Origin of the sequence: Burkholderia sp. AU16482, from assembly GCF_002223285.1 — a bacterium.
In the GTDB taxonomy this organism is placed as follows: domain Bacteria; phylum Pseudomonadota; class Gammaproteobacteria; order Burkholderiales; family Burkholderiaceae; genus Burkholderia; species Burkholderia semiarida.
The window spans coordinates 168,644-255,158 of record NZ_NKEY01000008.1; the positions used below are offsets into that span (position 1 = coordinate 168,644).

Sequence of the window (86,515 nt, forward strand, 5' to 3'; positions counted from 1 at the left end):
AACTGATGCGCGGCGAACACCGGATCGGTCACCGCCAGACGGCCGGCCGCAGCCGCCGCCCGCACCCACACCGTGACGTCTTCCTCACGCTCGCCGAGGCGTTCGACCATGTCGCGGGCCCGTTCCGGCGAATGGATGGCCGCGCCGATCGCGACGCGCGCGAGCGCGAGAAAGGCCTCGTCGTTCATCAATCGCAATTTGCGGTCGAGCAGCGCAAGCAGTTGCGCGCGCAACGGCACGTCGGCGCGATAGGTCGGCGAATTGCCGGTCCGGGTCGCATCCCACAGCTTGTTCAGGATTGCAGCGAACAGCGTCTCCTTGCCCGGAAAGTGGTTGTAGACGGTGCGTTTCGACACGCCCGCGCGTGCAGCGATGCGATCCATGCTCGTCGCATCGTAGCCCGCCGCAAGAAATTCCTCGATTGCCGCATCGACGATCGCCGCGCGCTTGCGGTCGGTCAGACGCTGGGGGGGAGTACTGGTATCCATACGGAAATTTTACACCGGGCAGTTTACTTATCTCGAAAATAAACTACACTGCTCGGTGTACTTTATTCTCCGGATGAACCGACATGGCATCGCCTCTCGTTTTGATTCACCGCGTGCTGGGTTTCGCGGCCGCCCGGCGTGGCCGGACGCTGTCCGGCGGTTCGCCGCAGCACAATGGCGAGCGCTTTGCCAACGTCGCGCCGCGCCCTGCCGAAGGATTGGGCAAGACGCTGGGGATCGCGTGGAACATGCTGGTCAACAAGCCGCGCCACACCGTGCCCGCCGGCGTGCTGCCCGTCGATTCGCTGACCCGCGCCGAACTCGACGCGGCGCCCGATCGCAGCCTGTACCGCCTCGGCCATTCGACGCTGCTGCTGAAGCTGCGCGGCGAATTCTGGTTGACCGATCCGGTGTTTGCGGAGCGCGCATCGCCGTTCCGGCGCATCGGTCCGAAGCGCTTTCATGCACCGCCGATCGCGCTGGAAGATCTTCCGCCGCTGCGCGGCGTGATCCTGTCGCACGATCACTACGATCACCTCGACCGCGACACGGTGCTCGCGCTGGCCGCAACCACCGGCGTGTTCGTGACGACGCTCGGTGTCGGCGATCGGCTGATCGAATGGGGTATCGACGCGACCAAGGTCCGCCAGCTCGACTGGTGGCAAAGCATCGACGTAGCGGGCCTGACGCTGACGGCGGCCCCCGCCCAGCACTTCTCCGGGCGCAGCCTGTTCGACGGCAACAGTACGCTGTGGGCGTCGTGGGTGATCGTCGACGACGATCTGCGCCTGTTCTTCAGCGGCGATACCGGCTATTTCGACGGCTTCCACGAGATCGGCGAGCGCCTGGGGCCGTTCGACGTCACGCTGATCGAAACGGGCGCCTATGATGCGCAATGGCCGTACGTGCACATGCAACCGGAAGAAACCGTGCAGGCGCACATCGATTTGCGCGGACGCTGGCTGATCCCGATCCACAACGGCACGTTCGACCTCGCGATGCATCGCTGGCAGGAACCGTTCGAGCGCGTCACGGCGCTGGCGCTCGTGCGCGGCATCGAGCTGTCGACACCGAGGATGGGCGAACGCGTCGATCTCGATGCCCCGCATCGTGGCGAACGCTGGTGGCGCACGGTCGACGAGCGCGCGGCAGCGCCGGCGGCGAAATCGCGACGCTGGCAGCTTTGCGCATCAGAGGCGACGAAGTAGTTTGCCAGTCCCGGCACGTGCCTTCCGGAAGCGGGCCGTCGGACCTATCCGCGATTCCGGGCGGTGCACTCGTTGCCAGCCGCCCCTGCACGTCGACTGCCAGCCCGTCGACCCGATTACCTCAATAGAGAAGATGCATCCGGTACCCCTCCGATACCTGCCCGCCCAACGAGACGACGCCGCCACCATCGCGGCGCTCGACCAGGCAAGCCACCGTTCGACCGGCCGCAGCCGCGAGAACGAACTGCGACAGATGCTCGCGGAGCGCGTCGCGAGATGGACCGATGGTGTCGATCATCTCAAAACGGCCATTCCCAATCTGAGCTTTCATCGACGGGAAGCGCCGACGCAGCCGATGGAGTGCATGGTCGAGCCGAGCTTCGGCCTCGTCGTTCAGGGCGCGAAGCGGGTCATGCAGTGCGGGGATGCGTACCTCTACGACGCCGATCGCTTTCTGATTACATCTCTCGATCTGCCCGGTTCGACGCAAATCATCGAGGCCAGCCCCGGCAAACCGTTTCTCGGGCTCGGCCTGAAGCTGGATTTCCGCGTGATGGCCGAACTGATGATGCAAGTCGCGCCGGTTCACGACGATGTACCAGCAGGCCGCGGACTCGTCGTCGGCGACATGACTGAACCGCTGTACGACGCGCTCAACCGGTTAGTCGCGCTGCTGGACGACCCGAACGCCATTGCCGTCCTCGCACCGTACATCGAGCGGGAAATCTACTATCGGCTGCTGACGAGTGACCAAGGCGCCCGCCTGCGCCAGATCGCCTCCACCGGCAGCCAGTGCAACCGCGTGTCACGCGCGATCCGGTGGTTGCGTGCTCACTATGACGAGTCGTTGCGCGTCGATGATCTCGCGGCACAGGTTCAGATGAGCAGTTCGACCTTCCACCACCACTTCCGTCAACTCACCGGCATGAGTCCGCTGCAGTATCAGAAATGGATACGGCTGAACGAGGCTCGCCGGCTAATGCTGGCGGAGCGGCTCGATGCTGCGTCGGCAGCATTCAGGGTCGGGTATGCGAGCCCGACTCAATTCAACCGCGAATACAGTCGGCTGTTCGGTAATTCTCCACGAAGGGATATCGACAGCCTGCGAGGTAGAGCGGATGTCGCTTTGTCTATCGTCGCGAGTTATTGAGCGCGAGGGGTGGTGGTCGATATGTGCCAACTTTGACGGCATTCATAACGTGCGGGATTAGGTTCTCGCATACGACGTCGATTGGGCTCACGCTGTTCCGAAGACTACGTTGCACCGACCATGCTCGGGACTCCTCCCGCACATTTCCGACGCCGGCTTCCTCTCGTAATGCTCCGTGACTCCGTAAATAGGCGCCCCACACATGCGTTGTCACGTGACAACTGACGCAAAATGTCGGTGTACCTTGCGCCGAATGGGCGGCACGTGACTCAGCAGGCGCGGACTCGCCCGCATAGCGAGGACCTACGGTGCATAGCTCGCCCTTATTCGTATAAAACACTACAAATTACGTGTTATATATGACAAATTGGACAGCGATCCTCCCGACTTTCGATATCGGCGCTCGAAAAAGGTATGCGCCCCCATTTCCTGGGATCAACGCGGTCATTTTTCGTGAAACAACGTGAAGAAGGCAGCGCAAGTCGTTGCTACATAAGGGTTTCCAGCCGACGTCGATTTTCTGGGAATGTTTCACGACCCGACCCGTTTGGATTCGGCACAGGCATTCGACGCATGGATTCGGCATCAATTGCGGTGCATACGTCCGGTAATTGCAGATGGGTTGAGCCCTTCAGTGGGACGCATGCCTCGGAGCCCGCCCTGCCCTATCGGCGACTACGAGAGGCCATGCAAAGCTGTATGTCTCTTGATAAATGGGGACACATCAACCTCGCTACGATATCTGGGTACGCCTCAGCAGTCGCTCGCCGGTATTGCGTCAGTACGTGCGCACACGGGCGACGTATGGAAGCGGGCGGCCAGCGGATCAAATCCGGGACTCGCCATCTCCAACTGTCCCGTTGAAATGCCAACGGGACTCTTTACTTCCCACCGTTTCCTGTCGCTCAAACTTCGGGGCTCTGCTTCCGGTTGTCACGTGACAACTCACCTTCGATTCACGGATCTGTTGACGAACCGAAAGCTATCGTCCACGCCTGTCTTCCCGAGCAATATGTCTCTTAGGCCGTGTAGCATCGACCCATTTCAACGGTCTTGACGATGCCAAGGTATCCGCGGGCCCGCTTGGCGCTGTTTGTCACGTGACAACTCGTCCCTCTGCCACATAAGCATACGTACTCACAGGCTGGCGCCTCTGTAAATTTATTGAAGTGATTTCTTCGCAGCCAACGTCGCAATCGCATCGAAGGCTTCCGCGCGCCGTACATTCCGGGAAGCGTCGATATCCGGAGACTTGTCACGTGACAACCGGCTGTTTTCGCGATGCCAACGACGATGCCCGCGCGACCGCGCCGATCAGCGTCTATCAACGGCACGAAGTCGTATCAAGTTTCGAGTGAAACCAAAGCACGATGAGGCACCCGGCCTTCGCCCAACCGGGTTCGTTATGGCGCCAAAGAAAAATCCAGTTTTTCACTTCGGCGTTCTTTTTTGCAACCGTGATGGCGTGTTTTTTACGAATCGATGGTTTAGCAACGCCTGGCCGTTCGGCCTATTTGTCACGTAACAACCACAGCGATCAATAAAACGTTCGTGATATTGAACGCATTTCTGGACATTCTGCAAATAACTGCATATATTACGCAAAACTCCTTGGAGGAATTTAATGGCTTTCAAGATCGCCGTCAGTAATCAAAAAGGTGGGACGGGAAAGACGACCATCTCCGTCAACATCGCGGCTGCGTTCGAAGCCGGTGGCAACAAGGTTGCGTTGATCGATGCCGACCCTCAGGGCACTTCCGTCCGGTGGGTCACGAGCGGGGAAAACACGTTGCCGATGACGGTGCTTTCGCTGGCTCCCGCCGGCCGCGGCATCGGCGGCGAGATCAAGAAGCAGGACGCGAACTTCGACGTGATCGTCGTCGACTGCCCCGGCAACCTCGAAGACCCTCGTATCGCCTCCGTCCTCGAAGTGGCGGATTTCTGCCTGGTGCCGCTTTCGCCGTCACCGGCCGATCTGTACAGCACCGTCGCGATGATCCGCATGATCGAGTCGATGCGCGCCATTCGAAATCCTCAACTTTCTTCCGCACTAATGCTGAATAGCGTTAATGGAAAAACTAAAATGCGTGAAGAAATTTTAAAAATTCTAAGAGCAGAAGAAATAGGGGAGCATCTGCTCGACAGCCAGATCGCGCAACGCGAGGTCTATCGTCAGACGTTCGCGCTCGGCACCACGATCCATCACCACAATCGATACCTGAAGGGCCTGAAGGAAGCCCGCGCGGAAATCGAAAAGCTGGTCACGGAGATGGCCCAATACATCGCGTCGACGCGCGCTACCGGAGCCGCCCATGGCTAAGGACACCTCGAAAGACAAGAAGCCGACCGGCAACCTGCATCTGGCGGCCGGCCTGTTGCGCGGACTCGCGCAGGAAAATGCGGCGCTCGAAACGCGGCTGCCCGAGCCGGCGGCCGCACCGGTTGCCGTCGCCGAAGCCGCGCCCGCCGGTACCCCGGCCGCGACCACGCCCGCCGGTACGCCCGATCTGGGTGCGCCGCAGAAGGTGCTGGTGAAGGACTGCATCCCGAACCCGTTCAACCCGCGCGTGTTCTACTCGGAATCGAGCCTGCACGAGCTTGCCTTGACGTTGAAACGGGAAGGGCAGATCGAGCCGATCAAGGTCACACGGCTCCCCGAGTTTCCCGGCAAGCTCGTCGTGATCGACGGGCAACGCCGGCTGCGCGCGACGAGCATCAACGGCGACGAGACGATCAATGCGACGTTCCGCACGGATCACACGCCCGAGCAGCTCTATACGATCGCGTATCGGGCGAACCACGACCACGAACGCCAGACGATCTTCGACGATGCGGTCGCGTGGAAACGTCTCCTCGACGAGAAGGTCTTTGCCGACCAGAACACGCTGGCGGAGAAAATCGGCAAGGACAAGGCGTCGATCAGCAAGACGCTGTCGCTGAACGCGCTGCCGAACACGCTGCTGGAGCGGATGGCCAGTGCCAACGACGTGGTCGGCCTGCAGGCGGCGTACTTCCTGAAGCTGATCTTCGAACGCCTGGGCGAGGCGACGGCCGACCGGCTGCTGACGGCCGTGATCGAACGGAAGAAATCCGTCCGCGATCTCGAGAATTTCCTGCGTGCGCAGAGCGACGGCGCCAAGAAGGCCGGCCGCACGCGCTACAGCGTTCGTCATGATTTTGCGCTCGAATCGCGCGCGATCGGCCAGTTGAAGACTTATCCGGACGGGCGCCTCGATCTGCAGCTCAAGGGCGTCGACGCATCCCACCAGGAAGCGCTCGCCGACAAGCTCAAGACCGTCATCGACGCGTACGTCGCCGAGCTGGCGGCAACGGCAAAGTAACGCGCCCCCGGCAAAAGGCCTCGCCCCGCGCGCTGCGTCGCGAAGCCGGACCGCAACACGGTCCGGTGCACGGCGCGCACGATGGCGAGGCCTCGTTCAGTTGCCCGCGAGGCTGCTTTTCAGCAGGAATTCCAGCAGGTCGTCCGAGGTAGGCTCGCCCCACGTATCGAGCGCCAGCCATCGGAAGAAGCTCGTCTGCGCAAGCTTGCTCGCCTTCTTCTTCGGCGACAGCGTCAGGTCCTTCGAACCCGCCACCGTCTCGTTGTAACGCTCGATCAGCTTGGTCTGGTCGTCGATCTCCAGCTCGCGGAAATACGCGCCGGCTTCCTCGACCTTCGCCGCCAGATACTTGTCGCGAATCTGTTCCTGCTTGCTCTGCGCGGATTCCTTCGCCGGTGCGGCCGCTTCGGTTCCCTGCCCGTCGGCCAGCGTGTAACCGTGCGTCAGCGCCTTGCGGAAATACGCGGCGACGTTGTCGACCGGCGCCGCATTCTTCTTCGTGGTTCGATTGAGCGTATAGGCGATCGCCGCCTTGATGCGCTGCACGCCGTATTGCGTGATCAGCCGGCGCGCTTCCGAGCGCGGAATGCCGAACTTCGCGACTTCCTCGACCAGCGCTTCATTCTTGACGTCGCCTTCTTCGACCGTATCGGTGCTCTGCTTGCGCGTTACCTTGAACTGCACGGCTTCCACGCTGCGGCCGGATTTGTGTTCGATCAGCTCGAGCGTGTGGTCCGATACTTCGTTCACCTCCTGAATGCACGGCACCAGCACCTTGCTCTTGAACAGCTTGTACTCCTTGTACGACTGAGACGCCTTGTCCTGGCCGAGAATCAGGTCACGGAATTTCGGCAGAGGAATCTTCGCGGTGATGCCGATTCCTTCGTAGCGCACCGTGTTTTCCCATAGCGCAAGCGAGTGCGACCGCCGGAACTCGCGAGCGATGCGCATATCGATCAGCGCGTAGATCTCGGGGTTGAGCAGTTCGCTGCGAATCTGGTCGGAGAAGCTGTACTTCAGCACCGATTGCTCGAGTTCGGCGCCGGCGAGCAGGCCTGACGCTTTCCAGACCGTCGAACGGTCCGCGGCCAGGTAGTCCCAGTTGACGACGGTGCTGATCAGAGAGTTGACCGTGTCCTTCACGTACTTCGTGTTGTTGCTGTTCAGCCCGCTCTCGTGCGACAGCGACGCGATCGAGATCGAGAAACTCGTCCGGCCCGGCTCGAACGCCTCCTGCCGAAGCGCGTTCTTGATCAGCGAGCTGAACATCTTGCGCTGCTGCAGGCCGATCTTTCCCGACTTCGGCGCGATATGAATCGCCTGGACCGCCTTGCGCAGCAAGTCGGGTGGCTCGGGGGTCTGAAACAGCGAAACCTGTTTGTCTGAGCCTTTGCTTGCGGGCTTGCGCGGCATCGTGGTGTCCGGGTAAGGTTGCCTTATTGAAAGCGGACTTTATACCTTTTCGCGCGACGGAGCAACGTCCTTGCTCCAGCATCACTTTCACTATCCCGCCTAAGCATCAGATAACAAAGGAAAAATTTCAATTGATAGACTTGCGCAGCGCCCCATATCCGTCTACCTTTTGATCAAAATTCCTCCCAAAAGCCGCTACCTTTCCTGTCGGCACCGGCAAGCCCGGCACAAGATTTGCCACGGCGAAGGTAGCCATCCATGGGGGCAAATGAGCGGAATCGAGATCGTCGGGAGGATTCGTGGTGCCCCGCAGCACCACCGCTGTTTTCTCCCATAGCTTGCTACCTTCATCGATTCCCATAGGAGGGTACCTGTAAGCATCCTCGATAGTCTTGCTGTTTGTCCCGAAGGTGGAAATCGCCCCCATAACTGGCAACCATTCCGGTTCCCCATAAAAGGTAACCTGTGTACGGTATCGGTCCTGTCTATGGGAAGGCTTCGTGGAACCGGCGGGCGCTAGACAGCGAATTGACTCCGAAGGGCTCCCATAAACGGGTACCTTCGAGATTCCCCATAACCGGCTACCCGAAGGAAATCGCCGTGCACATATCCGACTACCGGCCGAGAAAAGAACCCCATAAAAAGCTACCTTCATGTGTTCCCATAGACGGCTACCCAACGAGATGGATGGTCGATTTCCCATAACCGGATACGTTCGCCCCATATCCACAACCCTGACTCCCCACAACGCGGTACCCCAAACCCCAAATCCACAGACCTGAAACCCCAAACCCTTCCACCTGTGCTCCCATAAATGGGTACCGAACACGGCTCAAACCCTTGCCAGATAAGGCTGTGAGCCGTCTAAAAGTAGTTAAAGAAGTAAACGTGGTTTACCAAAGATGTAAACACACGTGTGCTTGCACAAAAAAACGAACCCCATAAACCGCTACCAATGGGAGCCATCTGTGGGACGCGAGGCCCCTCAACCACTGGGTCCACGCCGCTCGGCCCTGTTCAAGGCGCCGTTTCTGGGAGGCTCCAGGCCTGACAATGCATTCCGAGGAGGTGAGCGCCCACTCACAAACCTCGAAACGTAGAAACTTATGGGAAGAAATCCCCGGATTCGGCAGAGAGGTTCCCGTTTATGGGACCCCGAAACCTGTCCCCTGGCAGCCCGCCATCTACGCTGGAGCGGCGGAACGGATGCCGTCACTTTTCCCCACAGCAGTTCGAAATCATCCTGCACCGCCACGCGAGTGGTTTTTTGTCCTCGTGCTGCCTCGTCCATGGACAAGTTTTTTGTCGCGCGCATGGGAAGCCACTCGCCAAATTTAGCCTGTGGACTGTGCGGGAGGGACCCGCGCCGGACTGCTTTTCTTCCGTGCGTCCCGTCCGTTTTTCTACCTTTGGAGCCGGGCACCGTGCGGGACCCGTCACAGGCAGGGAAAGACTCGTGCCACGGCACGCAAACACGCCCGGCGCCGAAATGCCGCGCACGGATTCCCGGGGCCAGGGATGATCTTGACGGGATTCATCGAGAGCACCCGAGCGAATGTGAACACTTCATCGATGCCGAAGCTCACCGCAATCGAATTGGCCCACTGCTCCCGAACCTGCTCACCTTCCAAAGAACCTGGAATCCCGTAAAAGCTCACCGATCGGGCGGAGCACAGGTATAAGCAGGCTGTGTGGATCGCGGCTCCGTGCAGATAAGGAACCATTGATGGGAGCAAACAGGAAACGATCGGCATCCATGTGCGGCGCCCGACACGTCGACACGCACGGTCGCCCGAACGGACAAGTCTCCACCGCCATGAGCGCATTTACCCGACAAGCGTTGCTCGTTCATATCGGGTTCCCGTGCATTCCTGCAATCAGTCGGACCGACGTCTCCGCCGTTCACGCAACCCCACCTTTCCCGTCAGACCTGCCGATCGACGAAGCGTCTTGCCTCCACAGGTACTTTCTGCATCACGATGCCGCGAAGCGTGCGGGACCATTACCGCCCGCCGCAACGACGCAATGTAGTCGTCTCGATCGCCCACGAACCGAATCGTGGTCGTTTATGGGAGAAACCGCCGCTCGAGCCGCATCGCCCGCTGATGCGACGTACGGATCGACTGCTGTTGCGGTGATCGAGCAAGGACGACGATCTTCACGTCGCGCATGCGCGCATCGATATCACCACCGATGAAACGGCCGTCGGCGCGTCGCGCCGTATCGCATACGACTCCTCGCGTCACCGACCGCGGAAACCGTGTTGTCTCCCATACGTGTATCCCGATTCCGTCGTCACGTTCGCGCCACATTTTTTGCGACACGGTTATGATGCACAGGTCCTGATCGCGACATGACGATCGATCAGGGCGGGGGCGGTATCTCGATGGTCTTTCAAACCGTGATAGTTATCAAAAAAGAGAGTTCAGCGATGCGAATCCAGATCAGAAAACTCACGTTGGCTGCTACTGCAGCCGCTTTCCTGTTCGGCTCGGCGGTTCCTGCGTTTGCGCAGACCGATGCCGCCAGCGCGCCGGCTGCACAGGACGCGAAGGCAGCGAAGAGCGAAGCGCGCAAGGCAGCCAGGGCCAAACGCAAAGCCGAGCGCAAGGCCGCGCGTGCGAAGAACAACGCCGAACTGAAGAAACTCGAAGACGCCGGCTACAAGCCGGCGGCCAATGATCCGAACTATCCGCAGAACCTGCAGAACGCGGAGAAGAAGGCCGCCGGTGCGGCAAGCCAGTAAGCGTCGTTCGGCGGCAAGCCGCGGTTCGATCCGCGGCTTGCCGCGTGCATCGCGATCACGCGATGCGTGAAGGCAAGAACGTTCGGCAGGTTTATTCCATTTAATTCGGAATCCTGTATGTCGTGACGATGCACGCCCCGCGGGCGGGTGCGATCAATCCTGCCCGTCCGACGCAGTCGCGCTCCCCGCCACCTTCAGCCAGTCCTTGAACGCGCGTACGGCGTCGTCATCCGCTCGCGCGGACGCCACATACGTGAAGTAGCGCCACGGCGGCAGCGCAGGTTCGCTGAACGGCTGCACGAGCCGGCCTTCGGCGATGTCGTCGGCGACGAGCGCGATCGGTCCCATCGCGACGCCGAGCCCGTCGAGCGCGCCTTGCAACGTCAGGTAGAAATGCTCGAGCGTGAGCGAGTGCCGCGGGACGAGATTCGGATGCCCGGCGGCCGCGAACCATTCCGGCCACATGCCCGGATGGGTCGCCGCGTGCAGCAGCGTGAAGCCGGCGAGATCGGCGGGCGTATCCAGCGACCGGCCCTCCAGCAACTTCGGTGCACACACCGGCAGCCGGACTTCGGACAGGAATTCCTCCGCGACGTATCCGTCGACGGCCTGCGGGCCGCCGCGAACGATCAGATCGACCTTGTCGCGCAACTTTTCGATCGGCTCGTTCGACGTCGACAGCCGCACCTCGATGGCCGGATGCGCGACCTGGAACGACGACAGCTTCGGGACGAGCCAGCGCAGCGAGAACGTTGCGGGCGCGCTGACACGCAACACGCGCTGCTGCGCGTGGCCGAAATGCTGCGCGGTGGCGAGCGCGATCCGGTCGAACGATGCACCGACCTCGGCGAGGTACGCGCGTCCGGACGCAGTCAGTTCGACGCGCCGGTTGTGGCGTTCGAACAGCGGCCGCCCGAGCCACGTTTCAAGTTGCTGCACGTGCCGGCTGATCGCGCCGTGCGTCACGCACAGCTCGTCGGCGGCCTGCGTAAAGCTGCCGAGCCGCGCGGCGGCTTCGAACGCGCGCAGCGAATTCAACGGAGGGAGACGTCGGGCCATTGCATCGTTTCGTGTGAAATTTACTCACACGATGGTTCAGGTTTAATCGGTTGATCGGGTGTTCCTGCTGCGCCAATATGGCACATAAACGGCCGATTCGGCCGAACGAGTGTCTGAATTTCTCACATGGAGTGCGGAGCATGCCGAACGTGGTGGTCGTGGGCGCCCAATGGGGTGACGAAGGCAAGGGGCGCGTCGTGGACTGGCTGTCGGCACAGGCCGATCTCGTCGCACGCTACAACGGCGGCCACAACGCGGGGCACACGCTCGTCGTGGACGGCAACACGTACAAGCTCGCGCTGCTGCCGAGCGGTATCGTGCGCGGCAAGCGCGGCGTGATCGGCAACGGCGTGGCGCTTGACCCCGAAGCGCTGCTCGCGGAAATCGGGCGGATGGCCGCGCTCGGGCTGCCGGTGACGCCGGAGAACCTGTCGATCGCGGAGAACGCGACGCTGGTGCTGCCGATTCACCGCGCGATCGACCAGGCGCAGGAGCGGCTGCGCCGCGCGCCCATCGGCACCACGTTGCGCGGAATCGGGCCGGCCTACGAGGACAAGGTCGGGCGTCGCGGGCTGCGCGTCGGCGATCTCGCGGAACCGCACGGGCTCGCCGCCAGGCTCGACGTGCTGGTCGATCATCACAACGCGTGGTTCCGCGGCCTGGGACTGGACGAGTACGATCGCGACGCGATGCTGGCGACACTCGTTGCGCTCGCACCGAAGATCTTGCCGTTCGTGCGTCCGGTCTGGGCCGACCTCAACGACGCGACTGACCGCGGCGAGCGCATTCTGTTCGAGGGTTCGCAGGCCGTGATGCTGGACATCGACTGGGGCACGTATCCGTTCGTGACGTCGTCGGGCACCGTGGCGTCGGCCGCGGCGGCGGGCACCGGGCTCGGTGCGGCGAAGCTCGGCCACGTGCTGGGTGTCACGAAGGCGTATGCGACGCGGGTCGGCGGCGGCCCGTTCCTCACCGAGCTGACCGACGCCACCGGCGAAACGCTGCGCGCGCGTGGACAGGAGTTCGGCGTCAACACGGGCCGGCCGCGTCGCTGCGGATGGCTCGACGTCGCGCAACTGCGCCAGGCCGTCAGGATTTCGGGCATCGATTCGCTGGCGCTCACCAAGCTCGACGTGCTCGACGGTTTCGAATCGATCGAGCTGTGCGTCGGTTACGAATTCGGCGGCGCGCGCGTCGACCATCTGCCCGCGAGCCTCGATGCGCAGTCGCGCGCGAAGCCGCTCTACGAACGGTTCGAAGGCTGGCAAGGCTCCGTGAAGGGTGTGCGCGAGCGTGCGGCGCTGCCGCGGGCCGCGCGGGATTTCGTCGCGCGCATCGAGGCCGTGGCGGGTGCGCCGGTGTCGATGATCACGACCGGCGCGGAGCGCGACGACACGATCGTGTTGCGCAATCCGTTCGATGCGGCGGGCGCTGCGTAACGCGCGAGATGCGAACGGCGTCAATCGAGCGGCTGGCGGCATGACGGTTTGCGGGTCGTTTTCGGCGGCCGATGCCGTTGGCCCGTCGGTACGTCCGATACGCCTGTATGCACGGTCCCGATGCCGTCCGGCGAGCCGCCCGGCAGCACGATTCGGCAGCCGGATCACGCCGCCTACGACGAACTGGACACGCCTGCAACGCTGCTGTACTGTTCCGCACAATTCGCGCCGGACCGGCGTGTGCCGGCGCCGTCGGCACCGTGGCTGCACGGCGGTGCGACGTGACAATCCCCGGGAACAGGTCGATGGACACGTTACAGATGATGCGCATTTTCGTCCGGGTCGCGGAGGAGGGCAGCTTCACGAGCGCGGCCCAGCGTCTGGACATCACGACGGCCTACGCGTCGCGCTCGGTCGCGCAACTCGAAACGCATCTGCGCACGCGCCTGCTCAACCGCAGCACGCGCCGCATCGCGCTGACCGACGCCGGGCAGCGCTATCTCGACCGCTGCCAGCGCATCCTCGGCTATATCGACGAAGCGGAAGCCGAGGCGGCCGATGCACAGGCGAAGCCGTCCGGACGGCTGCGCGTTCATGCGACGACGAGTTTCGGCCAGTCCTACGTGGTGCCTGCGGTCGTGCGCTACCGCGAGCGCTATCCGTCCGTCGCGGTCGAGCTGACGCTGTCGCAGCACGTGCCCGACATCATCGACGAAGGCTACGACGTGTCGCTGCAGTTGAGCACGACGGAGCTACCCGATTCCGGGCTGGTATCGCAGCGGCTCGGCGACGTGGGCAGCGTGCTGTGCGCGTCGCCTGCCTACCTGAAGGCGCGCGGCACACCGCGCACGGTCAGCGATCTCGCCGGGCATGCGTGCCTGCGGCTCGTCACGCCGCTCTTTCCGCGCGACCGCTGGCATCTCGACGGCCCGAACGGCCGCGAAACGTTCGAGCTGCCGGTACCGGATTTCGAAGTGAATATCGCCGATGCGCTCGGCGCCGCGCTGCGCGCGGGGCTCGGGATCGGCTCGCTGCCGATGTCGGCGGCGCTGCCCGCGCTCGCGAGCGGCGCACTGGTGCGCGTGCTGCCCGACTACCGGCTGCAGAAGCTGACGGTCTACACGCTGTATGCGTCGCGTCAGTATCTCGATGCGAAGATCCGCACGTTCGTCGATTTCCTGCGGGAGTGCGTGCCCGAAATGCTGGCCGCCGACGAGGCTGCATCGAATGCTTGCTGCGCATCCCGTCATGCCTGATTCGCGTGAGGGCGCAGCCGCCCGACGATCGAGCAGGTGACGAACCGCCGCCTCGCACGCGATATCCATTCACGGTATGACGCGCGACAGCGGCACGGCTTCGTCGCGCAGCCTCGCGACGTCGCGGCCCGGCGCATCGCCGAACAGCCGCGCGTATTCGCGACTGAACTGCGACGCGCTCACGTAGCCGACACTTCGGCACGCCTGCCGCGCGTCCATTGACGCGAGGCACATCAGATGGCGCGCTTCCTGCAGCCGCAGCACCTTCTGGCATTGCAACGGGCTCATCGACGTGACCGCACGAAAGTGATGGTGGAAGGTCGACGGGCTCATCCCCACCTGCCGCGCGAGCGAGTCGACCGCCATCGGGTCGAGGTAATGGTCGCGAATCCAGGCGACGGCGCGCGAAATGCGCTGGGTGGTCGAACCGGCGTCGCCGATCTGCGCGACGCGCGCGCCCGACGGGCCGCGCAGCAGCCGGATCAGGATTTCGTCGACGATCAGCGGCGCGAGCAGATCGAGGTCGTCCGGTTGCGCGATCAGGTGCATCAGCCGGGCGATGCCGTCGACGATTTCCGGCGTCGCGTCGTGCGTCGCGAGTGCCCGGCAGTCGACGGCTTTCGGCAGCCCGCGCGGAAACACGCGCGGCGTGAGCGCCGCGATGCGATGCGGATCGAGTGCGAGCTGCACGTAAAGGAACGGCTCGGCCGGATTCGCGCGCGTCACGCGTCCGGTCACGGGCAGGTCGGCGGTTGCGACCAGCATCCGCGATGCGTCGATCGTGTAGGTATCGTCGCCGACCCGCATCGACTTCGCGCCTTGCCCGACGATGCTCAGGCACGCGTGGTGCACGCCGTGGCTCCACTGCGCCGGCGGCGCGCAAGCACGCGCGATGCGCATGCCGCGCAGCGGGAGGTCGAACATGCCGTCGTGCGGCGCGTACGCGGCGATCAGCGCCGCGAGCCGGGCCGCAGGCGACCGGGCTGGCGACCAACCATCATGATCCGACGGCGTGCGCGGTTGCGGTGGCGTTCGGGCGTCGATTTCCATGTTGCATGAGCGGTTGACGGAGTGGGCGATGCGATGCGCGGCTGCCGTCCCCTGTCGAGGTGCTGGCACGGCGATCAATCGTACTGTGAAGTTGCGTGCGCGGGATTGCCTAAACCTGTCCGAAATTAGCCCGATCATCCGGACCTGCATGCTCGACGGATGCGTCACGCGCCGTTGCACGGTGTGCGGCGCACAAATTCGGAAATTAAGGCAAAACAATCGCAGGATCGGGCAAGCCATTTCCCGGCGGTTTCCCTACCATTGCACCTGCTGAAGAAATGCGATTCAGCGTGCCCGGATGGCGCGGGCAATACCGTGCGCGTGATGCGCGGTCGCCGCCGGCCTTGTCGCGTGCGTCGCCGCGGCGAATCGCCGGGAAAGACTCAGGACTGCTATTGAACGATCGTGCATCGGGTTTGCCGAGGCCGGTTTGCGTCCGTTGCAAGCCGGACCGCGTCTGTCGCGCACGGGCCGACCGATCCGGATGAGCCGGCGTCGGGGCCGCCGCATTGGCCGGTTCGATGCGGGCCGGCGCGCGGCACGGCGTCCGGTGCAGGGATACGGGCAGTCGTGCGCGCAGGGGAATCCGGAGAAATGGACCAACTTCAATCGATTCGGGCATTCGTGACGGTGGCAAGGGAAGGCGGGTTTCGTCGGGCGGCGACGCGCTTGCGCGTGTCGACGGCGATGGCGAGCCGGCTCGTCGAAGCGCTCGAGACGCGCCTCGGCGCGCGCTTGCTTCAACGCAGCACGAACCATCAGTCGCTGACCGAAATCGGCGAGCTGTATCTCGCGCGCGTCGAGCGGATCCTCGGTGCGATCGACGAGATCGACGGCCGTTTCGTCGCGATGGGCAGCAAGCCGGAAGGCGTATTGCGCGTGGCCGCACCGGTTGCGTTCGGGCTCAGCCAGTTGAGCGCGTTGCTCGATCGTTTCGTGCACCGGTTTCCGGACGTGCGGCCGACCGTGACGCTGACCGATGCCCATGTCGACCTGACTGCCGAGGACATCGACGTCGCGTTCCTGACGGATGGCATGCCGGTGTCCGGCGCGCATGCGTTGCATACGCTGGCTGCGTACGAATCCGTGCGCGTCGCGGCGCCGGCTTACGTCGCCGCGCACGGCGGCGCGGCTGCGTCGGGCGACTGGCCGGACATCGCAGCCGTGCGGCTGGAGCGGGCGGCGGCCGACGACGACCGCGCGGCCGGGATTCGATCCGGCGTAGCACCCGGCAATACGGGCGTCGGCCATCTCGAGATGGTGCGACGACTCGCCGTCGCCGGCATGGGCGCGGCGGTGCTGCCCGCGTATCTCGTCGATGCCGATCTGGCGGCCGGCACGCTGGTGCGCGTGGCCCCGGTCCACCCGCTCGCGCCCGTCACGCTGAAGCTCGCGCATGCGCGTGCCGCGCGTCTGCCGGCTGCCGCGCGCGCGTTCATCGAATTCGCCGGCGCCGCATTTCGACCCGCGCGCTAGCGGTCTGGCCGAATCCATGGCAACGCGAACCCGCCGGAGGCGCGGGCTCGCCGTTCTTTTTCGGAAGCAGTTCGGCACACGAACGCTCCGCAGGGTGCAACGCACACCCGCAACACGCGTCCGCATCCGCGGCGGGCAGGAAGCTGCAGGTCCGCCGCGCGTCAGGGCCATGAGGAGATCTGATGATTCCCATTGAAGGTCGTCTAATTGTGAGAGGTCGCTCCATGCGCGTCGAACGGGTTCCATACCGCTTAATCACTGTCGCGGCAGCCGCGGTTTTCCTGGCTGCCTGCGGAAAAAAAGAATCGGCACCGCCGCCGCAAACGCCGGAAGTCGGCGTCGTCACCGTCCAGCCGCAAGCCGTACCGGTCTTCACCGACCTGCCGGGCCGCACCAGCGCATTCCTCGTCGCGCAAGTGCGTGCACGGGTCGACGGCATCGTGCTGCGCCGTGAATTCACCGAAGGCACCGACGTCAAGGCCGGTCAGCGCCTCTACAAGATCGATCCGGCGCCGTACATCGCGGCGCTGAACAGCGCGAAGGCGACGCTCGCGAAGGCGCAGGCGAACCTCGTCACGCAGAACGCGCTGGTCGCGCGCTACAAGGTGCTGGTCGCCGCGAACGCGGTCAGCAAGCAGGACTACGACAACGCGGTGGCCACGCAAGGCCAGGCCGCGGCGGACGTCGCGGCCGGCAAGGCGGCGGTCGACACCGCGCAGATCAACCTCGGCTATACGGATGTCATGTCGCCGATCAGCGGCCGCGTCGGCATCTCGCAGGTCACGCCGGGCGCCTACGTGCAGGCGAGCCAGGCGACGCTGATGTCGACGGTGCAGCAGCTCGATCCAGTGTACGTCGACCTCACGCAGTCGAGCCTCGAAGGGCTGAAGCTGCGCCAGGACGTGCAGAGCGGCCGTCTGAAGACGAGCGGCCCGGGCGCGGCGAAGGTGTCGCTGATCCTGGAAGACGGCAAGACCTACTCGGAGCCGGGCAAGCTGCAGTTCTCGGACGTGACGGTCGACCAGACCACCGGCTCGGTGACGATCCGCGCGGTGTTCCCGAACCCGGGCCGCGTGCTGCTGCCGGGGATGTTCGTGCGCGCACGGATCGAGGAAGGCGTGAACGAGAACGCGTTCCTGGTGCCGCAGATCGGCGTCACGCACGACCAGAAGGGGCAGGCGATCGCGATGGTCGTGAACGCCAGCAACAAGGTCGAGCCGCGTCCGCTGAAGACGACCGGCATGCAAGGCCAGAACTGGATCGTGGAAGGCGGTCTGCAGGCGGGCGATCACGTGATCGTGCAGGGCGTCGACAAGGTGCGCCCGGGCGCGACGGTAAAGACCGTCGCCGCGCAGCTCGCCCCGGCGCCGGACGCCGCATCCGCCACATCGGCCGGCGCCGCGCCGGCAAGCGCCACGCCGGTGACTACCGCAGCCAATGCCGCAGCGAGTTCGACCGCCGCGTCGAGCGCGCAATAACAGGGAGTCCGTTTCATGGCCAAGTTCTTTATCGATCGCCCGATCTTCGCGTGGGTGATCGCGATCGTGCTGATGCTGGCCGGCGTCGCATCGATCTTCAAGATGCCGATTGCGCAGTATCCGACGATCGCACCGCCGACGATCCAGATCCAGGCGAACTATCCTGGCGCTTCCGCGAAGACCGTGGAAGATACGGTCACGCAGGTGATCGAGCAGCAGATGAGCGGGCTCGACAACTTCCTGTACATGTCGTCGACGAGCGACGATTCGGGCAACGCGACGATCACGCTGACCTTCTCGCCGGGCACGAACCCGGACGTCGCGCAGGTGCAGGTGCAGAACAAGCTGTCGCTCGCGACGCCGAACCTGCCCCAGGTCGTGCAGCAGCTCGGCATGCAGGTCACGAAATCCAGCAGCAACTGGCTGATGTGGTTCGCGTTCAACTCCGAGGACGGCCGGATGTCGAAGGAGGATCTGACGAACTACGTGGCGTCGCACGTGCTCGACCCGCTGAGCCGCGTGAACGGCGTCGGCCAGACGCTGCTGCTCGGTTCGCAGTTCTCGATGCGGATCTGGCTCGACCCCGTCAAGCTGACCAACTACAGCCTCACGCCGACCGACGTGACGGCCGCGATCACGCAGCAGAACGTGCAGATCGCGGGCGGCCAGATCGGCGGCACGCCGGCGAAGCCGGGCACCGTGCTGCAGGCGACGATCACCGAATCGACGCTGCTGCGCACGCCCGAGCAGTTCGGCAACATCCTGCTGAAGGTCAACCAGGACGGCTCGCAGGTTCGCCTGAAGGACGTCGGCCGTGCGGCGCTGGGTTCGGAGAACTACACGTTCGACACGAAGTACATGGGACAGCCGACGGCCGGCCTCGGTATCCAGCTCGCGACCGGCGCGAATGCGCTGGCGACCGCGAACGCGCTGCGGGCCAAGATCGACGAGCTGTCGAAGTACTTCCCGCATGGTCTCGTCGTGCACTACCCGTACGACACGACGCCGTTCGTGCGCCTGTCGATCGAGGAAGTGGTCAAGACGCTGATCGAGGGCATCGTGCTCGTGTTCCTCGTGATGTACCTGTTCCTGCAGAACCTGCGGGCGACGATCATCCCGACGATCGCGGTGCCGGTCGTGCTGCTCGGCACGTTCGCGATCATGGGTATCGTCGGCTTTTCGATCAACACGCTGTCGATGTTCGGCCTCGTGCTCGCGATCGGCCTGCTGGTCGACGATGCGATCGTGGTGGTCGAGAACGTCGAGCGGGTGATGGCCGAGGAGGGGTTGTCGCCGAAGGAGGCGACCCGCAAGGCGATGGGGCAGATCACCGGCGCACTCGTCGGCGTGGCGCTCGTGCTGTCGGCGGTGTTCGTGCCGGTCGCGTTCTCGGGGGGCTCGGTCGGCGCGATCTATCGTCAGTTCTCGCTGACGATCGTGTCGGCGATGGTGCTGTCGGTGCTGGTCGCGTTGATTCTTACGCCGGCGCTGTGCGCGACGATCCTGAAGCCGATCGAGAAGGGGCATCACGAAGAGAAGAAGGGTTTCTTCGGCTGGTTCAACCGGACTTTCGATCGCAGCCGGGATCGCTACACGAGCGGCGTGAACCACGTGATTCGGCGCTCGGGCCGCTGGCTCGTGATCTACCTCGCCGTGTTCCTCGCGGTCGGCGTGATGTTCGCGCGCCTGCCGAAGTCGTTCCTGCCCGATGAAGACCAGGGCTACATGTTCATGATCGTGCAGACGCCGTCCGGCTCCACGCAGGAAACGACCGGCAGGACGCTCGACAACATCAACACGTACCTGACCACCGCGGAGAAGGATGTGGTCGACTCGGTGTTCACGGTCAACGGCTTCAGCTTCGCGGGCCGCGGCCAGAACGCCGGCCTCGTGTTCGTGAAGCTGAAACCGTACGAGCAGCGCCAGCGTTCGGACCGGAAGGTGCAGGCGCTGATCGGCCGGACCTTCGCGCACTATTCGACGTACAAGGACGCGATGGTGATTCCGTTCAACCCGCCGTCGATTCCCGAACTCGGCACGGCCGCCGGCTTCGACTTCGAGCTGACGGACAACGCCGGCCTCGGTCACGAAGCGCTGATGGCCGCGCGCGGCCAGTTGCTCGGGATGGCCGCGAAGGATCCGGCGTTGGCGCTGGTGCGCCCGAACGGCCTGAACGATACGCCGCAGTACAAGGTCGACATCGATCGCGAGAAGGCGAACGCGCTCGGCGTGACGGCCGCGGCGATCGACCAGACGTTCTCGATCGCATGGGCGTCGCAGTACGTGAACAACTTCCTCGATACCGACGGCCGGATCAAGAAGGTGTACGTACAATCGGACGCGCCGTTCCGGATGACGCCGGAGGACATGAACATCTGGTACGTGCGCAACAGCTCGGGTGGGATGGTGCCATTCAGCGCGTTCTCGAGCGGCCACTGGATCTACGGGTCGCCGAAGCTCGAGCGTTACAACGGCGTGTCGTCGATCGAGATCCAGGGGCAGGCCGCGGAAGGCAAGTCGACCGGCCAGGCGATGGCCGCGATGGAAGCGCTCGCGAGCAAGCTGCCGGAAGGCATCGGCTATTCGTGGACGGGGCTGTCGTTCCAGGAAATCCAGTCCGGTTCGCAGGCGCCGATCCTGTACGCGATCTCGATCCTCGTCGTGTTCCTGTGTCTCGCGGCGCTGTATGAAAGCTGGTCGATCCCGTTCTCGGTGATCATGGTCGTGCCGCTCGGCGTGGTCGGCGCGCTGCTCGCGACGATGCTGCGCGGCCTCGAGAACGACGTGTTCTTCCAGGTCGGCCTGCTGACCACGGTAGGCCTGTCCGCGAAGAACGCGATCCTGATCGTCGAGTTCGCGCGCGAGCTGCAGGCGGGCGGGAACATGGGGCCGGTGCGCGCGGCGATCGAGGCGGCGCGCCTGCGGCTGCGTCCGATCCTGATGACATCGCTCGCGTTCATGCTGGGCGTGCTGCCGCTCGCGATCAGCAACGGCGCGGGCTCGGCGAGCCAGCACGCGATCGGCACGGGCGTGATCGGCGGGATGATCACGGCGACGTTCCTCGCCATTTTCATGATCCCGATGTTCTTCGTGCGGGTTCGCGCGATCTTCAGCGGCGAGACCGAAAACGTCGACGACGCATGGCGTCTCGTGCAGGGCGACCTGCAGCGCGGTCACGACGACGCACACGATTCGAAGGGGCAGTAACGATGCGAAAACATGCTTTGACCGCAACCGCGGTCGCACTGGCTGCCGCGCTGTTTGCCGCCGGCTGCACGATGGCGCCGCATTACAAGCGGCCCGACGCGCCCGTCGCGCAGGCGTACCCGGCCGGCGGCGTCTACGCGACGCAGCCGGGCGCGGCCGGCGCGCGCAGCGCGAACGGGCAAGCTGCGACCGCCATCGGCTGGCGCGAGTTCTTCGTCGATCCGCGCCTGCAGCGGCTGATCGAGATCGCGCTGAACAACAACCGCGACCTGCGCGTGTCGGTGCTGAACATCGAGGCGGCGCGCGCGCAGTACCAGATCACGCGCGCGGGGCTGTTCCCGTCGCTCGACGGCACGGGCACGGGCAGCATCCAGCGTTTCCCGCAGGGCCTATCGCAGACGGGCCAGCCGCTGATCTCGCGCAACTACAACGTCGGGCTCTCGGCGTCGTGGGAGCTCGACCTGTTCGGCCGCGTGCAGAGCCTGAAGGACCAGGCGCTCGCGCAGTACCTGTCGACGTCGTATGCCCGGCAGGCATCGGAAATCTCGCTGGTGTCGCAGGTGGCTGACCAGTACCTGACGCTGCTGTCGACCGACGATCTGCTGAAGGTCACCGAGAACACGCTGAAGACCGCGCAGGCGTCCTACGACCTGACGAAGCTGCAGTTCGACAACGGCACGGGCTCCGAGCTCGAGCTGCGTCAGGCGCAGACGGTGGTCGAGACGGCGCTTGCGAACCAGCAGGCGCAGGCACGTGCGCGTGCGCAGGCGCTGAACGCGCTGGTGCTGCTGATCGGCGAGCCGCTGCCGGACGACCTGCCGGCGGGCATGCCGCTCGACGCGCAGAATCTGCTGACGGACGTGCCGGCAGGCCTTCCGTCGGATCTGCTCACGCGTCGTCCGGACGTGATGCAGGCCGAGCAGACGCTGCTGGCTGCCAACGCGAACATCGGCGCGGCGCGCGCGGCATTCTTCCCGCGTATCTCGCTGACGGGTGCGTTCGGCACCGGCAGCCCGACGCTCGGCGGTCTGTTCAAGGCCGGCACGGCCGCATGGTCGTTCGCGCCGCAGATCACGATGCCGATCTTCGAAGGCGGGCAGAACATCGCGAACCTGAATCTCGCGAACGTGCAGAAGCGCATCGAGATCGCGAACTACGAGAAGGCGATCCAGTCGGCGTTCCGCGAAGTGGCGGACGGCCTCGCCGCACGCGGCACGTACGACCAGCAGATCGCGGCGCTCGAGCGCAACGAGCACGCGCAGCAGCGGCGCTTCGACCTGTCGGACCTGCGGTACAAGAACGGCGTCGACAGCTACCTGTCGGTGCTGACCGCGCAGACGGATCTGTACTCGGCGCAGCAGTCGCTGATCAGCGCGCGTCTGGCCCGCTGGACGAACCTGGTCGATCTGTACCGCGCGCTCGGCGGCGGGTGGATCCAGCGTGCCGGCGAAGCGCCGCGCGCGCCCGATGCATTCGTCGACTACGACAAGGCGGCCGCGCCGGCGCCTGCGTCGGCAGCGGCGAACGGGTAAGCATGGAGAAGGGCGAGCGCGGTTCGCCGCGCTTGCGTGTCGAACCGGCTGTATGCGGAAACGAGAACGCCACGGACGAAAGTCCGTGGCGTTGTCTTGTGTACCGTCGCCCGTGCGAGGCGCGGCATGACGTTACGCTTGCTTCGTCCAGAGTGTCCGGCCGAAGAACGTGAGCGTGCGATCCCACGCCATCTGCGACCACACCGGATCGAACTGCGTGCCGGCGATGCGGCCGGGGCCGACGGCCGTCTCGTTCGCGAACGCATGGTGCGCGAGATAGCGGTGGAATTCGAAACCGACGTTCGCATCGGTCAGCTTCTTTTCCAGTGCGTCGACCTGGTCGATCGTGAAGAACGCATCCTGCGTCGCCCAGTGGCCCATCAGCGGCACCTTGAGCTTGGCCGGGTCGAGGTAGTCGAGCGGCGGCAGACCGTACCACGTGACGCCGGCGTCGGCTTCGGCATACTGCAGCGACAGCAGCGTGAGGGCGCCGCCCATGCAGTAGCCCGTCACCGCGACACGCGGCGCGAGCGTCTTCAGGTACGCGACCGCGCCGGGAATGTCCTGCGACGCGGCGTCGCCGAAATCGAGGCCGGTCATCAAGTGGTGTGCTTCTTCCTCCTCGACGGTCGACTTGCCGCGATACAGGTCGGGCACGAGCGCGAAGTAACCGCAGCGCGCGAGACGATCCGCGACGCCGCGGATCTGGTCGTTCAACCCCCACCATTCCTGGATGACGACGACCGCGGGCGCGCCTTCGGTCCGTGCCGGCGTGGCGAGATAGCCCTGCAGCTCCTGACCGTCCGGGCGGCGAAACGTGATCGTGGAACCGGATGTTTGAGACATGAAACCGCTCCTTTTCGAAAAATGCGCCGAGTGCGACATCGGGCCGGCCAGCGGGCGTCGTGATACCGCTCGCGTTCATTCCGGCCGGCGCCGACCACGGGCCATTCTATGCGCAAACACCGGACGCCTGCGTGAACGGTACCGCGTCGCGCGACCGGGGGACGGAAGCGGACGACCGGAAAGCAAACACCCCGCCCCGGTGAACGGGAGCGGGGTGTCGCGTGTACGACGTGCGTATCGGAATACGGCGCGAGTACGCCGTGAATACGCGGGCGCGTATCCGGCTTACTGGCCGAAATAGATCGAGTCGCGGCCTTCCTGCTTGACCGCGATCGCGCGGCCGGCACGCGCGCCGGCGGCTGCTTGCGCGCCGTAGCCGGTTTCATCGGCGTTCGTCACGCGGGCCTGGGCGGCCTGCAGTGCACGCGGGTAATACGGATCGGATGCTTCGGGCTTGTAGCCGGCCTGTTCGAGCTGAACGAGTTCCGCACGCACCTGGGCACGCGTGAGCGAGCCCGACGGGTTCGATTGCGCGAATGCGCCGTACGACGCGGACAGGGCAGTTGCGGCGACGACAGCGGTGATGAACGACTTCATGGTGACCTCCGGTTCTGTTGATTTCGCGCTTCGCTCGTTGCGTTCAGCGGTTGATTGCATCGTAACGATCGCGTTACCGGTCGGAAATACGCGTTGCAGCGAATCATTATTGCAACTGGGTAAACGATTCGCGCGGCATGGCGTTTCGTCTGAATATTGCGGGCGTGCCGGAGCACGAGCGGGGCCTTCGGGGGCGATCGAGTCGATCGGCGCGACAGATGCGAGAGGGGCAGTTGAATCGCATTCCGAATTATTTTTGCGGGGCCGTCGGCATTGCCCGTTTCGCATCACGCCGCCAGGGTCGCCTGCCGTTTCCGGTATTCGGCCGGCGTGATGCCGACATGCCGGGTAAACGCTCGCCTGAGCGTATCGACGTTCGCGAAGCCGCATTTCCCGGCGACCTGCTTCGGCGTGTCGTGGCCGTTCTCGAGCAACCGGCGGGCGGCCGAGATGCGCGTCACCTCAACCCACGCGGCCGGCGTCATGCCGACCTCCGCGCGGAACAACCGCGCGAAATGGCGCGCGCTCATGCCCGCATGCTTCGCCATCTCGGCCACCGAATGCTCGAGTTCGGGATGCGCCGCGATCCAGCGCTGGACCTCCTGCAACACCGAACGCCCGGCGGGGCGCGCTTCGCCCTTGCGGCTGAACTGGAGCTGCCCGCCCGGGCGCTTGAAGAACATCACCAGTTGCGCGGCGACCCGCCGCGCGATCTCGCGGCCGAGATCTTCCTCGACCAGTGCGAGCGCCAGATCCAGCCCGGCCGTGACGCCGGCGCCGGTGCGCAGCTTGCCGTCGCGCACGTACAGCGCGTCGGCGTCGACCGCGAGCGACGGATACGCCTGCGCGAGCGCGTCGGCAGCGGCCCAGTGCGTGGTCAGGTGACGCCCTTTCAGCAGGCCGGTGGCCGCGAGGAGGAACGCGCCGGTGCAGATCGAGCCGTAGCGCCTGCTTTGCACGGCCGCCGCGCGCAGCCACGCGAGGAGGTCGGTGCGCAGCGCGATCTGGCCGGCGTTCGGCGCGCCGGCGACCAGCAGCGTGTCGATGCGCTCGGGGATGTCGGGCGCGATCCAGTCGGGCAGCAACCGCGCACCGGACGAACTGCGGATCGGGCCTGGCCCGGCCGCGATGATCCGCAACGCATAGAACGGTTTCCCGCATTCGGCGTTCGCCTGCGCGAACACGTCGAGCGGCGCGGAGACGTCGAGCAGCTGAACGCCCGGAACGGCGAAAATACCTACGACCTTCGGCATGATCGTTGCGTGTTGTATCGAACGTGATGCGCAGCAGTATAGGGGCGCCGCATTCGCCGTGCAGGCGTCGTGTCCGTCGATCGCGCAAAATGGCAGAATTTGTCGTGACATGTCTATTTAAGACATACGTCGGACTCCGGAGAATCGAGGGTATCTTCCACGGAGGTCGACCATGACTGTGAGTGTTGCCGGCATTACCCTTCCCGCTACGCGACTGACGCGCGAGATTACCGAACTCGTGCGCGATACCGAGTCCGAGCTGTTGTTCCATCACTCGAGCCGCGTGTTTTATTTCGCGGCGCTGGCGGGCCGGCGCCGCGGGCTCGACTACGATCCCGAGCTGCTCTATTGCGGCTGCATGTTCCATGACATGGGGCTCACGCACCGGCACAGCAGCGCATGCGAGCGCTTTGAAGTGGACGGTGCCAATGCCGCCCGCGATTTTCTGAAGGGCCACGGGATATCGCAACAGGACATCGACGTCGTGTGGACGTCGATCGCACTGCATACCACGCCCGGCATTCCGCAACACATGCATCCTGTCGTCGCGCTGGTCACGGCGGGCGTCGAAATGGACGTACTGGGCCTCGCTTACCCGGAATACAGCGACGTCGAGCGGGAAGCGGTCGTGCGCGCGCATCCGCGCACGCCGCATTTCAAGGAAGACATCATTCAGGCGTTCTACGACGGCATCAAGCACAAGCCCGGCACGACGTTCGGCAACGTAAAGGCCGACGTGCTCGCGGACAAGGATCCGCATTTCCGTGCGGGCAACTTCTGCAGCGTGATTCGGGCGTCCGCATGGGCCGGCTGAGCGGGGGAGGGTGGCCGCGCCTCGGCCGACGTTGATCGACTGCCGGGCGTACGGCGCATTCGGCGCCGACGCCACCCTCGCGGCCTTGGCCGGACCCGGGGGACAAGGGGCGTTCGTTCGACTCGCGTATTACCGGCGGAAAATTGTTACGTGACAACTTCGGGTAATCAGGGACGTGAATTTTATATACTGAATTTGTGTACCCGCTCTCCGAGGCGAATCTCCGATTCGCGTGTCCCCGAATACCGGCCTGCCAGCCCGACGGGCAAACCCCGATGCTCGGCCGTCCGCAAGCATCCGGCAAAACGCCTATAATGGTTGGGCAAATTGCCGGAGACAGGTCATGAGCACCATCGCTTTTCATCCTTCGGGCGTCGCCCATCCGCGTCAGGCCGAATTCACGATTCTCGAACAGCTGCTGGCGATCCGCGTTCGCTCGGGCGCGGATCTGGCCGAACTGGCGAGCGCGCGCGTCGACGTGTCGGTGATCGATCGCCTGTCCGAGCGCGGGCTGAAATCGGACGAGCTGGCCTTCATCATCCCGCGCCGCACGCTGAGCCATCGTCGCCAGGCGCACGAACGCCTGTCGCCGGAAGAGTCGGACAAGGCGATTCGTCTCGCGCGCATCGTCGCGCAGGCGACGGCCACGTTCGGCGACCAGGACAAGGCGATGGCGTGGCTGCGCAACGGGCTCCAGCGCTTCGGCGGCCGCACGTCGCTCGACATGGCGAGCACCGAGCATGGCGCGCGGCTCGTCGAAGAGGCCCTCACGCAGATCGACGAGGGGTATTTCGCTTGACGACGCTGTGGCGGATCAGCAATTACGCCGACCTGAAAGGCGTCGGCGGGTTGCGGGCCGGTGGGCGCTGGCATTTCGCCGGGCAGCCGGTCGTGTATCTCGCCGAGCATCCGGCGCTCGCGTTGCTCGAGACGCTGGTTCATTTCGAAATCGCGACCGTCGCGCAATTGCCGAGCGGCTACCAGTTGCTGCGTATCGAGGTGCCCGATTCCGTGGACGTGGCCGAAATCGCCGAAGGCGATGCGCTAGAGGACTGGCGAACGAACGTCGACTGGACCCGCAGCGCCGGCACCGAGTGGCTGCACACGCAGCCGAGCGCGCTGCTGCGCGTGCCGAGCGTCGTCGTGCCGCACGCCCATAACTTCCTGTTGAATCCGCTGCATCCAGCCGCGTCCAGTATCCGTATCGCGGAAGTGATGCAAGCGCCGTACGACACGCGGATTCTGCGGCTGGTCCAGTCGAGGCCGGGCGAATAGCGAACCGGGAGGAACACGATCCGCGCCGGCGGCGCGCGTTCAGCGCTCGTGAGCGGCGCGATCCGCGGCCGCATCGGGCGGCAGCGTCTGCCGGATGCGCGTGACCGTTCGCATGCTGGCGAGGCCGAGCATCGCCGTGACATCGGCATGCGCGTGGCCGGCGAGCAACTGGCGGCGCGCATAGGTATTGCGGAGTATGCGCGGGCTCATGTCCGCTGCGCGAAAGCCGATCGCGTTCAGCGCGTCACGTACGACCAGCAGCAGGAACATGTCGTTCATCGCTCCCCCGCGCGGCGCGGGAAACAGCCGCGCCGACGGCGGCACGTCGGTCGAGTGCGCGCGCCATGCGGCGAGCGGCGCCACCGCGAACGCGGCGAGCGCGATCCGGCGCGCCGGCCGCGCGCGATCGCGCGGCACCGACAATGCCGCTGGCCGCGCGTCGAGATCGAGTGCATCGCCTGTCGCCGCGCGGATCTCGGCCGACGTGATGCCGCTCGCGAGCAGCAGCGCGACGATCGCGCGATTCCGGCAGTCGGCCGGCGTGTCGTTCGCTCGAGGCTGCACATGACGCTGCAGCGCCGCGTCGGCATCGGGCGGCAGGTAGCAGGGCTCGGGCTCGCCGTCCGGCCATGCGAGATCGCGCGTCGATCGGCCGGCCGGATGGATCGTCCGCACATCGGTGTCGACCAGATGCCGGCCGAGCCGGTCGATCAGCTTCGCATAGCGCACGCGCGTCGACGTGCCGGGCGCGCAGGTGCGGTCGAGTTCGGCGAGGAAGGCTGCGACGTGGTCGGGCCCGAATGTCGCGAGCGACACGCGATGTGCGCTCAGGTGGCGCAGGAATCGCTCGAACATCGCGACGTGCTGCACGACCGAGCGCGGCGCGAACGGCCGGCGGCCGGCGCCGGCCGCAGTGGTTTCCTGCCAGGCGCGAAACGCGCCGACGGGGTCGTGAATCCAGCGAGTCGTGTCCATCTCCGTTTTATAGCCGGACGCGGTGACGCCGGCAATCGTCCGGATGCCAGGGCGGAGCGCGGCGATGCCGACCCGTCAGGCCGCGGTACGCGTGCCGTCGATGTCGTCATCGTTCATCGTCAGGCGAACGAGCACGCGCAACAGCGTGATGAAGACGCGGAACGTATCCGGTACGCGGTTCCATTGCATCGATATCCGGATTCCTGACCATTAGCCGCCGGCCGGCATGAACGCGACCAGCCGTGCGAGGAAGCCGAGCTTCAGGCAAGAACGCAGGCGTCGTCAAGCGCGGGCAGCGTGCGCAATGGCGCTGCTGCCGCGCGTCGGGCGAAGGCGCCGCAGCCGCGCCGGCGTGGGCTTGCCTGCCCGGCCGCGCGAGCACGGCGAACGCCATTTGCGTCGCGATGTAAGCCGCATTGCGATGCAGCAGGCAAAACCGCATGCCGGTTCGGTGACGTTGCGTACACAACTTTCGGCTGCGTGACGTGATTTCCCTATTGCCGGAAAAATTTTGTCCGTGCGAGTATCGAACACGTTGCCCGGGCACCGAGGCGGTTGCCGGCAACAGGATGCCCATCGCAACGATCGACAGGAACATCGGCAGACAATGCACAGAACAGCGATTTTTCCGTATGCGTCCGCGTTGCTCGCGGCAGCCCTGCTGACCGCCTGTGGCGGCGACGTCGAGAACGAGGCGGCCCGCACGACCGCGCCTTCCGCCGATGCGAGCTGCCTCGCGGTCGACAACAGCGGCGCGACGGTCGTGGTGGGCTCGAACCAGCCGGGCGACCCGTCGCTGCCGGAAGCGTCGTCGGGCTATCGCACCGGGATGAAGCCCGTCTATGCGAAAACGTACCTCGTGGCAACGTCGAACGCGTACGCGAGCGCGGCCGGTTGCGCGGTGTTGAAGAAGGGCGGCACGGCCGCTGACGCGGCGGTCGCCGTGCAGGCCGTGCTCGGCCTGACGGTGCCCGAGGCGACGGGCCTCGGCTCGGGCGGCGTGCTGCTCTACTACGATGCGCGCGGCAAGACGCTGCAGGCATACGACGGCCGCGAAACCGCGCCGGCCGCCGCGACCGAGAACTACCTGCGCTACGTCGATGACGCCACCGATCATTCGGCGCCGCTGCCGAGCGCGCGCGCGAGCGGCCGCTCGATCGGCACGATCGGCGTGCCGCGGCTCATCGAGGCGCTGCAACAGGATCACGGCCGCTTGCCATGGCAGAGCCTGTTCGGCGATGCGATTACGCTCGCGACCAACGGTTTCCCGATCGGCGGCCGGCTGGCCGACGCGATCGCCGCGAATGCCGCGAACCTGAAGCGCGACCCCGAAGCCGCCGCGTATTTCCTGAACGCCGATGGTTCGCCGAAGACGCTCGGCACCGTTCTGAAGAATCCGGCCTACGCGCGCACGCTGTCGCTGATGGCGCAGTCGGGCGCGAATGCGCTGTATACGGGGCAGATCGCGCAGGACATCGTCGCGAAGATCGCCGCGACGAAGGGCGCGGACGGCTCGACGCTCACGCCGGGCAAGACGACCGTCGCCGACCTTGCCGCATATCAGGCGAAGCGCCGCGACCCGGTGTGCACGACCTATCGCAGTTACTGGGTTTGCGGGATGCCGCCGCCGTCGTCGGGCGGCATCGCGGTCGCATCGGCGCTCGGCATCCTCGAGAACTATGACCTGAAGTCGCTGAAACCGACGGCGATCGATCTCGAAGGCGGCAAGCCGACCGTCGCGGGCGTTCATCTCATTACCGAAGCCGAACGGCTCGCGTATGCCGACCGCGACAAGTACGTGGCCGATACCGACTTCGTGCCGCTGCCGGGCGGCACGTGGAACACGTTGCTGAACAAGCCGTACCTGAAATCGCGCGCGGCGCTGATCGACCCGGCCAAGAGCATGGGCACCGCGCAGCCCGGCAATCTCGGTGCCGTGCCGCTCGGCGTCGACACGACGCTGATCGAGCACGGCACGAACCAGTTCACGATCGTGGATGGCGACGGCAACGTGCTGAGCGCGACGACGACGGTCGAATCGAGCATGGGCTCGTTTCACATGACCAACGGCTTCCTGCTGAACAACCAGTTGACCGACTTCTCCGCGAACCCGCTCGACACGTCCGGCAATCCGGTCGCGAACCGCCTGCAGCCGGGCAAGCGGCCGCGCAGCTCGATGGCGCCGACGATCGTGTTCGGGCAGGCTGCCGACGGCTCGCGCGGCGACTTCGTGATGGCGACCGGTTCGCCGGGCGGCGGCACGATTCCGCAATACGTGGTCAAGACGCTGGTCGGCGCGCTCGACTGGGGGCTCGATGCGCAGCAGTCGGCGGGGCTCGTCGATTTCGGCGCGAGCAACAGCCCGACGACCACGATCGGCGGCGAGCATCCGAACGTCAACCCGGCGAACAACGGCGCGAACGATCCGCTGATCACGGGGCTGCTCGCGCTCGGGCACAAGGTATCGACGTCCGCGCAGGCGAGCGGCGTCAACACGGTGATGCGGGTGACGGTCGGCCAGTCGCCCGCGTTGCAGGGCGGCACCGATCCGCGTCGCGAAGGCATCGTGCTCGGCGATACGTTCCGGCCGTAGCCGGGCAGCGCACGCACGGCGCCGGTCCGCTCGTTAGCGGCCGGGCCGTGCATCGTGACGCGGCCGCATCGACGGCCACGCGATCCTCATCCTTCGGAATGCAGATGAGGCGGCCGGCATGAAGCACGTCTGCCGGCCCGGACTGCGCCCGTCCATCGTCGAATAGAGCGGCCGCCCCGCCGCAACCCTCCGATTGTCAAACAGTGTGAGTCAATCGTCAGCATTTGCAACGGAAGTAACAGTCCCCGCAATTCGATCGTTTTGCACGCCGCCGCCGCTACATTAGCTCCACCTGCCGCATGTCGCGGCGAGGCATGCGACAAGCCGCACGAAGGCGGCCCGCAGCAACAACGTCTTTGGGGAGAATGACCATGAACACGATTCGCACGATTCTGCTGGGTGCCGCTCTGACGGCGATGGCGACTTCGGCTGCATTCGCACAGACAGCCCAGACCGGTGCGCAGGGTTCCGCGGGCGTCGGCGCCCAGGTCCAGACGCCGCTGCTCGGCGGCGGCGTGGGTGTGCAGGCCGGCGGCGGCGCGAATGCGGCAGGTTCGGGTTCGGGCGCGGGCGATGTCGTCGGCGGCGCGCTGAACGGCGTCGGCAAGACGGTCGGCGGCGTGGGCTCGGCAGCCGGCGCGGCGGTCGGCGGCGCGACGCAGGCGGTCGGTTCGGCGGCCGGCGCGACGAAGGATGCGGCGGCATCGGCCGTCCACGCGACGAAGTCGCACGTGAAGCGCGTCGCGGCCTCGGCGAAGAGCCATGCACAAGGCGCGGTGTCGACCGCGGGCGACGTCGCCGGCGGCGCGAAGGCGAAGGCCGGCGAGGCGCTCGAAGGCGCGACGAACTCGGTGCAGGGCGGCGCGTCGGTTGGCGTGAAGGGCTCGGCGTCGGCGCAAGGCGGCGCGCTGTAACAAGTAGCACGCATCGCGTCACGGCCCGGCCCGCTTCGATGCGGGCCGGGCTTTTCTATTGGGGAAACGCGATGTGTCGTGCGCGGTGCCTCATGTCGAAACACGGCAGCATGAGTGCATCGATATTGATTAGGATGACAGAAATAAAAAAGTGGGCGCTCGACTGAACTCGACGCCGAAAGGAGACGGCCATCGGGCCGGGGACACCGGAACGGCGTATCCACCCCGAACATTTCGGCGGCCCCCGATGCGGGGCGCTTTGGCGACTTCAAGGAGCCTATCGTCCAGGCGGCATGTCGAGTGACATCGGAGCGCCGTGGAATGGATGAGCCCGCCTTGTCCGGTGTTTCCGTATCTCTTCACGCCTGGATGCCCGGGCCGCACATTGACAGGCGCAGCAACCTGATGCCGGCGCGCAAGCCGGGCCTTTCGATTCTGCTATCAAGCAGCTATCGGTCGCAATTTTCACTTTCATAGCTCAATGACGATCGCCGTAAAGGTATTTGAAATGATTGAATAAAGTGTTTGCAAGAAAAGTGGTGGCTGGTTTATAAATACGAGCGATTTCCATTCTCTGTCGGCCGCCACCCTCGACGTTGATGGGGTTTCAGATTGATGTGACCTTGAGGCCGCCTGCAAAGCAGCTATGCCGACGTTGGGAGAATCCCGCCGAATTTTCTGAACTCGTCAGCTCGTGCCTGATGAACCGCAGGCGAAGCACGGTATTTTCGTTATCGAAGCGATGATTACTTGATCAGCGTCAATTGCGAGTCATCTTGTGGTTCGAATTGACGCCAATGATGCATTTTATAATTCAATTGATTCGGATTGCGAAATTATAAGAATGGGTTCGATGAAAAATGAAACGGTTGTAAATTACTTTTTTATTACCTGTAATCCGACCTTCGAGAAACGAGATCGCATGATGAATACGCCGCTAAGCATGAAGCACCCGCGGTAATGGAACGTGTCGCCAGTCGACCGACACATCCGATTCAGCTCCACCGAACAATATCGAGAGAAGACGACCGCGAAATGCACCACGCGGTGCATCGGTCGTCGACACCGAAAGCAGCGTATTCGCCTGATGTCAGACAGGCGAGTGCCGGATTTCACACGAGGGAAACAAATGACTCTTTTCGACGGGATCGATCCGTCCGATTCATGGCCGATGTCGAAACCCATTGCACACGATGAATGGCACGGCGACGAGGCGATCCGGTCCACCGGCGTCGCCCCGTTACATCCATGTTCAAGTCAACCTGCACGATGCATGCGGCAGGCCCCTTCGATACGTGAAATCCGGTGAGACACGAGTGAATACGATGATATCCACGATGGCAGATGACGCCAAACCCGACGCGGACATTCGGCCGCGGCTCGCGACGCAACCCTCGAAACTCCTGGTGCTTGGCAAGCGCACGATCGACGAACTCGACTACGACCCATCGATGGTGCTCGAAGCCGTCGAACGGGCATACCTTGGCCTCGGCACCGGCGAATCCGACAATCCGCGCAAGCTGATGAGCCAGCCGGCGGACAAGCATTCCGTCGCGTACTCGATGCTGGGTCGAGACGGTGGACGCAGAACGGTCGGTTTCAAGACGTCGTATAAGTTCGATCCGGAACATAACCGCGAACTTCAGAAGTACTACACGACGTTGTTGCTGTTCGACGACGAAACGGGCCTGCCTGTCGCGCTGATGGACGGCAGCCTTGTCGGGTCGCTGCGCACGCCGGCGGTGTCGGCCCTGATCGCGCGCGCAGCGGCGCCGCGGGCGCGAACGGCCCTCGTCGTCGGCACGGGCACGCAGGGGCGGATGGCGGCGCCGTTCCTGCTCACCGCATTGCCGGACATCGAGCGCGTGATCGTGCACGGTCACTACGAGTCAGGAATCGACGCCGTGCGCAATACGCTGAAGCGCTTTCACCCGGATCGTGACATCGAAGTGTCGAAGGATCTCGTCGCCTCCGCGAACGAGGCCGACATCGTGCTGGGCGTGGCTGGCGCCGGTGTATCGGAGGCCGTGCGGCACGCGGCGCTGAAGCCGGGCGCGCTGGCGCTGCTGGTCGGATACGGAATTCATGCTGACGCGCTGCATTGCGCCGATTACCGCATCGCGACGAGCGAGGCGCAAATGCAGGTGACCGGCGCCGATCTCGTGGACGAAGCCGGAAAACTGCCTGCTGTCGACGCCGAGTTGCCGGACATACTGCTGGGCCGCAAGCCTGCACGGCGCAACGACACCGATATCGTTTACGCGTTCAACAGCGGAATGATCGTGACGGACATCGCGCTCGGGCGCGTGTTGGCCGATGCCGCGCTGGCGAAAAGGCTCGGTCGGGAAGTCGAACTATGGTGACGGATATTCCCCGATTGCCCGCGTTGTGGGATCCGCTACTGCGCGATTTCGTGGACGGACATCAGGCGATGATCCGCGATCTTGTCGATGGCTTCGACGCACCCGTTCATTTCCTGTTTCCCGGGCGCTTCGCGCGCAATGTCGCCGAATTTCAGCGCGTACTGGACGATCGCCAGGTGTCGGGGCGCATCTATTATGCGAAGAAGGCGAACAAGGCGCGATGCTTCGCGCATGCGGCCGCGGCATCCGGGATCGGCGTCGACGTCGCGAGCACGGGCGAATTCTCGGAAGCGTTGGCCGCCGGGGTGTGCGGGACCGATATCGGCGTATCCGGGCCGTCGAAGTCGGAGGCACTGCTGCGGCTCGCGGTTTCGCACGATGCGTTGATCGCGATCGACAGCGAGGAGGAACTCGATCGGCTGATCGCGATCTCGGGACAGGCCAGGCGGACCGCGCGCATTCTGTTGCGCATGGCGCCCAGGGCACGAGGCGATAGTCGATTCGGATTGAGTGCCGAGGCGCTGCGCGTTGCGCTGTCGACCTGTGCCGCGACGCAGGCGTCGGTCGCCCTTGAAGGGTTCTCGTTTCATCTGTCCGGGTACAGCGCGATGGAGCGCTGCAATCAGGCCGCGATGGCGATGCGTGCGTGCATGGCTGCTCGTGAACTCGGCCTTGCGCCGAACACGATCAATATCGGCGGCGGCTTCGCGATGTCGTACGCCAGCGAGAGCGACTGGCGCGCATTCCAGCGCGCACACCGGCCGGACGATTACCACGCGAACAAGGTATTCGGCGGCTTCTATCCGTATCACTCTGCCTGCAGCGGCGCGCGGATGCTCGATGCAATCCTGGCGGGCACTCCCGACACGGAGTCCGCAACGCTCGCCGAACTGGTCCGCGAGTATGGCCTGAAAATCATGCTGGAACCGGGGCGTGCACTGCTGGATCAGGCAGGATTCACGGTCTTTGCCGTGCAGGGCGTGAAGGACTGCGGCGACTATGGCATCGCGACCGTCAATGGCACGAGCTTCAGCGTCTCGGAGCAATGGTTCGCCAGCGAATTCCTGCCCGATCCGGAACTGCTGAGCGTGACGCGCGAGCCCTCGCGATCTCCGCGCACGGGCGCGCCTTATCGCGCCTGTGTCGGCGGGGCGAGCTGCCTCGATTCGGACATGCTGACCTGGCGCAAGATCGCATTCGGGCAGCGCCCGGAACCCGGCGATCTGCTGATCTACCCAAACACGGCCGGCTACCAGATGGATTCGAACGAATCTTCATTTCACGAGTTGCCGCTTCCCCCCAAGCTTGTCTTGACACTTGACGGCGCACGGCCGCGTTGGCGCGTCGATCGCCTCTTCCAGTTTCCGGGAGCCTGACCATGAATGTACGCTTTCTCGGTGAGCAAGCCACGATCACCGTACCTGCGATCGTGTCGAAGGTATCGGATCTTGTCGGCCACACGCCGTTGTTCGAATTGATTCGCGGCGCCAACGGCGCGCGCATCCTGCTTAAACTCGAGTCGACGAATCCGACCGGCAGCGCCAAGATCCGGATGGCAAGGCAGATGCTCGACGAAGCCGAACGGGACGGAAGTCTCCGGCCGGCCGGGCATGTGATCGAATCGACCTCCGGCAATACGGGCATGGGGCTCGCGCTGTTGTCGGCCGAGCGCGGCTATCGGTTCACCGCGGTCGTGGATCGTCACGCATCGAAAGACAAGTTGCGCGCGATGCAGGCCTTCGGCGCGGCGCTCGTCTACGTGAGCGACGGCGACGAGATCGCGACGGCGGACCGGGACGCACTTGCCAAACGCATGGCGGCCGACGATCCGGACGGCATCTGGACGGAGCAGCACAACAATCCCGCGAACGGTAACGGTTATCGCGGGCTGGCACATGAGCTGCGCGACATTCTTGGCGACCGGATCGACTTTCTGGTCGGTGCGGTCGGCACCGGCGGGTCGCTGTTCGGCACTGCGCGGGAACTGCTCGCGACCGGCCCGGCGCCGCGAGTCGTCGGCGTCGAGCCCGTCGGCTCGATCGTTTTCGGCGGCGAAGGCGGGCCGTATTATCAGTCCGGCACCGGGACACCGCCCGGCGCCGAGATCGGCGCGTTGGTCGACTATGCGTTGCTCGACGAAGGCTTCAAAGTGACGGACGCGGCCGCATTCAATACAGCACGCTATATCGCACGCAAGAAGTCGCTGCTCGTCGGCGGCTCGGCAGGCGGTGTCGTCTGGCACGCGTTGAAGATGTTCGATTCGCTGCCCGCGGGTGCGACACTCGTGGCCCTGGTCTGTGACGGCGGGGAGAAATATCTGGACACGGTGTTCAACGACGACTGGATGCGAGAGCGGAATCTGCTCGACGAGTCGGTTGCTCACGAACTTGAATCGATATTTTCCCGCGCCGTATGAAACTTCATCGGCAAGTCTGGCTCGATGCCAGACAAATCGGCGTGCTTGCCGCTCCGCTCGTTCTCACGCAGCTCGCACAGGTGGCGCTGACGACCACCGACATCGTCATGATGGGGATGCTTGGCCCGCGCGAGATCGCCGCTGGCGGTCTCGCGCTGACGATCTTCAACCAGTTCCGGACGATGGGAACCGGGCTGGTGACGGGAACCGGCAACCTCGTCGCGTTCGCGAACGGCCAGCACGCGCATGCGGAAATCATGCGGCTGGTGCGGTCCGGCTTTGCGTTGTCGACGCTTGCGGCACTGGTGTTTGCATTGATGATGCTGTGCATCGAAAAGCCGCTTGTCTGGCTCGGTCAGGACCCCGACGTCGCGCGGCAAGCGTCGTTCTATCTGGCGGCGGCCGCGCCCGGCATGTTGCCGTGTCTCTGGTTTCAGGTGCTTCGACAATATACCGTCGGATTGCGCAGGCCTGGGCCGCTATTGGCGATCACGATCGTATCGATCGTCGTCAACGCCGCGCTCGACTATGCATTGATGTTCGGCAGGTTCGGATTTCCGAAGCTCGGCCTGATCGGCATTGCGTGCGCAACCAGTTGCGTGTACCTGCTTTCCTTCATCGCGTTCCTGACGATCGCTAGGCGCCGGCCGGAACTGTCCGAACACTTGTCGCTCGCCGTCTGGCGTGCCGATGCCGATACGTTGGCGCGGACGTGGCGGATGGGTTTGCCGATTGCGGCAACCTATGGATCGGAGGCAGCGTTCTTTACCGTCCTCACGCTCGTGATCGGGACGCTCGGCGCCGATGCGCTCGCCGCCCAGACAATCGTGAATCAGGTGATCTACATCGTGTTCATGATTTCCGTCGGCTTGTCTCATGCGTCGTCGATCAGCATCAGCCATGCGTGTGCACGGCACGACTATCGCGGGGCGCGTCGACTCGGCTATACCGGGCTCGCGTCGGGCGTCGTGATCATGGTGATCGTCGCGCTGCCATATCTGGTCGCACCGGCGCGCGTGCTTGCGCCGTTTCTCGATAACCGGGTGGCCGCGAGTGCCGAAGTGCTGCGACTCGCCGGCGGGCTGCTGACGATCGCGGCACTGCTGCAAATCTTCGATTGCAGTCAGAACATCGGCGTCGGCATCTTGCGAGGGCTCGGTGACGTAACGAGTTCGTTCCGGATATCGATCGTCGGATACTGGGTCATCGGTCTGCCGGTCGCCTGGGTGGCCGGTGTGCTGCTGGGATACGGCATCTATGGCATATGGAGCGGACTCGCCATCGGCCTTGCGGCCACGGCGTCGATGTTGCTGCACAAGTTCGAGGGCCGCCTTCGCGCGATGGCGAAACGCCCGTCGGGCGGGCATTCGTGAACTGGCTAGCGGTACCGACGAGCACACGGATACAGATGCGGTGCCAGCATGCCCGGCCATACTGGCCGGCGCCGGATGCAGCGCCGTTCGCATACTGTCGACCGATGGCAGTACGCGGTTTGTCGCTGTCGCCACGCCGGCGATGTGCCCGCCGTTCGATCGATCAGGAGCGGGTGTCGCGAGATGCGTCGACCGGCTGGTTGCGTGAATCAGGATTTTTTGCCGATTCAGTCAGGGAATATTCGAACGGACGGGGAAGATTTGACTGCGTTCAGGCAGCAGGATCGGATCAATCGATTTTCCTGAATTATCGGCGTGGCAATTGACTGTCGCAAATTCAAACGATGTAAATAATCGACGGAACTATACGAGCATGCGAAATTGAAATCACGGAGATTTGTAAAGTTTTCTAGCTCGATCGGGCCGTGGCTTCTGCAAAATCGCGCTTGATGTCGAGATATTGAAACGACGTGCGTCAGTTTGTCGCAGGCATGAAACAAAATTCGAATTTTTGCTGTAACTAGATAGAAAGCTTCATTACATATTTTTTTCGAAAGGTAATGTTTCTGTCTTCTGTCCTCCGATATACTTGCGCAGCGCCAGGTTTAGAGAATGAAGTCTAGGCGTGAAGTTCAGCCGCCGGCTCTTCAATTGGCCATTGTCTGGCTTGCGGCTGGTGAATGAATACATTTCGACATCGCGCGCGTGGATGAAATCGTTCTGTCATTAGGGCATGTGAAGTCCGGTTTCAATAATTGGCATGTTAATAATTCAGATGTTAATCATTCGGCGTCGTTGATCCGTACTCCTTGACAAATGTTTGTTCTGGAAGCATGGCATCGCGAGCGATGCTTGACTTGATGTTGTCATCGAATATTGGCCAGTGCCGATGTACAGGGAGTAAGCGCCAGGTGCCGGCAATCCGTTACGGTCTTGAAGCTTGGGTAAATAAACCGGGTTGCCACGGCGCGTCGACGATCAAGAACCTTGTCTTTTCAATAAGGGCCCGGAAAATTGGAGACCTTTTCTCGCATCATCGGCGAGATTCTTCGTCCCAACGGTTTGACCGAGGGGATCGATCAGCTCGCGGAAAAAATTGGACGAGTGATTCCGTTCGACAAGTGTTTGATTTTGCATGGAGGAAGCGGCGATGCAGCTTCTCACGGACTGATATATCGCTATGGTGCCGCGAACGACGCCGGAACCCGACGAGGCCTGACGCTGTTTGGAGCCGGGATCGACATTGATCGATATTTGAGTTGCTTCGCCTTGTCGGATCGTCAGGATCATACCTTTCGCTGGCGCGATCTCGACGGGGAATTGCCGCAACGCGATGCGCAGGTCAACGATGTCGCGTCATACATGCGCGGGCAGGGGGTGGTCGCTTGTATTGGCGCGCCGCCCGGCGATTCGACGGCCATTCGGACCGTCTTGCAGTTGAAGTGCGAAGACACGACGTTGCATTCGGCGTTGCTCGTCAGTCTCATTGCCATGCATTTGCATGCAGCACTGACCCAGAAGATTGCGAGACAGAGCCGGGAAGCCGCGGAATCACCTGCGGCAGGCTTCGAGCCGGATGCTTGCGCGGACCCGAACAGGATTCAGTTCACGAGAAAGGAATCCGATGTAATCAAATGGGTAGTCGAAGGCAAGACTGCGTGGGAAATTGGCCGAATACTTTCGATGTCGGAAAGAACGGTCAAGTTTCATCTGACGAATGTGTATGAAAAACTGCGTGTTTCGAACAGGGCGCAGGCGGTGGCGAAGGTTAGCCGTCTGGGATTGATCTAGGAGAGTTCGGGAATGTCTTTCAAGGAAAAGGTCAAGGCATTTGTCGCGCGTCATGGGTTGACGTACAAAGCCTATATTTTGTCGATTCTCTTTCTGCCGCCTGCCGCGCTTTATATCGCATGGAAGCGGCCGGGCTTGCCGGTCCCGGGCCGTGTCCTGCTGTGCGTGACCGGGGTGCTTGCGCCTCCGTTGATCGGCATAGCCACGGCGATGATCCTGAAGAGTGCGTTCGATCTGGTCTGGACCGCCATTTCCGTTTAGTTTGCCTGCTGCCTGCCGAATACGATTCCGCTTTCCCGAGCGTGGTTCTCGATCGCATCATCATTCATTTCATAGACGCCAATGAATGCCCGACTGCCAAGCGTACATTTGCTAGATCGTGTTCGGGCAATAGCAGGATTACATGAACCGTCGCGCAATATTCCGTATAACTACACGTCGTTTTCCGATCGCGAGATCGTGATTCGCCTGCTCGGCGAAGAGGCGTGGTCGGTGCTCGACGAACTGCGCGCCGAGCGCCGCACGGGCCGCTCGGCGCGGCTGCTCTGCGAAGTGCTCGGCGACATCTGGGTCGTGCGCCGCAACCCGTATCTGCAGGACGACTTGCTCGATAACCGAACGCGTCGGGCGTTCCTGATCGCCACGCTGCATGACCGGCTGTCCGAAATTGCAAGACGTCGCCGGGTGAGTGTGAGCGGATGGTACGACGCCGCCGGCCGCGAGCGCGCATCGCGCGTCGAGATGCTGGAAGCGGCGGCGCAGCGCGCGGTCGACGAGTTCGCCGACGAATTCGACAAGATGGCCGAGCTGCGCCGCCGCGCGACCAAGGCGCTTGGCCGCTGCACGCAGAAGGACAACATCCGCTTCGACGGGCTGTCGCGCGTGTCGCACGTGACCGACGCGACCGACTGGCGCGTCGAATACCCGTTCGTCGTGCTGACGCCCGACACCGAAGCCGAGATCGCCGCGCTGATCAAGGCGTGCTTCGAGCTCGGCCTGACCGTGATCCCGCGCGGCGGCGGCACCGGCTACACGGGCGGCGCGGTGCCGCTCACGCCGTTCTCCGCGGTGATCAACACCGAGAAGCTCGAACAGCTCGGCGCGGTCGAGCTCACCGAGCTGCCGGGCGTCGCGCACAAGGTGCCGACGATCTTCTCCGGCGCGGGCGTCGTCACGCGCCGCGTGACCGAAGCGGCGGAAGCGGCCGGCTACGTGTTCGCGGTCGATCCGACCTCGCTCGACGCCTCGTGCATCGGCGGCAACGTCGCGATGAACGCGGGCGGCAAGAAGGCCGTGCTGTGGGGCACCGCGCTCGACAACCTGGCCTGGTGGCGGATGGTCGACCCGGACGGCAACTGGCTCGAAGTCACGCGCCACGAGCACAATCAGGGCAAGATCCACGACATCGCGGTCGCGCGCTTCGAGCTGAAGTGGTTCGACGGCGCGTACGCGCCGGGCGAGAAGCTGCTGAAGACCGAGATGCTCGAGATCGAAGGCCGGCGCTTTCGCAAGGAAGGGCTCGGCAAGGACGTGACCGACAAGTTCCTCGCCGGCCTGCCGGGCGTGCAGAAGGAAGGCTGCGACGGGCTGATCACGTCCGCGCGCTGGGTGCTGCACAAGATGCCCGCGCACACGCGCACCGTCTGCCTCGAATTCTTCGGCCAGGCGCGCGAGGCGATCCCGAGCATCGTCGAGATCAAGGACTACCTGTTCGAGACCTCGAAGCAGGGCGGCGCGATCCTCGCGGGCCTCGAGCACCTCGACGAGCGCTACCTGCGCGCGGTCGGCTACGCGACCAAGAGCAAGCGCAATGCGTTCCCGAAGATGGTGCTGATCGGCGACATCGTCGGCGACGACGCCGACGCGGTCGCGCACGCGACGTCCGAAGTGATCCGGATGGCGAACGGCAAGAGCGGCGAAGGCTTCGTCGCGGTCAGCGCGGAGGCGCGCAAGCGCTTCTGGCTCGACCGCAGCCGCACGGCGGCGATCGCGAAGCACACGAACGCGTTCAAGATCAACGAGGACGTCGTGATCCCGCTGAACCGGATGGGCGAGTACACCGACGGCATCGAGCGGATCAACATCGAGCTGTCGCTGAAGAACAAGCTGCAGCTGGTCGACGCGCTCGAGGCGTTCTTCCGTGGCGGCAACCTGCCGCTCGGCAAGACCGACGACGCGAACGAGATCCCGAGCGCGGAACTGCTGGAGGACCGCGTGCAGCAGGCGCTGGAGCTGCTCAAGCGCGTGCGCGCGCGCTGGGAATTCGTGCGCGACCGGCTCGACCAGCCGCTGCGCGAGGCGCAGCACTACCTGGTGCAGCTCGGCTACGAGGCGCTCGCGGAGAAGTTCGCCGATCGCGCGGACGAGCAGCCGGGCGCGACCGTGTTCCACGTCACGCAGGACCGCACGGTGCGCATCTCGTGGAAGCAGGAGATCCGCGCGGAACTGCGCGCGATCTTCAACGGCGGCGCGTTCAAGCCGATCCTCGACGAAGCGCAGGCGATCCACAAGCGCGTGCTGCGCGCGCGCGTGTTCGTCGCGCTGCACATGCACGCGGGCGACGGCAACGTGCACACGAACATCCCGGTCAACTCCGACAACTACGAGATGCTGCAGGACGCGCACGCGGCCGTCGCGCGGATCATGACGCTCGCGCGCTCGCTCGACGGCGTGATTTCCGGCGAGCACGGGATCGGCATCACGAAGCTCGAGTTCCTGACCGAGGACGAGATCGCCGAATTCCGCGCGTACAAGCAGCGCGTGGACCCGAACGGCCGCTTCAACAAGGGCAAGCTGCTCGAGGGCGCCGATCTGCGCAATGCGTACACGCCGAGCTTCGGGCTGATGGGCTACGAGTCGCTGATCATGCAGCAGTCCGACATCGGCGCGATCGCCGATTCGGTGAAGGACTGCCTGCGCTGCGGCAAGTGCAAGCCGGTGTGCGCGACGCACGTGCCGCGCGCGAACCTGCTGTACAGCCCGCGCAACAAGATCCTCGCGACGTCGCTGCTGGTCGAGGCGTTCCTGTACGAGGAGCAGACGCGCCGCGGCGTGTCGATCAAGCACTGGGACGAGTTCAACGACGTGGCCGACCACTGCACGGTGTGCCACAAGTGCGCGACGCCGTGCCCGGTGAAGATCGACTTCGGCGACGTGACGATGAACATGCGCAACCTGTTGCGCAAGATGGGCAAGAAGAAGTTCAACGCGGGCAACGCGGCGGGCATGTTCTTCCTGAACGCGACCAATCCGCAGACGATCAACGTCGCGCGCGGCGTGATGATGGGGGTGGGCTACAAGGTGCAGCGCTTCGCGAACGACATGCTCAAGAAGGTCGTGACGAAGCAGACGCAGCACCCGCCGGCGACGACGGGCAAGCCGCCGGCGGTCGAGCAGGTGATCCACTTCGTGAACAAGAAGATGCCGGGCAACCTGCCGAAGAAGACGGCGCGCGCGCTGCTGGACATCGAGGACAACAAGATCGTGCCGATCATCCGCGACCCGAAATCGACGACCGTCGATTCGGAGGCGGTGTTCTACTTCCCGGGCTGCGGCTCCGAGCGGCTGTTCTCGCAGGTGGGGCTGGCGACGCAGGCGATGCTGTGGGAGGCGGGCGTGCAGACGGTGCTGCCGCCGGGCTACCTGTGCTGCGGCTATCCGCAGCGCGGCTCGGGCCAGTACGACAAGGCCGAGAAGATCGTGACGGACAACCGCGTGCTGTTCCACCGGGTGGCGAACACGCTGAACTACCTGGACATCAAGACGGTGGTGGTGTCGTGCGGCACGTGCTACGACCAGCTCGCGGGCTACGAATTCGACAAGATCTTCCCGGGCTGCCGGATCATCGACATCCACGAGTTCCTGCTGGAGAAGGGGATGAAGCTCGACGGCGTGACGGGCACGCGCTACATGTACCACGACCCGTGCCACACGCCGATCAAGACGATGGACCCGGTGAAGCTGGTCAACGAGCTGATGGGTTCGGAGAAGGACGGCTACAAGATCGAGAAGAACGATCGCTGCTGCGGCGAATCGGGCACGCTGGCGGTCACGCGGCCGGACATCTCCACGCAGGTGCGCTTCCGCAAGGAAGAAGAGATTCGCAAGGGCGCGGCGAAGCTGCGTGCGATTCCGGTGGTGGCGGGCGACGCGGCGGCGCCGGCGGCAGTGGCCGCGGCCGGCCCGGACGTGAAGATCCTGACGAGCTGCCCGTCGTGCCTGCAGGGGCTGTCGCGCTACGGCGAGGACGCGAATCTCGAAGCGGACTACATCGTGGTCGAGATCGCGCGCCAGGTGCTCGGCGAGAACTGGATGGCCGATTATGTCGCACGCGCCAACCATGGCGGGATCGAGCGCGTGATGCTGTGACGGGATGACCTCGCAGCCGATGCCGGCGCGACCGGTTCTCCGTATCGTGGCTATGCCTGTGCGGCCAGCGTCGCGACCACGCGATCCTGTAGCTCGCGTTCCCGGGCATGGATGAAGAAATGATCGCCGTCGAACCGATGAAGGGAGAACGGTCCGTCGCTGTAGCGGCGCCATTCGCGCAGCGCGTCGATATCGACATGCGGATCGTGCAGGCCGCCGAATACGGTCAGCCCGCACCGCAACGCGAATGGCGCATCGGTGCAATATCCTTCGGCGAGCGCCAGATCGGCGCGCAGCGCGCGCAGGAAATGCCGAAGCCAGTCCGGCTCCGACAGCAACGCATCCGGTGTGCCGCCCATCGTTTTCAGCCAACCGATGAGGTCCGGTTCCGGCAACCGATGAATCGAGAGCGGACGCGGTGCGACATGCGGCGCGCGGTGCGCTGCACAGAACGCATGAACGGGCCCGCGAAGCCGTCGTCGATCGAGTTCCTTCAACCATTCGATACCGACGACACTGCCGAAACTGTACCCAAAGGTGCCGAATGGCTTGTCGAGGAGCCCGCTCGCGGCCGTGGCCAACGCATCCGTCATCGCATCGAGCGACGTGGGCGGCGCTTCGGAGAAACGCGTCTGGCGTCCCGGCAGTTCGACCGCGACGACTTCGATCCAGTCGGGCAGATCGAGCGCCCAGCGCCGATAGAGCAGCGAGCCGGCACCGGCGTACGGGAAGCAGAACAGCCGGTGCGTGGCCGCGGGTTGCGGGCGATGCAGGATGAACCAGGGCGTGATCTTGACTGGCATGCCGATTGGGAACGGAAGTCGTGACGAGACGCGGCCGCGATTCGATCCGGGGCGGCGCGCCGATGACGGTGCAGCGTAATCGCAAGGGCCGGCGACGTGTGCCGTCCGACGGTACAGGTTGACGGTCCCTCCCGGCCGTGATTGTTCGCGAATGCGGGACGCGACATGCCATCCCGGCATCGCGTTCGCGCCCGGACGCTGCCCCAACGAACAGGTTTTTCCGTACACGCAAGTTGGTATTCTGCGCTGCGCGATCGTCCTGCACCGTGCTGTCGCGGCCTGCCAACTTCGTACATCGAGACCATGAACGCCGTAATACTCGAAGCCGTTGAAAAGTCGTATCTGATGGGCTCCGTCAACGTGACCGCGCTGCGCGACGTCACGCTCGACATCCGTGACGGAAGACTGACCGTCATTGCCGGCGCGTCCGGCAGCGGGAAGTCGACGTTGCTGAATCTTGTCGGGTGCGTGGACCGGCCCGATCGCGGCCGCATCGTCGTGGCGGGCGAAGAGGTCGGCCGTTTGTCGGACGACGCGCTGTCGGATTTTCGTGCCCGCCGGCTCGGTTTCGTCTTCCAGAACTTCAATCTGCTGCCGGTGCTCACGGCGCACGAAAACGTCGAATATCCGCTGCTTCTCGCGGGCACGCGATTGACGGAGTCCGAGCGGGCGCTGAAGGTGCGGGACATGCTCGATGCGGTCGGCCTGGCCGACAAGGCGCACCATCGTCCGGGACAGATGTCGGGCGGCCAGCGGCAACGGGTCGCGATCGCACGCGCACTCGTCGCGTCGCCGAACCTCGTGCTGGCGGACGAGCCGACCGCCAATCTGGACAGCAGGACCGGCCAGCAGATCATCGCGCTGATGCGGCGCTTGCAGCGGGAACGGCGCGTCTCGTTCGTGATTTCGTCGCATGATCCGCAGGTCATCGCGGCGGGCGACGACGTCGTCCATATTGCCGACGGGATCGTGTCCGACGTGACCCGCACGGACGAGCAGGAGGCGTTCGCATGAAGACATTTTCGCTCGCGCTCCGCAATCTGCTGCGCAACCGCCGTCGCTCGATCACGACCTTGCTTGCGATGATCGTCGGCGCGCACGCGGTGCTGCTGTTCGGCGGCTATACGCGCAACATCACGTATGGTCTGCAAACCGATTACGTGAAGTACGGCGGCCACCTGCAGATCGAACGCAAGGGGTTCTACGAGTTCGGCAGCGGCAATCCTTCCGAGTACGGGATCGACAACTACGAAGCGATCATCGACGCGGTGAAGGCCGACCCGGTACTGGCGACGATGGTGCTCGTCGCGACGCCCACGCTGCAGTTGCAGGGCATCGCGGGCAACTTCGACGCGGGGTTGTCGCGTACCGCGCTCGCGCTCGGCGTGCGCGTGGACGACCAGAACCGGATGCGCGCCTGGAACGACTATCGCTTCCCCGTGACGATCCCGCCGATGGCGCTGACCGGAACGACGGGCGACGCAGCCGTGATCGGTACGGGCCTCGCGCGTGTACTCGAACTGTGCGGGCCGCTCAAGGTGCCCGACTGCAAACCGCCCAGGAAGTCCGTGGACGCCACGCCTGCCTCGCCGCTTCCGGGCGATATCGCGGCCCTTGCCGAGGGAACGCGCGCGGCGCCGGCCGCCGGGACGAGCGGCCGGCGGATCGAACTGCTTGCGGCGACCGCGCGCGGTGCGCCGAACGTGGCGGAACTGCAGGTCGTGAAAGCGGAACGACAGGGCATCAAGGAATACGACGACATGTACGTCGGCCTGCATCTCGCGCAAGCGCAACGACTCGTGTACGGCACCGAGCAGCCGAAGGCCACGGCGATCGTCGTCCAGTTGCGCCACACGTCGGATTTGCCTGCCGCGAAGGCGCGGCTCGAGACGCTGCTCAAAACAAAATTCGCCGGTACGGACACGGAAGTCGTGGATTACACGGTGCTGAACCCGTTCTATGGTCAAGCGCTTGCGATGTTCGCGACACTGTTCGGTTTTGTCGCACTGCTGATCGCCGCGATCGTGCTGTTTACCGTGGGCAACACGATGAGCACGGCGGTGTTCGAGCGCACGGTCGAAATCGGAACGCTGCGCGCGATGGGGTTGCGCCGCGCCGGCGTGCGGCGCCTGTTCCTGTGCGAAGGGCTGCTGCTCGGCGTGATCGGCGCGGTGCTCGGCGTCGCCAGCGCGGCGTTGCTCGCCGGCGTCATCAACGTCAGCGGTCTGACGTGGACGCCGCCGGGCCGTTCGCCGGTGCCGCTGATCATTCGCGTGTGGGGCGAGAACGACCTGATCGTCGGCACCGCGATCGGCCTGCTCGTGGTGTCGATGCTGTCCGCGTTGCTGCCCGCGCGCCGCGCGTCGCGCATGGAGATCGTCGATGCGCTCCGCTACGCGTGATCGAGCGGCCGCATCGGGCGTCGTTGAAATGTCAATGAAATCGATTCGTCGGCGGATCGTCATGTTAGCCTTCGCCGGGAGCTGCACCGCCATGCTCGGCGCATGCGGCGCACCGGCCGAGCAGTCGGTTCCCGCGGGTCTGAATCTGTCGTTGACGCGAACGACGGCGTCGGGCGCGTACGTCGTGACGCTCGAGCCGCCCACGACACCGCCGCCGCTGAACCGGATCCATGTCTGGACGGTTAGCGTGAGCCGTGCGTCGGGCGAGCCCGTGCGCGGTGCGCGCATCGACGTGAGCGGCGGGATGCCGCAGCACGGGCACGGTCTGCCGACGCGCCCCCGCGTGGTCGAGATCGACGGAAACGGTGCGTATCGGCTGCAGGGGATGAAGTTCAGCATGCCCGGCTGGTGGACGATCACGCTGAAGGTCCGGGACGCGCAGCGCGACGACGACGTGACGTTCAACGTCGTGTTGCCGCCGGCGGCGGCGTCATGACGGCCGGCACGGGCGCCATGCCTGATTACTGGATGAGTTCCATACACGGAGAGGCTTCAATGCGAAAAGTCATGCTGTACTGGATGATGTTGCTGCTCGCGCCGCTTGCATCGGGCATCGCGAACGTTGCCCATGCGGGGCCCGCGAGCGAAGCGTCGGCGCCGGCAGCGGCCGCGCCCGCGGCGGCACGCGCCGACCGGCTGCCCGCCTATCAGCCGCGCTTCGGGCGCACGCGCCCGATCGTCGCCGTCGTCGGCGAAAACTACTATACCGAGCTGACCGACTACGTCGTTCCCTATGGCATCGTGGCCGAATCGGGCGCGGCGGATCTCGTCGCGCTCGCGACGAAGCCGGGCCCGATCCGGATGTTCCCGGCGCCGATGAACGTCATTCCGGACGAAACCACCGCGCAGTTCGACGAGCGCGTGCCGCAAGGGGCCGACTACGTGATCGTGCCGGCCGTGCATCGCGACAGCGATCCGGCGCTGCTTGCATGGGTGGCCGGGCAGGCGAAGAAGGGCGCGACGATCATCGGCGTGTGCGACGGCGTCTGGGTCGTTGCACGCGCGGGGCTGCTGGAAGGCCGCCGCGCAACGGGGCATTGGTACTCGATGAACGATCTGCGCAAGAAGTTCGCCGATACGCGCTGGGTCGACGGCAAGCGTTACGTTGCCGACGGCAAGGTCGTCACGACGACCGGCGTCACCGCGACGATTCCGGTATCGCTGGCGCTCGTCGAGGCGCTCGCCGGGCACGAACGCGCGCTGCAGGTCGCCGAGCGGCTCGGACGCCCTGCATGGTCGTCCGAGATCTCGACCGACCGCTTCAGCCTCGGATTGCCGGCGATGGCGACGATCGCAACCAACTATGTGTCGTTCTGGTCGCACGAGGATTTCGGTATCCCGATCGCGCCGGGCGTCGACGAAATTGCGCTCGTGCTCGAGGCCGACGCCTATTCGACGACGTTCCGCTCGACCGCCTACACGGTGGCCGCGAGCCGCGAACCCGTGCGCACCCGGCGCGGGCTGACGATCGTTCCCGATCGTGTGGCCGGCGTCGACGCGCCGACGCGGATGCTGTCCGCCCCGGTCACGCGCTATCCGTTGCATGCGCTCGATGCATCGCTGAATGCGATCGCGTCCGAATTCGGCAAGCGCACGGCCGCGTGGGTCGCGCTACAGATGCAGTATCCGGGCTACTGAGCTGCGCATCGCAGCGTCCCCGTACGTCCTCTAGCCAGTCGGTTCTCCGCCCGTTCCGGGCGGGGGCCGCACTCGTCCCCGTCATTCCGTATTTGCCCCGGAGATTCCGATGCAGACGCATTCGATGGCGCGCCTGGGCGCCGCCGCGATCCTCGCACTCGCCTGCTGTACCGCACACGCCGCGCCCGATCCGCAGCGCATCCTCGCCGCGAGCGATGCCGTTCGCAACCCGAGCGAACCGTTCACGCTGAATGTCACGCTGACCCAATACACCGATGGCAAGCAAACCGATTCGAACGCACTGACCGCCTATTCGCGGATCAACCCGGCGAGCGGCCAGTTTCGCAGCCTGATTCGATTCGCCGCGCCGGCGCGCGATGCGAACAAGCTGATGCTCAAGAGCGGCAACGATCTGTGGTTTTTCGATCCGGCGAGCAAGGCGACGATCCGCATTTCGCCGCAGCAACGGTTGCTCGGGCAGGCGTCGAACGGCGACGTGGTCACCGTCAATTTCGCGCAGGGATATCGTGCGCAGGTGGAGGCGGAGGAGGATGTGCAGGACGGCGAGCGCCAGACGCGCCGTGCGTACCGGTTGAAGCTCGTCCAGAGCGTATTCGACATGACCTATCACTCGATCGAGATGTGGATCGATACGACGGATTCGCGCCCCGTGAAGGCACGTTTCTTCAGCGAAAGCGGCAAGCTCCTCAAGACGGCCTTCTATCGACGCTTTCAACAGCAGCTCGGCGCGTTGCGGCCGACCGAGATCGTGATCATCGACGGGCTCAATCCGAATCTCGTGACCGTGATGCGATACGCGGACTACGTGGCGCGGGAGATTCCGGATGCCTGGTTCCAGTCCGATTTCATGGCGCGTTTCCAGCCGGAATGATGACGCGAATCGGCATCGCCTGTATCGCGTTGGCCGGCATGGCGGGCGTATGCCATGCAAACGATGCGGAAGAGGCCGGACTCGCGCTTGCCGACGCGACGCCGGTGCAGAAGGTCGACGACGGCAAGTACCAGTTCAGTCTCGAACCCGGCTTGCGTTTCGCCACCCTGCGGCCGGGCGGCACGCGCACGGCCACGCGCCTGTCGCTCGACCTGAGTGCGCGCCATGCATTCTCGAACGGCTGGGGCGTCAGTTTCGCCGATCGACTCGACCTGAACGGTCCGTGGCGCTTCGACGGCGACTCGGGCGCGATCAATACGCTGAAGGAACTGTATGTGGACGGCCGCGTGGGCGGCGGCAGCACGCTGCTGCAGGCCGGCCGCGTCAATGTGCGGCTCGGTGTCGCCACCGGCTACAACCCCACCGACTTTTTCCGCGACAACGCGGTCCGTTCGGTGACGTCGGTGGATCCCGCGAGCCTGCGCGAGAACCGGCTCGGTACGGTGATGCTGCGCGGCCAGCAATTGTGGGCCGACGGTTCCGTCAGCGCGCTCGTCGCACCGCGGATCGCGGATCGCGCAACCGACGCATCGTTCTCGCCGGACTTCGGCGCGACGAATCAGCGCACGCGCTGGATGCTCCAGTTCAGCCAGCGCGTCATCTCGGATCTGTCGCCGCAGATCGTGATCTACGACGACGGAAAGCCCGGCAGTTCGCCGCAGTTCGGCGCCAATCTGGTCCATCTCGTCAACAACGCGTGCGTCGGGTACGTGGAGTGGTCGGGCGGGCGAGGGCCGTCGACGCTTGCACGCGCGCTCGGGCAGCCGTACAGCGACGTCGCGTTCCGCTGGAAGCTCGCGACCGGCGCGACCTGCACGACGTCGCGCAATCTTTCCGTCACGCTTGAGTACGACCGGGACGGCGCCGCGCTCGATCGCGCGGGCTGGCAGGCGCTGCGCAACGGCCCCCCGGCCGGCTACGCCGCCTATCGAACGCTGGCGGCCGCCCAGCAGGACGCCACGACGCGCGACGGGCTCTTCGCGATGGTCAGGTGGCAGGATGCCTGGATCCAGCGTCTGGATCTGTCCGGTTTCGTCAGGTTGAACCTCGCCGATCGCAGCCGGCTCACCTGGCTCGAGGCGCGTTATCGCTTCGCCAGAACCGATGTCGCGCTGCAATGGCAGATCAATGCGGGTGCGTCGTCGACCGAATACGGCGCGCTGCCGCAGTCGAATCTCTTTCAGTTGCTCGTCAAGCACTATTTGTAACGCGGGAACGGATGCCCGTGCGTATCGCGTGACGGGTAGCACCGCCCGATTCGAGGAGAGGAAGCGCATGAAACGCTATGTGACGTCGGGCAACGATCTGCCGCAGTGGCCGTCGCCGATCAGCCATGCCGTTGTCGCCAACGACACCTGCTATCTCAGCGGCCAGCTTTCGCTGGACGCCGACGGCCGCTACGTGCCGGGTACGCCGGCCGAAGAAGCGAGACGCGCGTTCGCGAACCTGTTCCGCGCGCTCGAAGCGGCGGGATTCAGCCCACGCGATCTCGTGTTCGTCGACATCGCATTCTCCGACATCGGCGCGCTCGCGGAAGTGAATGGCGTGTATGCCGATCTGTTTCCCGCGGATCGCCGGCCTGCGCGGACCGTCTATCAGGCGGCTGCGTTGCCGTTCGGCGGCCAGGTCAAGGTGATGGGCGTCGCCGTTCGCGACGCATCACGCTGACGGGCGGCGGCGCGGACGATCAGCGCTCGACGACAGGGCCGGAAAACGCACCGAGCAGCGCGGCGAGCTGCCGTTGCTCGTCGTCCGACAACGCGATCCGCTTCAGTTCGCTATGCCCGATCGCGGCCGCGGGTGCATCCGCGTAGTGGCGCATCACGGCGTCCAGCGACGCGAATTGACCCGCGTGCATGTACGGCGGCCGCAGTGCGACGTTGCGCAGGCTGGGCGTCTTGAATGCGCCGAGCATCTGCGGGTCGTCGGTCGAGATGAATTGCAGCTCCTCGCACTGCTCGGGCTTCGCATCGCTGAACGGCCCCATGCAGTTGAATTCGTCGTGCAGCACCTTGTCGACCGCCGCCGCGCGACCGGTGTCGGCAGCCGTCCCGCTACGCGGCGGTACGCCGATGTTGTGAAACTGACGGTCGCTCAGCATGGGCCCGGTGTGGCAGGTCATGCATTGGCCCTTGTTCATGAACAGGCGCAGGCCTGCTTTTTCGGTCGGGGTCAGCGCGGCCAGCTTGACCGGATCGCCGGTCCGGACGCCGTCGACATAGGTATCGAAGCGTGAAGGCCCGTACCGTAGCGTCGCTTCGTACGCCGCGATCGCCTTGCCGAGATTCGCGAACACGCGCGACACGTCGGTGCGGGTGCGTTCGTCGAGCCCCTGCCAGACAGCTTTCTCCGCGTCCGTGCCGAGCGGGCCGCCGTCGCGCGGCAGCGCGCTCAGGTCGGGCAGCGGTCCGAACAGAGGCTCGTAGGCGTCGCGGTAGTGCTCGGCCAGCACATGGGCGGCGCGCAGCCGGGTGCCGCCGTGCTCGTTGTGATCCTCGATCGGCCCGATCGCCTGCGACCACAAGCTGTCCTTGCGGCCGTCCCAGAACAGCCACGGTGCATCGGTCGTGCCGACGACGGGCATCGTGCGGCGCACGCCGACGCCCACGCCGATCGCCAGCGGCCGCCCGTCTTCGAACTGGCGATCGGGGGCGTGGCAGCTCGCGCAGGCGATCGCGCCGTTTCGGCTGAACCGGGGATCGGAGAACAGGCGCTTGCCCAGCTGCGCTGCCTGTGCGGACGTGGCCACGCGATTCGACGGGTCAACCTTGACGCCGGCGTTCGCGGGCAGGCGCATCGATTCGAGCTGCGCCCGTTCATCGGCGCGCCAGTGGTCAAGCGTGTCGGCGGTTTCCGCCATCGCGTCGGCCCGATGCCCGGGCCACGCGGTCCAGACGAGCAGGGCGCCGATCATCGAGGCAGCCGCGAGCCCGTAGTGCGTGCGGGACGGCCGTCGCACGCGACGGCCGGAATCACGCAATCGCATCGATCGTGCGCGATGCCGGCAGCAGTGCGCGCGCATTGCCCGACATCAGCCACTTGCGCTGTACCGGCGCGACCGACGCGAGCGGGCCGTCGGGCGCGAGGAACTGCTCCATGACCTTGCGATGGCCGCCCGAGTTGCGAAAGACCGGCCAGTCGGTGCCGAACAGAATCTTGTGATTGATGTTCATGCGGAACAGCTCGGCGAGCGCGACCGACCACCCCTGCGGATGCTGGGAGCCGAGAAACGCGCTGACGTCGAGATACACGTTGGGGCGATACGCGCACTGTCGCGCGCAGGCGTCGACGTGATGGACGGCGCCGTGCGCCAGGATGAAGTTCACGTCGGGGAAATCGAACGCCGCGCGGTCGAGCAGATCGGGGTGCGAGTACGCGAACTCGAGCGCCGGGCTGGTCGGACCCACGTGCAGAAGAACCGGCAAGCGATGGGCGCGACAGATTTCGTACAGCGGGTAAAGGCGCTTGTCGCTGGGGCTGTAGCCGCAGGGCGGGTACAGTTTCAATCCGGAGAAGCCGTACTCGGTCACGCCTTTCTCGAACAACGCGACACCGTCCGCTCCCCAGCGCGGATCCATGCCGCCGAACACGTGAAAGCGCTCGCCGTGACGCTGCAGGATCGCATGATGCTCGGCATACATCTCGGCGATCGTGAGATCGCTTTTCATCACGTACGTGAAGTCGGGCAGCAACAGCACGGCCTGCCCGATGCCGGCCGACGTCATGTCGGCCACGAGTGCATCGCCGAAGTGGTCCTGACTTTGCGCGAGGTAGGTATCGAGCAGTTCCGATCGCGATTTCCGTATGCCGTTGGCGACGAGCCGCACATGAATGTTGGCGCAGAATCCCTCGAGGAACGCCGTGGGAATGAAGCGCGTCGATGCGATGTGGCAGTGCGAGTCGATGATCGGCCCGGTGTAGAGGGCGTCGCTCATGCCGATGCGCTGGCGGCGGTTCGGTTGGCGTCGCGGCCCATGAGCATGCCGAGCGCGCGTTCCTTGAGGTCCGCCACGCGCTGCATCATGAAGTGGCCGGCATGGACCTTCCCGTTCGCACGGGCGTAGTCCGGCAAGGTGCCCCACGTCTGAAAGCCGTAGTGTTCCCATACGCGATGAGCGGGCGTGCCGTCTCGCACGTCGAGCGTCACCAGTTCGACATTGTCCCGATCGCATTGCAACGCGATCTCGACGAACGCGGCAGGCAGCACGCCGCCGCCGCGACAGGCGTCGTGGATCATGCCTTTCGCGAGATCGGTGATATGGCGGTTGTTGGGATTCACGTTGCGGCGCAGCGTGCACAGGCCGATCAGTTGCCCGGTGTTCGCGAAGATCGTCAGCAGGCGAACCTTCTCCGCGGCGAGATTCGAGCGCAGTTCGTCGAGATAGTGGTCCGCTTCCGCGTCCGTGATGGTCTCGGCGAAGCCGATGATCGGCGCGCTTTCGCTCGTGCGCCGCATCAGTTCGACGATCTGCGCGCCGAGCGCATCGTCGACGCCGTTGGTCCAGCGATACGTGACGTGTGTGATGTTGGCCTTCGGCAACGCGATCGGATACCGTGCGCCGTCGGCAAGCAAGGTGCGGATGGAGTCGTTCATGGGTGTCCCTGGGTCACGTGGTTTCGAGGGCCACTGCGCTTTCGGCGCGTGGCGGTGTCGCGGAGGTGCACAGGTCGTCGAGCACGGCCTGGAGGCCGTGATCGATCAGCCACTGATCGTCGTAGATCGTGTCGAGATACTTGGTACCGCTGTCGGGGAACACGAGCACGATGTTGGCCGGGCCTTGCAGGGTGGCGACGTAGCGGCGTGCGGCCTGCGCGATCGCGCCGGACGAGCCGCCGAGCAGCAGGCCTTCGTCGAGCGCGAGGCGGCGGCAGCCAATGAACGCATCGCGATCGACGATGCGCATCGTGTCGTCGACGAGGTGGATCAGGATGTTTCCGGGCTGAAAACTGAGCCCCGCGCCGTTCTGCAGATGCGGCCGGTACGTGCCGCCGAACACGACCGAGCCGTCGGGCTCGACGCCGATCACGCGGGTTGCGGGATCGCGCTCCTTCACGTAGCGGGCGATTCCGCTCAGATGGCTGCCGGTGCTGGCGGACACGATCACGGCGTCGAGCCGGTCGGCGAGCTGCGAGACGATTTCGGGCCCGGTCGAGTAATAGTGGGCGTCGATCGCGGCCGGATTGTTGTATTGATCGAGGTTCACGCAGTTCGGCACGCTCGCGGCGATCGCTTTCGCGACCGCAATGCGCTTGCGCTGATAGCTGCCCGTTTCGTCGGGGTGTTCGACCATCTCGACCTCGCCGCCGAATGCCCGCACGAGATTGGCATTCGTCTTCGGTGTCTTCGGATCGAGCACGCAAATGAAGCGATAGCCGCGCGTGGCGCACAGCATCGCCAGCGCGTGTCCCATGTTGCCGGACGTCGATTCGACGATCGACCAGCCCGGCTTGAGGCCGTGGTCGCGCTCGGCCTGGCGCAGCAACTGAAGCGCGCTCCGGTCCTTGACGCTGTTGCCGGGGTTGTAGCACTCGAGCTTTCCGTACACGCGGATTTTCCTGTGCTCGTTCGACAGGCTTTTCAGATACAGCAGCGGCGTATCGCCGATCAGTTCGACAAGGCTGTTTGCGTACATTCGAAATCTCCGACCAGCGGGTTGGCATTGGCTTGCGCGTCGTTCGCGAGCGACACGACGCGATCGGCCGCGTGGGATCCGGCTTGCTGCCACAGTGCGACTTTAGTGATCGATGCCGGGGGCCTGTAACTGTCCGAACGGGCATCGGAAGGCGCTTACGTCACAGTTCGCCCGACTCCATTTCCATCTCCATTTCGGCACGGTCGGCCGCCGGGACGATTCGCAGTCTCGGATGCGGCAGTGCGTCGGCTGTCACGGCCGGAGCGTCGACGAAAGTGCCGACGAGCTTTGCCAGGAGCGCCGCATTCTGATGAACCATGTGATGACTGCCGCCTTGAAGCTCGACCTGGATCGGACGAAGCTGTGCCGACGTAATGGCTCGCGCGCGGATCGCGCACGTCATTTCGTCGTATTCCCCCGTCACGAGCAGCGCAGGGATGCCGGCGATCGACGCGTCGCGTTCGGCCTCGATGCGGTGCGCGCGGAAATTCAGCAATTGCCCGCTGTACTCGATCATGTTCGCCGCCGACACGAACGGCGCGTGCAGCCAGTGACGGGTCGCGGAATCGGGTAGCGCGAACATCGACGCATGGCCGCCTTCGAGCGCGTCGTTTCGCGCCCGCTTGTCCAGAAGCCCCGTCATCGATCTGGCCATGCTGTCCGCGGCCTTCGGCATGCGCGCGACGAGGGAGCACATCGTGTTGAGATTGTTTTCGTAGGCGCTGTCCGCGCCGTCGTAGTCCTGAGCGCCGGCAAACGACGGGGCGATCAGGCTCATCGACGCGATGCGGCCGGGCAGGGCGCGGGCGAGCGCCAGCGCATATCGGGCGCCCCCGCACCAGCTCGCGACATGAATCGCGTCGATTCCCTCCACGTCGAGCAGTTCAGTCACGCTTCGCGCATAGCGCTCAGGCGCATCGGGGCCCGAATAGTACGCGCGTGTCAGTCCTGCGTCGGCCGGTGCATCGTCGGCGTCGTCCGCCAGATAGAGCGAGAAATCCGGCGCCAATCCGGCCGCGAAGTCGTGCCATACGTCGTGCGGGATGCCGAATGCGTTGATCAGCAACATGGCGCGGGGGCCGCGCCCGGCACTCAGGTACGCGTGCCCGCTGCCGGTCGTGATCCGGCGCGCGGACGGCAGGTCGACAAATCGGGGCGCGTCGCGCCGTTCGTGCCGGGCGGCGTGAGCGGCGACGCGCGCGGCGATCCGGCCCTGCCAGTCGAAGCCGTCGCAGCGCAGTCGGTGAGACGGGATGCCGGGCGGCGGCACGTGCGCGCCGTCCGCGTACCCGAGCAACCGTTCGGCATGCTTCAGATTCGTTTCGAGCAGCGCGAGAACGGCGTCCGCTTCGGCCTCGGCAGCATCGGTTCGGGTCGGAATCGGCACCCGTCGCGCGACGGTTTCGGCGAGTTCGCGCCACGCAATGCGCCGCTCGCCATGCACGACGTGAAGGCCGGGCGACGCTTCCGTCGCAAGCCACGCAAGTACGGCTTCAGCCGTCAGCAGGCAAGCCGCGCCGGCAGCGTCGGCAGGCAACGCCAGCGGCGCTTGCTCGAAGTACGTATCGATACGGCGGCGTACCTCGAACACGGTGTCGGCAACCGCGTCGGCGAGCGTGTCGACGGACGATAGCGATGACGCGCCCGCGTCGCCGAAGGCCGTCGTGCCATCGGCGAGCGCATCGCCGAGCACGACGATGCATGCGTTCGCGACGGATGCCGCCGCGACGTCGAGCGCGGCCGAAAGGGTTCGGGGCAACGACGCGAATTCGCGTGTGCGACGAAGGTCGGGATCGTCGATCACGATGGCGAGCCGCCCGGAACCGGATGCGTTCAATGCCTCGCGCAGTTTCGCGAGGCGCGCGTACGTGCCCGTCGTCGCATTGCCGTCGGACGCCGCGCGGCCCGCGCCGGCCGCCGCGCGCAGCGCGTCGAGGTCGCCGGCATCCAGCAGGCAGACGCGGTCGTAGCCGCCGGCCGACGGCATCATGCGTGCATCGAGCGGATGATCGTTCATCGTCATCTCGTTACGCTTTCACGGACAACAGCATTTCCACCAGATCGACCGCGTCGCCGATGGTTTCGAGGTTCGCGACCTGTTCCGTATGCGATGCAAAGCTGACGCCGAGCCGATCCTCGGTCAGCGCCATTAGCGACAGCAGCGAAATCGAATCGAGCATCAGATCCGATGTGAGCGACGTTTCCCGCGTCAGCATGTCCGGCGCGATATCGAGCGCGGCAATCTGCGGAATCAGTTCGGTAAGCGTAGCGAACACGGTCGCGTGATCGTCCATCGGATTCTCCAAGTGCCGTAGGGGTTCCGCTTTATAGCGTCATGCCATCGCACTGCCTACCTGCACTGACGTACAGGGTTGGCGTACACGCGAGACACTCGCCCGAACGGACAGGTTTCAGCCTTGAAAGCCGCCATTACATTGCCGGTTACCTCACCGACAGGGAACGATCATGACCCTCACTAACGAAGCCGTGCTGATGGACAAAGCGACGTTTTCCCGCGCGCTGCGCGACACGCTGGACGAGCAGCTCACGCTCGATCACCCGATCTTCGCGGAGTTGTTTACGCCTCAGAAAAACTGGCGGTTGCTGAAGATCATCACGCTCGAGGGTTACCAGATCACCCGGTACTTTCTCGAGTACATCGAGAATCTGTACTTCCGCTGCCCGTTTCCCGACCACAAGCGCCGGCTGCTGTACAACCTGTTCGAAGAGGAAACCGGGCGCTTCTCGAAAACGAAGAACCATGTCGAGCTCATGGAAGACTTCATTCGCGCGCAAAACATCAGCGACGAGGAGCGCGATGCATGGACGCCGTCCGCGGCCACGCGTGAATTGATCGACTATCGCCTCGAGAACTGCAAGGGCGAGGGCACCTACCATATCGGCGCCGCCGCGGTGATGATCGCGAGCGAAGGGCAGAGCCTGGAAACCCGCGCGGGCGACGCGCGCCACTCCATTCTGGCGAAGTGCTACGGGCTCACCGAGGAGGACACGCGGTTTTTCTCGGTTCACCAGAAAGAGGACGTCGCGCACGTCGCCGAGGGCATCTCGCTCGTGACCGACCTGTGCACGACCGCGCAGATGCAACAGGAAGCGCTGTTCGCGGTGCGCCACACGTGCAAGCTGTTCTGGAACATGTACGAGAGCGCCGCGCAAAAGTACTACGCGTCCGCGGAGGGCGTCGCGCACGCTTGACGGGAAAACGCCGATGATGACCTTCGATGATCTCGTCGCGCGTTTGCGCGGCAGCAGTCATACCCTGACCTTCGTCGACGACAAGGGCGCCGAAACCGTCCGGACCTTTCACGACTTGTTCGAGGACGTGCTCGCCACGGTCGAGCGCGGCAAGGCGATCGGCCTCGTACCGGGCGCGCGCGTCGGCATCGCGGCGCCGAACGGCTATCCGTGGATGGTGTGGGATCTCGCGTGCATCGAGCTCGGCTGCGTGTCGGTCGCTTTCCCGAACGACGGCCTGCCCGACACGTGCGGCGCGTTGATCGAGCGCTACCGGCTGAGCGCGCTGGCCGTCGACGCTCGATGGCTCGATGCCGCCGAGACGATCGGCGGGCGGATCGTGGACATCGATCCGGCCGGCCGCGGCGATTCGCACACGCGTATCGAGCCGGTGCGCGTCGAGCATGCGCCCGATACCCATTCGCTCGTGTTCAGTTCGGGCACGACGGGCCGGACCAAGGGGCTCGTGATGAGCCGCGGCGGCACCGCGCACCTGCTCGGTCTGTATGGCGACGCATTCGGCGTCGCGCCCGGCGAGCGATTCCTGACGTTCCTGCCGTTCGCGAACTATCAGCAACGGATGACGTACTACTTCTGCCTGTATCACGGGATCGATCTCGTGTCGGTGCCGTTCCACGGGCTCTTTCCGGGGCTCAAGCGGCACCGGCCGACGTTCGTGATCGCGCCGCCGGTGCTGTACGAGACGCTGCATACGCTGGCGCGCGCGGCTGCCGGGCCCGGCAGCGACGCATCGACGCTCGCCGAGCGGCTGAGCGCGCTGACCGGCGGCAACATCCGCTACATGGTCACCGGGATGGCGCCGATCAAGCGCGCGGCGCTCGATTTCTTCTGGGATTGCGGGATCGAGCTGTACGAGGCATTCGGGATCACCGAAGCCGGCATGGTCGCGTGGAACAAGCCGGGACACGTGCGCGTCGGTACGGTCGGCCAGCCGGCCGAGCCCGGCAGCGTCTCGTTGCTGGAAGACGGCGAAGTCGTCGTCACGCGAAACGCCCTGCTGTCGCTCGGCTACTTCGATGCGCCGGAAGAGGATAGTCGCGCGACCTTTATCGCACCGAATGCGGTCGCGACCGGCGACATCGCCGAGTTCGACGGCGACGGTTTTTTGCGCGTCGTCGGCCGCAAGAAGGACGCGATCATCACGAGCAACGGCGAGAAATTCCATCCCGAGCCGATCGAGGCGCTGCTGTATCGCGATCCGCGTGTCGACGTAGCTGTCGTGATGGCGGGCCCGCAGGCGGGGCTCAGTGTCGTCATCGCGACGCGCCGGCCGGACGATCCCGAAGTCACCGACGCGCTGCGCGAGCTCGTCCGCGCGGTCAACGGCACGCTGCCGGCACAACGGCAACTGGTGAAGGTGATTTTCACCGACCGCGCATTCGACGTCGAAAGCGGATTGCGCACGCGCAACCTCAAGCTCAATCGCCGCGCGATCGCGGACGCATTCCTGCGAGACGCGTGAGATCACACCCGTGCGCGGGCTGCCGCGGTCGCGCGGCGGCTCGTACGGACCTCATTCTGGACACACCATGACGACGCATCCGAATCCGAACGTGTTTCAGATGGAAGTCGAACCGACCTCCATCATCGAGACCCTCGCCCATCACACCGAGCGGGGCCCCGATCGTGTCGCGCTGACCATCCTGCGCGACGGCGAAGCGATCGAAAGCGAAAGCACGTTCGGCGATCTGCATGCCGGCATGATGCGGGTTGCGCGCGGACTCGCGCAACTGACCGAGCCCGGCGCGCGCGTGCTGCTGCTGTTGCCGACGAGCGCCGAGTTCGTCTGCACCTTCTATGGATGTCTGGCATCGGGGCGCGTCGCCGTGCCGGCCTATCATCCGCAACAGGTACGCAAGGTCGCGCAATGGGCCAAGCTGCACGCGATTGCCGACAATTGCGGCGCGACGCTGATCGTCGCGCCGGCGACGTCGATCGCTACGCTCGAGACCCTGCGCGCGACGCAGCAGCTTTTCACCGGCTGTCAGCTCGTCACGTACGAGGCGCTCGTCGAGGCGGGCGCGCGGGATACGTCGGCGTTGCCGCGGCTGCCGGCGTCGGACGATATCGCTTTCCTCCAATACACGTCCGGATCGACGGGCACGCCGAAGGGCGTGATGATCACGCACGGCAACATCATCGACAATCAACGGTCGATCGCCACGCTGATGCAGCATGATCGCGACACGCGCATGCTGTCGTGGCTGCCGCTCTATCACGACATGGGACTGTCCATGCCGTTGCAGCTCGCGTCGATCGGGCTGTCCGTCGTGCTGATGTCGCCCGTGGCGTTCGTCCAGCAGCCGGGCCGATGGTTGCGCGCGATTTCCGCGCACCGTGCGACGACGTCCGGCGGGCCGAATTTCGCGTATGCGTTGGCCGCCGCCGCGCTCAACGGAACCGACGACGGGGCGCGGCTCGATCTGTCCAGCTGGCGCGTCGCCTTCTGCGGCGCGGAGCCGATTCATCGCCAGACCGTCACCGATTTCATCGACGCCGCACGCCCGCACGGCTTCGCGCCCGGGTCGTTCTATCCGTGCTACGGGATGGCCGAGGCGACGCTGATCGTGTCGGGTGTGCCGTGTGGCGAAGGCGCCTACTATCTGGACGTCGATAACGTGAAGCTCGCCGCGGGCATCGTCGAACCGGTTCGGCCCGGCGACGCGAACGCGAAGAGTCTCGTGTCGTGCGGCGGCACGCCGCCCGGCACCGAAATCCGGATCGCGGGCACCGATGGCCGGCCGGTGGCCGACCCGAACGGTGTCGGCGAGATCTGGGTGCGCGGCGGCGCGATCGGCGTCGGCTACTACGGCAACCCTGAAGCGACGCGCTCGACGTTCGGCGCGCACTTCGACGACGAACCCGGCGCCGAACCCGACGCACGTCCGTTCCTGCGCACGGGCGACCTGGGCGCGATCGTCGACGGCCGCCTGTACGTGACCGGCCGCGTGAAGGACATGTTGATCGTTCGCGGGCGCAATCTGTATCCGCAGGATATCGAGGCGTGCGTGCAGGACGCCGTGCCGGCGTTGCGCCGCGGGTGTGGCGCCGCCGTATCGGTGCAGGCGGACGGGGAAGAGAAGCTCGTGATCATCCAGGAGGTCGGTCGCACCGCGCGCCGGACGATGGATCTCGACGCAACGCTGCGCGCGATGGTGGTCGCGATCGGCGAGGACTTCGGCGTCACGCCGCACGCGATCGTGCTGGTCGAACCGGCGACCATCGAAAAAACCTCCAGCGGCAAGATCGCGCGCGCGCTGTGTCGCCGTGCGTACCTGCAAGGCGAGTTGCGCGCCGTCGCCAGCTGGACCGACGGCGCCTATGCGAAGGATGCCGGCGCTTCGCGGGACGGTGTGGTGGCGCCGACCGTTTCCCCGGCCTCGACCCTTACCGGACCGATGCTGCTCGAGCGCGAGATCGCGGACCGTATCGTACGGATCGTCGCCGAGCGGCTCAGGATCGCCGAGACGCAGGTGTCGCGCACGGCCGCATGGGTCGAGATGGGTTTCGATTCGATGAGCGCGCTCCAGTTTTCGTTGAAGGTGCAGCACGCGATCGGGCTGACGTTCGACGCGGCCGTGCTGTGGGACTGTTCGAACGTCGAGCAGCTTGCGGCGCACCTGGCGCGGATGCACGGCGCGGCGGATGCGTTGCGATCGAGCGACGCGCCTGCGTCGGCCGCCCCGCACGCGGGTTCCGCGCCGGTCGACGGCGGCGCCGAGGCGCCGCACACCGCGGAGCAGCTTGCGGCGCTCTCCGACGAGCAGGCCGAAGCGCTGCTGCTCAAAGCGCTGCAGCGCTGAGCGCATCCCCCGGCAGTCCCGTTCCGCGAACGTCTGGAGTTGTACACATGATCGAGTCCAATCGGGCGCCTGCCGCGCCCCTTACCCCCGTGAAGCAGGCGCTGCTGAAGATAGACGCGCTGCAACGCGAACTGGCGCAGGCGCGCAGCGCGATGAACGAGCCGATCGCCATCGTCGGCATGGGCTGCCGCCTGCCCGGCGGCGCGGATTCCGCCGACGCGCTCTGGTCGATGCTTGCGGCCGGCACCGACGCCGTCGGCCCCGTGCCGGCCGACCGATGGACCGATGCGGTCTACGATCCGCGGCCGGGCCGTCGCGACACGAGCTACAGCAGGCATGGCGGGTTCATCGACGACGTCGATCGTTTCGATGCGGGATTCTTCGGCGTGTCGGAGCGCGAGGCCCCGCACATCGATCCGCAGCAGCGGCTGTTGCTCGAATGCACGTGGCGTGCACTCGAGGACGCCGGCTTTTCGCGAGAGACGATCGCGTCGTACCGAACCGGCGTGTTCGTCGGCTCGTCGGTCGACGACTACGCGCGTGTCAGCGAGAGCGTGTCGGGCGACGCGCTCAGCTATGCGCAGACGTCGCTCGGGACCGCGCGGCCCTTCGCGGCCGGACGCATTTCCTATCTGTTCGGATTTCATGGCCCGGCGCTGCATCTCGACACCGCGTGCTCGTCGTCGCTCGTCGCCGTTCATCTGGCGTGCCACAGCCTGCGCGCCCGCGAGTCCGATGTCGCATTCGCGGGCGGCGTCAACCTGATGCTGTCGCCGGAGATGACGATCGCGCTGAGCGAGCTTCAGGCGCTGTCGCCGAGCGGTCGCTGCCGGACCTTCGACGCGGCCGCCGACGGCTACGTGCGCGGCGAAGGCTGCGGCGTCGTCACGCTGATGCGGCTGTCCGATGCGCGCGCGCAGGGCAGGCCGATCCGGGCGGTGATCCGCGGCTCCGCCGTCAATCACGACGGGCGCAGCAACGGGATGACGGCGCCGAACGGCCGTGCGCAACGCGACGTGATCCGCGAGGCGCTCGAGCACGCCGGCGTATCGCCGGCCGACGTCGACTACGTCGAGGCGCACGGCACCGGCACGCCGCTCGGCGATCCGATCGAGCTGCGTGCGCTCGAGGACGTGTACTGCCGGGATGCGAATCGCACCGGCGACCTGTACGTCGGCAGCATCAAGACGAATATCGGGCACCTCGAGTCGGCCGCCGCGGTCGCCGGGCTGATGAAGGTCGTTTGCGCGCTGCAAAAGGGCGAACTGCCGCGGCACCTGCATTTCGATACGCCGACCGCGCACGTCGACTGGCATGCCAACCGCATTCGCGTCGCGACCGAGCATGCGGCATGGCCGTCGTCGCGACCGGGCCGGCGCGTGGCGGCGATCAGCTCGTTCGGCATGAGCGGCACGAACGCGCATCTGATCGTCGAGGCGTGGGAGGAGCCGCGCGCCGCGGAACCCGATGCGGACGTCGCGCCAGCCGGGCACGCGCGTCACGACATCTGGCCGTTGTCCGCACACACGGCGCCGATGCTGAAGCAGACCATCGAAGACTGCGCGGCGCACGTGCGGGCACACGCATCGTTGGCGCCCGACGCGGTCGCCAGCGCGCTGCGCGTCGCGCGCGACAGTCATCGGCATCGCGTGGCGATCGTCGCGGATTCTCGCGACGCGCTGCTCGATGCGCTGTCGGACGCGGCGCGGGCCACGGCCGTCTTGGGCGGGCAGCCTGGCGGCGCGCGCGACCGCCTTGCGTTCCTGTTTACCGGCCAGGGCGCGCAGCGCGCCGGGATGGCTCGGCAGCTCTATCGGGATTTCGTGCCGTTTCGGGAGGTATTCGACGCGTGCGACGGTCATATCGAGACGCAAGGAGAACTGTCGCTCGCGGATGTGCTGTGGGGCGACCATCAGGACCGGATAGACGATACGCGTCACACGCAGCCCGCGATGTTCGCGCTCGAAGTCGCGCTCGCGCGCTTGTGGATGCACTGGGGCGTCGTGCCCGACGTCGTGATGGGCCACAGCATCGGCGAGTACGCGGCTGCGTGCATCGCCGGCGTGTTCTCGATCGAGGACGGCTGCCGCCTCGTGGCGGCGCGCGGGCGCTTGATGGACACGCTCACCGCGCCGGGCCGCGCGCTCGCGGTGTTCGCCAGCGTGCGTCACGTCGCCGATGCCGTGCGCGACTACCCCGGACGGGTCGCGATCGCCGCGGACAACGCACCGGAGAGCGTGTTGGTGTCGGGCGACCCGGACGCCATCGAATCGATCGCGCGGCTGTTCGCGTCGCGCGGCATCGCGACGAAGGCGCTGGCGGCATCGCGCGCATTCCATTCGCCGCTGATGGAGCCGATGCTGGCCGAATTCGGCGCGGTCGCCGCGACCGTGCGGTATCGCGCGCCGGCGATTCCGATCGTGTCCAACGTGACGGGGCGATTCGAGGTCGAGCGCCTGTGCGACCCCGCGTACTGGGTCGAGCATGTCCGGGCCACGGTGGCCTTCCGCGCGGGTGTCGGCGCGCTCCTCGACGACAAGGTGACGACGCTCGTCGAGATCGGGCCCGGCAAGACGCTGTCGAGCCTCGTCACCGCATGCATGGCGGAGCGGGCAGACCGTGACAACGTGATCGCGCTGCCGTCGATGAACAGCGACGGGCGCGAGACCGAGCAGTTGTTGCGCGCACTGGGCCATGTCTACATGTGCGGCCGTCGTGTCGACTGGCATGCGTACGAGCGCTCCCGCACCGGTGTGCCGATGCGGCAGGCCGCGCGCCGCGGCGTGCTGCCGCCGTACCCGCTCGAAGCATCCCGTTACTGGGTGAATGCGCGGGAGCCGGCGCAGCGGGCGCACGTGCTGACGCGCGCGGCCGACCCGCGTCGGGCCGCCGATCGCGGCGTGCTGGGCCGGCGCCTCGCGATCCCGGGATCGGACCCGCGTCGCTACGAGAGCCAGGTGTCCGATCGGCATCTGCCGTTTCTGGGCGGGCACCGGGTGCACGGGCAACTCGTTTTTCCGGCGGCAGGGTTCGTCGAGGCGCTGCTCGATGCCGCATCGCGGCGCGATGGCGCCGACGCGGCATCCGCGGCCGGCCGCTGGCTCGTGGCGCACGCGGTGTCGTTCGATCACGCGCTCACGCTGGAGCCGGGCAAGGCGGTGACGTTCGGCACCGTCGTGCACGCGGCCGGTGCCGAACAGCCGGGCGACGAAGGCGCGCGGATCGACATTCACGCGTGTCACGACACGGCTGCCGCCGAGCCCGAATGGACGCTGCAATGCGCCGCGCGGATCGGGACGGCGCACGTCGTCCCCGACGTGCCGGCGCTCGACGCATGGCGCGCGCAATGCCGCGACGCGTTGCCCGTCGACGGCTTCTACGCGCGCTTGCATGCGACCGGCCTCGCGTATGACGGCGCGTTTCGCTCGATTCGCGCGCTGTCGCGAGGCGGCGATGCGGCGCTGGTCCGAATCGACATGGAGCCGGATGGCACGGACGACCTCGTCCGCATCGTTCATCCGGCGCTGCTCGACAATGCGTTTCAGGCCGTCGCGGGCGCGCTGTGGGATGCGGAGCTGAACACCGCCTTCGTGCCGATCGGCATCGAACGGATCGCCTGCTTGCCGATGGCCGGCGTGCGTGCGGCGTGGTGCGCGGTGCGAGCCCGGGTGAAGCGAAGCCTGGCCACCGCGGATCTCTGGTTATACGACGACGCGGGCTGCTGCGTCGCCGTCGTCTCCGGACTGCGGCTGATGGCCGTCGACTCGCGCCGATTTCAACCGGCCGCGCGGCCTGTCGCGCTGAACACGCTCGTCTGGCGCCCGCTTGCGCTCACGCATGAAGCGGCCGGCGCACGCGCGAACGTCGTGCTGATCGGCAACGGTTCCACACTGGATGCGATGCTGCCGCGTGCATGTGACGGCGCCGGCGACGCATGTGCGATCGCGGCGCTGCCGGCCAACGACTCGTTCGACGGCGAGGACGGCGCCCGGCGCATTCGCGCCGCGCTCGACGAGGCGCTCGCAGGCCTGGATGCGCGACCCACCGTGCTGCTCTACACGTGGCCGTCAATCGACGATGCGACATCGGAAGACGAGCTCGCCGCTGTCGGCGCAGCTTACCGGCGTTTCGCGAACGTCTGGCGCGAAGTGCAGTCGGCCCGCTGGCCGGAGGGCCCGCCGACCGTATGCATCGTGACCCAGGCGGCGCAGCGCGTGCCGGGTATCGACGTGCGCGTGTCGCCGTTTCAGGCGGCCGCCTGGGGCATCGCCCGCAGCCTGATGCACGAGAGCGGCGACATGCCGGTGTTGGCGGTCGATCTGCCGGCGCCGGACGCGACGTCGTGCGTGAACGCGCTGGCTGCGCTGGCGGGCGCCGCGCAGAGCGGCGAGACGCAGTTCGTGTCGCATGGCGACGCCGTATACGTCCCGCGGCTCGTCGCACGCGACGCCGGCGCGGCGCAACCGCTCGCGCGCGGCGCCTATCTGGTGACGGGCGGGCGCGGTGCGATCGGCACGCGGGTGATCGAGCAGTTGATCCGCAACGGCGTGCCGAAGATCGTGTCGGCCAGCCGTCAGTTGCCCGCCGACAGCGAACGCGCACGGCTGGCCTCGATCGCCGAGGCGCACGGCACGATCGTCGAATTCGTGGCGGCCGACGTCGCCGCGGCCGCCGACGTGCACGCGCTCGTCCATGCGCTCGAGGCGGATTCCGCGCATCCGCTCGTGGGCGTCCTGCATGCGGCGGGCATGCTGGATGACGGCCTGCTTGCCACCCAGCCGATGACCGACGTATTGAAGGTGCTCGCGCCGAAAGTCGCGGGAACGTTGAATCTGCATCGCGCGACCGCGCATCTGCCGCTGCGGCACTTCGTGTCGTTTTCGTCGATCGTGGCCTGCATCGGCTCGCCGGGACAATGTGCGTACGCCGCCGCGAACGCCTACGTGGACGCGCTGACGGCGTTGCGCAACCAGGACGGCCTGCCCGGACACACGATGAACTGGGGCCTGTGGGGCGGCAACGGGATGGTCGATCAGCTCGACGCGCGGCAACTGCGCCGCATCGCATCGTTCGGCCTCGAGCCGATCGAGCCGGACGTCGCCTTGCGCCTGTTCGACACGCTGGTGGCCGAGCCCGACGGGCAGACGCAGATCTGGAGCGTGGACGTCGATACGTTGATCAAGCGCAGCCCGAGCCGGGCGATGGGGACGCTGTTGTCCGCGCTCGTGCCGGCGGCGCCGCCGGCGAATCGCCCGGCCGGTGCCGGCCCCGACTTGCGCGAGCGCATCGCGGGGTTGCCGGACGACGCGCGCATGCAGGTGCTGCGCGGACACCTGACCGATGCGATCGCCGCGACCCTGCATACGTCGACCGAGCGGATCGCGCCGGATATCCCGCTGATCGAGCTCGGGCTCGATTCGCTGATGGCCGCGGAATTCCGCAATGCATTGCGCGGCGAGCTGGGCGTCGACGTCCCGTTCGGACGATTGCTCGAAGGCGCGACCATCGACGACGTCGTGCGCACCATCGTGGCGACGCTCGATCGCGGCGAGCCGCGGGCGCTCGATGGCACATCGCCGCCGCGGGCCGCGGACCGGATCGACGTGGTGTCCGCAGAAGCGACGTTCGGCGTGGAAATGGAAGGAGGAGAGCTGTGAGCTCGATCGAATTCATCAACGAACTGGCCGGGCGCGGAATCGAGCTGTGGACCCAGGACGGCAAGCTGCAATACAAGGCGCCGAAGGGCGCCGTGACACCTTCGCTCGTCGACGAGCTGAAGACCCACAAGGCGACGCTCATCGCGCTGCTCGAGCAGTTTGCGGGAACGGCGGGCACCTACCCGCTTTCGTTTGCGCAGAAGTCGCTCTGGTCGCTGCATCAGCTCAATCCCGACAGCGCGGCATACAACGTGACATACGCGACGCGCCTCGACGACGACGTCGACATATCCACGCTGCGCCGCTGCGTCGACTATCTGATCGCACGCCACCCGATCCTGCGCACCGCGTACCGCGTGATCGACGGCGAGCCGCGTCAGCAGGTAGGGTCGCAGGCGCATGCGCGGTTCTCGGTCGATCGCGTGTTCGCGGCCGACGAAGCCGCGATCCGCCGGTGGATCGACGAAGAGTCGAATCGCCCGTTCGACCTGACGCAGTCGCCGATCCGGCTCAAGCTGCTGCTGAACGAACACGACGGCGCCGACGCGATTCGCGTGGTGCTGCTGTTGAACGTTCACCACATCGCCGCCGATTTCTGGTCGCTCGAGATCCTGCTCAACGAGCTGCGCGCGCTTTACCGGCTCGCCTGCGCGGGAGAGCCGCTGAAATTGCCGCCGCTGTCGGTGCAGTACAAGGATTGCGTCGAACACGAGCGCGCGCGGCTCGACGGGGCGGACGGCGAGCATCTCGCGGCGTTCTGGCGGCGCGAGCTGGCACACGGATTTCCGGTGCTGAGCCTGGCGACCGACCGGTTGCGCCCGCCGCGCAAAACCGAGCATGGCCGCATCTACGACCGGCCGCTCGGAGTGGCGCTTTCGCATCAGGTGCGCGACACGGCCAGGCTGCTGCGGGTGACACCGTACATGCTGCTGCTCGCGGTCTACCAACTGCATCTTCACCTTCATACCGGGCAGGCGCGATTGATGATCGGCGCACCGACTTCCGGGCGCAATGCGCCGGGCAGCGAAAGCGTGGTCGGTCATTTCGTGAACACGGTCGTGCTCGCGTGTGAAGTCCGGCCCGACGATTCGTTCGACGCGCTGCTGCGACGCACGCGCGACATGATGCTGCGCGTGCTCGATCACCAGGATTATCCGTTTCCGCTGCTGGTCGATGCACTGCGTCCGGCGCGCGATCCGAGCCGATCGCCGATCTACCAGGTGATGTACAACTGGAACCAGGCTCGCGGCGATTTCGCGGCCGAAGGCGGCAGCGGCGCGCCGTTCTATCGCGAACGCCTCGCCGCATCGAGCACCGGTACGCGTGGCGCGACACACGACCTGACGCTCAACGTGCAGGATCTCGGCGACGACTATCTGACCGCCTGGACGTTCAATACGGATCTGTTCGACATCGGAACGATCGAGCGATTCGCGAGCCAGTATGCACACCTCGTGGGACAGGTGGTGGCCGATGCGAGCCGTCCTTTGCGCCAGTACGCGCTCGCGGCCGAGCCTGTCGACGATGCGCGAAACCGCATTGCCGCGGCCGATGCGTTCGTCGGCCGCGCCGGCTGTGCCGAGTCCGATATGACGCAGGATGCATCGCGCGTGGTCTGGCAATTCGACGATCGCGCGATCCGCCACGGTGAGATTCACGATGCCGTGCGCGCCGTTCGTGCGCAACTGGATGCCGCCGGGATCGGTGTCGGCAAACGTGTCGAACTCCGGATGCGCAGTGTCGCCGAGCGCGCGGTCGCGTTGCTCGCCATCCGCGCCGTCGGCGCGTGCCATACCGTGTCGGGCGACACGGCCGACGCCGTGTGCCGCGGTCGTAGCGACGGCTGGTCCGGGTGGGAGATCGACGCGATCGACGTGGTGCATGCGCGCGATGTCGCCGCGCGTGGCGACGGCGTTGCAGCGGGCGAAGCGTCGGCGGTCGAGCCGCTGCTCGACTATGTCGGTCAATTGCTCCATCTCGACGCCCACGCAACGGTGCTCGTTCCGCATGGCGCGCATGGCGGGCTGTCGGCAGCGGCGCTGGCCCGGGCCGTGGTGGTCGGCGGCGCGGCGCGACTGTCCGGGCGGGCGTCGATCGAAGCGCTTGCTTCCGGCGATCCGGCGGTCGCGAAGATCGCGTACGCCGAACTCGACCGCTTGCTCGCGGACGGCCCGTCGCTCATCCTGCCGTCGCTTCTGTTGCAGCGTGCCGATGTTGCCGGCATCGGGCGAGCACGCGCGCTCGTGGCTTACGGCGAGCATCCGCACCCGTTGACGTCGTTCGCCGCAACCAGCCGGGCACCCACAGCGGCGTACTTCGTCCCGGTGCGGTGCGCGGACGCCGGTTCGGCGCTGTGCGCGTTCGCGGCGGGGCCGGCAGGTTGGCAATTGCTGGCGCCGTCGTATCCGGGGCGCATCGCGTTCGCGCTCGGCGCGTCCGGGACGTTCGCCGACGATCGTCAGGCCGGCACACTGCATTTCTTCGACGGCGCGTCCGTCCGTGCGTCGGTTGGGGGAGCTTCAATCGAAACCGCGCCACCGGACCGGATGCTGATACCCACCGGCGTGCCGGTCGTACGCCGCGGCGACGCCCTGCTGTGCGTGGATCCTTCGCTACGGGCGGCGCATCACCGGCCCGTGCCGATCGCGATCGGCACGGTCGAGCAGGCCATCTCCGCGGTCCCCGGCGTGGCCGCCGTCGCATGCGCGTGCGTCGTTCAGGACACACAGGAAATGCTGGTCGCCTATCTTGTCGCGGATGATGGCCACGCGGATGCGCATGCACTCGAAAACGCGGTTCGTTCGGCATTGAAGCATGCGTTGCCGGATTCGATGCACCCTGACGCGATCATGGTGCTCGACCGGCTGCCGCTCGACGCGGGCGGCGCACTCGATGCAAGCGTGCTTCCGCCGCCTCGCGCGCGCGAGCGGGGCGACCGTAGCGCGTCGACCGACATCGAACGCAAACTCGCCGCGATCTGGGCCGACGTTCTCGGCCAGCCGTCGGTCGGCGTCGATCAGGATTTCTTCGAATTGGGCGGCGATTCGATTCTCGCCGCGGTCATCGTATCGCGGGCCGCGCTCGACGGCATGTACTTGAAGCCGCAGGACATCTTCCTGCATACGACCGTGGCGGGTCTGGCGACGGTGGTGCGCGAGACGCCGGGTCTCGACGTCGATCAGGGGCCCGTGCACGGCGAGACGGTGCTCGGTCCGGCGGCGCAATGGTTCGTCGAGCGCGTCGACGTCGATCGGTCGCACTTCAACCAGGCGCTGCTCGTTCCGCTCGGGGAGACGCCCGACGCGAACATCATGGCCGAGGCACTCCGCGTCGTCGTGCGCCATCACGACGTGCTGCGCTCGCGTTTCGTCGCGCACGGCGACGGAATGCGGCACGCGTTTGCCGGCGACGGCGGCGCCGATACCGTCGATTTTGCGATCGTTCCGTGTATCGACTCGGCCGGCCGGCATTGCGAACGCACGTGGCGCGCGGCGATCGACGCGGCGCAGAGCGGCCTCGACCTCGAGGGCGGCCGGCTCATGGCGGTCAGGTGGCTCGAAAGCACCGGCGTGTCGAGCAGCCGGCTACTGATCGTCGTCCATCACATGGCGATCGACGGCGTGTCCTGGAGCATCCTGCTGCAGGATCTGGCCGATTGCTATCTGCGGCTGCGTGCCCGCACGGCGGCGGCGTTGCCGCCGAAGACGACCTCCGTGAAAGCATGGGTCGACCAGTGGCTTGCCCTGGCGCAGGGCGATGCGCTCGACGACGATCGTCGCTACTGGCGAAGCGTGAACGCACGGGTGCGCGACGTGCTGGCCGGGCCGAAGCGAGTCGCGCTGATGCGTCACGGGCTGACCTCGATCGTTCAGCATGCTTATCAGGAATCGTCGCTCAGTTGCGCGATCACGCTCGATGCGGATCTGACGCACGCGTTCCGAACCACGGCGCCGCGTGCCTATGGAACCGACGCCAACGATCTGCTCATTGCCGCGCTGCACGCGGGCTTTCATGCATGGAGCGGCTGCGACGCGCTGCTGGTGGACGTCGAGGGGCACGGCCGGGACGCACTCGGCGACGCGGTCGACCTGAGCCGCACGATCGGCTGGTTCACGTCGATCTATCCGGTACTGATCGACACGCCGGCTACCGTCGCGGATCCGTCGAGGCTCATCAAGTCGGTCAAGGCACGACTGCGCGAGGTGCCGCGCAAGGGCGCGAGCTATGGCGTGCTCCGCTATCTCGACACGAAGCCGCAGGCTGGCGACGAGGCACTGACGTCGTTTCCGCGGGCGCCGATCCTGTTTACCTACCTCGGTCAACTGGAGCAATTGTCGGGGCCGTCGTCGCCGTTGTACGGCGGGCCGCCCGAGCCGGCACCGGGCATCCGCAGCCCGCGCCAACGGCGCACGCACCTGCTGGACATCGTCGCGTACGTGTCGCGCGGCAGGCTGACCGTGGAGGCCGGCTTCTTCGGGGTGCCGGGCGTCGACGAAAGCATCGGCTGCCTCATGTGCCGCGTCGAGGAGGCGCTGACGACGCTGATTCGTCATTGCAGCGCCGACGGAGCGGGCGGCCTGACACCCGACGACGTTCCTCAACTCGATGTCGACCAGGATGCGCTTGACGCGCTGTTGAATGAAATCGACGCACTCGAGCGCTGAACGAGGCGGCGCGCGATACCGCGCGTTCGTCGAGCATGACCGCAACAGGAACTCAGGATGACCCGAAACGTCGACACGATTTACCCGCTCACGCCTCTTCAGCGAGGCATGCTCCACCATTCGAGACTCGATCCGGCCTCCGGCGTCTACGTCGAGCAATTTTCCTGCGTGCTGCACGGCTCGCTGGACCTCGAGCGATTCCGCGGCGCGTGGGAGACGGTCGTGCATCGCCACGACACACTCAAGACCTTGTTCATTCGCCTGCATGAAGAGCAACCGTTGCAGGTCGTCCGGCATACGGTCGGATTGCCGTTCGAGGTGATCGACTGGCGCGATCGGGCGGCCGACGAGCAAGCCGAGCGATTCGAACAGTTGCTGGCGAGCGATCGTGCGCGCGGCTTCGATTTCAGCGTCGCGCCGCTGATGCGCGTCACGCTGATCCAGCTCGGTCACGAGCGGCATCGATTCCTCTGGACCTATCACCACGCGATTCTCGACGGCTGGTCGATGCCCTTGCTGCTCGGCGAGGTCTTTCAGCGTTATTCACGCCCCGACGCGCCGCTTCCAGCGATCGCGCGCGACTATCGCGACTACGTTGCGTGGCTGCGCACACGGGATGGCGACGGTTCGCTCGACTATTGGCGCGATCTGTTGCGCGGCTATCGCACGCCGGCGGGATTCGCGCCGTCGGTATTTCCGGCGCCGGCAAGCGATGCCGCAGCCGGCGCCGAAGCGCGCCGCACGCGCTCGACGCGGGTCGAGACGATGCCGGCCGAATGGATGGAGACGGCCGGCCGGGCATGCCGCGTCGCCCGCGTGACGCTCAATACGCTGTGCCAGGGGGCGTGGGCGATGCTGCTCGCGCGCTACGGCGGCTGCAACGACGTCGTCGGCGGCATCGTCGTATCGGGGCGTGCCGCGGAGGTGGACGGCATCGAACGCATGGCCGGCTTGTTCATCAACACGCTTCCGTGGCGCGCGACGCTCGACGGCGAGCTCGATATGGCCGACTGGTTGCGACGCTTGCAGGCCGATACGCAACGGCTGGAACGGCATGCGCACAGCGCACTCACCGACGTATTGAAATGCAGCGAAGTGCCGCGCCAGCAATCGCTCTTCGACACGCTCTACGTATTCGAAAATTACCCGGGCCGCGATGCGTTCGATCGGCTCGCCGCGGGTTGCGGGTGGCGGATCGACGACCCGCGTGCCGTCGAGGAAACGAGTTACGCATTGGCGCTCGTCGTATTGCCGACGGATACGCTGACGTTCCAGTTGACCTACGATACGGCCCGATTCGATGCGGCGTTCATTGAGCGCATGGCTGCGCAATACCGCGGGCTACTTCAAATGCTGGTCGGCGCGACCCCGCGCAAAGTGGGCGATCTCGTGCTCGATGCAGGATCGTCGACGGGGGCCGGCAGGGCGTCCGACGCGTCCGAACATGCGTCGATCGGCGGCGCGACGTTGTCGGCGCGGATTGCCGCGCATGCCGCTCGCGCGCCGGACCAAATCGCCTTTTCCCGGCTGGACGCCCGCCATTCGCCGGTCGGCGCGCACGGCGTCACCTATGGAATGATGGCCGATCGCGTGCAGCGCGCCGTTCGCCAATGGCGGCGTTTCGGCTATCGGCCGGGCGAGCGCGTACTGATCGCATGCGACGACCCCGTCTCCGGGCTGGTGTTGCTGCTGTCCGGGCTGACGTATGGCGTCGATTGCGTGATGACCGACCCGAACCTGCCGTCGTCCGCGTTCGATGCGGTCGTCGATGGCGGTTGGTCGCCGGAACCGCTGCGAAGCTGCGTGACGACCGCGCAGCATACGCCGTTGACCGGTGTCATGTGTTACGTCTTCGACGAGCAGGACCCGATGTACGGGCAAATCGACGGTACGCTCGACGATCATTCGGAACCGGTGCAGGGTGCCTGTTCGTTGCTGCGGCGCGATGTCGATGGCGACTGGCGCGTCATCCGTTATACGCACGCACAACTGATCGAAGCCGCGCGCGCGTTCGAACGGACGTTACCGCCCGGCACGTCGCGCGATGTCGCGTTGGGCGAGGGGCCGCTGTCCCATACGGCGTTGTGGGCGGTACTGGGCGCGCTGAGCGCCGGATTGTCGGTGCATCAGCTCGCAAGCGCCGGCGATCCCGCGTTTCTGCCGCGAGCGGCGTCTCCGGATGCGCACTGGCACGGTATCGTCCTGAGTCCGGAGGCGACGCGTCACATCGTCCGCGCATCCTCCGCCCTGTCGGCCGGCGCGCTTCGCACCGACTGGATCATGGCCGACGCACGCTCGCTGACGCGTGCGGACGCCGCGCGACTCGCCGAGCTCGCGCCGCGCGCGCAACGCTTCCGGCAATTGTGCTGGCCCGCGTGGTCGCTTCCGCATGCGGTTTCATCGGCCGACGAATTCGATCGCTTCGAATCGGGCGTGGTGTCCGCGGATGAATCGGTGTTCGTCGCCGACACCCATCTGAACCGGGCCGGTACGGACGCGCTCGGTACGCTCGTCGTCTCGGGGCATTCGGTACCTGATTCGATGTTGCGCAACGGCAAGCCGGACCGTGGCAGCCTGACCGTCACGCGCGACGGTACGTGGCTGCGCACGACGCTTGGCGCGTGGCGGACGGAGCGCGGCTGTCATACGCGGCTGCCCGACCGGAGCGCATGTTCCGAGGAATGGACCGCGGACTGGCTGGATGTCGAAGCCGACATTGCACGGCGCGCGGGTGTCGACGAGGTCGCGCTCGTGGAGCGGATCGCCGAAAGCGGAGAATGGGACTATGCGCTTTTTCATCAGGACGCGACGGCCGACGCCGCGGACATCGCGCGCCGGCTGGCCGGACAGCGCGGCGTGCCGGCACTGTCGGCCGGCGCGATCGTCGCGCTCGCCGCTTTGCCGCGTTCCGCGACAGGAAGGATCGACCGCGTCCGGCTCCTGTCCGGCGACGTCGAGGTGCGCAAGCACGATCGCCATGCGGCGCCTCGCGACATGGTGGAAACGGCGATTCACGAAATCTGGTGCGGCTTGCTCAAGCAGCAACGGATCGGCATTCACGACAATTACTTCGATCTCGGCGGGGATTCGCTGCAGGCAACCGTGATGCTGTATCAGATCGGCGAGCGGCTTCAGCATGCGATCGACATGGAAACGCTGCTCGCCGCGCCGACGATCGCCGGTCTGGCTGCCAGTATCGCGAGCGGCAATGTGCGTCGCGATACGGCGATCGTCGATTTGCCGGGCGAAGCCCGGCTCGACCCGGCAATCGAGACACGGCAGCCGTATTCGTGGCGCCCTTATCGCACGGTGCTGCTCACCGGCGCGACGGGATTCCTGGGCGTGCACCTGCTTCATACGCTGCTCGCGACGACCGACGCACGCGTGATGTGCCTGGTTCGCGCCGACGAGCCAGCGGCGGGCGTACGGCGCATCGAGGCCGCGATGCAGTCGCATGGCTTGTGGGAAGCGCGACACCGCGATCGGATCGTCGCCGTGCCGGGTGACCTGGGCGAGCCGAACCTCGGTTTGTCGGCGGCGGCATTCGACGCGCTCGCCGCTGAAATCGATGCGATCTACCACAACGGGGCGTTGGTCAACTTCGTTTATCCGTACGCGACGCTGAAGCAGGTCAACGTTCTGGCGACCCAGGACATCGTCAGGCTGGCGAGCCTGCATCGAGTGGCGCCGATTCACTACGTGTCCACCGTCGGCACGCTCGACCGTTATTCGGACGCGTTGCCGGAAACGCTCGCCGTGCCGTTCCACGAACACCTGACGAGCGGCTACGAACAGAGCAAATGGGTCGCCGAGCAATTGCTCGTACAGGCGCACGCGCGCGGCGTTCCCGTCACGGTATATCGTCCGGCGCGGATCGTCGGGCACGCGGTGAGCGGGCGGATGAACCTGGACGACCTGTTCTGCCGATTGATCAAGGGCATCATCGTGTTTGGAAAGGCGCCGCGCGACGTCGGGTTCGACAACATCCTTCCGGTCGACGTCGTCAGCCGGATCATCGTACGCGCGTCGCTCGACCCGACCGCCGCAGGGCAGGGCGTGCATGTGATCAACCCGCGCTGGAACTCGCTCGACGCACTGGTCGATTTCATCGAGGACGAAGGGTTCGCGATCGAACGCATGAGCTACGACGCGTGGCTCGCGGCGCTGGCGGAACATGTCCGGCAGGACCCGGCGCATCCGCTTTCGATGCTGATCCCGGTCCTCAGAAAACTGAACCCCGTTGCGGATCCGACGGTCGGGCGCATTCTTCCGATCGACGTCACCCAACTGAAGCGGCTCGCGGGTGACGTGCTCGCATCGAGCCTGCGTCCGGCAAACGACTGGTTGCGTACGTTCTTCGACTACTTTTACGAAGACGGTTTTCTCGAGCGCCCGCATGAAAGGCTGGTCACCGCATGACGGCCGGCTCGCCGGCGCGGCCGGGCGCAAGACGATAAGTTGAAGCCGGCGCCGTCGGGCCGCGACGAGCGATCCTCGTCGAATGGTGCGTGCCGGGAAGTATTGCATTCGATCCATCCCCGGATCGGGGCACCCCCTGCCCATTGCCCGCGCGCCATGCTTAAATAGCAGGGCTCCCCGACAGCCGGCCGCCGCGATGGCGGCGCCGGCCGGCACGGGCCGGCATGTCCGATCGACACCGTGACGACAGACGATACGAAAACGCCGTTCCGGCCCGCCCGGCGCGGTCCGATAACATTCCGAGGCATCACGTCATGACCCTCCTGTTCCGTCTGCTCGCGCTCGCCTGCGCGCTCTGGCTGGCCGCCTGCGCGGCCCCGCCGCCGTCTGCGCCATCCTCCAGCGCCGCCGCGCCGGCCGCCGCACCGGACGCCGGCGAACGCCGCGGGCTCGGTACCGCGTGGGGCGAATCGGTGCGATCCGAAACCCGGCAGGTCGAATTCGAACGCGCGGATCCGGCGAATCCGACGGATCTCGCGTCGGTCTACTACAACGACGTGCTGCCCGGCCATCTTTCCGCGTCGCAGGTGCGCCGGCTGCCGACCCGTGTCGCGCTCGCGAACGGCGACATCGCACTGTCGTTTGCCGACGAGAAGGGCGCGCCGCTGCGTCTCGCGCGCAGCAACGGCCGCTGGCACATGGCGGGCGTCGAGGGCTCGCGCTACATGATCGTGTTGCGCAACCAGGGGCGCCGCGCGTTCGAAGTCGTGTCGACGGTCGACGGGCTCGATGTACGGTCGGGGCGGCCGGGCAGCTATACGAACGGCGGCTACGTGCTGTATCCGGGCCGTACGCTGACGATCGAAGGCTTTCGCAAGAGCCGCGACGAAGTCGCCGCGTTCCGCTTTGCGGCCGTGCCCGACAGCTATGTCGCGAACGCGAAGTACGGCGATGTCGCGAACGTCGGCGTGATCGGCGTCGCGCTGTTCGCGCAGAAGGAAAACGACGAGGACGCACTGCGCCGCAATGCGAATCCGTTTCCCGGCAACGACAACGGCTATGCGCCGCCGCCCGTTCCGCGCGGCGAGTAACGGCATGTAGCCGGGCGCCCGCGGGGCATCGCGCTGCCCGCGGGCGATTCCGTGGGTTTTCCTGCCGCCCGTTCCATGCCGTGCCGTTACCGTTTCGCTTCGCTCGAAACACGATCCGAAGCGCAATCGCCCCTACCGCACGATTGCGCGGCCACCGTTTCGTGAGCGGCCCGTTCCACGGCGCGCGGTTTTGCCGTCGCCCGCCCGTGCTGCGGCACAATGTCGGTTCGTGCCGGTATCGCGTGCTTGCCCACCATCCGGACCGACGCGGAACGGCATATCGCGACCCGCTTTCAGGTACCATCCCGACCCGCTTGCAACGGGCGGCATGATCCGGTCCGGCCGCCGCGCCGCATGTGTCGCATGTGTCGCATGTGTCGCATGTGTCGCATGTGTCGCGCCCGGCCCCGCGGCCGGTGGCACGACGATGGACGGGGCGAGCCCGTGCGAGCGGCGTCGCCCCTTCGCCATGAAACAGAGGAACCTTCGTGAAGTTCATCCACGCGGCAGACATTCACCTTGACAGCCCGTTGCACGGCCTGAGCGCGTATCCCGACGCGCCGGCCGCGCAGTTGCGCAACGCGTCGCGCGAGGCGCTGCGGCAACTCGTGGATCGTGCGATCGAAGAGGAAGTCGCGTTCCTCGTGATCGCGGGCGACTTGTACGACGGCGACTGGAAGGATCACAACACGGGCATCTTCTTCGGCCAGCAGATGGGGCGCCTGCGCAAGGCCGGCATCCGCGCGTTCGTCCTCGGCGGCAACCACGATGCCGAAAGCGAGATGACGAAGAAGCTGACGCTGCCCGACAACGTCACCGTGTTCGGCCACCGCAAGCCGGAGACTTTCACGCTGCCGGAATTCGACGTCGCGCTGCACGGGCAGAGCTTCAAGGACAAGGCCGTCGTCGACAATCTCGCGATCGGCTATCCGGACCCGGTGCCCGGGTACTACAACATCGGCGTGCTGCACACGGCGCTCGAAGGGTATGCGGCGCATGCGAACTACGCGCCCTGCACGCTGGCCGAACTGCACGCGAAGGGTTACGACTACTGGGCGCTCGGCCACGTGCACGAATTCCAGCAATGGACGGGTCCGTCCACCGTCGTGTTTCCCGGCAACCTGCAGGGGCGCCATATCCGCGAGACGGGCCGGCGCGGCGCGGTGCTCGTGACGGTCGAGCCAGGCAGGACGCAGGTCGAGCGCCTGTATCTCGACGTGCTGCGCTGGGAAGCCGTGTCGGTTGATGCGTCCGATTGCCTGTCGGTGGCCGATCTGTCGAGAAAGATCGGCCAGTCGCTGGAGGCGCTGTTGACGGTCGACGGCCACGTGCCGCGCGCGGTGCGCGTCACCGTCACCGGGCGCACGCCCGCGCACGGCCTCTTTTTCGGCCGCGCGCCGCAGTTGCGTGCGGAGGTGCTGAACCAGATCGGCATCATCGGCAACGAGCGGCTGTGGCTGGAGAAGGTCCGGCTCGCGACGTCCGCCGCCGATCGGCAGCCGGGCGAAAGCGAGCCGCTCGAAGCGCTGGAGGACCTGAAGCAGATCCTGGCCGACGCCGCGCACGATCCGGATTTCCTCGCGCTGCTCGAACGCGACCTGAAGCCGTTCGTCGGCAAGGTCCGCAGCGACGTGAAGGAGGACGTGCCGTTGCTGACGCTGGCGCGCGCGGGCGAACTGACGGCGCTGGTCGAGCAGGTCGGGCCCGCGTTGCTCGCGCGGCTGGCGAGGGGGGAGTAAGCGATGCGCATCCGCCAGCTCGATCTGATCAAGTACGGCAAGTTCACCGACGAGACGCTGCGTTTCCCGTCGGCCGGCGAGGATTTTCATGTGATCGTCGGGCCGAACGAGGCCGGCAAGTCGACGATCCGCACGGCCGTGTCCGAGTTGCTGTTCGGGATGAAGCTGCAGACGCCGCTCGATTTCCTGCACAGCACGCCCGAACTGCGGATCGGCGGCGTGCTGGAGAGCGGTGCGGGCGAATTCGTGTTCCACCGTGCGCGCGGGCGCAGTCCGTTGCGCACGCCTGCCGACGACAAGCTGCCCGACGACTATCTGGCGTCGATTCTCGATGGCGCGACGCGCGAATTCTTCGAGCAGATGTTCGGGCTCGATCACGGGCGGCTGGTCGATGGCGGGCGCAGCATTCTCGACGCATCGGACAAGCTCGGCCAGGTCCTGTTCGAATCGGCTGCCGGCGTCGGCAGCCTCGGGCCGGTGCGCGAGGAGCTCGACGCGCGCGCGCTCGAATTGTGGGCGCCGCGTCGCAGCGGCAGCGCGTTTGCGCTGGCCGAAACCGCATTCAACGAAGCCGTGGCCGAACTGAAGGCGGTCCAGGTGCGCACGCGCGACTGGGTCGATCGCAAGGAAGCGCGCGAAGCGGTCGAGCAGCAGATCGAGCAGGCGCGGGCGGAACAGCGCCGGCTCGAAGGGCTGCGCTCGAAGCTCGAACGCGTGCGGCGGCTCGCGCCGTACCTGAAGGAGCTGACGGTCAAGGATGCGGCGCTGGCCGAACTGGGCGCGGTGATCGAGTTGCCGCCGACCGCGTATGCGGATCTGCTGAAGGCACAGGGCGATCTCGCGGCCGAGCAGAAGGTGCTCGAGGAGCGGCGGGCCGACCTGCTCGCGAAGCGGCAGGCGCGCGATGCGATCGCCGCGGACGTCGACGCGTTGGCGCTCGAAGCCGATATCGAGGCGCTCGATCGGCTGCGCGCCGCGTGCACGAATCACGCGCAGGATCTGCTGTTGCTCGGCGCGGACGTCGAGCGGCACCTGTCCGCCGCGTTGTCGGCGGCCGCGCAGCTCGGCTGGCCGGCGGACGAAGCGTCGCTGCGCGCCGCGTTGCCGACGGCGCTGTCGCTGAAGACCGTCGCGAACCTGCTGCGCGAACACGGCGCGCTGCACCAGGCGCTCGCCGGCGCGCGCGAATCGCTCGACGAACGCACACGCGAGCTGGCGCAGGTACGGGAACAACAAGCGCGCCTGTCGACCGTCGACGTGCCGGAAGCGTTGCGCGCGGCGCTGGCCGATGCGCAGGGCTTTCGCAACAGCGGCGCGCGCGAGCAGGCGCTGGCGCATGAAATCGCGGCCGCCGAACGCACGCTGGCCGGCGCGCTCGACGCGCTCGGCCAGTGGCGCATGCCGGTCGATGCGCTGCGTGCGCTCGACGTGCCGTCGGCGGCGCGGCTCGGCGCGCTGCTCAAGGAAGACAGCGAACGTGCCAGCGCGGCCGCTGCCGCGCGCGACGCGCGGGATGGCGCGCTCGAAGAGCTCGAACGGCTCGAACTGCAGGAGAAGCATTTCGCGGAGAACCACAAGGTCGTCACGACCGCCGACGTGCTGGCGGCGCGTGCGCGTCGCGACGGCGCGTGGGGCGAGATTCGCAGCGGCGCCGTCGAGCTCGCCGCGGGCGCACCGGCGCTCGACGACGCGATGCGCTTGGCCGACGAGCTCGTCGATGCGCAACTCGGCGCGACCCAGGCCGCGGCGACGCTGCAGTCGCTGCGCCAGCAGGTCGAATCGGCGCGTGCCGGCGTTGCACGCAGGCAGGCCGCGCTGGACGAACGCGAGCGCGAGCTCGCCGCGCATCGTGACGCGTGGGCCGCGCTCGCGACGGCGGCCGCGGTGCCCGGCATGCCGCTGGCGGCGATGGGCGACTGGCTCGCGAAGCGCGACACGGTGTTCGCCGCGCAGGCCGATCTCGATCGTCAGCGCCGTGAATTCGACACGATGTGCGCTGCCCGCGCCGGCGCGGAAGCCGCGCTGCGTGCGGCGCTGTCGAAGGTATCGCGAGGCGGCGAGTCGGACGGGCTGGTCGCGCTCGTCGCCGTCGCCGAGACGTTCGTCCAGTCGGCCGAGAAAGCGGCCGCGCAGAAGGACAGCCTCGACGATCGTGCGCGGGAGGCCGAACGCGGGTGCGCGACCGCGCGTTCGCGGGTCGACCACGCGCAAACGGCTTACGACGCGTGGCAAGCGCAATGGCGCGACGCGCTGGCCGACGCGAAACTGTCCGCGAGCGCGACGACGCTGGCCGCGGCGGAAGGTGCACTCGGGCTTGCGAACACGGTGACGGCCGAACTGGCCGATGCAGATGCGCCGCGCAACCGGATCGCCACGATCCGCGCGGAGCTGAACGCGCTCGAGGCCGGCGCACGGCGGCTTGCCGAAGCGCTCGCGCCGGAATGGCTGGCGAGCGGCGACTGGCTGGACGTGGCGCGCCGGCTGACGATGCGCCTCGCGGCCGCCAGGGAAATCGCCCGTGCGATCGATCGTGCCGACGAGGCCGTGCGGCAGGCCGACGGCAAGGTCGCGGACGCGGCTGCCGCGGTGGCCGGCGCCGACGCGCGCATCCAGCCGCTGCTGCAACTGGCCGGCGTCGCGTCGATCGACGCGGCGCTGCCGCTGGCCGAGCGCTCGGATCGCCAGCGCCAGCTTCGGCAGGCGGTCGATGCCGCGCACGACGCGCTGGTGCGCGACGGCGACGGGCTTTCCCGGTCCGCCGTCGAGGCCGAGGTGGCGGAACAGGACATTGCCGACGTGCCGGCGCATCTCGAAGCGGTGAAGCAGTCGCTGGCCGATATCGGCAAGCGGCTGAACGAGTTGGCGCAGCAGCAGGTCGTGGCCGACCAGGCGTTCGGCGCGATCGACGGCCAGGCGAGCGCGGCCGTCGCCGAGTCGAAACGGCAGGAGGCGCTGGCGGCGATGGGCGACGCGGCCGAACAGTATCTGGAGGCGGCCACGGCGAGCCGCTTGCTGAAGTGGGCGACGGATCGCTACCGCGACCAGAAGCAGGGGCCGATGCTCCGGCGCGCGGGCGAGATTTTCGCCGGGCTCACGCTGGGTGAATTCGCGAAGCTGACCGTCGATACCGAGCGGACGCCGCCCGCGCTGTATGCACGGCGCACGCGGGGAACGTCGGTCGAGGTCGCGGGGCTGAGCGAAGGGACGCGCGATCAGCTGTTCCTCGCGCTGCGGATCGCGGCGCTGGAGTTGCAGCTCGGCAGCCGCACGGCGCTGCCGTTCGTCGCCGACGATCTGTTCATCAATTTCGACGATGCGCGTGCGAAGGCGGGGCTCGAGGCGCTGCGCGATCTGTCGACGCGCACCCAGGTGCTGTTTCTGACGCACCACGACCACCTGTTGCCGCTCGTGAGGGACGTATTCGGCGCGCGCGTCAACGTGGTCGAGTTGCAGCGCGCGCCGGCCGGCGCGTGATGCGGGGCGCGTCGGGATGCCCGCGCACGGGAACGGGCGGTGCGTACAGGTAGTATGAGCGGTTCCGAAACGCACGCGGCCGGTTCAACGGTCGCGGGTCTGGCCACACGAGGGGTGAGAATATGAAGAAGCTGGTAGCCGCGATTGCGTTCGCGGCGGACAAGCATCGCAATCAGCGACGCAAGGATGAAGAGGCGTCGCCGTACATCAATCATCCGATCGCGCTCGCCGACGTGCTGGCCAACGAGGCCGGCATCGAGGACGAGCGTGTGATCGTCGCGGCCGTGTTGCACGACACGGTCGAGGATACGGAGACGACCGAGCAGGAGTTGCTGCGGCTGTTCGGCAAGGACGTGGCGGACATCGTGATGGAAGTCACCGACGACAAGTCGCTGCCGAAGGACGAGCGCAAGCGTCTGCAGGTCGAGCACGCCGCCACCATCAGCCGGCGCGCGAAGCTCGTGAAGCTGGCCGACAAGATCTGCAACCTGCGCGACATCGCCCGGCATCCGCCCGCGGACTGGCCGCTCGAACGCAAGCAGGCGTACTTCGACTGGGCGAAGTCGGTCGTCGATCCGATGCGCGGCGTTCATCCCGGTCTCGAGGCGATCTTCGATGCCGCGTACGCCGCACGGCCGGCGGACTGAGGCGCGCGCATGCGATCGGTCCGATCCGCCGCACGGCAACCGGCCGCGGTGGCGGGTGTCGACGTCGGCGGCGACAGGAAGCTGTGCGATCTCGTGATCCTGCGTGGCTCGACGATCGTCTGCCAGGAAGCGCGCATCGCGCCCGAGTCGCTGCCTTCACTGTGCCTCGCCCATGATGTCGTCGCCGTCGGCGTCGACGCGCCCAGCCTGTGGTGGACGGGGAGCGGCCGCCGCGCGGCCGAACAGGCGCTCGCGCGCGAACGGATCTCGTGCTTTCCGACGCCGTCGCGGGAACAGGCCATCGCGAGCACGTCGGGCTTCTTCGACTGGATGTTCATGGGCGAGCGCGTCTACCGTGCACTCGCGCACGCCTATCCGTTACTGACCGACGCGCGCTACGCGGGCGGGCGCGCGAGTTTCGAAACCTATCCGTATGCGATCACCTGCGCGATGCTGGGCAAGGCCGTGGCGTCGGCGAAGCAGAAGCGCAACCAGCGTCGGCAATTGCTGGAGCGGCTGGGGATCGATGTGTCGACGCTGCGTTCCGTCGATGCGCGAGACGCCGCCTTGTGCGCGTTGACGGCGCAATACGTGATCGACGGCAACGCGCATGCGTATGGCGATGCGGCGGGCGGTTATATCCGCGTGCCGATGATGAGCGAGACGATCGTGCTGGATGCGCCGTAGCGGCGACGCGCGGTTCCGGGCCAGGCGGCGAGCGCGGGGAAGCCGTTTCGTGCGGGAGGATGAGAACGGCTGTCGGCGGGCACGACGTGAAGCTCGTGCAGCGCGTGATTCCGGCTGAGCCTGCTTAATCCTCGAGGATGGATTTCGGCACGCTGGACAGGTCGCAGGCTTGGGCGTGCTCGAAGTAGCTGTCCGCATCGTCGATCATCACGACCGCGACGTCGATCAGTTCGTCCAGCCGTTGCAGCAGCGATTCCCGCCACTCGATGTCTTCGTCGCGCTCGGGCGCCTTGTCCAGCTGCTCGATGATCGAGTCGGCCGTTTGCAGGAATGGAATCGCCTGCTGATAGTTTTCGATCGAGACCAGCGCCGCATTGCGCGCGCCGACGAGCTGCTCGCGATACGTGTCCGCGAGTTCGGATTCGCCGCTGATGCGCGGCAACATGTCCGAGATGCGTTGCAGAAGCGGCGGGACTTGTTGTTCCAGCTGGATCGCACGCTCGCGCAGGGCTGCATATTCGTCGCGAAGGTCGGTGTCGCCGGGTTGAGTCGTGCTGTCCATCATCGATATGAGTGCGTGGTTCGGTCGCGGCATGATACTCGACCGCGCCAGGTTCCTCGCCCGTTCCGCCTCTTTCTATATACGGAAGGAAAGAGAGGTGTTCGTCATATCTTTGGAGGGCGGCGCGCGTTGTCCTTTCCGGCCCGTCGAGCCCAAGGCCTCCGTGCGCGACAGCGCACGGAGGCCTTTTCAAACTTTCTTCACAAAGAGCTTGCACGGATGGGGGCGGGTGCTTAGAATCACGCCTCTTTCGCGCTAACGGAAACGCGGCGCCGGAGGAAGGGAAGCGGTGCTGTTGGGGTTCGGTGGTAACGAGCCGCGGCGGCGCAGGAAGTTGAGCCCCGCAGTCGCAACGAAGTCGTTCAGAAAGTTGTTGACGAGCTGCGAAACACGGTTCATAATCTCGCTTCTCTGCTGCTGAAAACGCAGCGCTGCTGGGAAACACGGAGTTTCTCGCAGGCATGCTCTTTAAAAATTAACAGCCGATAAGTGTGGGCGCTTGATGAAAGCGAGCTGATCCTCGGATCAGATAGCGAAAGTATCAAGAGTCTCACACTAAAGTAAGTCAGGTTTATGAAGTGATTCATATT

58 protein-coding genes (1 of these 58 only partly in view) are annotated in these 86,515 nt (G+C 65.8%); 41 read left to right on the forward strand and 17 right to left on the reverse strand.

Features of this window, described 5'->3' with window-relative positions; translation table 11 throughout:
- On the reverse strand, window positions 1–488 hold the 5' portion of the coding sequence (locus CFB35_RS30225) for a TetR/AcrR family transcriptional regulator (protein WP_059579536.1). The gene continues 166 nt to the left of window position 1, outside the view; the window shows 488 of its 654 coding nt (coding positions 1–488); it begins with the start codon at window positions 486–488; the stop codon falls past the left edge of the window.
- An 83-nt stretch (window positions 489–571) separates the two neighbouring features.
- On the opposite strand from CFB35_RS30225, the gene CFB35_RS30230 reads away from it, so the two are divergent.
- The 4 genes from CFB35_RS30230 (at window position 572) to CFB35_RS30245 (ending at window position 6,187) form a co-directional block, all read left to right on the forward strand.
- Entirely contained in the window at window positions 572–1,696 is a 1,125-nt protein-coding gene (locus CFB35_RS30230) for an MBL fold metallo-hydrolase (protein WP_059579538.1), read from the forward strand.
- Window positions 1,697–1,829: 133 nt separating this feature from the next.
- The gene (locus CFB35_RS30235) at window positions 1,830–2,846 is read left to right on the forward strand and encodes an AraC family transcriptional regulator (RefSeq protein ID WP_059579541.1); all 1,017 of its coding nucleotides are present in this window, start codon (window positions 1,830–1,832) and stop codon (window positions 2,844–2,846) included.
- Window positions 2,847–4,470: 1,624 nt separating this feature from the next.
- The gene (locus CFB35_RS30240; protein ID WP_089465992.1) at window positions 4,471–5,166 is read left to right on the forward strand and encodes a ParA family protein; all 696 of its coding nucleotides are present in this window, start codon (window positions 4,471–4,473) and stop codon (window positions 5,164–5,166) included.
- Window positions 5,159–6,187, forward strand: a complete 1,029-nt coding sequence (locus tag CFB35_RS30245; RefSeq protein ID WP_059579544.1) for a ParB/RepB/Spo0J family partition protein — start codon at window positions 5,159–5,161, stop codon at window positions 6,185–6,187. Before CFB35_RS30240 ends, CFB35_RS30245 begins: the two co-directional genes overlap by 8 nt.
- A 96-nt stretch (window positions 6,188–6,283) precedes the next feature.
- Here CFB35_RS30245 and CFB35_RS30250 read toward each other — a convergent pair whose 3' ends face one another.
- Together CFB35_RS30250 and CFB35_RS34740 are read right to left on the reverse strand one after the other, a co-directional pair.
- Window positions 6,284–7,600: a replication initiation protein gene (locus CFB35_RS30250; protein ID WP_059579547.1), complete on the reverse strand. Its 1,317-nt coding sequence runs from the start codon at window positions 7,598–7,600 to the stop codon at window positions 6,284–6,286.
- A gap of 127 nt (window positions 7,601–7,727) precedes the next feature.
- Entirely contained in the window at window positions 7,728–7,961 is a 234-nt protein-coding gene (locus tag CFB35_RS34740; RefSeq protein ID WP_124659385.1) for a hypothetical protein, read from the reverse strand.
- A 2,070-nt stretch (window positions 7,962–10,031) separates the two neighbouring features.
- On the opposite strand from CFB35_RS34740, the gene CFB35_RS30265 reads away from it, so the two are divergent.
- Window positions 10,032–10,346: a hypothetical protein gene (locus CFB35_RS30265; RefSeq protein WP_059579550.1), complete on the forward strand. Its 315-nt coding sequence runs from the start codon at window positions 10,032–10,034 to the stop codon at window positions 10,344–10,346.
- A 153-nt stretch (window positions 10,347–10,499) separates the two neighbouring features.
- Here CFB35_RS30265 and gcvA read toward each other — a convergent pair whose 3' ends face one another.
- A complete protein-coding gene (gcvA, locus tag CFB35_RS30270; protein ID WP_089465993.1) occupies window positions 10,500–11,405 on the reverse strand; it encodes a transcriptional regulator GcvA in 906 nt (301 codons plus the stop codon).
- Window positions 11,406–11,545: 140 nt separating this feature from the next.
- Between gcvA and CFB35_RS30275 the strand changes: the two genes are divergently transcribed.
- Complete coding sequence (locus CFB35_RS30275; RefSeq protein WP_089465994.1) at window positions 11,546–12,844, forward strand: adenylosuccinate synthase; 1,299 nt, start codon at window positions 11,546–11,548, stop codon at window positions 12,842–12,844.
- 305 nt (window positions 12,845–13,149) lie between these two features.
- On the forward strand, window positions 13,150–14,100 hold the full coding sequence (locus tag CFB35_RS30280) for a LysR family transcriptional regulator (protein ID WP_059579558.1): 951 nt from the start codon (window positions 13,150–13,152) through the stop codon (window positions 14,098–14,100).
- Window positions 14,101–14,169: 69 nt separating this feature from the next.
- Here CFB35_RS30280 and CFB35_RS30285 read toward each other — a convergent pair whose 3' ends face one another.
- A complete protein-coding gene (locus tag CFB35_RS30285) occupies window positions 14,170–15,150 on the reverse strand; it encodes an AraC family transcriptional regulator (protein WP_179231815.1) in 981 nt (326 codons plus the stop codon).
- Window positions 15,151–15,744: 594 nt separating this feature from the next.
- Here CFB35_RS30285 and CFB35_RS30295 point away from each other — a divergent pair.
- From CFB35_RS30295 to CFB35_RS30310, 4 genes are all read left to right on the forward strand, one after another.
- A complete protein-coding gene (locus tag CFB35_RS30295) occupies window positions 15,745–16,626 on the forward strand; it encodes a LysR family transcriptional regulator (protein ID WP_089465995.1) in 882 nt (293 codons plus the stop codon).
- Between the two features lie 224 nt (window positions 16,627–16,850).
- Window positions 16,851–18,104 (forward strand): efflux RND transporter periplasmic adaptor subunit, encoded by a 1,254-nt coding sequence (locus CFB35_RS30300; protein WP_089465996.1) that lies wholly within the window; start codon window positions 16,851–16,853, stop codon window positions 18,102–18,104.
- Between the two features lie 15 nt (window positions 18,105–18,119).
- The gene (locus CFB35_RS30305) at window positions 18,120–21,311 is read left to right on the forward strand and encodes an efflux RND transporter permease subunit (RefSeq protein ID WP_089465997.1); all 3,192 of its coding nucleotides are present in this window, start codon (window positions 18,120–18,122) and stop codon (window positions 21,309–21,311) included.
- 2 nt (window positions 21,312–21,313) lie between these two features.
- Window positions 21,314–22,843 (forward strand): efflux transporter outer membrane subunit, encoded by a 1,530-nt coding sequence (locus CFB35_RS30310; RefSeq protein WP_089465998.1) that lies wholly within the window; start codon window positions 21,314–21,316, stop codon window positions 22,841–22,843.
- Between the two features lie 132 nt (window positions 22,844–22,975).
- Here CFB35_RS30310 and CFB35_RS30315 read toward each other — a convergent pair whose 3' ends face one another.
- The 3 genes from CFB35_RS30315 to CFB35_RS30330 form a co-directional block, all read right to left on the reverse strand.
- Window positions 22,976–23,689, reverse strand: coding sequence for a dienelactone hydrolase family protein (locus tag CFB35_RS30315; RefSeq protein ID WP_059579575.1), 714 nt, complete (start codon window positions 23,687–23,689; stop codon window positions 22,976–22,978).
- Window positions 23,690–23,974: 285 nt separating this feature from the next.
- A complete protein-coding gene (locus CFB35_RS30320; protein ID WP_060317460.1) occupies window positions 23,975–24,286 on the reverse strand; it encodes a DUF4148 domain-containing protein in 312 nt (103 codons plus the stop codon).
- 287 nt (window positions 24,287–24,573) lie between these two features.
- Window positions 24,574–25,539: a GlxA family transcriptional regulator gene (locus CFB35_RS30330; protein WP_089466000.1), complete on the reverse strand. Its 966-nt coding sequence runs from the start codon at window positions 25,537–25,539 to the stop codon at window positions 24,574–24,576.
- 172 nt (window positions 25,540–25,711) lie between these two features.
- Here CFB35_RS30330 and CFB35_RS30335 point away from each other — a divergent pair, with 172 nt between their 5' ends.
- The 3 genes from CFB35_RS30335 to CFB35_RS30345 all read left to right on the forward strand — a co-directional run bounded on the left by CFB35_RS30335 (window position 25,712) and on the right by CFB35_RS30345 (window position 27,628).
- A complete protein-coding gene (locus CFB35_RS30335; RefSeq protein WP_059579583.1) occupies window positions 25,712–26,353 on the forward strand; it encodes an HD domain-containing protein in 642 nt (213 codons plus the stop codon).
- Window positions 26,354–26,696: 343 nt separating this feature from the next.
- Window positions 26,697–27,152: an antitoxin Xre/MbcA/ParS toxin-binding domain-containing protein gene (locus CFB35_RS30340; protein WP_006480981.1), complete on the forward strand. Its 456-nt coding sequence runs from the start codon at window positions 26,697–26,699 to the stop codon at window positions 27,150–27,152.
- Complete coding sequence (locus CFB35_RS30345; RefSeq protein ID WP_089466001.1) at window positions 27,149–27,628, forward strand: RES family NAD+ phosphorylase; 480 nt, start codon at window positions 27,149–27,151, stop codon at window positions 27,626–27,628. The genes CFB35_RS30340 and CFB35_RS30345 overlap by 4 nt, the downstream gene beginning before the upstream one ends.
- Before the next feature lie 39 nt (window positions 27,629–27,667).
- Here the strand turns inward: CFB35_RS30345 and CFB35_RS30350 are convergent, their stop codons facing one another.
- On the reverse strand, window positions 27,668–28,603 hold the full coding sequence (locus CFB35_RS30350) for a tyrosine-type recombinase/integrase (protein WP_089466002.1): 936 nt from the start codon (window positions 28,601–28,603) through the stop codon (window positions 27,668–27,670).
- Between the two features lie 607 nt (window positions 28,604–29,210).
- Between CFB35_RS30350 and CFB35_RS30355 the strand changes: the two genes are divergently transcribed.
- The 9 genes from CFB35_RS30355 (at window position 29,211) to CFB35_RS30395 (ending at window position 44,421) form a co-directional block, all read left to right on the forward strand.
- Entirely contained in the window at window positions 29,211–31,196 is a 1,986-nt protein-coding gene (locus CFB35_RS30355) for a gamma-glutamyltransferase family protein (RefSeq protein WP_089466003.1), read from the forward strand.
- A gap of 371 nt (window positions 31,197–31,567) precedes the next feature.
- A complete protein-coding gene (locus tag CFB35_RS30360; RefSeq protein WP_089466004.1) occupies window positions 31,568–32,110 on the forward strand; it encodes a hypothetical protein in 543 nt (180 codons plus the stop codon).
- A gap of 1,193 nt (window positions 32,111–33,303) precedes the next feature.
- Entirely contained in the window at window positions 33,304–34,473 is a 1,170-nt protein-coding gene (locus tag CFB35_RS30365; protein ID WP_256940246.1) for an ornithine cyclodeaminase family protein, read from the forward strand.
- Window positions 34,467–35,849 (forward strand): alanine racemase, encoded by a 1,383-nt coding sequence (locus CFB35_RS30370; RefSeq protein ID WP_089466005.1) that lies wholly within the window; start codon window positions 34,467–34,469, stop codon window positions 35,847–35,849. The genes CFB35_RS30365 and CFB35_RS30370 overlap by 7 nt, the downstream gene beginning before the upstream one ends.
- A 2-nt stretch (window positions 35,850–35,851) precedes the next feature.
- Complete coding sequence (locus CFB35_RS30375) at window positions 35,852–36,889, forward strand: cysteine synthase family protein (RefSeq protein WP_089466006.1); 1,038 nt, start codon at window positions 35,852–35,854, stop codon at window positions 36,887–36,889.
- Window positions 36,886–38,262 carry an MATE family efflux transporter gene (locus tag CFB35_RS30380; protein ID WP_089466007.1) on the forward strand — a complete coding sequence of 459 codons (1,377 nt, stop codon included), beginning with the start codon at window positions 36,886–36,888 and terminating at the stop codon, window positions 38,260–38,262. Before CFB35_RS30375 ends, CFB35_RS30380 begins: the two co-directional genes overlap by 4 nt.
- A 1,014-nt stretch (window positions 38,263–39,276) precedes the next feature.
- Window positions 39,277–40,053 (forward strand): LuxR C-terminal-related transcriptional regulator, encoded by a 777-nt coding sequence (locus CFB35_RS30385; protein ID WP_256940240.1) that lies wholly within the window; start codon window positions 39,277–39,279, stop codon window positions 40,051–40,053.
- A gap of 12 nt (window positions 40,054–40,065) precedes the next feature.
- Window positions 40,066–40,314, forward strand: coding sequence for a hypothetical protein (locus CFB35_RS30390; RefSeq protein ID WP_089466008.1), 249 nt, complete (start codon window positions 40,066–40,068; stop codon window positions 40,312–40,314).
- Window positions 40,315–40,395: 81 nt separating this feature from the next.
- A complete protein-coding gene (locus CFB35_RS30395; protein ID WP_373453027.1) occupies window positions 40,396–44,421 on the forward strand; it encodes a DUF3683 domain-containing protein in 4,026 nt (1,341 codons plus the stop codon).
- A gap of 50 nt (window positions 44,422–44,471) precedes the next feature.
- On the opposite strand, the gene CFB35_RS30400 is transcribed toward CFB35_RS30395, so the two are convergent.
- Window positions 44,472–45,404 carry a thioesterase II family protein gene (locus CFB35_RS30400; RefSeq protein ID WP_081083323.1) on the reverse strand — a complete coding sequence of 311 codons (933 nt, stop codon included), beginning with the start codon at window positions 45,402–45,404 and terminating at the stop codon, window positions 44,472–44,474.
- 123 nt (window positions 45,405–45,527) lie between these two features.
- Between CFB35_RS30400 and CFB35_RS30405 the strand changes: the two genes are divergently transcribed.
- From CFB35_RS30405 to CFB35_RS30435, 7 genes are all read left to right on the forward strand, one after another.
- Entirely contained in the window at window positions 45,528–46,238 is a 711-nt protein-coding gene (locus CFB35_RS30405; protein WP_089466009.1) for an ABC transporter ATP-binding protein, read from the forward strand.
- Window positions 46,235–47,626 carry an ABC transporter permease gene (locus CFB35_RS30410; RefSeq protein ID WP_089466010.1) on the forward strand — a complete coding sequence of 464 codons (1,392 nt, stop codon included), beginning with the start codon at window positions 46,235–46,237 and terminating at the stop codon, window positions 47,624–47,626. Before CFB35_RS30405 ends, CFB35_RS30410 begins: the two co-directional genes overlap by 4 nt.
- 151 nt (window positions 47,627–47,777) lie before the next feature.
- Window positions 47,778–48,122: a FixH family protein gene (locus tag CFB35_RS30415; RefSeq protein WP_256940242.1), complete on the forward strand. Its 345-nt coding sequence runs from the start codon at window positions 47,778–47,780 to the stop codon at window positions 48,120–48,122.
- 59 nt (window positions 48,123–48,181) lie between these two features.
- Window positions 48,182–49,324: a DJ-1/PfpI family protein gene (locus CFB35_RS30420; RefSeq protein ID WP_059583850.1), complete on the forward strand. Its 1,143-nt coding sequence runs from the start codon at window positions 48,182–48,184 to the stop codon at window positions 49,322–49,324.
- Between the two features lie 109 nt (window positions 49,325–49,433).
- Window positions 49,434–50,216 (forward strand): outer membrane lipoprotein-sorting protein, encoded by a 783-nt coding sequence (locus CFB35_RS30425; protein ID WP_089466012.1) that lies wholly within the window; start codon window positions 49,434–49,436, stop codon window positions 50,214–50,216.
- Window positions 50,213–51,484, forward strand: a complete 1,272-nt coding sequence (locus CFB35_RS30430; RefSeq protein ID WP_256940243.1) for a hypothetical protein — start codon at window positions 50,213–50,215, stop codon at window positions 51,482–51,484. The genes CFB35_RS30425 and CFB35_RS30430 overlap by 4 nt, the downstream gene beginning before the upstream one ends.
- A gap of 67 nt (window positions 51,485–51,551) precedes the next feature.
- Window positions 51,552–51,944 carry a RidA family protein gene (locus CFB35_RS30435; RefSeq protein ID WP_059583847.1) on the forward strand — a complete coding sequence of 131 codons (393 nt, stop codon included), beginning with the start codon at window positions 51,552–51,554 and terminating at the stop codon, window positions 51,942–51,944.
- A 19-nt stretch (window positions 51,945–51,963) separates the two neighbouring features.
- Here CFB35_RS30435 and CFB35_RS30440 read toward each other — a convergent pair whose 3' ends face one another.
- The 6 genes from CFB35_RS30440 to CFB35_RS30465 all read right to left on the reverse strand — a co-directional run bounded on the left by CFB35_RS30440 (window position 51,964) and on the right by CFB35_RS30465 (window position 58,203).
- Window positions 51,964–53,235, reverse strand: a complete 1,272-nt coding sequence (locus tag CFB35_RS30440; protein ID WP_256940244.1) for a cytochrome-c peroxidase — start codon at window positions 53,233–53,235, stop codon at window positions 51,964–51,966.
- Window positions 53,236–53,248: 13 nt separating this feature from the next.
- The gene (locus CFB35_RS30445) at window positions 53,249–54,211 is read right to left on the reverse strand and encodes an amidohydrolase family protein (RefSeq protein WP_060967283.1); all 963 of its coding nucleotides are present in this window, start codon (window positions 54,209–54,211) and stop codon (window positions 53,249–53,251) included.
- A complete protein-coding gene (locus CFB35_RS30450; protein WP_060010812.1) occupies window positions 54,208–54,870 on the reverse strand; it encodes a GNAT family N-acetyltransferase in 663 nt (220 codons plus the stop codon). Before CFB35_RS30450 ends, CFB35_RS30445 begins: the two co-directional genes overlap by 4 nt.
- A 13-nt stretch (window positions 54,871–54,883) precedes the next feature.
- A complete protein-coding gene (locus CFB35_RS30455) occupies window positions 54,884–55,909 on the reverse strand; it encodes a PLP-dependent cysteine synthase family protein (protein WP_059583841.1) in 1,026 nt (341 codons plus the stop codon).
- A gap of 160 nt (window positions 55,910–56,069) precedes the next feature.
- Window positions 56,070–57,926 (reverse strand): alpha/beta hydrolase, encoded by a 1,857-nt coding sequence (locus CFB35_RS30460; protein ID WP_143328775.1) that lies wholly within the window; start codon window positions 57,924–57,926, stop codon window positions 56,070–56,072.
- 10 nt (window positions 57,927–57,936) lie between these two features.
- The gene (locus tag CFB35_RS30465; protein WP_060010806.1) at window positions 57,937–58,203 is read right to left on the reverse strand and encodes an acyl carrier protein; all 267 of its coding nucleotides are present in this window, start codon (window positions 58,201–58,203) and stop codon (window positions 57,937–57,939) included.
- A 172-nt stretch (window positions 58,204–58,375) separates the two neighbouring features.
- On the opposite strand from CFB35_RS30465, the gene CFB35_RS30470 reads away from it, so the two are divergent.
- The 11 genes from CFB35_RS30470 (at window position 58,376) to CFB35_RS30520 (ending at window position 85,363) form a co-directional block, all read left to right on the forward strand.
- Window positions 58,376–59,122, forward strand: coding sequence for a TenA family transcriptional regulator (locus CFB35_RS30470; protein WP_059583837.1), 747 nt, complete (start codon window positions 58,376–58,378; stop codon window positions 59,120–59,122).
- 13 nt (window positions 59,123–59,135) lie between these two features.
- Complete coding sequence (locus CFB35_RS30475) at window positions 59,136–60,644, forward strand: AMP-binding protein (protein WP_060010803.1); 1,509 nt, start codon at window positions 59,136–59,138, stop codon at window positions 60,642–60,644.
- Between the two features lie 67 nt (window positions 60,645–60,711).
- Complete coding sequence (locus tag CFB35_RS30480; protein WP_089466015.1) at window positions 60,712–62,985, forward strand: AMP-binding protein; 2,274 nt, start codon at window positions 60,712–60,714, stop codon at window positions 62,983–62,985.
- Window positions 62,986–63,032: 47 nt separating this feature from the next.
- Entirely contained in the window at window positions 63,033–68,642 is a 5,610-nt protein-coding gene (locus CFB35_RS30485) for a type I polyketide synthase (protein WP_089466016.1), read from the forward strand.
- The gene (locus CFB35_RS30490) at window positions 68,639–73,306 is read left to right on the forward strand and encodes a condensation domain-containing protein (protein ID WP_179231816.1); all 4,668 of its coding nucleotides are present in this window, start codon (window positions 68,639–68,641) and stop codon (window positions 73,304–73,306) included. Before CFB35_RS30485 ends, CFB35_RS30490 begins: the two co-directional genes overlap by 4 nt.
- 57 nt (window positions 73,307–73,363) lie before the next feature.
- Entirely contained in the window at window positions 73,364–77,725 is a 4,362-nt protein-coding gene (locus CFB35_RS30495; RefSeq protein WP_089466018.1) for a thioester reductase domain-containing protein, read from the forward strand.
- A 314-nt stretch (window positions 77,726–78,039) separates the two neighbouring features.
- The gene (locus CFB35_RS30500) at window positions 78,040–78,816 is read left to right on the forward strand and encodes a hypothetical protein (protein ID WP_089466019.1); all 777 of its coding nucleotides are present in this window, start codon (window positions 78,040–78,042) and stop codon (window positions 78,814–78,816) included.
- Window positions 78,817–79,304: 488 nt separating this feature from the next.
- Window positions 79,305–80,555: a DNA repair exonuclease gene (locus CFB35_RS30505; RefSeq protein WP_089466020.1), complete on the forward strand. Its 1,251-nt coding sequence runs from the start codon at window positions 79,305–79,307 to the stop codon at window positions 80,553–80,555.
- Window positions 80,556–80,558: 3 nt separating this feature from the next.
- A complete protein-coding gene (locus CFB35_RS30510) occupies window positions 80,559–84,029 on the forward strand; it encodes a YhaN family protein (RefSeq protein WP_089466021.1) in 3,471 nt (1,156 codons plus the stop codon).
- 122 nt (window positions 84,030–84,151) lie between these two features.
- The gene (locus CFB35_RS30515; protein ID WP_059583821.1) at window positions 84,152–84,676 is read left to right on the forward strand and encodes an HD domain-containing protein; all 525 of its coding nucleotides are present in this window, start codon (window positions 84,152–84,154) and stop codon (window positions 84,674–84,676) included.
- A 9-nt stretch (window positions 84,677–84,685) separates the two neighbouring features.
- Window positions 84,686–85,363: a DUF429 domain-containing protein gene (locus tag CFB35_RS30520; RefSeq protein ID WP_059642253.1), complete on the forward strand. Its 678-nt coding sequence runs from the start codon at window positions 84,686–84,688 to the stop codon at window positions 85,361–85,363.
- A 124-nt stretch (window positions 85,364–85,487) separates the two neighbouring features.
- On the opposite strand, the gene CFB35_RS30525 is transcribed toward CFB35_RS30520, so the two are convergent.
- On the reverse strand, window positions 85,488–85,958 hold the full coding sequence (locus tag CFB35_RS30525) for a hypothetical protein (protein WP_059583818.1): 471 nt from the start codon (window positions 85,956–85,958) through the stop codon (window positions 85,488–85,490).
- Window positions 85,959–86,515: the final 557 nt, after the last annotated feature.

Coding starts and splice junctions, on each gene's coding strand:
- CFB35_RS30230 (WP_059579538.1), top strand. CDS start 572: ATGGCATCGCCTCTCGTTTTGATTCACCGCGTGCTGGGTTTCGCGGCC.
- CFB35_RS30235 (WP_059579541.1), top strand. CDS start 1,830: ATGCATCCGGTACCCCTCCGATACCTGCCCGCCCAACGAGACGACGCC.
- CFB35_RS30240 (WP_089465992.1), top strand. CDS start 4,471: ATGGCTTTCAAGATCGCCGTCAGTAATCAAAAAGGTGGGACGGGAAAG.
- CFB35_RS30245 (WP_059579544.1), top strand. CDS start 5,159: ATGGCTAAGGACACCTCGAAAGACAAGAAGCCGACCGGCAACCTGCAT.
- CFB35_RS30250 (WP_059579547.1), bottom strand. CDS start 7,600: ATGCCGCGCAAGCCCGCAAGCAAAGGCTCAGACAAACAGGTTTCGCTG.
- CFB35_RS34740 (WP_124659385.1), bottom strand. CDS start 7,961: ATGGGAATCGATGAAGGTAGCAAGCTATGGGAGAAAACAGCGGTGGTG.
- CFB35_RS30265 (WP_059579550.1), top strand. CDS start 10,032: ATGCGAATCCAGATCAGAAAACTCACGTTGGCTGCTACTGCAGCCGCT.
- gcvA (WP_089465993.1), bottom strand. CDS start 11,405: ATGGCCCGACGTCTCCCTCCGTTGAATTCGCTGCGCGCGTTCGAAGCC.
- CFB35_RS30275 (WP_089465994.1), top strand. CDS start 11,546: ATGCCGAACGTGGTGGTCGTGGGCGCCCAATGGGGTGACGAAGGCAAG.
- CFB35_RS30280 (WP_059579558.1), top strand. CDS start 13,150: ATGGACACGTTACAGATGATGCGCATTTTCGTCCGGGTCGCGGAGGAG.
- CFB35_RS30285 (WP_179231815.1), bottom strand. CDS start 15,150: ATGGAAATCGACGCCCGAACGCCACCGCAACCGCGCACGCCGTCGGAT.
- CFB35_RS30295 (WP_089465995.1), top strand. CDS start 15,745: ATGGACCAACTTCAATCGATTCGGGCATTCGTGACGGTGGCAAGGGAA.
- CFB35_RS30300 (WP_089465996.1), top strand. CDS start 16,851: ATGCGCGTCGAACGGGTTCCATACCGCTTAATCACTGTCGCGGCAGCC.
- CFB35_RS30305 (WP_089465997.1), top strand. CDS start 18,120: ATGGCCAAGTTCTTTATCGATCGCCCGATCTTCGCGTGGGTGATCGCG.
- CFB35_RS30310 (WP_089465998.1), top strand. CDS start 21,314: ATGCGAAAACATGCTTTGACCGCAACCGCGGTCGCACTGGCTGCCGCG.
- CFB35_RS30315 (WP_059579575.1), bottom strand. CDS start 23,689: ATGTCTCAAACATCCGGTTCCACGATCACGTTTCGCCGCCCGGACGGT.
- CFB35_RS30320 (WP_060317460.1), bottom strand. CDS start 24,286: ATGAAGTCGTTCATCACCGCTGTCGTCGCCGCAACTGCCCTGTCCGCG.
- CFB35_RS30330 (WP_089466000.1), bottom strand. CDS start 25,539: ATGCCGAAGGTCGTAGGTATTTTCGCCGTTCCGGGCGTTCAGCTGCTC.
- CFB35_RS30335 (WP_059579583.1), top strand. CDS start 25,712: ATGACTGTGAGTGTTGCCGGCATTACCCTTCCCGCTACGCGACTGACG.
- CFB35_RS30340 (WP_006480981.1), top strand. CDS start 26,697: ATGAGCACCATCGCTTTTCATCCTTCGGGCGTCGCCCATCCGCGTCAG.
- CFB35_RS30350 (WP_089466002.1), bottom strand. CDS start 28,603: ATGGACACGACTCGCTGGATTCACGACCCCGTCGGCGCGTTTCGCGCC.
- CFB35_RS30355 (WP_089466003.1), top strand. CDS start 29,211: ATGCACAGAACAGCGATTTTTCCGTATGCGTCCGCGTTGCTCGCGGCA.
- CFB35_RS30360 (WP_089466004.1), top strand. CDS start 31,568: ATGAACACGATTCGCACGATTCTGCTGGGTGCCGCTCTGACGGCGATG.
- CFB35_RS30365 (WP_256940246.1), top strand. CDS start 33,304: ATGAATGGCACGGCGACGAGGCGATCCGGTCCACCGGCGTCGCCCCGT.
- CFB35_RS30370 (WP_089466005.1), top strand. CDS start 34,467: ATGGTGACGGATATTCCCCGATTGCCCGCGTTGTGGGATCCGCTACTG.
- CFB35_RS30375 (WP_089466006.1), top strand. CDS start 35,852: ATGAATGTACGCTTTCTCGGTGAGCAAGCCACGATCACCGTACCTGCG.
- CFB35_RS30380 (WP_089466007.1), top strand. CDS start 36,886: ATGAAACTTCATCGGCAAGTCTGGCTCGATGCCAGACAAATCGGCGTG.
- CFB35_RS30390 (WP_089466008.1), top strand. CDS start 40,066: ATGTCTTTCAAGGAAAAGGTCAAGGCATTTGTCGCGCGTCATGGGTTG.
- CFB35_RS30395 (WP_373453027.1), top strand. CDS start 40,396: ATGAATGCCCGACTGCCAAGCGTACATTTGCTAGATCGTGTTCGGGCA.
- CFB35_RS30400 (WP_081083323.1), bottom strand. CDS start 45,404: ATGCCGGGATGGCATGTCGCGTCCCGCATTCGCGAACAATCACGGCCG.
- CFB35_RS30405 (WP_089466009.1), top strand. CDS start 45,528: ATGAACGCCGTAATACTCGAAGCCGTTGAAAAGTCGTATCTGATGGGC.
- CFB35_RS30410 (WP_089466010.1), top strand. CDS start 46,235: ATGAAGACATTTTCGCTCGCGCTCCGCAATCTGCTGCGCAACCGCCGT.
- CFB35_RS30420 (WP_059583850.1), top strand. CDS start 48,182: ATGCGAAAAGTCATGCTGTACTGGATGATGTTGCTGCTCGCGCCGCTT.
- CFB35_RS30425 (WP_089466012.1), top strand. CDS start 49,434: ATGCAGACGCATTCGATGGCGCGCCTGGGCGCCGCCGCGATCCTCGCA.
- CFB35_RS30430 (WP_256940243.1), top strand. CDS start 50,213: ATGATGACGCGAATCGGCATCGCCTGTATCGCGTTGGCCGGCATGGCG.
- CFB35_RS30435 (WP_059583847.1), top strand. CDS start 51,552: ATGAAACGCTATGTGACGTCGGGCAACGATCTGCCGCAGTGGCCGTCG.
- CFB35_RS30445 (WP_060967283.1), bottom strand. CDS start 54,211: ATGAGCGACGCCCTCTACACCGGGCCGATCATCGACTCGCACTGCCAC.
- CFB35_RS30450 (WP_060010812.1), bottom strand. CDS start 54,870: ATGAACGACTCCATCCGCACCTTGCTTGCCGACGGCGCACGGTATCCG.
- CFB35_RS30455 (WP_059583841.1), bottom strand. CDS start 55,909: ATGTACGCAAACAGCCTTGTCGAACTGATCGGCGATACGCCGCTGCTG.
- CFB35_RS30460 (WP_143328775.1), bottom strand. CDS start 57,926: ATGAACGATCATCCGCTCGATGCACGCATGATGCCGTCGGCCGGCGGC.
- CFB35_RS30465 (WP_060010806.1), bottom strand. CDS start 58,203: ATGGACGATCACGCGACCGTGTTCGCTACGCTTACCGAACTGATTCCG.
- CFB35_RS30470 (WP_059583837.1), top strand. CDS start 58,376: ATGACCCTCACTAACGAAGCCGTGCTGATGGACAAAGCGACGTTTTCC.
- CFB35_RS30475 (WP_060010803.1), top strand. CDS start 59,136: ATGATGACCTTCGATGATCTCGTCGCGCGTTTGCGCGGCAGCAGTCAT.
- CFB35_RS30480 (WP_089466015.1), top strand. CDS start 60,712: ATGACGACGCATCCGAATCCGAACGTGTTTCAGATGGAAGTCGAACCG.
- CFB35_RS30485 (WP_089466016.1), top strand. CDS start 63,033: ATGATCGAGTCCAATCGGGCGCCTGCCGCGCCCCTTACCCCCGTGAAG.
- CFB35_RS30495 (WP_089466018.1), top strand. CDS start 73,364: ATGACCCGAAACGTCGACACGATTTACCCGCTCACGCCTCTTCAGCGA.
- CFB35_RS30500 (WP_089466019.1), top strand. CDS start 78,040: ATGACCCTCCTGTTCCGTCTGCTCGCGCTCGCCTGCGCGCTCTGGCTG.
- CFB35_RS30510 (WP_089466021.1), top strand. CDS start 80,559: ATGCGCATCCGCCAGCTCGATCTGATCAAGTACGGCAAGTTCACCGAC.
- CFB35_RS30515 (WP_059583821.1), top strand. CDS start 84,152: ATGAAGAAGCTGGTAGCCGCGATTGCGTTCGCGGCGGACAAGCATCGC.
- CFB35_RS30520 (WP_059642253.1), top strand. CDS start 84,686: ATGCGATCGGTCCGATCCGCCGCACGGCAACCGGCCGCGGTGGCGGGT.
- CFB35_RS30525 (WP_059583818.1), bottom strand. CDS start 85,958: ATGCCGCGACCGAACCACGCACTCATATCGATGATGGACAGCACGACT.